Consider the following 91,075-nt stretch of genomic DNA (forward strand, 5'->3'; position numbering starts at 1 on the left):
CGCCGCGCGCACGTCACCGGCCCGCACGCCCAGGTCGCGACGGCCGCCGACGATCTCCAACTCGTCGTAGAGCCGGTCGACGCCGGGCTGGCCCGCGCCGGACGCGGCCTGGTACGAGGCCACCACCAGCTCGGTGAGGCGCCACTTGCGGTGCAGCGCACCCAGCGCGTCCATCATCGTGAGAGTGGTGCAGTTCGGGTTGGCGATGATGCCCTTGGGCCGGTTGGCCGCCGCTTCACCGTTCACCTCGGGCACGACCAGCGGGACGTCCGGGTCCATCCGGAACGCGCCGGAGTTGTCGACCGCGACCGCACCGCGCTCGACGGCGATCGGCGCCCATGCGGCGGAGACCTCGTCCGGGACGTCGAACATCGCCACGTCGACCCCGTCGAACACCGACGGCTCGAGCAGCTGGACCTCGACCTCTTCACCGCGGACGACGAGGCGCTTGCCCGCCGACCGCTTGGAGGCGACCAGCCGGATCTCGCCCCAGATGTCGGCGCGCTCGGACAGGATCGACAGCATCACGGTGCCGACGGCACCGGTCGCGCCGACGACGGCAAGGGTGGGCTTCCGGCTGCTCATCGTCCGCTCCCCGCGTAAACAGTGGCTTCTTCGTCGGTGCCGAGCTCGAACGCCTCGTGCACGGCGCGGACAGCGGCGTCCAGGTCGGTGTCGCGACAGACCGCGGAGATCCGGATCTCCGACGTCGAGATGATCTCGATGTTGACGCCGACCTCCGCCAGCGCCTCACAGAAGGTGGCGATGACGCCCGGGTGCGAACGCATACCCGCGCCGACCACCGACACCTTGCCGATGTGCTCGTCGAAGATCAGCCGGTCGAACCCGATCGACTCCTGCGCCTTCTGCAGCGCGGACATCGCGGCCGGGCCGTCGGCCTTCGGCAGCGTGAACGAGATGTCGGTGCGTGCGGTCGCCGCGGCCGAGACGTTCTGCACCACCATGTCGATGTTGATCTCGGCGTCGGCGACCGTCCGCAGGATCGATGCCGCCCGACCCGGCTGGTCGGGAACGCCGACCACGGTGACCTTCGCTTCGCTCCGGTCGTGCGCGACGCCGGAGATGATCGCCTGCTCCACGGAAGAGTCCTCCATCGACCCGGTCACGATCGTGCCGGGCTTGTTCGAGTACGACGAGCGGACGTGGATCGGCAGGTCGTTGCGCCTGGCGTACTCCACCGATCGGAGGTGCAGGATCTTCGCGCCACAGGCGGCGAGCTCCAGCATCTCCTCGTAGATGACCGTGTCGAGCTTCTTCGCGTTCTTCACGATCCGCGGGTCAGCGGTGTAGACGCCGTCCACGTCCGTGTAGATCTCGCACACGTCGGCTTTGAGCGCGGCGGCCAGGGCGACCGCCGTCGTGTCGGACCCGCCGCGGCCCAGCGTCGTGATGTCTTTGGTGTCCTGGGCGACGCCCTGGAAACCGGCGACGATGGCGATCGCGCCTTCGTCGACGGCGCCCTGGATCCGTCCGGGCGTCACGTCGATGATGCGCGCGGCTCCGTGCCGCGCCGTGGTGATGACACCGGCCTGCGAGCCGGTGAACGAGCGGGCCTCGTACCCGAGTGAGTGGATCGCCATCGCGAGCAGCGCCATCGAGATGCGTTCGCCCGCGGTCAGCAGCATGTCGAGCTCGCGTCCCGGGGGTACCGGGGCGACCTGGCCGGCCAGATCGAGCAACTCGTCAGTGGTGTCGCCCATCGCGGAGACCACGACGACGACGTCGCTGCCGGCCTTCCGGGTGGCGACGATGCGCTCGGCTACCCGCTTGATCCGCTCAGCGTCGGCGACCGAGGAGCCGCCGTACTTCTGTACGACGAGTCCCACGTCGCTCCTTCCGTACGGCCCGGTAGTTGCAGGTACCGGGCAGAGTTCCGACGCCTAGGGTACCGGCGCTCGCAGCCCGTTTTCTCGGCCTCGGCACCCCGGGTGGTATCCGATTGACCACTCGTGGGAGACTCGTCACGTCACGCCGCCGTCAGGTCGCCTTCCGTCAAGACATCGCCGAATGGCATGATTTGCTGGTGATCGTGTGACCACATACGTGCCACCTCCCTCGTTCGGAGGATCCCGCAACACCGGGTAGACGAGATTCTCACCCGGTATCGGGGCATTGCGGGACATCTGGCCCCACTGCGAACCGTCGCGCTTTCCACCTCGTCTGGATCGTGGTGCAATGCCACAGCGAACACCGCCGGTGGGTGAGAATGGCTCACCGGCCGCGGGGGCGCGTTTCGCCAGCAGCGACACAGACGGAGGAGTCGTGCCCACGTCCCTCAAGGGCTTACGTCCGGCCGCAACCTCAAAGGGGCCGGTCAGGCGGGTCCCGAACGCCGGAACGCCCTCCGAGGACCGGAAGAACTCGGGACACGAGCCGGCCAGCCGGCCGCTGACCCGCAGCCAACGCTTCCTCGGTAACGCCCCCATCCGGGTGAAGGTCGTCCTGATCACCCTCGTCCCGCTGATGGCGATGTTCCTCTTCGCGGGCATCCTCACGTACATCGTGACGGACGAGGCTCAGTCGGCCCAGCAGGTGCAACAGCTGGCGCGTCTCGGTAGCCAGGCCTCGAACCTGGTGAACGACCTCCAGCTCGAGCGCGCGGCCGCTGCCAACTGGGTCGCGGACCCGGGTAAGGAAGAAAGCCACCCGCCGCTCCGCCGCTTCACCCAGCGCGCCACCGCGACCGACGCGACGCTTCGGGAGTTCATCGCCGAGGCCGGCCGACTCGACGCCGACACCAAGGCGCCGATCCAGAGTCAGCTCCAGAACGTGACGCGCGGCTCGACCACCCTGGTGAACCAGCGCGCCAACCTCCTGAAGCAGGCCCGCAACGAGGGCGTGAGCGTCAGCGTCGCTGCCGCGAAGTACGAGACGCTGATCGGCGACCTCCTGCAGATCAGTGACGGCCTCGCTAGGGCCGCTGACGACCGCGTGCTCTCCGACCAGCTCCGCGCCGTGGCGGCGTTCGCCCGCTACAAGGAAGCGGTCAACCAGGAGCAGGTCAGCGTCCTCGACGTCCTGGTGGACGAGAACCGGACGTTCACGAACGACACGTTCAAGACGGTCCTGGCCGCCTCGATCCGGCAGGAGCTGTTCAACGCGCAGTTCCAGAGCAGCGCATCGAACACGCAGCGCGGGATCCGTAACGAAACGGTCAGCCAGGAATCGCCGTACCGCTCGCTGAGCGGCAGTGTCCGGAAGACCCAGATCGGCGCACCGATCACCACGACCGTGCCCCTGTGGGTCGACACCAGCACCCAGTCCGACACGGTGCTGCGCGGCGTCGAGCAGAAGCTCAACGCGGACGCCGTGAACGCCGCCGCCGAGTTCCGCGACGACGCGATCCGCAAGACGATCATCGTCATCACGGTCGCGCTGGCCGCCCTGGTCGTCGCTCTCCTGGTCTCGCTCGCCGTCGCCCGCTCGATGGTCCGCCCGCTGGTGCGACTGCGGTCCTCGGCGCTGGAGGTCGCGTACCAGAGCCTTCCGGAGGTCGTCCGCAAGCTGCAGGACGCCGACCAGCAGACCGCAGCGCAGGCCTCGGCCGAGACCAAGGCCCGCACGCTGGACATCCGGTCCGGCGACGAGATCGGCCAGGTGGCCCAGGCGTTCAACGCCGTCCACCTGGAGGCCGTCCGGGTCGCGTCCGAGCAGGCGCAGCTGCGGCAGAGCGTCTCGACGATGTTCGTCAACCTCTCCCGCCGCTCGCAGCTCCTGGTCGACCGGCTGATCCGCCTGATCGACGGTCTGGAGCAGGGCGAGCGCGACCCCGACCGCCTCTCCGAGCTGTTCAAGCTCGACCACCTCGCCACCCGAATGCGGCGGAACGACGAGAACCTCCTGGTCCTCGCCGGCGCCGACGCGGGTCGCCGGTGGACCCGCCCGGCCCCGCTGGTCGACGTTCTCCGCGCCGCGACCGCCGAGGTGGAGCAGTACACCCGGGTCAAGCTCGGCTCGATCGACGACTCCGTCGAGATCTCGGCCTCGGCCGTGAACGACCTCGTCCACCTGGTCGCGGAGATCCTGGAGAACGCCACCTCGTTCTCCTCGCCGCGCACCGACGTCGTGGTCGACTCCCGCCGGGTCGGCGACCACGTGGTCATCGAGATCGAGGACCAGGGCATCGGTATGTCCCGGGAGCAGCTGGCGGAGTTCAACGAGCGGCTGGCCAAGCCGCCGGTGTTCGACATCGCCGTCTCCCGCATGATGGGCCTGTTCGTGGTCGGCCGGCTGGCCTCCCGGCACGGCGTCAAGGTCATGCTGCGGGACGCCTCCGGCGGCGGTGTGCTGGCGATCGTCACGCTGCCCTCGGGCGTTCTGCACGGCGACCAGCCGGTGGCCCCGGCGCTTCCGCCGGCCGAGACCGACGAGCAGGCCGCCGACCGTCCGGTCGAGCGGATCGCGTCGGAGCGGGTCGACCGGTCCGAGCCGCCTGCTCTCCCGGCCGCGAACGCCCCGTACGCCCCCACCGGCTCGTTCGGTGCTCCGGCTCCCGGCCAGCCGCCCTTCGGCGGCGCACTGCAGCCGCCGTCCGGGCCGTTCGGTGGTGGCCAGCCGCCGTTCGCCGGCCAGCCGCCGTTCGGTGGCCAGCACGGTCAGCCGGCTCAGCACGGCCAGCCGGCTCAGCCCGAGCAGCCGCACCCGTTCGCGCCGCAGCCGTTCGCGCCTGCCTCCTCCTCCGAGCAGCCCGAGCAGCCGGCTCCCGACCAGTGGCGTCCGATGAACGCGCCGCCGTTCGGCGGGGTCCGGCAGGACAGCGACGAGCACGACGCGCAGCGCGAAGCCTTCGGACCGCCGGCCCGTGGCCCGCAGACTCCGCCGACCGCCCGGGACCTGTTCGGCCCGGTGACGCCGGAGCCGCTGCCGCAGCGTGACCCGCGGGAAGACAGCGGTGCCCAGCCGGCCTTCCCGTTCGCTCAGACGACGCCGACCCCGGCTCAGCCGCCGTTCGCCGCGCCCGCCGCGGCGGAGGAGCAGCCCGACCCGAGTTGGTCCGAGCCGACCCGTCCGGTGCCGATCATCCGCGACCCCGCGGCCGCGGCCGCGACCGGAACGCACAGCATCCTCGGCGACCTGCGACCCGAGCCGACTCCGGTCGAGGCCCGCGAGCCCGATCTGACCTGGAGCACCGGCGGGCTCGGCGCTCGTCAGCCGGAGGGGCGGACGCCGTCCGAGGAGTCCACTCAGCCGACCTCGCCCGCGCAGCCTGCGGCGAGCACCCCGGCCGACCAGCCCGGGCCCAAGCCGCTGCCGGTTCGCGACCCGTTCACGAGCCGCGAGACGCAGCCCCGTCCGGCGGCGGGTCAGCCGGCGGCGGGTCAGCCGGCCCCGGCCGCGCCGGGCGGGCGCCCCGCAGCTCCGGCCACCCCGGCCACCCCGGCCCAGGCTCCCCCGGCTCAGCCTCCGGCGGCTCAGGCCCCGGCGGCCGAGGCGGCTCAGCCGGGTCTGCCGAGCCGCGGTGGCTCGGCGGCGGACGCGATGGCCGCGCTGCGACGCGAAGCCGCCGCAGACCGGTCGAGCACCACCGGCGCGCAGAAGGTCTTCCGCGCCGGTCCGTCCGACCCGCCGAACTCGGACCCGACGATCGAGATGCCGCTCCCGATCTTCGACGCGATCGAGTCGGAGTGGTTCCGGTCGCGCACCGCCGCGGCGCCGCGCAACGGGAGCAACGGCAGTAACGGCAGCAGCAGCTCCTGGTCCCCGCCGCGGGTTCCGGAGGCCCCGGGAGCCCGCCCAGCGTCCTCGCGGAGCGAGGAATCCGAGCCGCCCACCGCGGACGACGCCAGCCAGATCACCGGCGGCTCGCTGGCGGACGCTCCGGTGTCCCCCGCGGTCGGTGGCGAGGCGCCCTTCCCGCAGAGCGCGACCGCGGCCTGGAGCCACGCGCGCTCGAACGGGAGCACAGACGAGCCGACCACCCCCAGTGGTCCGGACCGCGAGGAAGAACCGGTCGGCGTCGGCGCTGCGCGTCAGCCCGCGACGGCCGCATGGGAGTCTCCGGCGGACGCCGGGTGGCGTGCCGCGCAGGCGGCAGCCGAGACAGCTCCCAGCAGCACCACCAAGTCGGGCCTACCGAAGCGTGTTCCGATGGCACACTTCGTGCCAGGCCGTGTGGAGACGGCGGCGAAGAAAGCTTCTCGCCCGACGTCCCACCGGTCGCCCGAGGCGGTGCGGGGCGTTCTGTCCAGCTACCGCAGCGGTCTCGAGCAAGGGCGGCAGGCCGGGCGCCCGTCCCGGACCGGTACGACCTTTGCCGGCTCACCTGAAACGCAGGAGGAGATGTGAGCTCGCTGAGCCACGATGCCCAGAACCTCAACTGGTTGGTGGCGAACTTCGCCAACCGCGTCCCCGGCATCGCCCACGCCGTGGCCGTGTCCGCCGACGGACTGCTGTTGGCGGTCTCCGACGGACTGCCTCGGGACCGAGCCGACCAGCTCGCGGCGATCGCGTCGGGCCTGGTGAGCCTCACACAGGGCGCCGCTCTCTGCTTCGAGGGTGGCAACGTCAGTCAGACCGTCGTGGAGATGGACACTGGCTTCCTGCTGGTGATGTCCATCAGCGACGGTTCGTCGTTGGCCGTGCTCGCGTCTCGTGCGTGTGACATCGGCCAGGTCGGGTACGAGATGGCACTGCTCGTGGAGCGCGTCGGCCAGGTCCTGACGCCGGCGCTGCGGTCAGAGCTCCACGCGTCCCTGCCCCGATAAGAGCAGAGACGCGCTGAGGGACGACAGGAGACGGGTCACGCGATGAGCACCGAGTACGTCGATCAAAGCGGGCCGCTGGTGCGCCCGTACGCGATGACTGGGGGTCGAACCAGACCCCGAGTCGATATCGCGATGGAAGCACTGGTCACGGCGACCGCCCGCGGAGACCGCGAGGCGGGGACCGGCCGGCACGAGTGGCAGAAGATCGTCGAACTCTGTCAACAAGTGCAGTCGCTGGCAGAGATCGCGGCGTATCTTGGCACTCCGCTCGGGGTTGCCCGAGTGATCGTCGGCGACATGGCCGAGGCTGGAATGCTGGACGTGCACGAGCCCGGCAGGCTCGACGACCAGCTCGGAACGTATCTGCTGGAAAGGGTGCTCAGTGGACTTCGGAAGCTCTAGCCCCGGCCGCGCGCCGCGGGTGACGGCGAGCCGCGCCACCTCCGCCAAGATCGTCATCGCGGGCGGGTTCGGCGTGGGCAAGACCACGCTTGTCGGCTCGGTGTCGGAGATCCGTCCGCTCACCACCGAGGCGGTGATGACTGCCGCCGCGATCGACGTCGACGATGCTTCGAAGATTCCGGGTAAGTCCACCACCACGGTGGCGATGGACTTCGGCCGGATCACGCTCGACGAGGACTTGATCCTGTACCTGTTCGGTACCCCCGGACAGACACGGTTCTGGTTCATGTGGGACGAGCTGGTGCGCGGTGCGATCGGCGCGGTCGTGCTGGTGGACACTCGTCGCCTGGCCGACTGCTTCGCCGCCGTCGACTTCTTCGAGCAGCGCGGGCTGCCGTACGTCGTCGGCCTGAACTGCTTCGACGGCGTCCAGCCGTACACGACGCAGGACGTGCGGGACGCGCTGACGATCGGCCAGGAAGTGCCGATCATCAACTGCGACGCCCGTGGGCGGGAGTCGACCAAGGCCCTGCTCATCTCGCTCGTCGAGTACGTTTTACGCCTGCGCGGCGCTGCTCCGGCCGGCGTCGGCAGCTAAGCGACGACGGCAGTACGAGCCTCACCGCAGCGGCACCCACCCGGGTGCCGCTGCGGTGTTTTGGCTGTTCGCTGAGGTGTTTCGACTGCTCAGCGACGTGTTGGCGATTCGCGCGACGACCGCCTATGGTGATAGGCGTGCGGATGGTGGGACTGCTCCTTCTCTGCCGCGGCGAGGCCAGTTAACGAGCCGGCTTCCTCGTCGCGGCGCTCGGCGTGCTTGCCGGCTTGCACCTCGCCGCTAATTCAGGAGCACCGGTCATGAGCTTCGTCCGCAATCCCCAGCGTCCCAGCGGGATGCCGATCCACCGCTACACCCCCTTCACGCCGATCGACCTGGCCGACCGCACGTGGCCGGGCAAGCAGACCACCGAAGCGCCGCTGTGGTGCGCGGTCGACCTGCGGGACGGCAACCAGGCACTGATCGACCCGATGAGCCCGGCCCGCAAGCGCAAGATGTTCGAGCTGCTGGTCCGGATGGGCTACAAGGAGATCGAGGTCGGCTTCCCCGCGGCCAGCCAGACCGATTTCGACTTCATCCGGCAGATCATCGAGGAAGACCTGATCCCGGACGACGTCACGATCCAGGTTCTGACGCAGGCGCGGGACGAACTGATCCACCGCACGTTCGACGCCGTCCGCGGCGCCAAGCAGGCGATCGTCCACCTGTACAACTCCACCTCGACGCTGCAGCGACGCGTGGTCTTCGGGCTGGACCGCGAGGGCATCACCGGCATCGCCACGAACGGCGCCCGGCTCTGCCAGAAGCTGTCCGAGTCGATGGGCGACACGTTCATCCGCTTCGAGTACTCCCCCGAGTCCTACACCGGGACCGAGCTGGAGTACGCCGCCGAGGTGTGCAACGCGGTCAGCGAGATCTGGGAGCCGTCCGACGACCGGCCGGTGATCCTGAACCTGCCGGCGACCGTGGAGATGGCCACGCCGAACGTCTACGCCGACTCGATCGAGTGGATGAACCGGAACCTGGCCTACCGCGACAACATCATCCTGTCGCTGCACCCGCACAACGACCGCGGTACCGCGGTGGCCGCCGCCGAGCTGGGCGTGCTGGCCGGCGCCGACCGGGTCGAGGGCTGCCTGTTCGGCAACGGCGAGCGCACCGGCAACGTCTGCCTGGTGACGCTGGGCATGAACCTGTTCAGCCAGGGCATCGACCCGATGATCAACTTCAGCGACATCGACGAGGTACGCCGCACCGTCGAGTACTGCAACCAGCTGCCGGTCGCCGAGCGCCACCCCTGGGGCGGTGACCTCGTCTACACCGCCTTCTCCGGATCGCACCAGGACGCGATCAAGAAGGGCTTCGAGTGGATGGAGCGGGACGCCGCCGCGGCCGGCGTCCCCGTCGACGACTTCCGCTGGGCCGTGCCGTACCTGCCGATCGACCCGAAGGACATCGGCCGCACCTACGAGGCCGTCATCCGGGTGAACTCGCAGTCCGGCAAGGGCGGCGTCGCCTACGTCATGAAGACCGAGCACCAGTTCGACCTGCCGCGTCGTCTGCAGATCGAGTTCTCGCAGGTCGTCCAGAAGATCACCGACAACGAGGGCGGCGAGGTCAGCCCCGAGGCGATGTGGTCGGTGTTCCGCGACGAGTACCTGCCGAACCCGGACAACTCGTGGGGACGCCTGGCGCTGCTGACCTACCGCACCGTGGACGACGGGATGTCCTTCGACGTCGTCCTGGACGGCGTGGAGAAGACGCTGACGGCGTCCGGCAACGGCCCGATCAACGCGTTCGTGAACGCGCTGAGCGAGGTCGGCATCCCCGTCCGAGTCCTCGACTACGCCGAGCACGCGATGTCCGCCGGTGGGGACGCCAGGGCGGCTGCCTACACCGAGTGCGCGGTCGGCGAGGACCAGGTGCGCTGGGGCGTCGGCGTCGACACGAACATCGTCACCTCGTCGCTGAAGGCCGTCGTCAGCGCCGTGAACCGCGGCTACCGGGCCTGACGCCGAGCGCTGTGCGTTTCGGCGGCGGATAGCTCGCCGAAACGCACAGCGCTCAAGCTGCTAGGGCTGCTCGTCGGTGCGGTAGGGGCGCAGACCTCGGGCCTGGTAGTTGCGCAGCGCGTTCGGGTGATCCTGGCTCGACGTGTGCAGCCATACCCGCCGCACGCCCGGGTGCAGCTCCCACGCGAGCCGCAGGGCAAGCGTGAGCGCGTACCCGCCGAGCCCCTTGCCCACGGCCTCCGGCACCAGCCCGAACGTGACGATCTCCGCCTCGGTGTCGGACTGCCCCTCGCCGGGGTCCGCCCGGGGCGCGAGTTCGACCAGTCCGACCGGCTCACCGCGGTGCCGCACCGCCCACCGGCGCCGCAGCGGGTCGGCGAGCAACGCGACCCACTCCTCGTCCGGGCGGTTCGCGCTCTTCCAGCCGTACGGCGCGCCGATCCGCCGCTCCAGGTCCTTGATCAACTCGGGCTGGTCGTCGATGGGCGTGACGGTCAGGTCCTCGACCGGACGGCCGGGCACCAGCTCGTCCGGGGACGTCATCTCCAGGTACGTCCGGGTATGACTCATCGTGCTCCCTGTCCGTAGGTCGCGAGGCGTGCTGTTGCGTCGTCGAGCTCGACGCCGTCCAGCAAGCGCGGAATCACCCCGGACGACAACACCCGCAGCGCGACCTCGCAAACCCATTCCAGGTACAGCGCCCGCTCGTACGCCTCGGCCAGCGTGTTCCCCACCGCGACCGCCCCGTGGTTGCCCAGCAGGCAGGCGGTGCGGCCCTCCAGCGCGTTGACCGTGCCGGCGGCGAGCGCATCCGTACCGTACTCCGCGTACGGCGCGACCCGCGGCGCGCCACCGAACAGGCCCAGGTAGTAGTGCACGGCCGGGATCTGCGGCACCAGACAGGACAGCGCCGTGGCCGCGGTGGAGTGCGTGTGGACGACCGCGCCGACCTCCGGCCGGGCCGCGTAGACCGCGAGGTGCAGCGGGAGCTCGCTGGTCGGCTTCAGGGTCGCGTCGAGCACCGAGCCGTCCAGCGCGTGCACGCCGACGTCCTCGGCGCGTAGCAGCCCGTAGGGCACCCCGGTCGGCGTCACCGCGACCCGGTCGCCGGTCCGGACCGAGACGTTCCCGGCCGTTCCGACGACCAGACGGTCGGCGACCATCCGTTGACACACTTCGGCGATCGCGTCCCGCTCCGTCACGGACGGGATCTTCTCACCCGGCCTGGCGGACCGCGGCACGGGTGGCGGTGTCGTGTTCGTGCTGGGCGTCCTGCCGCTGCGCTTCGGCCCCCTGCGCGATCGGGACGTCCAGCCAGTCCTCCGGGATCCCGAATCCCTCGACCAGCGTCACGGCGTGCGGGCGCAGCTCCTGGCACAGCTCGTTCACCGCGCTCGTGACCCGCTTGGCCCGGCCTGGCGTCATGCGTCCGTGGCCGAGGAACCAGGCCAGGTCGGACTCGATCGTGGAGAGTGCGAACAGCGAGCAGAGTCGGTCGAGCAGCGCGCGCACGCCCGGATCGTCGACGGCGGCCACGGCATCCGTGAACGCCTCGAGCAGGATCAACTCGACGTGCACCCGCGCAAGCCGCAGCACGTGGTCCTGCGCGTCGTTGAACACCGCGAACGCATCCGCGCCCGGCTCGCCTGCCTTGCGGAGCCGCCGGGCCAGACCGTCGAGGACGTGCTTCTCCCGATCTTCGAACAGCGCCAGGTGCCACTCGCGGTCGCGCAGGTCGCCCTCCTCGTCGCGGCCCGGCGCAACCCGGCGCAGCCGGTCGAGCAGGTTCCGCGCGGAGGTCCGCTCGGCCACGGCCTCCCACACCTGGTCGGCGAAGAATCGCACCATGCCCAGCGCGTCCAGGTCGCCGAGCTGGTCGCGGTAGCCGGTCAGCAGTCCCTTGGCGACCAGCTGCAGCAGCACCCGGTTGTCGCCCTCGAACGTCGTGAACACGTCGGTGTCGGCGCGCAGCTGCGGTAGCCGGTTCTCGGTCAGGTATCCGGCGCCCCCGCAGGCTTCTCGGCAGGCCTGAATGGTCGACGACGCGTGCCAGGTGGCGATCGCCTTGAGCCCCGCTGCGCGGGCCTCCAGCTCCCGCTGGCGCCGTTCGGCCTCCTCCGCACTCTCCGCGACGCTCTGCCGCTCGCCGTCGTCGGCGGCGTCCTGCACGCCGGCCGGCGACGAGGCGGTCGCGAGGCCGTCGGCGGGCTGCAGTTCGTGCAGCGTGCTGACCAGCTGCTCCTGAGCGAAGCGCAGCGCGTAGGTCTTGGCCAGCGCGGGCAGCAGCGCACGCTGGTGGGCGAGGTAGTCGAGCAGCGCCACCTCGCGCTCGTGACCGGGAGCATCGAACTGACGCCGCACTTCGCCGTAGCGGACCGCGATCGCCAGCGCGGTCTGGGTGGCGCTCCCGGCCCCACCGGCGACGCTGACCCGGCCACGGACGAGCGTGCCGAGCATCGTGAAGAAGCGCCGGCCGGCGTTCTCGATCGGGCTGGAGTAGGTGCCGTCCTCGGCGACGTCGCCGTACCGGTTGAGCAAATTCTCCCGGGGGACCCGGACGCGGTCGAACCACAGCCGCCCGTTGTCCACGCCGGAGAGGCCGGCTTTGCCGCCGCAGTCACCGATCCGGACGCCGGGGCACGGGTTGCCGGCGTCGTCCCGGATGGGCACCAGGAACGCGTGCACGCCGTGCGACTCGGCCTCGGTGATCAGCTGCGCGAACACCACGGCGAGCCGGGCGTCCCTGGCGGCGCCGCCGATGTAGTCCTTGCGGGCGGACTCGTGCGGCGTCTCGACCACGAACTCCTGGGTCTCCGGGTCGTACGTGGCCGTCGTCCGCAGGTGCTGGACGTCCGAGCCGTGCCCGGTCTCGGTCATCGCGAAGCAGCCCGGCAGGTCGAGGCTCATCACCGCGGGGAGATACCGCTGGTGGTGCCGCTCGGTTCCCAGCGCCTGGATCGCGCCACCGAACAGCCCCCACTGGACGCCCGACTTCACCATCAGCGAGAGGTCGCCGTACCCGAGCATCTCGAACGAGGCGACCGAAGCACCGGTGTCGCCCTCACCGCCGTAGCGGGTCGGGAACCCCAGCCGGGAGTGCCCGACCTTCGCCAGCTGCTGGAGCTGTTCCCAGACGTGCTGGCGGTGCGCGTCACGGTCGAGGTCACCGGCGAGTCCGAAGTCGGGACGGCGCAGGGCCTGCCGCGCTTCCTCCCGAATCCGGGCCCACCGGCCGTCGAAAACGCGACGCAGCTCGCTGAGTTCCGGCTGCTCGACTGCGGTGTCGCTCATCCTGGGCTCCTCGTCTCGCCTCTATGTTACCGACGAGTACCCAGTGATGCGCTGCCCCCAACGTGACCTGCGGAACCTCGCCGCCGCACTTCCGCACGGCGGCGAGGTCGACGCCTGACGGTCAGTGCCCGGGCGGGAGGGTTCCGGCGATCTCGGCGGTGACGGCCTGGACGGACGCCGAGCCGAGTGCGTCGGACGCCTCGACCAGCTCCGCGCGCACCTCGTGCGGCTGGATCTTGCCGTCCCGGATCTCCTCCGCGAAGTGGCACGACACCCGGTGCCCCGGCGCCAGCTCGCGGAGCGCTGGACGCTCGGTGTCGCAGCGCGTCTCCTGCCGCCACGGACACCGCGTGTGGAACCGGCAGCCGCTCGGAGGATTCGCCGGCGACGGCAGATCACCGGAGAGCAGGATCCGCTGCCGACTGTCCTCGACCGTCGGATCCGGCACCGGCACCGCCGAGAGCAGCGTCCGCGTGTACGGGTGCAGCGGCTGCTCGTAGAGGTCCGTGCTGGACGCCTCCTCGACCAACCCACCGAGGTACATCACCCCGACCCGGTCGGAGGTGTGCCGCACCACCGCCAGGTCGTGCGCGATCAGCAGGTAGGTCAGGCCGTACCGCTCCTGCAGGTCCTCCAGCAGGTTGAGCACCTGGGCCTGAACGGAGACGTCGAGCGCGGAGACCGGCTCGTCGGCGACGATCAGGTCCGGCTTGAGGACGAGCGCGCGGGCGATACCGATGCGCTGGCGCTGGCCGCCGGAGAACTCGTGCGGGTACCTCCGGAGTGCGTTGCCCGGGAGACCCACGGCGTCCAGGATCTCGGTCAGCGTGCGGTGGCCGTCCTTACCCCACTGGCCGTGTGCTTTCAGCCCTTCCGACAGCGTCGACTCGACGTTCTGCCGGGGGTCGAGGCTGGACAGCGGGTCCTGGAACACCATCTGCATCCGACGACGCGCCTTCCGCAGCGCCTCGCCCTTGAGCTCGCGGAGGTCCTCGCCGTCGAAGCGCGCGCTACCGCCGGTCGGCTCGACCAGCCGGAGCAGCCCGCGGCCGAACGTCGTCTTGCCGCAGCCCGACTCCCCGACCAGCCCGTAGGTCTCGCCGCGACGGATGGTCAGCGAGACGCCGTCCACGGCGTGCACGTGCCCGATCGTGCGGTCGAAGAACACCCCGCGCTTGATCGGGAAGTGCACCTGCAGATCGGTGACCTCGACCAGGGTCTCCCCGATCGATGCCTCCCGCTTCGCGTCCGCGGCAGCCTGTGCAGCGACCGCCGCCGCGGCAGCGTCGGCCCCGTCGGCAGGCGCGGCGGTGGACTCCGCGGTCGGATCGGCCGGAACGGACTTCCCCGGCTCCGCCGCGTCCGTGCCGGACGACGTCGAATCGGTGGTCATCGAGATACCTCCTCGACGGCGGCCGGCGTCTCCACCGGGTTGAAGCAGCGCAGCAGCCGACGGCTCTCGGCGTCCGGCTCCAGGGCGGGTGTTTCCGCGGTGCACTGGTCGATCCGGTTGTCGCACCGCGGCGCGAACGCGCACCCTTCCGTCCACGGAATCGCGTCGGTGATCGAACCGCGGATCGGGGTGAGCGCCTGTCCCCGCGGAGCGTCCAGCCGCGGCACCGAACCCAGCAGCCCCGACGTGTAGGGGTGCCGCGGCTGGGCGAACAGCCGGTAGCGGTCGGTGTTCTCCACGACCTTGCCCGCGTAGAGCACGTTGACCGAGTCGCACAGGCCCGCGACCACGCCCAGGTCGTGCGTGATCAGGATCAGCGCACTGCCCACCTCGTCCACCAGGCGTTCCAGCAGAGCCAGGATCTGGGCCTGCACCGTGACGTCCAACGCGGTCGTCGGCTCGTCGGCGATCAGCAGACGCGGCCGGCAGGCGAGCGCGATCGCGATCAACGCACGCTGTCGCATGCCGCCGGAGAGGTGGTGCGGGTAGTCGTTCAGCCGCCGCTGCGGGTCGGGGATGCCGACCGCGGTGAGCAACTCGACGGCTTCGGCCTTCGCCGCGCCCTTGTGCATGCCGCGGTGCCGCTCCAGCACCTCGGTGACCTGCTTGCCGATCGGGATGACCGGGTTGAGCGAGCTCAGCGGGTCCTGGAAGACCATGCCGATGTCGCGTCCGCGGCGGTCCCGCATCTGGCTGTTCGGGAGCGTGAGCAGGTCGACGCCTTCGAACAGCGCCGAGCCGCCGACCTCGACGCCCCGCTTGGGCAGCAGGCCCATGATCGCCAGCGACGTGACCGACTTGCCGCAGCCGGACTCGCCGACGAGACCGACGGTCTGTCCCGGCTCGACACTGAAACTGACACCGTCCACGGCCCGCACCGGCTTCTCACCGCGGCGGTTGAACGTGACGGTCAGGTCCTTGACCTCGAGGAGAGCCATGGAGTTACCGCCGGTTCTTGGGGTCGAGAGCCTCGCGCAGCGACTCACCGAACAGGGTGAAGCCGAGCGCGACAACGATGATGCAGAGCGCCGGCCAGACCGCTAGCGACGGCTGGATGTCGAAGTACACCTGCGCGTCGCCGAGCATCGCGCCCCACTCCGCTCGGTTCGGGTCGGCGTCGCCGAGGCCGAGGAACGAGAGCGCTGCTGCGTCGATGATCGAGGTGGCGAGCGTCAGCGTGGCCTGGACGATCACCGCGGACAGCGAGTTGGGCAGCATGTGCCGGAGCACGATCGAACGCTCGTGGACGCCGAGCGCCCGGGCGGCGAGCACGTGATCGGCATGTCGTTGGGCCAGCATCGCTCCGCGAAGTAGTCGGGCGAAGATCGGTACCGACACGATCGCCACGGCGGCGATCACCGTCCACTGGTTCGCGGACTGGAAGAGCGCCGCGATCGAGATCGCCAGCAGCAGGCTCGGCACCGACAGCAGGATGTCGACGAAGCGCATCAGCAGCGCGTCGACCCAGCCGCCGAACGCTCCGGCGATGCCACCGATCAGCATGCCGATGATCAGACCGGCCATCGTCGCGAGGACGCCGACCAGCAGCGACTGCCGGGCCCCCACGATCAGCCGGCTGAGCACGTCGCGGCCGTTCTGGTCGGCACCGAGCGGGAAGCCGGGCCGCGGGGGCAGCGGCGAGTTCTGCCGCACCTCGTCGATCAGGTAGCGGTAGTACGGGTCCTTCGGCGCCAGCAGCGGTGCGAAGATCGCGACCAAGACGAAGAGCAGCACGATCACCGCGCCGAGGATCGCAACCGGGTTCCGGGAGAGCCGGCGGAACGCGGACCGGGTGAGGCTGGTGCCGCGCGCGGAGCTGTCGGCGAGCTCGTCGATGCGGTCGCGCTTGCGGTGCAGAAGACTCGTCATCGGACCCTCACCCGCGGGTCGATCAGGGCGTAGGACAGGTCGACGATCAGGTTGACCAGGACGTACGTCATCGCGGCGACGAGAATCAGCGCCTGTAGCCGTGGATAGTCGCGTTTCTCGATGCCTTCGGCCAACAGCGACCCGATGCCGCCCCAGACGAACACCTTCTCGGTGAGCACGGCGCCCGCGAGCAGCAGGCCGGCCTGCAGACCGATCGTGGTGGACACCGGCAGCAGCCCGTTGCGCAGCACGTGCCGGTTGCGGATCGTGCGAGCCCGCAGGCCCTTGGCCTCCGCGGTGCGCACGTAGTCCTCGTTCAGGACGTCCAGCACGGACGCTCGGGTGATCCGGACGATGACCGCCAGCGGGATCGTGCCGAGCGTGATCGCCGGGAGGATCAGGTGCCGGAGGGAGTCCCAGACGACGTCCCACTCGCGGGTCAGGATGCCGTCGAGCACCAGGAACCCGGTGATCCTCGTCTGGTCGAGGCCTACGGTGACGCGCCCGGAGGGCGGTAGCCAGCCCAGGTCGACCGCGAACCACTGCTTGAGCACGTAGCCGAGGAAGAACACCGGCACGGCGACGCCGACCAGCGTCGCGATCACCGTGGCGTTGTCGAAGAAGCCGCCCCGGCGCTTGGCCGAGAGGTAGCCGAGCGGAATGCCCAGCACGATCGCGAACAGCAGGGCGGCGAAGGCCAGCTCGATCGTGGCCGGAAGAGCGTCGGCGAGTTCGTCGGCGACCGGCCGTGAGCTGGCGAGCGATGCGCCGAAGTCACCGGTGAAGACCCGGCCGATGAACTTGCCGTACTGCACCCAGATGGGATCGTCCAGGCCGAGGGTCTGGTTGAGCGCAGCGATCTTCTCCGGGGTGGCCTTGTCGCCGAGCAATGCTGACGCCGGGCCGCCCGGCAGCGAGCGCAGCCAGGCGTAGAGCAGGAATGACAGCACGAACAGCGTCGGGATCACGCCGATGAGCCGGCGCACGACGTACCGAAGCATTGACGTCCTCACGGGATTGCGCGAACGCGGCGCGCAAATGGAAGCGCCCCCCGGGCCGGGCTGGAATCAGCCCGCCCGACCCGGGGGACGGTGGAACTCAGCTCTTCGAGACCGGAGCGAACCTCTCGTCGGTCAGCGGGCTGGCGACCAGACCGTCGATGTTCCCGGCGGTCGCGATGGCCGGCGGCGAGTGCGAGATCGGCACGGCAGGCAGGTACTTGCCGACCAGATCGCGGTTCACCTGCTCGTAGAGCGCCTTGCGCTTGTCGGCGTCCGGCTCGGCGTCGGCGGCCGCGATCTGAGCGAACGCCGCCTTGTCGGTGAAGCCGAACTCGGCCTTCTCCCGGCCGAAGAACGTGCCGACGAAGTTGTAGGCGTCGTTGAAGTCACCGGTCCAGCCCAGCAGGTGCAGGTCGTGCTTACCGGCCTGCTGGACGTCGTCCTTGTATCCACCGTTCCACGGACGAGCGACCGGCTCGACCTTGATCCCGACGGCGGTCAGGTCGGCGGCGATCGAGGTGTAGATCGCCTTGGGGTCCGGCATGTACGGCCGGCTGACCTCGGTCGGGTAGTAGAACTTCAGCGTCAGGTTGCTGGCGCCGGCCGCGGCGAGCAGCTGCTTGGCCTTGTTCGGGTCGTAGGCGTACCCGGTCGCGTCGTCCGCGTAGCCGTCCAGCGTCTTGGGCATGAAGTTCTTGGCCACCTCGGCGCCCTCGGGCAGCTTGGTCTTCACCAGCTGCTCGCGGTTGATCGCGTGGGCGATGGCCTGGCGAACCCGCAGGTCCTTCAGCTTCGGGTTCTTCTCGTTCATGCCCATGTACAGGACGTTGAAGGCCGGGCGGACCTCGACCTTCATGCCCTTGCTCTCCAGGCCCTTCCAGTCCTGGGCGGCCGGGTAGTCGATGATGTCGACCGCGCCGGACTCGAGCTCCTGCTTACGCGCGGGCTCCGACTCGATGGTGCGGATGACCAGCTTCGCGACCTTGGCCTTCTCGCCCCAGTAGTCCTCGTTCCGGACCAGCGTCGTGGTGCCGTTGCTGGCGTCGTACGACTGGAACTTGAACGGGCCGGTACCGGTCGGGTTCTTGGTCGCGTAGTCGGAGTACGTGAAGCTGTCACCGGACTGGGAGACCGTGTCCGCGTTGAACTTCTTCAGCGCCGCCGGGCTGGAGATCGAGAGCGCGGTCAGCGTGAACGCGGCCGGGAGTGCGCCGCGGAACTTGTTCAGCGAGAGCACCGCGGTCGTCGGGTTGGTCGCCTCGCAACCCGCGTAGAGCGGGTCGCCGCCGGCCTCGGTCTCGTTCTTCGCGAAACCGCCGAAGACGTCGGCGTAGTAGATCATCTGGCTCTGGGCGGCCGGCGTCTTCATGTTGAACCAGCGGTCGGTGTTGAAGCAGACCGCTTCGGCGTTGAAGTCCGTACCGTCGTGGAACTTCACGCCTTCCCGGAGGGTGAACGTGATCTTCTTGCCGTCCGGGCTGACCTCCCACTTGGTCGCCAGCGCCGGCTCCAGCTCGGCGGTGCCCGCCTTGTTCTGGATCAGCGTCTCGTACATCTGGCGGATCGGCCGGTAGCTCTCACCGTCGTCGTTGAAGATCGGGTCGAAGTTCTTCGGCTTCCCAGACCCCGCGATGGTCAGGGTGGCGTTACTGTCGCCGTCCCCGCCTTCACCACGCTCGCTGTCCGCACACGCCGCCAGCGAAACCGCTATGCCCACGCTCATAGCGGCGGCGAGTGCCCGTCGGACTCGGTACACGTAACCCCCAGGCAGAGTTCCATGGACGGGAGTTGGCGGCCGGGGTCGGCCGGTCCACCCTCTACATCCTTTGACGTGCGGGGACGCTACCGCCGAAAGTGGCCAGGCAGGCCCTTCGTGCCTGCCTCGTAATGTCACGTATTGGCAACGCGGGACCTTTTCAGCGGCGCGTCAACCGTAATTACGCAGGTGGGAAATCCACCGGAAACGGGACCCAGGCCGCGAGCCGGTTCTCATCCGTCGCAGCGGTAACGACTCGGTACGCGGTGCGAGGACGTCAGATATCTAGGGAGCGGCGGCCGGAGAAGGCTCGGCCGAGCGTGACCTCGTCGGCGTACTCCAGGTCGCCGCCGACCGGCAGCCCGCTCGCCAGCCGCGTGACCCGCAGTCCCATCGGCTTCACCAGCAGCGCGAGGTACGTCGCCGTCGCTTCGCCCTCGGTGTTCGGGTCGGTGGCCAGGATCAGCTCCTTGATCAGGCCGGACTGCAGCCGGGTCATCAGCTCGCGGATCCGCAGCTGGTCCGGCCCCACGCCCTCGAGCGGATTGATCGCCCCGCCGAGCACGTGGTACTTGCCCCGGAACTCCCGGGTGCGCTCGACCGCGACGACGTCCTTGGGCTCCTCGACCACGCAAATCACGTCGTCACCCCGGCGGGCGTCCCGGCAGACCCGGCACTCGTCGGACTCGGCGATGTTGAAGCAGATCCGGCAGAACCGGACCTCGACCTTCACCCTCCCGAGCACGTCGGCGAGCCGCTTCACGTCCGCCGGGTCGGCGTTGAGGATGTGGAACGCGATCCTCTGGGCGCTCTTCGGGCCGACGCCGGGCAGCCGGCCCAGCTCGTCGATCAGATCCTGAACGGCGCCTTCGTACACGGACTCCTACATCCCTAGGCCGGGTAGACCGGGCAACCCGCCCGCCAGCGGCCCCATCGTGTCGGCGGCGGCTTGCTGCGCCTCGGCGTTGGCGGCGCGCACGGCCGCGACGATCAGGTCGGCGAGCGTCTCGGTGTCTTCCGGGTCGACCGCCGCGGGCTGGATCGTCAGGCCGGTCAGCTCGCCGGTACCGGACACCGTCGCGGTCACCAGTCCGCCGCCGGCGGCGCCGGTGAACTCGCTCTCGGCCAGCTGGGCCTGAGCTTCCATGAGGTGCTGCTGCATCTGCTGCGCCTGGGCGAGAATCGCCTGCATGTCGAGCTGACCACCGGGTTGCACGACGAACTCCCCCTTCGGCGGACGAATGGCAGGAACCCAGCCTACTGTCCGCGCGCCGCGTCGGCGCACGGGCGGCGCGGCGTCAGTCGATCTGGCGCGCGCCGAGGTGTTGTTCGAGCAGGGCGATTGCGTCCGCCTCGGAGTCGGTGGCCTTCGCGGTCGACGCCTCGTCCTCGTCGTCCAGCGGTTCGTCGCCCGGGTCGAACCCGTCGTACATCGGATCGGTCGGCTCGGGCGGCAGCGGGACGTCGTCGTCCTCGACCATGGCCGGAGCACCGCTCGACCGGTGGCCGTTCGACTGCGACGACCCGGCAGACGCTGCGCCGTAGCCGGAAGCGGCAGGTCCGGCCGGGGCCGGGCTCACCGGGGCGGTGCTGACCGGAGCCGCCGCCGCGGCGCTGTTCTGCGCCGGACTCGTCGGCGCGGTGGAAGGCGCGGGAACCGGCGGGGAAGCCTGGCCGCCCAGCGGAGCGATCGTCGGCCAGTCACCACCGCCCCCGGACGCCGCGGCGGACACCGACGCGGCGGTCGGCATGGGCGGGATCGGAGCCGGTGCCGACGGCGGTGCCGGCCCGCGCCGCCCGCTCCCGCCGCGTCCACCGCCCGGGCCGCCATCCGCCTCGGCGCGGATCTTCCACCGGACGCCGAGCACGGTCTGCAGCACTTCTTGGATCACCGAGACGCACTTGTCGTCGGAGAGTCGACGCACCTCACCCTGGTGCTTGACGGAGAGCACGAGCTCGTCGCCGCGCACCTCACGGGGGGTGGCGTTCTGCACCAGCGCCCACACCATCCGGCTGCGCTGCTTGGTCTGGTCGACGATCTGCGGCCACACCTGGCGCACCGCAGCGGCGTCCATGCCACCGGCCGCCACCGGGGCGGGGCTCGCCGGGGCGGCTGCCGGTACGGGCGCCGGTCGGGACACCGGGGCCGGCGTCTGCACGGGGACCACCGGGGGCGGCGGTGTGCTCTCCGCAACGGCCGGACGCGACGGCGTGCTCTCTGCGGCCGCCGGCCGCGGCGCGGTGCTCTCCGCGGGTGCGGTGCCTTCCGCGGCCGCCGGGCGGGGCGGGGGCTTTTCCGCGGCCGCCGGGCGGGGCGGGGGCTTTTCCGCGGCCGCCGGGCGGGGCGGCGTCACCGGCGGTGGCGTCGGGCGGGGTGGCTCGGCGACCGGAGCCGCCTGCTCCGGCGCGCGGGCCTGCGGTGCCGACTCGCCGGACGTCCGACCCTGCGGCGGAACCGGGGTCGGCACGGGAGCAGGCATCCCACCCTCGCCCGCGATCGCGAGACGTCGTTCCAGGCGCTCCAGCCGCTGCAGCAGCGCGGCCTGGCTGTCGTCGGCCGCGGGCAGCAGCATCCGCGCGCAGACCAGTTCGAGCAGCAGCCGGGGCGACGTCGTCCCGCGCATCTCCACCAGGCCGTTGTGCACCACGTCGGCCATCCGGGACGCGGTTGCGACGCCGAGCTGGTTGGCGACGAGCGTCATCCGCTCCAGCTGGTCGGCGGGCGCGTCGACCAGCCCTTTACCGGCCGCATCCGGCACGGTGGCCAGGATGACCAGGTCACGGAGCCGCTCGAGCAGGTCGGACGCGAACCGGCGGGGGTCGTGCCCCGCGTCCACGACCCGGTCGACGACGCCGTAGAGCGCGGCACCGTCGTCGGCGGCGAGCGCCGAACAAGCCTCGTCGAGCAAGCCCGCGTCGGTGACGCCGAGCAGCGCCACCGCGTGCTGGTACGTGACGCCGCCCTCGCCGGCACCGGCCAGGAGCTGGTCGAGGATCGAGAGGGAGTCACGCGCCGATCCGCCACCGGCCCGGACGACGAGCGGCAGGACGCTCTTCTCGATCGTCACGTCCTCGTCGGTGCAGATCCGGTCGAGCAGGCCGACCATCGTGCTCGGCGGGATCAACCGGAACGGGTAGTGGTGGGTGCGCGACCGAATCGTCTGCAGCACCTTGTCCGGCTCGGTGGTCGCGAACACGAACTTGACGAAGTCCGGCGGCTCCTCGACCAGCTTCAGCAGCGCGTTGAAGCCCTGCGACGAGACCATGTGCGCCTCGTCGATGACGTACACCTTGAAGCGGCTGTTGACCGGCGCGAAGAAGGCTCGCTCCCGCAGGTCGCGGGCGTCGTCCACACCGCCGTGGCTGGCCGCGTCGATCTCGACGACGTCGAGCGAGCCCGGGCCGTCCGGCGCCAGCGCCACACAGGAGCCGCAGACCCCGCAGGGGTCGGGCGTCGGACCGTTCACGCAGTTCAGCGACCGGGCGAGGATCCGAGCACTGGAGGTCTTGCCGCAACCGCGCGGGCCGGAGAACAGGTAGGCGTGGTTGAGCTTGCCGTTCTTCAGCGCCTGGATGAGCGGTGCGGTGACGTGTTCCTGACCGATGACCTCGGCGAACGTACGAGGCCGGTACTTCCGGTAAAGAGCGCGGTTGGCCACGCCGGCAAGCCTCCCACGCTCATCCGCCAGCAGCACCCCTGAGGCGCGGGGTTCGGGCAAAAGAAGGACCCCCCGTGCACCCGCCAGAGCCCGCTTATCCTTGCTGCCTTCCGGCCCTGGGGAGGTTCACAGGTTACGCGCCGCACGAGGGGCTGGGATCAAGTCTACCCGGAGCCGGCCGGGAACTCGGGGCGGGGCCTCACCGCAGGACGGTCTTGAACGCCGACGCGAACGCATAGTCGGACTGCTCCACACCGCTGCAGGTGGGGACCGGCTGCTCGGTCACGTCCGCTCCGCACTGCGTGTCCCGCCCGACCGACCAGTAGCTGAGCATGCCGACGCCGTTCGTGGTGACGAAGTCCGCGATGGTCTCCGCGTTCTCCAGCGAGAACGTCTCGGCGGTGACGTCGTTCACGCCGATCATCGGCGTGATCCCGACCATGCCCCAGGCCTCGGCGGCCTCCACGCCCTGGATGCTCTGGATCTGGGCGTGCAGGCCGGTCGCGGCCGCTGTGGCCGCCGCACCCATGTCCTGGGACGCGATGTCGCCGCCGAAGTTCATCGTCATCAGGTTGATCCGGTCGATCGCGACGCCGGCGTCGACGGCCGCCACCCACGGCGCCGTGCTGGCGGCCCCCGCCGCCTTGTCGGCCGCGGTCGGTGGAGCAGCCGCGAGCGTGAACGACACCTTCAGGTCGGCGTACTTCTCCTGGAGCGCGGCGATCGCCTGGGCGCGGGCGGTGTTGGCGGTGGCGTTGACCACCCGCTCCTCGCCCTCCACGTCGAAGTCCAGGTAGCGGACGCCGAGGTCGATCAGCTTCTGCAGCTGTTCCTGGGTGGCCTCAGCGGTCTGGCAGGCCTCGGCGACCTCACCACCGGCGGCGCCGCCGCTGGAGACGATCACCTCGATGCCCTTGTCAGTGGCTGCGGTGATCTCGTTCTTGTACGTGTCGAGGGCGGTGGTGCCGTCCCAGGTCAGCGAGCAGGTGTCGCCCTTGGTGATCGCGAAGGCCAGGTGCAGGGCGTTCGCGCCGGTCTTCTCCGCGATCTGGGTGAGCGTGGGACGGTCCGCCAGCGTCATGTACACGTAGGGGGCGTAGACCGTGGACAGTTCGGTGTTCGCGGTGCTGGACTCGGCGACGCCCTCGTCACTGCCGCGGTTCTGCAGGACGAGAACAGTGGCGGCCGCCGCGATGGCCGCGACCACCGCGACACCTACCAGCACCCACCGGCCCGGTCCGCTCTGCCGCCTTCTCTGGCCCCTCGCCACGGATCCTCCTGCACCTGCCGGGTCGTGCCCGGACCACCACCCCGCCCCACTGGCGCCATCGTGTCATCGAGTCAGCACGGACGGAGACCGGGGGTCGGCGTCGCGACCGGCTTGAACTGCGCCAGCAGGAGTGTCGGATGCGATGGTGGCGCGCCCGGGCAAGCGCGGTCACGGAATGGGCTGTGCGGCACCCGTGCGCCGCTCGACGGTGACCGGCGTACGAGCGAGGCTCGCGCGTCCGGTAACCTGTTCGGCGGAGGATTCGCCTAGAGGCCTAGGGCGCACGCTTGGAAAGCGTGTTGGGGGCAACCCCTCACGAGTTCGAATCTCGTATCCTCCGCCAGCCTGGTTGGCCAGGCAAAACGAAGGCCCGGACCCACGGATGGGTACCGGGCCTTCGTCGTCTCTACAGGGCCTGTGGTCTCAGTTGTGGTCTCAGTTGGCTTTCTCGGCCACCTCGTCGGCCTGCCAGATCAGGCCCCGACCTGCTGGCGATGTCGTGCCGGACCTTGGCCGTGAGGTGCTGGTCGCGGGCCGCCATCGGCACCCCATGAGGCCCATCACGGCCCGGTCGGGATCCCCGAGCAGGAGCAGCACCGCGCCGCGATCTGAAGAACCAGCCCCATCCACCCAGCCTGGGCAAACCAGCCCTCAACTCCAAGACTTCGCCAACTCCCGCTTGGACTTGGCGAACCCCCAGGCGAAGGATCGGCCTGGTCTCAGTTGTGGTCTCGTTCGGCGGCCTCCGTGCACCCCTGCTCGACCAGCACCGCGGACAATGCCGAACGCAGCGAACAGCCAAGCGCCGGGTTGGAAAGCGTGTTGGGGGCAACCCCTCACGAGTTCGAATCTCGTATCCTCCGCCAGCCTGGCTAACCAGGTAAACGAAGACCCGGTCCACGGATGACCGGGCCTACGTCGTTCAGCTCGTGCCCTACGGGATCGGCGGGCTCAGCGCGGCCAGGCCGTGTCGGGAGAGCTCGGCGTGCACCTTCGCGGTCGGACCCAGCAGGATGCCGGACTTGAGGACGAGTAGCCGCCGACTAGCACTAGCTCCACCCCGGGACGGGAGCTACGCGTAGTGACCTTCGTTCGGCCCGCTGATGTGCTTCGAGCATGTCTCGGAACTCACGCGGCCTCTGGTCGTTCCTCCTGCTGACGTTCGGCTTCTTCTGGGGTTACATCCTCCTCGCGATCCAGCTCGACCTATCGCTGGACAACCCGCTCTACCAGTTGCCGATGGGATTCACCCCCGCCATCGCGGCCGTGATCGTCCGCGGGTGGATCACGCGCGAGGGCTTCGCCGACGCCGGGCTGGGGCCCCGCTTCCGGGCCGCGTGGCGGTGGTATCTGCTGGCCTGGGTCACTCCGATCGGGGTGCTCGCGAGCCTCGTCGTGCTCGCGACGGTGTTCACCGACTACCGGCCGACCGGGCTCCTCGACGTGCTGCCGCTCGTCTTCGTCGCGTTGATCGTGCCGCCGATCTTCTGGGGTGAGGAGTTCGGCTGGCGCAGCTACCTGCAGCAGCGGTTGTCCGAGCGGCCCGCGGTGGCGATCCTCGGCACCGGGGCGATCTGGGCGGTCTGGCACTGGCCGCTCGCGTTCTCCGGCTACATCGAGTACGACAACCTCGCCGTCGGGCTCGGCTCCTGGTCGCTGCACACGATCTCGATGGGGATCGTGCTGGCGTGGCTGTTCGTGAAGTCGGGCAGTGTCTGGGTGACGTCGCTGGCGCACGGCTGCTCCAACATGGTCACCGGGGTGGGCGGCGAGATGCTGCTCGGTGAGAACGGGGGCCTGAGTCAGGTCACCCGGGACGTGATCGGGGTGATCCCGCTGCTGGTGCTCGCCGGGGTCGTCGTGGCGATCGGCGGGTTGCGGCGCGCTCGGCTGCACGAGGCTCCGGCGGCCGGCCCCGCGCCCCTCAGCCGTGCGGCGCTGACGTAATGGTGCAGCGCCGCCCGGCGAGGAAGGCTCGCCTCGGGGCCGTGGCCCGCAACTACTCAGCTGAGCGCCGCGCACACGTCGGTGGAGCGGCCATTGAGTTGGTAACTCGTCGTCAGCCCGGACGCAGCCACCGAGAAGCGCACGCGGCCGGTGGTATAGGCGAGCTGCGGCACTCCCGAATAGCTGTTCGCGACGGTCGTGGAGAGCAGATTCGCTCCGGTGAGGTCCCCCTCGAAGGCACCGTCCGGGTGAGTCGTCGTCGTTCCCGGACCACTGATGTTGTATCGCAGCGTCTTACCGGTCGACACGTTCGTTACCGTCGCCGTCGCATTTCCGGTCGCTTTGGTCACCTTCGTGCCGTCAGGTTCGGTGGTCTCGCGAACCCGCTGACGACTCGTGAAATCGATGCGCACGTCGAACGGGCAATAGCCGTTGGCGCCCGCGCTGGTGGTACCGGGCAACACGAATGTTCCGCTGGTCGTGGGTGGCCGATCGGCCTCGGCTGGTCCCGCGACGCCCACCAACCCGATGGATATGGCCCCAATCGCAATGATCTTCTTCATTACCCGCCTCCTCAAGATGACCCCTAATAAGGAGGAAGCGTACAAAAGTAGCAATCTAGACATGCCCGGATTTAGCAATCCCGCACTAGTAATCGCATTCACGGACGTGTTTCACCGCGATGGGAACTCCCGTGCGAGAACTGCGACGTTGTGCGCTATTGCGAGTTCTTACCCGCAAGGGAGAGGCACGCGCTCACTCCGCGCCGCGACTCAGCGGGAGCGCCAACGGACCGCGGTGGGGGGCGCGGCCCGTTGGCCCCCTTCAGAGTGCGGTGTTCACGTTTCGGCGCGGTTCGTCGGGCGCACTCACCCAGTGTTCGCACCGGGACGGGGAACGGCTCAGACGTCTGCTACCGGGCTGCACCTCGGCTGAACCGGGCACGACACCTCGCCCGCCGTTAAGTGTGATGCAGACGACGACGGACACGAGCCAGCGGAGGCCACCATGTACGGCAACTCGATCGACAGCGCTTACGACGTCGACCGCTACCTGGAGCTCGCCGCTCGGATCGAGTGGGAAGAGCAGGGTTCGCTCGAGCGTCCGCTTCCGCTCGAGACCGCCGGCTCGTTCGCCGCCGCCGAACCGCTGCGCGGCTGACCGCAGTCGCTCAGCGCGGTGTCCAGGCTCCTGGCGCCGCGACCATCTCGCTGACGTGCGCGGGGAAGTTGCCGGACAGCACGTCCGCCAACGTCACCTCGTCGAGGACGTTGCGGACCGCAGCCCGCACCGCCACCCACACGGTCCGCAGGTTCTGGGCAGCACCGGCGTAGACCGCCGCCTCCGGACGCTCACCTCGGACGCCGGCCAACGGTCCGTCGACGACACGCAGTACTTCCCCGATGGCGATGGAGTCGGCCGGCCGCGCCAACCGGTACCCGCCCTCGGCGCCGCGCTGGCTCCGCACCAGCCCACCGCGGCGTAGGTCGGAGAGGATCGCCTCGAGGAACTTCCGCGGCAGCCCCTGTTCGTCCGCGAGCGCCTGGGCAGTGGAGGTCGTGGGGTCGTTCGCTGCGAGCGCCAGGAGCGCTCGCACCGCGTATTCCGCCCGAGCCGATATCTGCACGCTTCTATAATGCCGGTCCAACGCACCCAGGTCACACTCACCCCCGACCGAATGCATCGGAATTGCCGGAACGATCGGGTTGACTGCCCCCGATCGACCGGCGCGTCAGGCTTCGTGGTCGGCGGCCAGGCCCCAGCGACGCCGCAGCGAGTTGTTGGCCCACCCGAACACCGCGTCGGCCAGGATGCCGATCACCAGAATGACGAGCATGACGCCCAGCATCTGGTCGTACTCGGAGAGTTCGCGGGTGAAGATCAGCAGCCCACCCAGGGAACCGGACTCGCCCATCGTCACGATGAGTTCGCCGGCCATTAGGCTGCGCCAGGAGAACGCCCAGCCCTGCTTGAGCCCGGCGAGGATCGCCGGTAGCGACGCCGGACCGATGACCGTCCGGTAGAGGCCCAGACCGCTGGCGCCCATGTTGCGCCCCGCCCGCACGAGCAGCGGGGGAACGAAGTCGACGCCGGCCAGCACGCCGTTCGCGACCGAGGGCGCGGCCCCGAGGACGATCACGAAGAAGATCGCCGACTCGCCGCCCTGGAACAGCACGACCGCGAGCGGGAACCAGGCGATCGACGGCATCGTCTGCAGACCGGTGATCAGCGAACCCACCGCGGCACGCAGCACGGCGAACCGGGCTACCGCGAAGCCGATCACCAGTCCGATCGCCACCGCGACCGCGAACCCGATGATCGCCCGACGCATGGTCGTGCCCACCGCACTCCAGAAAGAGCCGGTGGTCAACATCTCCCACAGGCTCGGAATGACCTCGCTGGGCGGCGCCAAGATGGTGCGCGACCGCCAGCCGGTCTCCACCACGATCTGCCAGACCGCGATCGAGATGACGATCGCGAGCACCTTCGGCCACGTGCTCCGCCAGAGCCTGCGCCCGAGATCGCGCCGCTCCGGCGCCAACTCCAGCGCGTCGAGCCCGGCCAGCTCCCGCTCGGTTTTCCAGTCAGGGCTGCCGTTGGCTTTCCAGCCGGCGTCCGCGGTGCTGACCGCCCCGTCGCCGCCGCCCTCCGTCGATACGTCAGCTGACATGGCGCCGCACCTCTTCCTTCAGCCGCTCGGTCACCCGGCCGGCGAGCGCGGCGACGTCGGGGGATTCCAACCGCCGCGGCCGAGGCTGGTCGACGTGGAACTCCTCGATCACCCGGCCGGGCCGGCTGGCGAGCAGGACGATCCGGTCGCCGAGCCGGACGGCTTCGCGGACGTTGTGCGTCACGAACAGGACGGTGAGGTTCCGTTCGGACCACACGCGCTCCAGCTCGTCGTGCAACGCGTCGCGTGTCATCGCGTCCAGGGCGGCGAACGGTTCGTCCATCAGCAGGACGGAGGCGTCCTGCGCGAGCGTCCGCGCCAGCGCGACACGCTGGCGCATACCGCCGGACAGTTCGTGCGGACGCTTGTCGACGACGTCCGTGAGCCGGACCGTGTGCAGGAGTTCGCGCGCACGCTCCCGCCGTTCGGCCTTCGCCACGCCGCGCAGCTTCAGCGGCACCTCGACGTTCTGGCCGACCTTGAGCCAGGGGAAGAGCGCGGGCTCCTGGAACATGAACGCAGCTCGGCCGCCCGCCACGTCGATCGACCCCGCGGTCGCCGCGTCGAGCCCGGCGACCAGGTTGAGCAGCGTGCTCTTGCCGCAGCCCGACGCCCCGACGAGGCAGACGAACTCGCCCGGCCGCACGGTCAGGTCGACACCGTCGAGCGCGACCGTGCCACCCGGGTAGCGCTTGGAGACGCCCTGGAGGCTGACGGCAGTGGCGGTACCGGCTGCGACTGTCATGGCTGGGCCACCGCGGTTTCTCCCTTCGCCTTCAACACCTCGTTGAGCGGCTTGAGGTCGTAGAGCCCGTTCAGGTCGACCTTGTCCAGCAGCCCGATCTCCTCGGCGTGCTTGGCGCCCGCGGTGAGCGAGGTCGCGATCGGGTCGTTGAGGAACTCGAGCTTCGGCCACGCCTTCGTGATGATGTCCAGCTTGAGTGGCTTGCCGGTCAGCTTGCCGATCTGCTCGGAGACCGCCTTCTGCGCCGACGCCGGGTCGCTCGTGATCGAGTCGTTCGCCGCGACGTGTCCCTCGAGCAGGGACTTGACCGTCTTCGGGTACTTCTCGAGGAACTCGGTGCGGACGATCAGGTTCGTGATGACGAATCGCTTGTTCGGCCAGAGATCCCGCTCGTCGACGAGGACCTCAGCGCCGGCGGCGACCAGGCGGCTCACCCACGGCTCGGGGACCCAGGCGCCATCGAGCTGGCCGGCGATGAACTTCTCCAGGATCTGGGCGTTCTCCTGCGGCTGGATCTTGACGTCGCCGCCGCCCTCCTTGGTGGCGGTGAGGCCCTGCTCCTTGAGCCAGTAGCGCAGCGCGACGTCCTGGGTGTTGCCGAGCTGCGGCGTACCGATCCGCTTGCCCTTGAGCGTGTCCTTGGTGATGCCCTTCTTCACCACGAACGCGACGCCGCCGGACGCCGACCCGGCGATGACCCGGATGATCTCGCCCTTGCTCTTGACGAAGGCGTTCACCGTCGGGTTCGGACCGATGTAGGTGGCGTCGAGACCCTCGGCAAAGATCTGCTCGACGGCGGCGGGACCCGCGTTGAAGTGCTGGGTCTCCAGTTTCGTCTGGCTACCGAGAGCCTTCGTGAACAGCCCACCGTTGATGCCGACGAGCGCCGTGGCATGGGTCAGGTTCGGGAAGTAGCCGAGCCGAAGCGTGCTCGCGACGCCGTCGGTTCCGCTGTCCTCCTCGTCGCCCCCACACGCCGCGAGCGCACCCAGCAGGCCGAGCGAGGCGGAGCCTGCCAACAGTTGGCGGCGCGTGATCACGGGCGTCTCCTCGTAAAGTTCGTCTGTACGGTCAATCCCAGCTGCTCGATAGAGATTGCAGGCCCGATCGGCAAAGCGTCAAGGTCGTGCCGCGTGGCGGTTGTCTCTCGTCTAAGCTCTGTCCGTTCGGCCGACTTCGAGGACCCCCGTTCGCTACATGCACGACTGAGAGCCGGGGCGCGTGGGAAAGTAGAGACGTGGCTCGGTCGGCACCGCTCGTCGCATCCCGGCAGTCGTCGATGTTGCTGGTGCAGCAGTTCCTCACCACCTACCTCGGCTCGTGGCTGCGGACCGCGACCAAAGGCCGGGTGACGAACCCCCCGGTAGTGATCACCGCACCAGCGGGGACCTTCGCGTCCGCCGTCCGGGACGTCTCCGTTGAGGGTGCTGAAGCGAAGGTTGTCCACTTCGACGAGAACCCCGCCGCATTACGGCCACTCACCGCGGCCGGAGCGGACGCGCGACGCGGCACCGTCGTCGATGCGCTGCCCGAACTGCTCGTCGAGGCGGAGCAGGCGGCCCTTCTGCTGATTCTCGACGTCGCCTCGGGGAGCCTTCCGCTCGCCGACCTGACCACTCTGCTCACCGGGCCTCGGGCCGGTCGCTGGCCGAGCAGCGACGTCATCGCGTTCATCCGGGCGGACTCGATCCGACGCACCGCCGCCAAGCTGATCGGTGAACGCCGGTCGGAGGCCGCGCTGGAGAAGCTCGACCACGCGGTCGGAGCGGAGTGGCGCACCGAGTACCACTCCGGTGGCGCCGGTGCGGTGGTCCGGGGTTACCTGCGGCGGCTGGAGGCGGCGCTGCCGGGGCGGGCATGGCCGGCGGCGGTGCGGGTCAACCCGAACGACGAGCCGGTGTTCTGGCTGATCCTGATCACCCGACAATCACACGGAGCGTGGGCGTTCGCCGACGCCGTGGCCCGGGCGCGGCGCGGCTGGCGCCGGACGTTACGCCAGGCCGGCGCCGAGAAGACGCCGCAGGCACAGCTCGCCGTCGAAGGCCTGCAGAGCGCCGAACGGCTCGCGGTCGGCGCGGAGCGTCACGAGGAGCGGGCGGTCGTCGAGAGCCTGAAGCGCAACCTGCTGGAGACCCGACGCCGGGTCGGCGAGTTCCGCATCTCCGACCGCCCCCGCGAGGTCCTGGACGGGCTGTTCGGCACGGCCGACACCGCGCAGATCCGGGCCGCGGTGCGCGAACTGCACGCCGCGGGCAAGACCCTGTCGACCGGAGTCGGCGGCGACATCCGCGACCACGTCCTCCGGCTACCGGATCGCCGCGCCCGCTGACGCGTTGCACGTTCCTGTCCCCCATAGAGGCGACGAGCGCGCAACGCCCGAGGGTCAGTCGTGGTTCTCGCCGACGACGTAGATATAGCCGTCGGGGTCGGTGAGCGTGAGGTAGGTGGCCCACGACTCGACCACCGGCTCGGTCACCTCGACTCCGCGGCCCTTGAGGTCGTGGAACGTCGCTTGGGCGTCGTGCGTCGTCAGGGTGCACGGTGCGGCGGCCGTCGGCGGGAACACGTAGCCGTCCTGCGGCTCGATCAGCGCGACGCGGGTGCGGGCACCACGCGGCGCGACGTCGATCCAGCGTGTTCCGTCGGACGTCAGTGCGTCCGTGCGCAGTTCCCACCCCAGCGCGTCGACGTAGAACTCGAGCGACCGCTGCTGGTTCCGAACATAGAGAATCACGCAGTTTACGTGAGAAATCATGGTCCGAGACCTCCTGAGCACGGACGACCGCTTTGTCGTCCGTGCCCAGGGATGCCCGAAACTCTGCTATCTACTCAATCGGCCGTGCAGAAACATATTCATGCACGGTGCCGCGCCCCGCCTTGGCAGCGGACTTGGCCGTGGTACCGGCTTCCGCCGTCGGCGCCAGCGGCTCGGGGTCCGGCAGCGCGGCGCAGGTCGCGTCGACGAGACCCGGACCGTCCGGCCGCGCCCCGGTCGCCAGGTAGTCGGCCAGGTACTTGTCGAGACAGGCGTTGCCGCTCAGCGTGATGCCGTGGTTGCCACCCTCGGCCTCGACCACCAGGCGCGAGTTCTTGAGCTTTCGCCGCATGACCTCGGCACCCGGGTACGGCGTCGCCGCGTCGTCCGTGGCCTGGAAGATGAGCACCGACTCGACCTTCGAGTTCGACACGTCGATCGGCGACAGGCTCTTCACCGGCCAGAACGCGCACGGCGCGTTGTACCAGGCGTTGTTCCACGTCATGAACGGCGCCTTGCGGTACACCCGCCAGTTGTCCTCGACCCACGTCGACCAGTTCCGCGGCCAGTGAGCGTCCCGGCACTGCACCGCCGCGTAGACGCTGTAGCCGTTCTCGCCGCTCTCGTCGATCGCCGCGAACGCCTCGTAGACGTCCACCAGCGCCTGCTCGTCCTTCTCGTTCACGTAGGCGGCCAGCGCGTCGGCGAGGTAAGGCCAGTAGCCGTTGAAGTAGCCACCGGGGATATAGGTGTCCTCGAACTCCGACGGTCCGACGACGCCACCGGCCGGCTTCGCCTTCAGCGCCGCTCGGGTCGCATACCACTGCTTCAGTACGGCGTCCTGGGTGGTGCCGAGGTGGTAGGTCGCGTCGTACTTGGCGACCCACGCCGCGAACGCCTTGTGCCGCGCGTCGAACGCGTAGTCCTGATCGAGGTTGTTGTCGTACCAGACGCCGGTCGGGTCGACGACGCTGTCCAGCACCATCCGACGGACGCTCCTCGGGAACAGCTTCGCGTAGACGGCGCCGAGGTAGGTGCCGTACGAGTACCCGAAGAAGTTGATCGTCTTCTCGCCCAGTGCCAGCCGGATCGAGTCCATGTCCTTGGCCGAGCTGAGCGTGTCGATGTACTTCAGCAGGCCGTTGTACTTCGCGCCGCAAGCGTCGGCGAAGGATTTCGCCCGCTTGAGGTTGGCCTCCATGTCGGCCCTCGTCTTCGGCACCGAGTCGGGGCGCACCGGGTCGAAGTAGCCCGGCAGACAGTTGAGCGCGGGCTCGCTGCTACCGACTCCGCGCGGATCGAACCCGATGACGTCGTACTGCGCGGCGACCGCCGGCGGCAGGTTGCTCGCGACGAAGCCGGCCAGCGTGAGCCCGGAGCCACCCGGCCCACCCGGATTGACCAGCAGCGCACCCTGCGAGGTGGCCGCGGTGTGCGGTACGCGGGAGACCGCGAGGCTGATCTTCTGGCCGCTCGGGTTCTTGTAGTCGAGCGGCACAGAGACCTTGCCGCATTGAAGCGTGGGGTAGTTCTCGGTTCCGCACGCCGTCCAAGTGATCGGACTCGGTGCAGCCACCGCGGGCTGCGCTCCGACCGCAGGCGGGGCTTGTGGCGCCGCTGCGGCCGGTGACACCAGCGCCGGCGAGATCAGCCCGGCTAAGGCGATCCCGGCGACGGCCAGTGCTGGGCGTCGTCCCATGAGTGCCTCCGTGATCAGCGAGGGTCGACTGCTGACAACTCCACCGATCCTGGCCCAGTCGGGACTAGCCCACAGGGATACCGCAATAAACGCCCGGATGCCCGTTTACCAGGTCTATTCTGCGCCGTTCATCCTTGTTCCGACATAACAGGTGCGTAGGCGGGAGTCGCGGTCATCCTGCATCGGCGCGGCGTTGCCAGCCTTCCCCCGTTCATCTCTGAAGGCTGACAACACCGCATCGGTTCCGACGTCCCGATCCTGTTGCCAGCCTCCGGTCCCCACCTCCCGAAACCGTGCCACTTCGGTCCAGCAGGGGCGACGCCTAGCCGGAAGAGGCCGGGGCGCGCCAAGCGGGCGCCGAGGAAGTCCCCGCACTTCCGCCGAAGCGGTGCAGCGACGACGACCGTCCCGGCATCCGTCGATGTCCACCGAGCCTGGGGATGATCCGCATGATCGCCGATCCCATCGCCACGAGCGCGAACGCTGCGAGGGACAGGTAGAACAGGCGGCCTGCGCCGTCCAGAGCAAACGATCCGCTGGTCACGAAAGCCGCCGGAGCCAAAGCCATTTTGTGATACATGCATTCACCATTTCCGTTCACGGCGCAGCAGACTCATTGCGTACGCCTTGGCGTGGACGAATTGCAGAAAATAGTCGAGTACCAGTTCGTACATCGACGCCGAGATCAGCATTTGTCGCCAACCCCGGTAGCGCACGGTCACCACCCGCTCGATCATGAAGATCCCGGTGACGCCGAGCCAGAACAATTTGACGTGCAATCCCCCGTAAAAAGCGAGTGAGAAGACGATCGACCCGAGGTAGGCGAACGTGATCAGGACGCCGAGCATCGTCACGAACTGGCGTCCCCAGTAGCGCCATGTAACGCGGGTGAAGCCGTACTGGATGCAGTTCTCGACCGCACCTCGCTTCCACCGCTCGCGTTGCCGCCACAGGTCCCCCCAGGACGTCATCACCTCGGTGGTCAACGTGCAGTCGCTCGGGCTCAGCACCCCGTAACCGAGGGTCTTCAGCGCGAACGTCAGCTCGTTGTCCTCAGTCAGCACGGAGGTGTCGTAGACACCACCGATCCCGTTGCCCGCCGGAAGCACCCCGGCGAGGCGGGCCCGGGAGACCGATAGAAGGGTGGACGCGCGGAAGAGGGCGGCGGTGCCGGTGACCACCAGGCACTTGCCGCGGAGTCTGTGCACGTCACGGCGGTAGCGCTCGTACTCGTTGCGCTGCAGGTGACCGACGAAGCCGCCACCGGGACCGCCGCGGAAGAGTCCGCCGATGGCTCCGAGGGACGGATCCGACATGAGCCATGCCGTGGCGTTGCGGAGGAAGTCGAAATCCAAAACGCTATCGGCGTCGACCACCATGATGAGGTCGTCGGGAGCCGTATCGGGCAACAGCCTGGCGAGAGCCTGATTCAGCGCTCCTGCCTTTTTGTGCCGGTTACCGACGCTCTCCATAACGGTAGCGCCGGCGGTCCTGGCGATTTCGGCGGTGTCGTCCGTGCAGTTGTCCGCGACGACAATGACCTGGTCCGGTCGTTGTGACTGGGACAGTAGGCCCTGAACGGTGACGTAAATCCCGTCCGCTTCGTTGTGCGCGGGTACGAGGATCGTCACCCGCCCGTGCGGTGCCGCGTCCGGGGGTCTCTTCGATCTGGCTTTGCCCCGGTAGGTGAGTGGAACCGGGCGCAGAATAGCCGTCGTATCGAACAATCCGTCCGAATTGTCAGAGGTGGTGACCGGACCTGCGCGTCGGCTCTGTTCGGAAAGACTGGGTGAGTTCGCAACCACGTCCAAGGGAACGCGGTAGCTCGTGGGTGAGTTATGGGTCGAGCCGATGGTTGGGACTTTCGGCCAGAGGCCTCAACCGAATGCAGGATAGAGCCCGAATAACCCACCGTCACTTTAGGACTAATAGGATTCCCAGACAGCACGGCCGTAAATTCACATTCAGCATTGAACATTCAAGGCCGGCGATCCGCTGAGCAGGTCAGGAACGACAACGGGCCGGACCTCTGCAGGTCCGGCCCGGGTGTTCGTGGCGGTGGCGGTGGGATTTGAACCCACGGAGGAGTTGCCCCCTCACACGCTTTCGAGGCGTGCTCCTTCGGCCGCTCGGACACGCCACCGCCGAAGACGATACCGGATCCCGCGCGGCGGTCCGAATCGCGTCCGGCCGTAGCGGATGCGGTCAGCGGCGGAGGGCGAAGAAGCGGTCCAGCAGCGCCGCACAATCCGGTTCGAGCACCCCGCCGACCACCTCGGGACGGTGGTTGAGCCGCCGGTCACGAACGACGTCCCAGAGCGACCCTGCGGCCCCCGCCTTGGCGTCCCAGGCGCCGAACACGACCCGATCGACCCGGGCCAGCACCAGCGCCCCCGCGCACATCGTGCAGGGCTCCAGCGTCACCACGAGCGTGCACCCGGCCAGCCGCCACGTTCCCAGCGCCGTAGCCGCCCGACGCAGCGCCAGCACCTCCGCGTGCGCGGTCGGGTCCCCGGAGGCTTCCCGCTCGTTGCAGGCGCGCGCCAGCTCGGTGCCGGCGGCGTCCAGCACGATCGCGCCGACGGGCACGTCGCCAGTGGCGAGCGCACCCTCGGCGACCGAGAGGGCGGTGCTCATCGCGTCCCGATCGGGCGAGGACACGACCAGGCGCTGAGGTTTCATTCGCCCCGCAGCTCGATCAGGGCGTCCGCGCTCCCGATTTTGCGGGAAACCTCCAGCATGACGTCCGAAGGCAGCATTCCCTCGTGCGCGCAGAGCGCCAGCAGGTCCCGGGCGGAAACCCCGAGGTCCGCCAGCAGATCGACGTCCCCGACCGGCCGGCCCATCAGCTCGGGATCGTCCGCGTCGTCATCGTCCGGAACGTCGACCTCCTCGAGGTCGGCCAGCAGAGCGGCGCCCACCCGGGACTCGTCACCGAACGAAGCATCCGAGCCGAAGACGCGTGTCTCGGCTCCGTCCAGGCGGACGACGACCAGGAACTCGTCGTCGGCCTCGACGAACAACAGCGCCGGGTCGGCTTCCGGCTCCACCTCACGCAGCAGGTCCACGGCGGCTTCCACGTCCTGGATCTCGTCCAGATCGAGTTCAGCGGCGACCCACCCTCGGCGCGGACGGACCAGGGCAGCAGCGAAGTACGACACGGGCCTCCTCCCGACGAGGACGATCCAAACGTCCGCTCATCAGGATCGGGCCGGATCCTTCCGGGCGCCAGCCCCGGGCCCGGAGAGGAAGAAACGTCAGGTGGGGATTCTCACGCCATTCGGCGACGATTGGTGATGAAATCACGCTGACGCTCGTGGCGGGCGCGGCGCGGGGCCACGCGGTTCCGCAAGGCTCGAGCTTCCGCGAGCTCGGCGAGTAGCTGGATGCGTCGACGCCGCCGCTCTGGATCGAGTCGCTCGATGTCCTGGCCGCTCATGCCTTCGACCATGCCCAAGAATCTGGCGTTCATGCAAGAACCGCGGGCGCAACATCCTGTTACGTCCAGGGCGATTCTTATGTTCGCAACCTCCGGTTACCAAGAGTAGTCAGATCCACACTCGCCTTCCGAACGCCTGAACGCGGAGTAGACCTGTTACGTAGTCCACACCGAGCCCACCCCCGACGCCACCGGTAACCGGGGCGGACCGGGCACTACCACGAGGTGACGAGATGACTTCGACAGCGACGGCAGACATCGGCGTAACCGGCCTGGCCGTGATGGGTCGGAACCTGGCCCGCAACCTCGCGAGGCACGGACACGCCGTAGCGATCCACAACCGATCGCCGGAGAAGACGCGCGCTCTGGTCAGCGACCACGGCTACGAGGGCACGTTCGTCGCCAGTGAGTCGATGGCCGACTTCGTGACCTCGCTGAAGCGTCCCCGCGCGGTGATCGTGATGGTCAAGGCCGGTCAACCGACCGACGCGGTGATCGACGAGCTGATCCCCTTGCTGGAGCCGGGCGACATCGTCGTGGACTGCGGAAATGCCCACTTCCTCGACACCAGGCGCCGGGAGGAGACGCTCCGCGAGCACGGGCTGCACTTCGTCGGCACCGGCGTGTCCGGGGGCGAAGAGGGCGCGCTGCGCGGCCCGAGCATCATGCCCGGTGGCTCGGCGGAGTCGTACCAGAAGCTCGGACCGATCTTCGAGTCGATCGCGGCGCAGGTCGACGGCGTGCCGTGCTGCATTCACGTCGGCCCGGACGGCGCCGGCCACTTCGTCAAGATGGTGCACAACGGCATCGAGTACGCCGACATGCAGCTGATCGCCGAGGCCTACGACCTGCTGCGATCCGGCCTCGACGCCACCCCGGGCCAGATCGCCGACATCTTCCGCGAGTGGAACCGGGGCAGCCTCGAGTCGTTCCTGATCGAGATCACCGCCGACGTGCTCGCACACGTCGACGGTCGGACCGGCCGGCCGTTCGTCGACGTCGTCCTGGACCAGGCCGAGCAGAAGGGCACCGGCCGTTGGACCGTGCAGAGCGCGCTCGACCTCGGCGTCCCGATCACCGGCATCGCCGAGGCCACGTTCGCGCGCTCGCTGTCCGGCCACGCCGAGCAGCGCGAGGCCGCTCGGGCGGTGTTCCCGGTGACGAACGAACTGGCCTGGGCCGCCGACGACCGGGAAGGCTTCATCGAGGACGTCCGCAAGGCGCTCTACGCCTCGAAAGTCGTCGCCTACGCGCAGGGCTTCGACATGATCAAGGCCGGTAGCGAGGAGTACGGCTGGAACGTCGACCGGGGCGCCACGGCCACGATCTGGCGCGGCGGGTGCATCATCCGCGCCCGGTTCCTCGACCGCATCCGAGAGGCCTACGACGACGACCCGGAGCTGCCGACGCTGCTGGCCTCGCCCTACTTCGTCAAGGCTGTCTCGGACGGCGTCGAGAGCTGGCGCCGGGTGGTCGCCGATTCAGCACGGGCAGGCGTCCCGACGCCGGCGTTCTCCTCGTCGCTGGCGTACTTCGACGGGCTGCGGCGGGGCCGGCTGCCCGCCGCGCTGATCCAGGGCCTCCGCGACAACTTCGGCGCGCACACCTACCGCCGCGTCGACAGCGAGGGGGCGTTTCACACCCTATGGGGCTCCGACAAGACTGAGTCGGCGGCCCGCTGACCCACCGAGCCTGACAGCCTCGGTGGGCGGGGCCNGACCACAGCTAGGTCGAGGCGGCCTCGCGCTCGACTGCCAGGCTCGTCCTCAGCGGGCTCCAGGTCAGAGCCATGAGCGCGCCTGCGGGCGCTCGCTTAGATGAAGAGCTGGTCCAGGTCGAAGACGCTCCAGCTCAGAACGAGCATGGTGACGGAGAGGGCGGCGCCGGTCACGGCGGCGACTCCGACGCCCATGCCGCGGTCGCCGCGGGTGAGCAGCACCGCTCCGGCCGCCCCGGCGAGCAGGACCGCGACCAGGGACAGGCCGACGAACGACGTCGTGCTCCAGGACACCAGGCCGACGAGCACGAAGTAGACCAGCGAGACGCAGACCCCGATCAGCACGCCCCACCAGCGCACCGCGCCGCTCTCCCGGTACCGAGGGCGGCGCGGCGCCGGCGGCTGCGCGGCCTCTGGCACGTATCCAGGGGGTGGCCGGTGCGGCGCGGGGTCCCACGCCGCACCGGGCGTCGCATCCCACGGCCGGGTTGCCGGGTTGCCGTGCGAAGGGGCGTTCGCAGGGCCGGGCATCGTCATGAATTGAGCTTAGGCCGTGTTTCGAAGGCCAGCAGACCGCCGTGGGCGCCCTGAACCTTCCTAACACGGCCTGACTCCGTGGCCGAGCGGTCACCGCTCGTGTGGTTACTACGTCGTTCCGTGCGACCCAGTCTGGTCAAGACTGGACACGTTCGGCATCCTGGAGCAATGGGCGAGGTGTTACCGCTGCCACACCGGGGCGACGTGTTTCTCGACCCCCGTGGTGAAGGCCGGTCGTTGCGAGTGAGTGGCCATCGTGGGGCAGCCACTGTCGTGCTGAGCATCTGGCGGCAAGGCGAGTGCCGGGCGACGTTCCGCTTGGCCGGCGCCGAGGTCGACGAGTTCATCCGAGCGGTGCTCAGCGCTGCTCCGCCGTCCGCTCCCGGCGCCGACCTGCCGGCCGTGGCCGGCGAGCCGCTGACAGCCGGCGAGGCCGGCGCCCCGTCGGTGCTCCAGGTGCAGATCAGCGGCAACGTCGTGGTTGAGCTGAACCACGGCGTTTCGGACGCCACCCCAGCGGGCGTTCCCGCAACGGACGTCACTCCAGCGGACTTTCCCGCAGCGGACGTCGTCTCCGAAGCCGCGGCGGCGCCGGTCGATACGCCTCCGGCCCGGACGAGCACGCCGGAGTCGGTGGCATCCACGACGACGCCTACCGCCCGCATCGTGCCCGTCGACGACGAGCCGGTGACCGAAGTCTCGGCCGCAGATCCCCTCATCGACGGTGCCGCCACCACCGGTGACGTTCTGGCCGGGCTCAGCAGGCCGGTATCCGTCCCGGAGGTGACCACCGCATCCGAGGAGTCACCCGACCCCGCGGAGGCCGCTGGCACCACGGGGCCAGCGGACAGCACCGCCGGTACTGGGGACGCCGGGAGCACCGGGGACCCCGGCAGCACCGGCCATGACGACTCGACCGGCCGCCGACCCGGAGTCGACCCGACCGACTGACCCCGCCGCCGACCCCGCGTCGCCCAGGCGCAACGCCGCCCGCAGTAGCGACCGCTGCCGCTCGACCGCCCGGTGCGTGTCCCGACAGAGCTCCCGATAGGTCGCGAGTGGGTCGGCCGGCACACCGAGCGCCGCTCGCACGGCGGTGAGCAGCGGCGTCGCCTCGGTCTCGTACGCGGCCAGCAGAACGTCGATCGCGGCGTGCGGATCGTCCGCCGCTTGCGCCGCCCGCCACGCCGCCCGGTCGAGCAGCATGGCCTTCGCCGCGGCCTCCTGTACCGCCGAGACAGTGCGCAGCGTCGCCTCGATGCCCGGCTCCTCCTCGGGGGCGAGCGCGACGACGAACGGCACCGGACAGCGCCGCCCACGAACCAGCACACCGCCTTCCGCGGCGTCGATCATCGCGAGGAACAGGGCGAACGGACGGTCGATCCGGACGCCGCGTCCCAGCAGGACGCCGGCCAGCCGGTCGGCGGCCCGCAACGTCGTGATGCTCAGTTCGGGGTCTTCGTCGAGCAGCGGGGCGGGGTCGAGCAGCACCTTCGTGCCGGGCCCGGCGGCCGCGGCCAACGACAGCGCGGTCTGCCAGTCCGGACGGCTCCGGCGCACCGGATACGGGTCGTCCACCGCGTAATCGACGACGAGGCTCACGTCTGCCGGGAGTTGCCTGCGCAGTCCGGCGAGGACGTCGGCCAACTGGTCGATCCGGCGCTTCGCCTCGTCCCGTCCCGGATAGGGCGCGTTGTTCCGCAGCCGCAGGAGAAGCCGCCGGGCACGGACGTCGACCGCGACACCGGCCGCCCGGCGCAGCGCGACCAGCGCGCGACCGGCCAGCTCGGTATCCGGGTGGCAGAGCGGTAGCGGGCGGCCGCGCCGGGCCGAGACGTCCGGCAGCACGGTGCCGATCCGGATCCCCGCATCCGCCGCGTGCGCCACCAACTCGGCGGGGTCACCGACGCGGTCCCCGGGCAGCTCCAGACTGACTTCCGGAGTGATCGCGGTGAGGCGGTGGACCAGCGACGCGTCCGCGACCGCGTCGTGCCCGGTGAAGCGACCTGCCGCCGAGTCGGCGGGACGACGCAGCAGGGTCGCGGACACTTCGAGCCGCATGCTGCAGAGCGTCGCGACCGCGTCCGCGTCGACGCCCCAGAGCAGTCGCCGCCCGCCGGAGTCCCGATCGGTCACCGCCGCGCGCTCGGTCATCACCGCACGCTCGCAAGCAGCTGGCTGCTCGGGCGCGGTCGGCCGGGGCTCGGCACCCGTCGCCGACGAAGACGCCGGTGCGGTCGCCGAAACGGAAGCGGACGCCGCCGTCGGCTGGGTTTCCGGAGCGGCCGGCGCCTTGCCCGAGGACGATGCCGCAGGGGTGACTCGTCCGCCGGGACCGGACACGGTCGGGCGCCGCCCACCCCGCCGACCTTTTGCTCTCTTCATGCCCATTCCTCCCGGCTTTTCCGACCCTGACCCTCGCTGATTACGACAGATCACTGCAAGTCGACTTGGCCAAGAGACACCCACGTATTGCGCGAGCCATCCGTCCCCGCGACACCACCCCCACACCCGCCCTGGTTTGCTGTCCGTTGTGGGGATCTCTCGGGTGGCCGTTCTGGGACTCGGCCTGATCGGTGGCTCGCTGCTGCTCCGGCTCACTGCTGCCCAGGTCAGCCCGGTGGCGAGCGATGACCGGGCGCCGACCGCCGTGGGTTACGACGCCGATCCACGGACTCGGGCGGCGGTCGCCGAGCGGCTCGGTGCGTCCGCGGTGGCGCCGGATCTGGCGTCCGCGGTGGACGGGGCCGACCTCGTGGTGCTGGCGGTACCACTCCCGGCCGTCTCGATCGTGGCCGCCGCCCTACGCGACGTCGGTTACCGCGGCCTGCTCACGGACGTCACGTCGGTGAAGGAGCCGGTGCGAGCGATCGTCGCGGCCGAGCTCCCGGACGCCCGCTGGGTCGGCGGGCATCCGATGGCGGGCAAGGAGGCATCCGGATTCGACGTCGCGGAGGCCGGGCTGCTGGACGGCTGCGTTTGGGCGCTCTGTCTGGACGACGAGACCGCGCTGGACGACTGGCTGGCCGTCGCCGGGTGGGCGCTCGGCGTCGGCGGTCGGGTGACGCCGCTCAGCGCGGCCGAGCACGATGCCGCGGTGGCCCGGATCAGCCACCTTCCGCACTTGGTGGCAGCGGCGCTCACGACGGGAGCGGCCGCCGAGCCGCTCGGACCGGCCGCACTGGGTCTCGCCGCCGGTTCGTTCCGGGACGCCACCCGGGTCGCCGCGACGCGGGCGGCGCTCACCGCGGCGATGTGCGGTGGTAACGCGGCTGCTCTGATCACCGAGCTGGACTCCCTCGTCGAGCGGCTGGCCGGAGCACGGGACCTGCTGACCACCGCCGATCCGATCAGCGCGCTCACCGGATGGCTCGATACCGCGCGGGCAATCCGGGTCGAGTGGCCACCGCAGGGCGAAAAAGCCGAGATCCGCCTGACCCGCGACGCCCTGCTCGCCCTCGGCCGCGCCGGCGGCTGGCTCACCGAACTGCACGCCGACACCGCCACCGCGGTCGTCCCCCCGCAGAAGGTCCACCCGTCCACGTAACCCGGCCCGCATCACGTGGACAGCGGGACGATCAGCGCGCGAACACCGGGAAGCTTCCGGACGGCTCCAGGCTCAGGCAGGCCTCGCGGACGGCGGCGGCCAACTCGGTGGCGTCCGCCTCGGCCTGCGCGTAGAACGATTCGTCGGCGAGCCGTTCCGCGTCGAGGTAGCGCTGTAGCCGCTCGATCGGGTCGAGCGTGCGCCACCGCTCGACCTCTTCCGCGTCGCGGTAGCGACGTGGATCATCCGACGTGGTGTGCGGCCCCATCCGATACGTGAACGACTCGATGAGCGTCGGCCCTTCGCCGGCTCGGGCCCGCTCGACCGCCCAGCGCGTCACCGCGAGGACCGCCAGCACGTCGTTGCCGTCGACGCGGATGCCGGGGAACCCGAAGCCGTCGGCCCGCCGGTACAGCGGCACCGGCGACTGCCGCGCGACCGGCACCGAGATCGCGTACTGGTTGTTCTGGCAGCAGAAGACGACCGGGGCATCGACCACCCCGGCCCAGTTCATCGCCTCGCTCGCGTCGCCCTGACTGGTCGAGCCGTCACCGAAGTAGACGCCGACGACCTCCTCGGCGCCGTCCCGCTGGACGCCCATCGCGTAACCGACCGCGTGCAGCAGCTGGGCCGCCAGCACGATCGTGTACGTGTTGAGACGACGCGCGAACGGGTTCCAGCCGCCGTGCGAGGCGCCGCGGAACACCGCCAGCAGCTCGGCCGGCTGCACCCCGCGGGCCAGCGCCACCCCGTGCTCCCGGTAGGACGGGAACAGCATGTCGCCGGCCGCGAAAGCCCGCACCGAGGCCACCTGCGCCGCCTCCTGGCCGAGGCTCGGCGCCCAGAGGCCGAGCTCACCCTGCCGTTGCAGCGCGGTCGCCTCGGCGTCCACCCGGCGGGTGGCGACCATCTCCCGGTAAATGCCCCGCAGCTCGTCCGGCGTGACGCCGAGCGGGAACCGGTCGTCCTCCCGACGTTCACCGGCCGGGGTCAAGAGCTGGATCACAACAGGCTCCGTAGCGGGCCGAGCGGAACGTCGTCCCAGGTCTCGCCGGCCGCGAACCGTACCACCCGTCGGTCGGTCACCACGGCGGTGACCAGGTCCGCCGGTGTCACGTCGAAAGCCGGGTTGGCGGTGACGACCCCCGCGGGAGCCGAGCGGACCGCGCCGAATCCGACGACCTCGGCGTCGGACCGGTCCTCGATCTCGACGTCCGCGCCGGTGGCCGTCGCCGGGTCCACCGTGGACTCCGGCGCCACCACCACGAACGGGACTCCGGCTCGGGCCGCGCCGAGCGCGTGCGCGTAGCTGCCGATCTTGTTGACGACGTCACCGTTGGCGCAGATCCGGTCAGCGCCGATGATCACCGCGTCGATCTCCCCGCGGGCGATCAGGTAGGGACCGGCACCGTCGACCGCGAGCCGGAACGGGACGCCGGCCCGCGCCAGCTCCCACGTCGTCAACCGGGCGCCCTGCAGCAGGGGACGGGTCTCACTCGCCACCACGCCACCGAGCCGCCCGGCCCGGTGCAGCGCGAAGACCACGCCCAGCGCGGTGCCGCCGGTAACCGTCGCGAGACCACCGGTGTTGCAGTGGGTCAGCAGACGCGGCGCCGGACCGCACAGCGCGCCGATCAAGTCGATGCCGTAAGCAGCCATCGAGTCGCTGCTGGCGATCTCCTCGTCGCGAATCGCCAACGCCTCGGCCAGGGCAGCATCGGCGCCTGCCGCCACGACTCCGGCGACCCGGTCGACGGCCCGCGCCAGGTTCACCGCGGTCGGGCGCGCGTTCCGCAGCGCCAGAATCGCTGCGTCCAGGTCGGCTGGGTCCGGCACGGTCCGGACGGCCAACGCCACGCCCAAACCCCCGGCGACGCCGATCGCCGGTGCGCCGCGGACGGCCAGCCGCTGGATCGCGTCAACGACGGCCTCGACCGTCTCCAGGCGGAGCAATCGCTCGACGTCCGGCAACGCGGTCTGGTCGATCAGTTCCACGGCCGGGTGATCGGGATGCTCGACCCAGTCGACCGTGCGCTGATGTCCGGATAGGGCTCCCGCCCCCGGGGCGTCGACCACCGTACCGGGCAAGGAGTCGACGCCATCGGGGGCGGGAGCGTCCTGGGACGCCCCCGTACCAATGGACCAATTCTGCGGAACGTCGCCGGTCGGCGGCGTGGACCGAGGCGGTTCGGTGCTGCTCACACACCGAGCCTGCCATGCCACGCCGACCGACCGGCTCCGCCGGTCGCCAGGACCGTCCGGGGGCGCGTGTGGACGATCCGGGCGACGTTCGTGGGGTCGCGCTGCGTTTGCCAGCAGTCGCACAGCGCGACCCGATGCGCCGACTCCGAGGAGGTCAGGAGTTCAGACGCGTTCTTCGCTTCCGGTCAGCGCTCGTTCGAGCACTGTCCGGGTCGTGCAGGGCCACGGCACTCGTCCGCTCGGGGTCTCCGGGCAGCCGGTGCAGTAGAAGCGACCGTGCGGGTCGCCGGGAACCTGCACGCCGTCGTGTAGTGCGAGCACTGCCTCCACGGCCCTGAGCAGGTCGTAGAGGTCGAGGGGTGCGTGCGCGAGGAGGGCGACGTCGTCCGCCTTACGGATCCGCTCGCGGATGTCCCGGAGCGTCACCCAGACGTTCGTGGAGTGCCCTCGACTCACCGGGCGCACCGAAATCGTGGTGCGCAACGTAGTCGCGAGCGCCCAGCCGACAAGCGCGGCGGCGCGCCTACCGGCGGCAAGCGTCCGAGTCCAGCGGAAGGCCCCTCGAGCCCAGTGGACGACGGCCCGCCGGACGACGTGGTGGTGTTCCGTCCACACGAGAGGATCCCCCGGTTCCGGAGCGATCTCGAGTAATGACCGCGCCCCTCCGGGCCCGGCTCAGACATTGGTCGCGCCCGCCTTCGCCATCCGGTCCACCCCTCTAGTGCTGCTTTGAAGCCTCGTGAACGCAGAAGCGTTCGAATCGCGCCAGAAGCACTGGTGCGTCAACTGGTGCGACCTGAGAGTGAACTTTCAACGATGAGTACACAACTCATCACTGACTGATGTTGATACCCGGACGTATGAGCAATGCGGGCAGTTATTCGTCAAGGCTGGTTCCGTGATCACGAACCACCCACGCGTGCACACCGTCCCCTTCGGCCCGACTTGCACCAGAGGCCGATCCCCATTCCGCCCAAGAGCCAGGCAAGTCCGGCCGAGCGGCGGAGCCGGCTCGTCGGCATGTCCGCGAACCAGGCTCCGACCTGCGGTCCCATCCCACGGAAGGGACCGCTTCGCCATGCCGTTGTGGCCTTGCGCACACCTTCCGCGCCGCTATCATCAGCCTCATCCGGGTGTTTGAGAAGTGTCCACTGCGCAGGGCAGGAGCACGTCGATGGCCCGTGAGTCGTCCGAGCACTCCCCCGCTCCCCGGGTGTGCGCCCATTGTGGGGGGCGACTTCGCCGCGACAACACCAACACTCTGTGTGACCCGTGTCAGCGGAGCGCGCACACCGTAGAGCTGCTCGCTCCGGTACTGCCGCTCGATTTCTGGGCCGAACCGGAGATGCGGCAAGCGCTGGCCGATCATGACCTGGGTAAGGTCTCCCAGCTCTATCGCGCGCGCACGCCGATCCGTCGGCAACACATGGTCGCCGAGCTCGTCGGCTTCTCCCAGGCCCATATCTCGCGTATCGAACGCGGTCTCTGCGAAATTCGGCTCGACACCGTGCTGCGATTCGTCCAAGGCCTGCGGATACCGCCTCACCTGGTAGACCCCATCGGCGCTCCATACCTCGACGGATCAACGGCGCCCGAATTGCCAACTACCGTCCCTACTCATGCAGGGCATGAAGTAGGAGACAACATGCGACGTAGAAGTGTGCTGAAAGGACTGACCGGTGCGGCCGCACTGGTGGGGTTCTCGCTCGCGGGTGACGAAGATGAAGAGGCCCTCGCGAGCGACGATTTCGGCCGCGTCGGCGAAGCGCACGCCGCGCAGTTGGAGGACGCTCCGAAACACCTGTACAACCTCGATTACCGCTACGGCGGTGACACGCTCTGTGATCAGGCTGCCGCGCAGCTACGCCGGGCGAACAAGCTGCTCAACCGAGGTCAGTACAGCGAGGCCGTCGGCCACCGTCTGCAGGTGGCAACCGGTGAGCTCGGCATCTGCGCCGGCTGGCTGGCGTTCGACGCCGGTAGGCAGGACCAGGCCCGCTACTGCTACACCGAGGCGCTCGCCGCGGCCCGGATGGCCAACGACCCGAATCTCGAGGTCCACGCGCTGGCGAACATGAGCATGCAGGCAGTGGCGCTCGACCGGCCGCGGGAAGGCCTGCACATGGCGCAGGCCGCGCAGCGAGTCGCGAAGACCATCTCGACACCGACGATGGAAGCGCTGCTGGCGATGCGGGAGGCGCGCGCCTGGGCGAAGCTCAACGACGGGCCGGCTGCCCGGCGGGCGATGGTTCGCGCGCGGGACGCGTTCGAACTGCGGACCGACAACGAAGAGAAGCCGGTCTGGATCGCGTTCTTCGACGAGGTCGAACTGGCCGGCAACGAAGGCATGTGCGAGCTCGACACCGGTCGGGCCAACAAAGCCGCGTCGTTCCTGGAGCTCGCCCGCGGAAAGCAACGCGAAGGCATGGTCCGCAACAAATCCCTCTATACGGTCAGGCTGGCCTTCGCTACCCTCGCCCGTAGAGACGTGACGCGCGCCATCGAAATCGGTGAGGAGGCGTTGGGAATGGTCGTGAACGAAGTGACCAGCACCCGCACCCTCAACGAGCTGAGAGCGTTCCGCCGCCAGCTGGCCCAGGTCAGCACCTCGACGGCCGCTCGCAGCTTCATGGCGAGGTTTGATTCCACGGTCGTCGCGTGAATTCGGCCGTCGGTGACGGCGGCCGAATTCGATGTCGCCCAGCGACCACCACGCAGGGCGAACACTCTCGCACTATCGGTGGTTGTCCCCCCTTGACGGGTCGGTTCGCGGCCCGAACGTCCGCATGCCCGGACGGGGGTTCGCCGTCCGGTCAGCAGAAAGGCCGACGATGACCCCTTCTGCGCCTACCCACCTCGTCACCCGCGCGTACGACACCGCTGGGGTACGAGAGATGCAGGACGAACTGTTCGCGCTGTACGCCGAGGTATATGCAGATCAGCTGAGCGATCCGTTCTACTCCGTCGAGCGATTCGCCGACCGGTTCGCCGGCCATTCCAATCGGTCCACCTTCCGGCTGGTGACGGGACGAATCGGCACCGAGTTGATCGGTTACGCCTACGGCGGCCCGCTGAGCGCGAACACCCAGTGGTGGAGAGGTCTTCGGGAAGAGATCCCGCCGGACGTCCTCACCGAGGACGGATCGAGAACGTTCGCACTGAACGAGATCATGGTGAAGGCGAGCTGGCGGCGGCGGGGGATCGCCCGTTCACTTCACGACATGCTGCTGGACGGCCGTCCGGAGCGGCGCGCCACGTTGCTCGTCGATCCGGCCAATACGCCGGCGAGGACCGCATACCTCTCCTGGGGATGGCAAATCCTCGGACCCCTGCAGCCGTTCCCGGACGCGCCGGTGTACGACGCGTTGGTCGTCGACCTCCCACTCAGTCACGTCGTTGCGGGATGAAAATCCCATAAATAAGGACGCAACTCCCGCGGACCCCGTTACTCCGGCGAAAGGCTCTCGTTGACCAGTCCGTGCTGACTCCGCGCTCGTACTGCTCCCGGAAGTCAGGGCCGCGGCCCGAACAGCCGACGTCGCGGCCCACTCCGGGAGAACACGTGTTGGCGGTGGCACCGTCCGGTCGGCGGGATCGGCATCGGGCTCACGCGTTGTACTGCAGCCGTCCGCGCCCGGTCGATCGGGCGGCCGGCCACGACGCCGCCTCGGCCCGCGCGCGATAACTCGCCGCGTCCGACAATCCGCCGCGCGCGATAACTCGCCGCCTTCGGGGCCGGAGAACGTCGGAGCTCAGTCCGTCTCGCGCAGCAAGCGAGCGGCGACCGGAAGCTGACTACCGGCCGTCCGGGAGAGGACCTCCCACAGCGTCGGCACCGCGGTCTGGTGGCACCCGCGTGCCGCGAGCAGTGTGGTCAGCCAGTCCCGCCCGTCGCGGAGGACCATCACGTCGTCGGTCAGCAGCGCAGCGGCGAGCGCGTGCAGGGCGTGGTCGACGGCGTACTCGGCTTCGGCGTCCAAGCCGACCAGGCAGTCCGCGCCGATCTCGCCGAGCGCCGTCAACCATTTGCTCAACACCTGAGCAGCCAGCTCCCGGTTCCGGATCAACAGTTCGGCCTGCTCCTCGGCGCCCGCATGGGCGAGCGCGGGCACCGGCTCGACGACCGGGCGCAGCGTGGCGAGCACGTTCCCCGCCTCTCGCGGTGACGCCGCCCAGCCACTGGCGCCCAACGCCAACGCGCGGGACGGGTCGCTGCCGAACGCGCGGCCACCGGCGATCGTGGGGATACCCGCCTCGGCGGCTGCCTCGATGATGCGGCGTGCCGCCGGTAGCGCGGCCGGCATCGAACAACTCACCGCGACGACGTCCGGGTCGAGGCGGTGCAGGTAACCGGCGAGGTGCTGCGCCGGCGTCGAGGCTCCGAGGAACGTCGTCCGCCAGCCGAGATGCCGCAGCGATTCGGCGACGATGCGGGCGGCGAGCGCGTGCCACTCGCGTTCGGCGCACGCGACGACGGCGTATCCGAGCGGCTCTACCGGCTCCGGGATCCAGGCTCCGACCGTTGCGACGGCCGCTTCGCTGACTGCGGTCGCGGCGTGCTCCTGCGCGACCGAGTACTCGCCGCTCTGCCAGCGCTCGCCGACCAACTCCTGCGCCAGGGCGATCAGATCGAGCAGCAGGACGACCGGGTCCACCCCGTCGGCGAGCAGTTCGTTCACCACCTCGACGGCCAGCCGTCGGTCGGCGGCGTCGAGCGCCTTGGCGTAGTTCTCCCGGGCTTCCTCCGGAATACCGCTCACTACTGCTTCACCCCGCCGAAGGCGAGTACGGCGACGTCGTCGGTCGGGCCGATGCCCGTGCCGCTGTACTCGGCGACCGCGATGTCGATCGCCTCGACCAGCGCATGCGGTCCGCTACCGGCATACCCCGCGACGAGCTGGGACAGCCGCCCGAGCCCGTAGCGGCCCGCGGCACCGACGGCGTCCGGCACGCCGTCGGTGAAGAGCAGCATCATGTCGCCCGGTGCCAGCTCCCGGCGTACCTCGGCGTACCGCGCGTCCGGAAGCGCTCCACAGAGCAACCCCTTGACCGGCACGTCTTCCACCACGCCCGACCGGCGAACGATCAGCGGTCGTGGATGGCCGGCGGACGCGAGCGTGACCGAGAGACCCCCGTCCGGGGCCGTCCGGACGCGCGCGCAGATCGCCGTCAGGAATCGGGTGGCCGGCTCACCGCGGCCACCGTCGGCGATCAGGGCCGCGTTGAGCACCCGGAGCAGCTCCGACGGGTTGCGGTCGAAGTAGGCGGCGCCGCGCACGGTGTGCCTCGCCTGGCCGGTGAGGATTGCGGCCTCGGCGCCCTTGCCCGCCACGTCCCCGAGCAGCACGGACCAGTCGCCCGGCTCACCGAAGACGTCGAAGAAGTCACCCCCGATCTCGGCAGTGTGCATGGCGGCCCGCATCCGGGCGCCGATCGCCAGTCCGGGTGTGTCGGGCAGCTCGGGTGCCCGGAGGCTGGCCGCGAGCACCTCGGCCACCCGCGCTTGCTCCGCATAGATCCGGGCGGTGTCGATCGCGATCGCGATTCGCCCGGTCAGCTCCTGCGCGAGCGCGACGTCCTCCGGTTCGAAGCCACGTCCAGCCCGCCGCGCGAGCGTCAAGGTGCCGAACGTTGTCCCGCGCCCGGTCAGCGGAAGAACCAGGAGGTCGGCGGGGCGCAAGCCCAGGACGCCGTCCCTCAACACGCCCGCGGGCACGGTCGCGGCGACGGACTCCGGCACGTGCCCGTCGGCCAGCACGTGCATCAGCTCGGGGCGGCCGGTGGCGAGGACTCGCCCGTGACCGGAGACCTCGCCGAGCACGGGACGGGCGCCCTCCACGGTCACGAATCGATCGGGTGCGTCGGCGCGGATCGCGGTGAATCGGACGCCGGTACGGGTCGGCATCATCAGCTGCGCCCAGTCGGCCAGTGCGGGCACGGTCACGTGCAGCGCACGGCGGAGCGTCCGCTCGGGGTTGAGTGATCCGGCGAGCTGCTTGCTCGCCTCGGCCAGGTGCGCCGCCCGTTCGCGGGCGGTGGCCAACAGCGCCGAATCGTCTAGCTGGCCCAGTGGGGCCTGGGCGACGTACCGCACTGGCTGCTCGAACATCGGGTAGAACCTCTTCAGTTGGGCAGCCCTGCCGGTGGGGAATCCTGCAGGCAGGCTTCCTCGACTGTACCCACCGGTACGCCGGACAGCAGGACGCAGCATGATCGGAGCGGCGGGGACGACGCGGGATCGACGCGGTGTCGGTTCAGTGACCTAGGGACGGTTGGGCGCCCAGCGCGGTGGAACAATTCCCACGTACGGGTCGTCGGGTAGTGGATCCGAAGGGTCTGGCGACCGGTCGGGCAGAGGGAGGGACCGGAGTGATCGAAGACGGCATCTGGCGGCTGGACGTCTCCGTGACCGACGGTACGGCTTGGCTGCGTCCGCGCGGTGACCTCGACATGGAGAGCTCACCCTCGTTGATCCGGTGCGCCCAACGGGAGCACACCGGCGGCGCCAACCGGGTCGTCGTCGATCTGTCCGGGGTGACGTTCGTCGACTCGTCCGGCGTCGGCGCGCTGGTCACGCTCTGGCGGACGATCGGTGAGAGGCCGGGCAGTTTCGCGATCGCCGCACCGTCCCGCGCCGCGCAGTCCGTTCTCGCCACGACCGGCATCGACACCCTGATCGAGCGTGCCGAGGTGCGGCCGCAGGTTCAGGCCGGCTAACCGGGCAGACGTCAGGCCCAGGCACCCAGCCGCGGGCTCCGCGGTGCACGATCGGCGAGGTCGAGCAGCACCCAGTCGACGGAGAGCCCAGCCCACGATTCCGGCAGCTCAGCCGCGTGGGCCTCCGGGTGGCGCTCCGCCGCGACTTGGGCGAGCCGCCGGTCGCCCAAGGCTTCTCCGTACTCGTCCATCCGAGGTTCCCCCGTCTGACGCACCGGGAAGTACCGTGCATAACCGACGCTAAGCACCATCAGCGTCGGGACGGTTACGGTTCGCGACCCGGCAATGTTTCGGGTCACAGCCACCCCGGAGCCGCTCCTCGGCGGGCCGCGACGGACGATGATGAGGGGCCGACGGACGAACCCGACGCACCACCTCGGAAGGACGTGACCGGATGCCCGACTCGCCGCGAGCGGGGCTCCACCTCAGCTGGTACGCGCACGCGTCCGGCGCCGGCCGCCTGGTGGTCGTCACCGGTGCGTTCGACGTGCTCCACGTCGGCCATCTGCGCTTCCTGCAGTCCGCTCGGGCGACCGGCGATCTGCTGCTGGTCGGGGTCGAGGCGGACAACCGGGTCGCGGCCTGGAAGGGCCCCGAGCGACCGGTGAACACCGGGGTCGAGCGTGCCGAGATGCTCGCTGCCCTCCGGCCGGTGGACGGCGTCTTCCTGGTTCAGGGTGACCCGGACGTGAAGGAACCCGAGGCCTACGTCGACCTGCTGCGTCCGCTCGATCCGGCCGTCCTGGCGTTCACCCAGGGTGACCCGTTCGCGAAGGAGAAGCACAGCTCGGCCCGTCTCCTCGGCGCGGCGGCGGTCGAGGTGCCGCTGGTGCCCGAGCGCTCGACCAGCGCGCTGCTCAACGGGCGGCGGTCGGTTCCGACGGCCGGCTGAAACCCAGCCGCCCGGCCCGGAGCACGGTGACCGTCGCCGATCGGGCCACCGCCAGCGAGGTGACGACGGTCAGCAGGACCACCGCGATGCCGGGAGCACTCGACTCCATCTCCTGCACGCCGCTTCCGCCGTCCACCAGTGACATGTAGGCGGACGCACCGAGGCTGACCACCAGCATCAGCCACCCGAACAGCCCGACGCCGAGCGCGAGCCGCCGGACCAGCGTCGCCGACGCACGGCCGAACAGCGGAATCGTCGCCGCGGCGGTGATCGCCGCCCCGTAGCTGAACAGGTCGAGCAGGGTCGCTACCGACGCGATGCTCGGCGGCGCCGCGTCACTCCCGATACTGGCGAACCGCCAGAGCCCGTCCCACGCCAGCGTCATCGCCGGGAAGGCCACGGCGAGCAACATCGCGGTCCGCCGCCCTTGGCAGGCGTCCAACTCGGCCTGGTAGAGCGGAGCCAGGTCCGCGGGGTCGCCGAACTCGGCCGCGGCCCGACGGGCCGCCTCGTCCGGCGCGAGGCCGGCGTCACGGTAGGCGGCCGCCGCGTCCTGCAGACCGTCGTCCACTTCCTGCAACAATGCAATCCGGACGCCACGGGGACCGCGCAACCGAGCACGCAGATCGGCCACCAGCCCACCGACGGGATCCAGCTGCAAGGTCGCGGTCATGTCCCCTCCGCCAAGGTCGCGTCGAGGGCCCGGCTGTACGCCAGCCACTCGGTGCGTTCGGCCGCCAGCGCGCGCCGGCCCGAACCGGTCAGCCGGTAGGTGCGGCGCTTCCGGCCGCCGACCGTGCTCCAGTCGCCGGTCAGGTAGCCGGCTCGCTCCAGCGCGCGAAGCGCCGGATAGACGGTCCCGGTGGGCAGGTCGAACCGGCCGCCGGAGCGCTGCCGGAGCGCCTCGATGACCGCGTAGCCGTGTAGCGGGCCGGGCTCGAGAACCGCCAGCAGCATGGCGTCCAGATGACCGCGCACACTGTCCTTCACAGGTAGGCAGCCTACGGATGGCCGACGCCGATCGGACCGTCCCGAGCCGGATATCCGGGCGGTCCCGGGGTGATCTCAGGGTTGTGGCCAGCGAATCTCCGGGTCCACACCCGATCCATAGGTAGGTTGCCTACTCATAACGTCGTCAGCGTCCCGCTCCCCGACCCGAGGACGCCCGATGTCGACTCCCCCCACGCGACGACCGCGGGGCACGCTCTGGCTGTTGCGGCTCAGCCTCGCCGTGCACGCCGTCTGCCTCGTCGCACAGCCGATCCTGGCCGGCCGCTATCTCGACGGCGACTACGACGCGATCGGCGCCCACAGCCTGAACGGTTCGCTGCTACCCGCCTCCGGCATGGTCGTCGGTGTCGCGGCGCTCGCCTACTGGGTGGCAGGCGGCGTCGGCTGGCCGCTGCTGTTGTTCGGTGGGCTCTGGCTGGCCGAGGGCTTCCAGATCGGCATGGGGTACGCCCGGGTGCTGGCGATCCACATCCCGCTCGGCGTCACCCTCGTCGTGGTCGGCCTCGGGCTCGCGGTCTGGGTGTGGCGCCCGGCGGCGGCGAGGCCCCGCCGCCGCGGACGGCTGAGCGAGCGGCTGGGCGAACGGCTCGGCCGGGCGGCGCGCGGACGGCGTTCCGGGAAGTCGACGCGCGCCGCACTCGACCGCATCGCGGCTGCCGGCGCGGCTGCCGGCGCGGCTGCCGGAGCGGCTGGCGGCACGGCTGCCGGAGCGGTTGGCGGGGCGGGTGGCGGCGCGGCTCCTGGTCACCTNACGGCTGGCGGCGCGGCTCCTGGTCACCTGCCGGGAGCGGACCGATGAGGCGCCGTCAGTTCCTCGGGCTGGTCGGTGCCGCGGCGGGCACGGTCGCGTTGGCCGGCGTCGCCGGATGCGACACCCCTGGCCAGACCGGCGAGCTCCTCGCCAGCGAGATCCCGCTGCCGGAGCCGTTCCGGGTGCCGCTGCCCGTGCCGCCGGTCAAGCGGCCGGTCCGCCGGGACGCGACCACCGACTGGTACGACATCGTCCAGCGCCGCGCCGAGGCAGAGATACTCCCCGGCGTCCGGACGCCGATCCTCGGGTACGACGGCGTGTTCCCCGGGCCGACGATCGAGTCGCGCCGCGGCCGTCGCACGGTCGTCCGGCACCACAACCGGACCGACGTGCCCACCGTCGTGCACCTGCACGGTGGTCACACCCCGGCCGACCACGACGGATGGCCGACCGACCTGGTGATGCCGCTCTCCGGGACCCACTCGCACTCCCACTCCCACCACCCCGGCCGGATCACGCAGGGCCGTCGCGACTACGTCTATCCGCTCGACCAGGAGGCCGCGACGCTCTGGTACCACGACCACCGGATGGACTTCACCGGCCCGCAGGTCTACCGAGGCCTGGCCGGCTTCCACCTGGTGCGGGACGCGGTAGAGGAGGCGTTGCCGCTGCCCAGCGGCGACCGGGAGATCCCGTTGATGATCGCCGATCGGGCGTTCGCCTCCGACGGATCACTGAAGTACCCCGCCATGGACCCGGCCGGACACACCGCCGGCCCGATGGACGACTGGATCGAGGGTGTCCTCGGCGACGTCATCCTGGTCAACGGTGCCCCGTGGCCGGAGCTGGAGGTCGTGGGCGCCCGCTACCGCTTCCGGGTGTTGAACGCCTCCAACGCGCGGCGGTACCGGCTGACGCTGGACCCACCCCCACCGGGCGGCCCCGCCTTCGTCCAGATCGGATCGGACGCAGGCCTGCTGGCCGCACCGGTCGAGCACGGCAACGTCGACATCGCACCGGCCGAACGCTTCGACCTGATCGTCGACTTCAGCGGCTACCGGCCGGGCCAGGTCGTGACGCTCCGGAACGGCTTCGGCGCCGGGGGCACCGGGCAGGTCATGCGGTTCCGGGTCACCCGGCGGGTCGCGGATGAGTCATCGGTGCCCGCGCGCTTGGCGGAGGTGCCCCCGCTCGTCCCACCGCGCGACGCGCCCCGGCGGCGATTCGCGTTCAGCCGGGGCCGGGTCGGCGACCGAGCGGGCTGGGTGATCAACGGCAAGCCGTTCGACCCCAGCCGGGTGGACGCCACCCCTCGCCTGGGGGAAATCGAGATCTGGAGGCTCTCCACCGACCTCCATCACCCGGTCCATATCCACCTCTCGCCGTTCCAGGTGCTGTCTCGCAACGGTCATCCGCCCGGCGCCTTCGATACCGGGTGGAAGGACACCGTTGACCTGCGTCCGGCCGAGACCGTGGAGGTGGCGGTGCGATTCACCGACTACCGGGGCCACTATCTCCTGCACTGCCACAACCTCGAGCACGAGGACATGGCGATGATGTCCACATTCGAGACAAAGTGACCAGGAGTACTCACGAGTCACTTTAAATACTTCCGATGGTTGATTAAGAGCACCCGAAGAACGTTGGCACCAGCTCTTCGCGTTACTACCTTCCGGCATGAATCACAGACTTTTTTAGTCGGCCGTTGGACACATCGGACGGGCCGACATTTACCGCCACGCATCAAAGGAGCCCTGCCGCATGCCTCAGCGGCCCGGTCGATCCATGCCTACCGACAGCGAGCCCACGTCAGCGCCGCCGGTGCCCTCCCGCTGGGGGCGGCGCGGCCTGGTCACCGGCGTCATCGCCGCGGCCGGGCTCGCGGTCGCCGCGTGCAGCAAGGACGACGACGATCCGAAGTCCGGCAAGACCACGGCCTCGGGCTCGGACTCGGACTCGTCCGGCAGCAGTGCCGGCCAGGGTGACCAGGTCGCGGTGACGCCGACCGAGAGCCAGACCGCGGGCACCTCCCCCACCGGCGGCGACGCGACCACGAAGTCGCTCGACAAGTCCACCGGCGGCGGCTCCGAGCGACCGTCCGGACGGCAGGCCCGCACCGTTCGCACCTACCGCGAGCGCGACGAGTCCTACCTGGGCTCGAAAGCCGGGGATCAGCTGCGCGGCAGGCCGAGCGTCCCGTCGAAGGTCTACTCCGGGCCGGCCGCGGCCGCGACGGGCACGAAGGTCAGCTCCCCGCTCGTGTTCGCCGCAGACCCGGTGCTGCACCTGTTACGCCGGACGACGTTCGGTGTCACGCCGGAACTGGTCGCCGAGGTGCGCGAGACCGGCATCGACGCGTGGCTGAGCAAGCAACTCCAGCCGCAGTCGGTGTCCGAGTCCGGCGACGTGTCGACGGCCGAGGGCGTATTCAGCACGCACGGCAAGTCGATCAAGCAGCTCCGGGAGGACAAGGAGCGCCTCGGCGACCAGCGGCCCCACGCCGACCAGGAGAACGTCCGCCTCACCATCGCCCGGCAGATCTGGTCTAAGCGGCAGCTGTTCGAGGTGATGGTCGACTTCTGGAACGACCTGTTCCACGTCGCGAACCCGTTCGACGGCTCGGAGATGGTGCGGGCCTCGTTCGACGCGGACGTCATCCGTAAGCACGCGCTCGGCTCGTACGAGGACATGTTCCTGGCCGGCAACCGCCACCCGGCCCTGCTCCGCTACCTCAACCAGGACCAGTCCCGGAAAGACCGGGTGAACGAGAACCTGGCTCGCGAGAACATGGAGCTGTACTCGGTCGGCGTCGACGGCGGTTACACCGAGGTGGACGTCCGGCAGGCAGCGCTGCTGCAGACCGGCCGCCTGATCAAGGACGACGAGTTCTTCTACGACGACAACGCTCACCACCTGGGTCCGATCACGGTGATGGGGTTCAGCCACCCCAACTCGGAAGCAACCAGTGGCCTGGACGCCAGCGACGAGTACCTGAGTTACCTGGCGCTGCACCCGTCGACCGCGGACCGGGTCGCCCGGCAGCTCTGCCTGCACTTCGTCTCCGACACCCCGCCGGACACGCTGGTCGCCCGGCTGAAGAAGTCCTACCTGGACAACCGCTCGTCGATCGTGCCGGTACTGCTGACGCTGTTCTCGTCGTCGGAGTTCTGGGGCTCGGTCGGGCTCAAGGTGCGGCGTCCGATGGAGTACGTGGCGGCGACCTACCGGACTCTCGGCGTGAAGCCCGGCTCCGGCACTGACCTGCGGGACGGCCTGGCCGGCGTGCACAACCGGATGCGTGAGCTCGGGCAGTACCCGATGGGCCAGCCGTCGCCGAACGGCTATCCGCGCGTGTTCACCGCGTGGGCGTCGGCGGGAACCATGATCGAGGAGTGGAATGAGGCACGTTCGCTGGTCGCCGGCGGCCGAAAGGGCTTCACGTTCGTCAAGCCCGAAGAGCTCGTCGACGAACCGCCGGCCACCGCGGGGGAGTTCGTGGACGCGCTGAGCGTCCGCCTGGTCGGGCAGAAGCTCCCGGCGAAGGATCGCTCCGCGGTTCTCTCGGTGAGCGGACTGAGCGCGGACGCGACCGTCGACGCGACGTTCAACGGCGCGGTCACCGCGGTCGCGCGCGCAATCCTCGCCTCCCCCTACCACTCGTTCAAGTGAGGCCTCGCATGCTGCTCCAGCACCCCGACTGCCCGGACCTCCGCGCGCTCGGCCCAACCCTCGGCGATGCCGTGCTGCGTGCCGAAGCCACTGCCGTCGAGGTCGAGAACGCCGCCGTCCGAGACGAGTGGACCCGGCTGAACGAGGCGGAGGAGGCGCAGGAGGAAGGCCGCGGGATCACCCGCCGGACCGTGCTCGCGGGCGCCGGCCTGACCGCCACCACGCTGCTGACCAGCCAGTTCCTCAACGTCCGCGCCTCGTTCGGCGCCACCGGCACCGGCACGCTGATCCACGTCTTCCTGTTCGGTGGGTTGGACGGGCTGAGCCTGGTGGCGCCGGCGAACGACCCGGTACTCACGAAGGTCCGGCCTTCGTTCGCGCTTCCGGCAGGCTCGTCGATCCCGCTGGCCCGCGGGTTCGCGCTCAACCGCGCGTTCGAGCCACTACAGAAATATTTGGACGCCGGGGAGCTGGGCTTCGTCCCCGGAGTCTCCGACCCACGGCTCTCCCGGAGCCACTTCCAGTGCCAGGACGCCTGCGAACTCGGCGGGCTGCCCAGCGAGACGCAGGGCCGCGGCTGGCTGGACGTACTGACCGAGAAGCTCGGCACCGGCACCGCGTTCCGGTCGATCGGGGTGGGCAGCACGCTGCGCCGGTCGCTGGTCGGGACGCAGGGTGCGCTGGCGCTGCGCAACCTCGGCGCGCTGGCGATCAACGGCGACGAGAAGTTCCGGCAGCCGACCGCCGACGCGATCAAGACGATGTTCACCGGGCTCGACCACCCAGCGGCCGAGTCGGTGGAGGCTGCCGTCGGCGCCCTGGCTACCGCTTCCAAGATCAGTTCGGTGTCTTACGCTCCCGCGAACGGGGCTCAGTACCCGGCCGGTCTCGGCGACGGCTTCAAGACGCTCGCCCAGCTGATCAAGGGCGGGGCCAACGTCCGCACCGCCGCCGTCTCGATGGGCGGCTTCGACACGCACAGCAACCAGGGCACGAACGGCGGACACCTGTTCAACCAGTTCACCCAGATCGCGAAGGCGCTCCGAGCGTTCTTCGACGACCTCGGGGACGCCCGGAAGGACGTCACGGTCGTGCTCTCGTCGGAGTTCGGTCGCCGGGTCGCGCAGAACGGCGGCGGTACCGACCACGGGCACGGGAACGTCGTGACGATCCTGTCCGGAAAGAAGCTCGCCAGTTCGCTGATCGGCGAGTGGGGCGGGCTCGGGACGCTCGACAACGGAGACGTGCCGGAGTTCAACAACATGTTCGACGTCTTCGGCACGGTCGCCCAGGCGCGGTTCGGCTTGTCGGCGGCCGACGTCTCGGCGGTCTTCCCGAAGCGGAAGTTCGCGCCGCTGAAGATGTTCGCGTAGACGCCGAGCTCTGCGCGCTCTGCGCCCGGGGCGGTGTGCGTTTCGGCGCCCTATGGCCTGCCGAAGTGCACACCGCCCAGCCGCACGCGGCGCCGCTCGTTTCCTGGGGGGAGGGGGCGCCGCGGTGCGTCACTCCGCGACACCCCCTCCCCTATTCCTGGGCGGGGGCGTCGCCCAGGTCTGGCGGGTCCGACACCGCTGCTTGCGCGGGTCGGACCGGTCGGATGGTCGTGGTGGTCGTCGCCGACGGCCAGCCGGTGCCGACGCCCCGGAGCCCGGCACTCGAAGCCGCAGGCCGCGGAACCACCGGCCCATCGCCGGGCTCGCTCGGGGGCACCGGAGGCGCGGCCGACTCCCCGACGGCCGCGGATCCAGTGACCTTCACGTGCGAGTCGCGCGGCGCGTCCAGGTCGCCCGGTTCGAGTCGGAAGACCTCGGTCGGCACGTCCTCGGCCGTCGGCGGGCGCGGCCCCGGAACGATCGGTGCCCGCTCCGGCACCTGCCGGGACTCGGCGACGTCTGGACGCTCCATGGACTCCCGCGGTGCGGGAACCCCCGACCCGCGTAGGTCCAGGTTCTGCGGTGGCGCCACCTGCGGCGGCGAGTCGTAGACGTTGGGGTCGACGGGCGGCGGCATCGGCGCTGCTTCGGCGCTCGGCTCGGTGTTCCGAAACCGGGAACCCCAGGTCCACGGGTTCCGCGCCCGGCGCGGACGCCCACCCCGCCCGGCCGCCGAGGGCCCTGGTTGCACCGGCGGCGTCGACGAGACAGGCGGCGGCCCACTGACGGGCGGTCCGCCCGCCGACGGACCGGTACGGCCCGGCGGAGGCCCGACAGCACCCGGCAGAGGCCCGACAGCACCCGGCAGAGGTCCGGCAGCACCCGGCAGAGGTCCGGCAGCACCCGGCAGAGGTCCGGCAGCACCCGGCAGAGGTCCGGCAGCACCCGGCGGAGGTATCACCGCGCCCGGCGGGGGCGGCACACTGCCCGCCGCTGGGGACACCGGCCGCACCGCCGGCGGCCCGAGCCGCGGCGCCGGCGACACCGGCCGCACCGGAGGCGGCGTCGGCGGCACCGGGGGCGGCGTCGGCCGCGGCGGCGCGTCGACGTCGTCGACCCTGGCGAGGCGCTCGAACAGCTCGCCGCGGTCGAACGAGACCGTCTGATCCCGCGCCGGGTCGACGCGGTCCTCCGGAGCCGAGCCGTCCGACGGCGGCTCCGCCGGCTCCACGTAGGCCCGCCAATACGCCGGGGACACCTCGGGCTCCCGGGCCGGCGTGGACGAGGACGCCGCCACCGCGCCCTGCATCATCTGGGCGGCGAGCCACTCGTACACCTCCATCCAGGCCGATCCGAGCATCCCGCCCTCGGAGTTCGGGAACAACTCCCGCACGGCCCGCACCAGCGCCTGCCCCACGTACGGGTAGTGCTCCGCCGGCACGCCGTGGTACGTCGCGTGTTCCGCGCCGAGGCGGCGCAGGTCGTCCTCCAACGTCGCCATCGCGTCGAGGATCTCGACCGCGCGCAACAACTCCTGGACGATCCGCTCCCCGTGCAGACGGAGCTCGGCCGCCATCAGCTCCTTCGTCCGCGGCGCGAACGTCGGCAGGTGCCGGTACACCGCCGCCGAGAGATCCACCGGCCGCGCCGCGATCGCCGTCCGGGACTCCCGGAGCAACACCATCGTGGTGGAGTCCGGGCGGCGGATCTCTTGGGGCAGCCGCGGGGTCATCCCGGCCGTCCGGTTATGACCGAACTCTTCTCGACCGGCGCCTGCTGCGGTCGCTTGATCTCAGGCAGGCGCGGAGGGGGAAACGTGTTCACGGGCCGGGCTCGAAAGCTGAGCGCGACGCGGAGCGCGTCGCAGACCACGGCCGCCGGTGGCAGCCTCCACCCACATTCCTGCGGGGACCGGAGCCATCGCACCTGGCCGGTCCGGACCGTCGACGGCGGCAGGGTGACCCACGAGTCCTCCCCGTGCAGCAGTACTCCGGCGCCGGCCGCGGTGAGCCACAACTCCTGGCCGGGCCGCAGCTGCTGGCAGAAGAGCTGCGCCTGACCGACCTTGGAGCTGGAGATGGGCGCGAGGTACCCGTCGGCGCGGAGCCGTTCGTCGATGACCGTCACGACGTCCTCGGCGCCGTCCACGACGCCGGGGCCGGTGCTGGTCGGCATCAGTAGCGCGTACGGGTGCCCGGTCCACCAGCGGTCGACCTCGGTGGGCGTCTTGACCACGCACTCGGCGACCGTCGCTCGGCACCGATCGCCGGCCGGGCCGATGCCGGGGTCGACCGCGTGCGGGCTGGACGTCCGGCAGCGCGGGCGACCACAGCGGTAGCGCTGCAGCTGCGGCGACCACCACGCGCCCGGTGCGACCGGCCAGCCGGCCCGGAGGTACTCGTGGGCCGCGGCGGTCAGGACCGCACGCTCGAGCCGCGCGCTCATCGGGCCACCGCCGCTCGAACCCTGACCGCACCTGCCGCGGCGTCTTCGGGGGCGGCGTAGGACCAGGAGACCGCCCAAGCCGTGGCCTCGACATGGGTCGCGCCGACGTCGAGGCCGGGACGTGGTGCCGCTGGCAATGGCACGGTGGCTGCGACCTGGACGATCCCTAACGCCCTACGGCCACTCTCGTCGGGAAAAATGTTCCGTGCCATGCAGCACCCCTGTCCTTCTCTACCTCGCAGCGCGTCCGGTTCGCCACGGACACCGCTTTTCCATTCACCAGAGAGGCCGATACGGGAGACGACGACGCACCCGGTCGTTTACGGCCCCGGCGAATAATCCGATCATGACACCGCGGCGCCAATTCACCTCGTAGCCGGAACTCATTTCGCCGTTAACAGATCCTTAGTTACCGGTGTGACTGGAGTGGCTGCAAAGAACTATTCGCCATCTCAGATAGCGAGTCACTTAACAAAGCCTCAGGCCAACGACGACTCTCGTCACACCGTCCACACCAGAGCCTCGAGGACCCTGGCTATACGCTGGTCAGCGCCGTGCCCAAACGGCCGATCAGAACAAGCCCCAGGGCGTCGGATCGCCCCGAAAGAGTGCGGAACGTCGCTTTTCGCGAGCCCGTACGGATCGTTGCCTTTTCGTGATCGATCCGTCGGCCGAGACCCGTATCCACTCGTCACTTCGTTGCGAATTGTCGCCCTCGGGAAATAGCGGAATTCGATCCGGAAAATTGCCCGCCATCGCGGGATCCCGGCCCACTTCCGAAGAAGACCCGCCCAATTCATCGGGACATATGTCCCGCCACTCCGGGACGAAAATGGCGACTCGCAATTTGCACGCTATCAGCGCGAGAAAACAGCGAACAACAGCCCCGCAGAGGCCGGCTGCACCGCTGCAGGACGCCACCGGCACCGGGCGCCCGAGCCCCTCACCCCCTGCCGACGTCGGGCACAGAAAGAAGGCCTACTCCGGCGTCGTTGCCGGAGTAGGCCTTCTGCTCGAGGTAGGTCAGCCTCGCGAGGGGAACCCCTCGAAGTGACCTCCGTGGCGTGCGAATCGCGCCCAGAGCGCCGACACCGTCCGATCGTCCCCGAGGGCGACGGCGACCGGCTGACGCACGACCTCGACCACCACCAGGTGCGGGTACTGCCCGCTCGTCTCGAAGAAGTCGACGTCACGTGCCCAGCAGGCGGATGCGATGGCCGGACGCGCGGCGGCGACGTCACCGGCGCCGATGCCATCGGGGCACCACAGGTAGACCCGCTCGCCGTAGGGCTTCCGGCACGTGAACAGCACGGCCGGGAGCTTCCCCCTGGGCGACACCACCCCGGCTTCGGCGCAGGCCACCCGGATCCGGTGCGGGGTGATCACCGTCCACACTTCGGCGAACGCCCATCGACGCAGCGGCGGCACCAGCGCCACCACGGCTAAGAGCGCGGTGACGACGCTCAGCCCGGTCAGGCCTCCGAACGCTCGTGCGCTCGCCCACCACATCAACGGAACAGCGGCAACCGCCGCACCTTCGTACCGCCACCGCCAGAGGACGGTGGTCGGTAACGGACGTGCGACCACCGGTCGCGCCGGCCAGTCGGGCGCTGCGCCGCGGCGCAGCACTCCGGTCGGCGGACGTAACTCGGCAGCTCGATCCACCGTCTCTTCGCGGTGATCGTCTTCCCCACCCTGATGCCAGCCTTGCGGCCCCGAGTTCATCTGGCACCCTCCATGCCGTGGTATCCGGTTGTGCCGAGCACCAAGCCGGGACCAGACCGGCGTGCGCCGCCGGCTCCGTCCGCCGATGACGTCGTCCATCCGCGTAAACGGGAGATCCCGCAGCCGTGCCGGCTACGGGAGGAGTCGAGACTTGGTGGGTTCCACTGGATAACGGCGACCCGCCACAGCGGTCCGCTCCGAGCGAGACTTACGCACCCAATAAGCTCGCGATACGAAAGGGCCCGCCCCCCGACTGGCCGGGCCGTGTGCACCGGTTGCTCGTTGGCTACCCTCCCTTACAGGTAGTAAAGATCCTGGCACGCGCGGGACGGTGAGGGCAAGTGCCACTGGCAGTCGTCGAGCCGACAGAAACCGCAATCGCCAGAGCGGATTCGAGCCACTCCTGTCACTTCTGCAACAGGAGCGAGAAAATCCCAGAAACGCCCCTCCTAGCTGCCGGAACGGGATTCCCGCGACACTCGGGCAGCCTTGGATCGCGACACATCTGCGATTGTTGCCACCAGTGTGACCACTGTGATCGGACGACTGGTAACGTCCCCGCCTGGCCATGGCAAATGCCATTCCCACGACAACGACCCCTGTCTCGGGAACGGTTTGTCATGGCCCTGAGGAGCAACTAGCCGTGGTGGGAGAACGCACCCCGACCTTGCGTCGGCGCGAACTCGCGGCGCGGCTGCGAGCGCTTCGCCATGCGTCCGGAAAGACGATCGAGGAGGTCGCCAGGGAGTTACTGTGCTCCCCGACGAAAATCAGTCGAATCGAAACCGGTCGACGCGGCGCGGTTCTCCGCGATGTGCGCGATCTCTGCCGCTTGTACGACGTTTCACCCGCCGAGCAGGAACACCTCATGGCGCTCGCGCGGGAGAGCAAGGAACGCGCCTGGTGGCAGGGGTACGACATCGACGCGTCCTACCGGACCCTCATCGGCCTGGAGTCTGCAGCCACCGCTATCTCCGACTACCAGCCGAATGTGGTGCCCGGTCTGCTCCAGACGCCCGACTACGCGCGGGCACTCATCCGGGGAGCAGGTGAAAGGAGAACCGAGCAGGAGATCGAGGAGAAGGTGACGCTCCGGATCAGCCGCCAGCGGATCCTCGATCGTCCCGAGCCGCCGTACGTGTCGTTCATCATCGACGAGTCCGCGACCCGTCGGCTCGTCGGTGGCCGCGAGGTGATGGTGCGACAACTGGACGCGCTCCTCGCGGCCTGCGAACGGCCACAGATCGGCCTGCAGGTGCTCGACTTCGAGGCCGGCGCTCACCCGGGATTGCCGGGCAGCTTCGGTATCGCGGAAATCGAGGAGAGCCCAGCTTCGAGCATCGTCTTCGTCGAGGGCCACCAAGGTGACTTCTACTTGGAGGGATCCGCCGATCTGAAGCGCTACCGGCGCATCTTCGACCAGCTCAGATCGATTGCTCTCTCGCCGAAGAGTTCCGTGGAATTCATCACCGCAGTGCGCGACCAGATCCGCGCCTCCGAGCCCCGCTGACCGACCGCGCACAACGCGGATCCCGATCCCGAAGCAGCGCAGAACCGGCGATCAACCGATCGTCGGCGCTGCCGCAGGTCCCGCCCATGACGCCGCACGGCCGCCTTCGGGACGACCAGCCAGACCAACTTCCTTCCCGAACCAGCAGCAAGGCGGACAAGCATGGACAGCAGCGAGTTCTCAGCGGCCGGATGGCGTAAGTCCCGGCACAGCTCCACGATCAACTGCGTCGAGGTGGCGGAGACGCCGACCCTGATCGGCGTACGCGATTCGAAGGACCGCGGTGGCCCGGTCCTTCGGTACCCGGCCGGCCGCTGGGCCGCATTCCTGAGCGGCGTCAAGCTCGGAGAGTTCGACCGCCCGTAACGAAAGCCGCACGCACGGAGCCGCCCGACCGGCGGCTCCGTGACGCACGAGCGAAGTCAGAGCGCCGGCTCCAGTTGCGCAACGAGGCGCGACTTGGGCTGGGCGCCGACGACGGTCCGCACCGGCTCCCCATCGCGGAACAGCATCAACGTCGGCGCTCCGAGGATCCCGTAGTCGCGGGTGGCGTTGGGGTTGACGTCGATGTCCAGCGACACCACCCGCACCCGGCCTGCCCACTCCTCGGCCAACGACTCGAGCACCGGCCGGACCCGCTTGCACGGCGCGCACCAGTCGGCCCAGAAGTCCACCAGTACCGGCACGTCGGACATCAGGACCTCCTCTGTCCAGGTCGCGTCGGTCACCGGCTCGATCGAATGTGCAACAGCAGACACGCAGCCTCCTTCGGTAAGGAGGAGGTCAGCGCAGGGGCGTGAACGCGCAGAGCGGATCCGGCGCCGCAGCACCGTCGAGCGAACCCCCGGCGACCGCCGCCGTCAGGCGAGCTCGCACGGCCGACAGGCTGGCCACGCAGTCGTCGATCTCCGCGATCTTCCGCCGGTAGACGGCGACCGATGCCGGGCACGAGTCGCCGCTGGCGTACCCGGCGCGTAGGCACTCGACGAACGGCCGAGTCTCTTCGAGCGCGAACCCGATCCCGACCAGCGTCCGGATCTCCCGGACCACCTGCACGTCGGTCTCGTCGTACTCGCGGTAACCGTTGCTGCTGCGTCGAGCCGAGAGCAGCCCCAACGCCTCGTAGTGCCGCAGCGCACGCGTACTCGTCCCGACCCGCTCGGCCAGTGCACCGATCCGCATCGCCGACCTCCTCGAAACCAACGCTAAAGCTTGACGCGGACGTCAAGGCAAGGCCTAAACGACGACGCCACCGCCCGCAGCATCCATCGCACGGTAGATCCGCTGCTCCGAGATCGGGTAGGCGGTGCCGAGCGACTGCGCGAACAAGCTCACCCGCAGCTCCTCGATCATCCAGCGGATCTCACGCACGGCGTCGTCCGTGCGCCGCTCCGGTGGAAGCCGGTTCAGCCAGTCCCGATACACCTCGGTCACCTGCTCGATCCGGTCCTGCCAGCCCCGATCGCGCGCCGGGTCACGCCGCACCGCCTCCAGCCGCCGCTGCATCGCCTGCACGTAGCGCTGCACGTTGGCCAGCCGCCGACGTCCGGTCGCCGCGACGAACCCCGGGTAGACCATCGCCTCGAGCTGCGCCTGGACGTCCGCCCTGGCAGCCGCGGGCACCGACGGCAGCAGCGCGGCCACGGCGTGGGCGGCGGTCAACACCTGCTCCACCCGCTTCAGCACGTCGAGCGTCGTCTCCACCAGTGAACCCCGGACCGCGTCTCGCAGCTTCGCGAACCCGGAGGCGTCCCAGGCCGGGCCACCAGCGGCGGCGATCAGCTCGTCCGCGGCCGCGGCGACGCAGTCGGCCAGCAGCCCCGGAACGCTGCCGTGCGGGTTGCGGCCGAGCGCCAACTTCGCGCTGTTGGACAGCGACGAAACCACGGTCTTGTTCGGCGAGGGCACGGTCAGCAGCACCAGCCGTCGGGTCCCGGTCAGCATGGCGCGTCGCTGGTCGGCCGGGGTGTCGAGCAGCCGCACCGCGACGCTGTCGCCTTCGTCGACGAGCGCCGGGTAGGCCTTCACCAGGTAACCGCCGCGCCGCCGCTCGACGACCTGCGGCAACGTGTCGAGAGTCCAGGCCTTCAGCCCGGTCTGCTCGAGGTTCAGCACCTCCGTCGCGGTCTCCCCGCCCCCGTCGGTCCCGTTTTCGGATATCGACGCCGAGCCACGGGCACCGTCGGCGCCTGGTCGATTCGGGCCGGCACCGGTCGGCGCAGCAGCCTCGGCACCGCGGTCCCCGCGACCCCTGCCGTTACGTCCGCGGCGAGACCGGCGTGGCTCCTCGGGTGCGGTGAGTGCGGTCGCGATCGCGTCGCGCACCTGCGGCTTGAGCTCGCGCTGCAGGACGACGAGGTCCTTGCCCTCGCCGACCCGGCGCCCGCGCTCGTCCTCCACCCGGAACGTCATCGCGAGGTGGTCAGGGATCCGGTCGTCCTGCCAGGCGTCGACCGGGAGCGAGATGCCGGTCAGCCGCCGCAGCTCGGCGACGAGTGCGACCGGCAGCGGGCCATCCTCTGGTGAGATGCCCGCCAGCACGGCCTTCGCGACGTCCGGCGCCGGAACGAAGTTGCGCCGCAGCTCCTTGGGCAACGACCGGATCATCGCGGTGACGACCTCGTGCCGCAGACCGGGCACCTGCCAGCCGAACTGGTCGGGGGTGATCTGGTTGAGCACCGCGAGCGGAATGTGGACGGTGACGCCGTCGGCCGCGGTGCCCGGCTCGAACTGGTAGGTCAGCTTCAGCCGCACACCGTCGGCGTCCCAGAAATCGGGGTAGGCGGTCGTGATGTCGAGCTCGCCGGCGGCCTGGCTGACGAGCATCGCCGCCGAAAAATCGAGCAAATCGGGCGTCTCCCGCGACGCCTTCTTCCACCAGCTGTCGAAATGGCGGGCCGAGACCGCGTCGGCCGGAATCCGCTCGTCGTAGAAGTCGAAGAGCGTCTGGTCGTCGACGACGAGGTCGCGACGGCGGGCCCGGTGCTCCAGCTCCGCCGCGGACTTGAGCAGCTCGCGGTTCCGGCTGAAGAACTTGTGGTGGGTACGCCACTCCCCCTCGACCAGCGCGTGCTGGATGAACAGGTCGCGGGAGAGCGCCGGGTCGATCTTTCCGTAGGTGACCGTCCGTCCGGCGATCAGCGGGATGCCGTAGAGCGTCACCTTCTCGGTGGCCAGCACGGCGCCGCGCTCGGCGTCCCAGTGCGGCTCGCTGTACGTCCGAATGGCGAGGTGACCGGCGAGCGGCTCGACCCACTCCGGCTCGATCCGCGCGGTGATCCGCCCCCAGAGCCGGGACGTCTCGACCAGCTCGGCCGCGACCACCCAGCGTGGCGGGCGCTTGGCGAGCGTCGAGCCGGGGAAGATCGCGAACTTGGCGCCGCGAGCCCCGTAGTACTCGGTCAGCGGACGCCGCCCGCGCGCAGGCGGCTCCTTCGCGTTCGCCCGCTCGTCGCGCATACCGATGTGCGAGAGCAGGCCCGCCAGCAGCGAGACGTGAATGTTCCGGCCGTCGGTGCCGGGGTCGGCCTGGCGGTCGACGGTCACCCCGAGCCCGCGGACGATCTGGCGGAGCTGTCCGTGCAGGTCCTGCCACTCGCGCACCCGCAGGTAGTGCAGGAACTCGGACTTGCAGAGCCGCCGGAACCCGCTGCCCGACAACTCGCGCTGCTGTTCGCGCAGGTAGTTCCAGAGCAGCAGGTAGGACGAGAAGTCCGAGTGCTGGTCGGCGAACCGCTTGTGCTTCTCGTCCGCGGCCTGCTGGTGCTCGGTCGGGCGCTCCCGCGGATCCTGGATCGACAGCGCGGCGGCGATCACCAGCACCTCGGGGACCACGCCGTTCTTGTCGGCTTCCAGCACCATCCTGGCCAGCCGGGGATCGATCGGTATCTGCGCGAGCTGCCGACCGACGGCGGTGAGCTGCACACCGTCCGACTTGGTTTTGGTGTGGAGGGCACCGAGCTCGGACAGGAGCTGAAGACCGTCGGTGATGTTGCGTTTGTCCGGCGGTTCGACGAACGGGAACGCGGCGATGTCGCCCAGCCCGAGCGCGGCCATCTGCAGGATGACCGACGCCAGGTTCGTGCGGAGGATCTCCGGGTCGGTGTACTCCGGGCGGGACTCGAAGTCGGCCTCGGTGTAGAGCCGGATGCAGATGCCGTCCGACAGCCGGCCGCAGCGGCCCTTGCGCTGGTTGGCCGAGGCCTGCGAGATCGGCTCGATCGGCAGGCGCTGGACCTTCGTGCGGAGGCTGTAGCGGGAGATGCGGGCGGTGCCGGGGTCGATCACGTACTTGATGCCGGGGACGGTCAGCGACGTCTCGGCGACGTTGGTGGCGAGCACGATCCGGCGGCCGGAGTGCGGCTGGAACACCTTGTGCTGCTCGGCGGCGGCCAGCCGGGCGTAGAGGGGAGCGATCTCGGTGTTGCGCAGCTTCTCTTTGCCGAGCGCGTCGGCGGTGTCGCGGATCTCCCGCTCGCCGGAGAGGAAGACCAGGATGTCCCCGGGGCCCTCGCCGGACAGCTCGTGCACGGCGTCGATGATCGCCTGGGTGACGTCGCGTTCCTTGTCGGCGTTCTCGTCATCGGGGTCGACGACGGGCCGGTAGCGGACCTCCACGGGGTACGTGCGGCCGGACACCTCGACGATCGGCGCGTCGCCGAAGTGTTGGGCGAACCGCTCCGGGTCGATCGTCGCGGACGTGATGATGAGCTTCAGGTCCGGACGCCGGGGCAGCAGCTGCTTGAGGTAACCGAGCAGGAAGTCGATGTTGAGGCTTCGCTCGTGCGCCTCGTCGATGATGATCGTGTCGTATCGGCGCAGGTCGCGGTCGCGCTGGATCTCGGCGAGCAGGATGCCGTCGGTCATCAGCTTGACCACGGTCTCGTCGCTGACCTGGTCGGTGAAGCGGACCGTATAGCCGACGGCGTCGCCCAGCTCGGTACCGAGCTCCTCCGCGATGCGCTCGGCCACCGTTCGGGCGGCCAGCCGGCGGGGCTGCGTGTGGCCGATCAGACCCCTGATGCCGCGCCCCAGCTCGAGACAGATCTTCGGGATCTGCGTGGTCTTCCCGGAGCCGGTCTCACCGGCGATGATCACGACCTGGTGGTCGCGGATCGCGGCGAGGATCTCGTCCTTCTTCTGGCTGACCGGCAGCGCCGGAGGGTAACTGACCTCCGGCACGTTGTCGCGGCGGGCCGCCAGCTTGGCTGCCGCCTGGTCGACCGCCTCGGCCGCCGTGCGCAACGCCGTCTGAGCGGCCTCGGGGTCGCGAAGACCGCCGACCCGGTCCAGCTGGCGACGCAACCGATGCTCGTCGCGAAGCGTCAACTCGGGTAGGCGTGATCGGAGGTCCGCGATGTCAATCGGGGCTGCGGTGGCCACCGGGGCCGATTCGTTCGTCATTGCGCCATCCAGCGTAGGCGGGCGAAGGCGATACCGCCGACTGCGTTTTGCCTACCGGTTACTGATCAGGCAATTCACAGGCAACTACGCGGTCGTTCACAGCGTGGCCGTGTTTCACAGGCTCAGGCCGCCGTGGGCGTGGTCCAGGCGGCGGTCCGGCAAGGCGGAGGTTCGTCCGACTGCCGCTCGTTTCTTGGCAGTTGTATCCGGACGGGCCGACAACGCGGCCGGTCGTCGTCTGGGCCTCGGCCACGGCGGGTTGCTGGCCTGTGAAGCATGGCCTAACTCTGTGCTCGCGGCCGAACAGTGAGATCGCGATCTCAGGGTCACCCCCGATGCCGCGAGCCCTGAGTCAGGAGATTGTTGGAGTAAATCGACGATGCCACGCGTTGGAGGAGCGAGGAGGGAGGCGACCGTTGCCGATCGTGTACAGCCGCAGTGACGCGGCGTCTATGCCCGGACTGCCCGCGCTAGCGGATCGGCAGTCGCCCCTGCTGCCCTCGACGCCGGTCGGGCGTCAGGTGCAGTGGCTCTGCGAGGTGTCCCACCGGGCGCCGATCTCGGACGCCGAGCTCCGTGCCCACACGTCGTTGCCCTCGGTCTCCACCCCGCCCGGGCTCCGCGTCGAGTCGTTCCGCGCCCAGCCCCGGCAGGCCGAGCGGCGGGCCTACGCGGTGCTGCGGGACGCCGACGGCGACCGGCACCACTTGATGCTGGAGACCGACGCGGCCGGTCGTATCCGCGCTCTCCGCTTCACCCCTATTCCTCGGTCCTGGGCCGAGCTGGGCGACACGGTCCGGGGCCTGGCGCCCCGCGCGTCGTTCCTGGCCAGCGAGATCGACCGGGACGGGCAGATCCGGCCGGTGTACGGCGTCGCGCCGACCACTCCGCGGCCGATCGGCTCTGCCATGGCGCTGTACGTGCTGGGCGCCCTCGCGCACGCCGCCGGTCAGGGTCGGCTCCGCTGGGACGAACCGCTCGCGGTCCGCGACGCGTGGAAGACCGATCTGACGTCCTCGGTGGGCTCGGTGCCCGACGGCACCATGCTCGCGCTGCGGCGCTACGCCGACGACGCGATCTTCTCCGGCGACGCGTCCGCGATCGACCACCTGCTCGGGCGGCTCGGTCGCGGTGCGGTCGAAGCGCAGCAGGTCCGGTTCGGCCACGCGCAGATCGGCGCCAACCTGCCGTTCCTCACCGCCCGCGAGACCACTCAGCTCAAGACGCATCCGCACGTGGGCGAGGAGTACCTCGCCACCGACGGACCCCGGGAGCGGCTCGGCTACCTGCGGGACGTCGTCGCGCACCTGCCCCGGCCCACCGGTTTCCCCGACGAACCGCGCTTCACCGACTCGGTGGAGTGGTTCGCGTCCCCCGCCGACGTGTGCCGGGCGTTCGCCGGGCTCGTCCGGCAGGCCACGACCCAGCCGGCGGTCGGTGCCGTGCTCGGGCAGCAGGGCACTGCGTCCCTGGGCCTGGACGTCGGGCGCTGGCCGGTCGGGTGGAGCAAGGGCGGCGCCGAGCCAGGCGTCGTCACCGAGAACTTCCTGGCCGGGACGCCGAGCGGGCGGACGTTCGCGGTGTCCCTGATGGTGACCGACCCCGACCGCCCGCTCGACGTCGACGCGACCCGCGCCGTGCTGCGCGCTTGCGCCGCAGGCGCGTTCACGCTGCTGCTGGGCTGACCCGTTCTGGCTGCCCCGCGACGCCGCGCCATGGGGCGCCAGCCCAGGCGAACGCCGCGCGGTGACGCCCCACCCCGACCAGCCCCGCGCGGCACGCGCCCGACGCCGGCGCTACCCGCCCGACCGAGCACGAGTCGCGCGCCTGACCTCACCGCCGCCCGCGCAATGACGTCGAATCGGCCTCCGAGCGCGCTGTGAAGGCCGATTCGACGTCAACGGGCGTGGGACCGCGGGCACGCGCGCTCGCGGGGTGTGCGTGGTTCGCGGGCCGGGCTGGGGGTGCGGCCACCAGGCAGGCGCGGAGGGCCGGAGCTAGCGTTGCGGGCATGGGAGACACCACTGTTGCGTTGCTCGGCACCGGGGTCATGGGTGCCGGAATGGCCCGGAACATCGCGGCTGCGGGCTTGGCCCTGCGGGTGTGGAACCGCACCCGCGCGAAGGCGGAGCCGCTCGCCGCGGTCGGTGCGGTCGTGGCGGACACGGCGGCGTCCGCCGTGGACGGCGCGAACACCGTGGTCACTATGCAGTTCGACACCGACTCGGTGGCCGCGGCGATCGAAGCCGCCGACCCGGCGCCGGGAACGGTCTGGATCCAGTCGGCCACTGTCGGCGTCGACGGCGCCGCCCGGCTGGCCGACCTGGCCGCCGCACGGAACCTGATCTACGTCGACGCGCCGGTGCTCGGTACCCGCAAGCCGGCCGAGGACGGCACGCTGGTCGTGCTCGCGTCCGGCCCGGACGACGCCCACGAACGGTGCGCTCCGGTGTTCGACGCGATCGGGGCCCGGACGCTCTGGGTCGGCCCGGCCGGGAACGGCTCGCGGCTCAAGCTGGTGGCCAACCTCTGGGTCGCCACCGTCACCACGGGAGTGGCGGAGGTTCTCGCGCTGGCCGGCAGCCTGGGGCTCGACCCCCATTTGTTCTTCCAGGCGGTGAAGGGCGGTGGCCTGGACGCCCCGTACGTCCACCTCAAGGGCGGGGCGATGCTCGCCGACAACTATGCTCCGTCGTTCACGATGGAGGGCGCCGCGAAGGACACCCAGTTGATCGTCGCGGCGGCCGCGGAGAACGGGCTGGACCTGCCGGTCGCGCGGGCGGTCGCCGAGCGTTTCGCGGCCGGGGTCGCCGCCGGGCACGCCGAGCTGGACATGGCCGCCACCTACCTCAACTATCGCGCCGAGTGACCGGGGCACGTCCAGGCGGGCGCGGAGAGCGACGGCCCGCCGCACGATCCGCCGCGGGCGCGCGTCCGGCGCAGGGTTTGGAAGTGGGTGCGCCGACCGGCCGCCCGCGGCGCCCGACCAAGGCCGACCTGCAGGCCTCCTACGACCTCGCGATCCCGGACACCGTCGGCCCGGGCCTGCGGGTGCTGTTCTGCGGCATCAACCCGAGCCTCTGGTCCGGCTGGAGCGGGCACCACTTCGCCCGCCCGGGGAACCGGTTCTGGCCGGCGCTGCACCGCTCGGGCTTCACGCCGCGGCAGCTCGATCCGTCCGAGTCCGATGCGCTGCTGGCGCTCGGACTCGGCAACACCAACCTGGTCAACCGGGCGACAGCCCGCGCCGACGAACTCACGCCCGACGAGCTGCTGGCGGGCGGGGAACGGCTGGTCCGCACGGTGCGGCAGTGGCGTCCGGAGTGGCTGGCGGTGGTCGGCGTGACCGCGTACCGGGCCGCGTTCGGGCGGAAGGACGCGCGGATCGGACCGCAGCCGGAGGATCCGCTGTTCGCGCCCACGCAGGTCTGGGTGTTGCCGAACCCCAGCGGCCTGAACGCTCATTACGACCTCCCTGCCCTGGCCGCCGAGTTCCGACGGCTCAAAGACGCGGCTGAGCGTTAAGCCGTCTGTTAACCGTCTTGTGCGGTTGGGGACGCATGATGTTTTTGGGACTGCAGTGACCCCAGTTCCGTTAAGCCCGTTCATTGACCTGTACGTTCGTCTCGTCCCCTTGGTTCGTGGGAGGTTTCCCGATGCCGGTTTCTGTCGTGCTCCGGGGAGGCCCCGTTCGGGAGCGGGTCATCGACCTGCCAGTGGACGAGGCTCCGGAACTGCTGCCGATCCAAACTGCTTCCGGCGAGACGCCGTACCGGCGCACCGGAGCCCGAGACAAGCAGGGTCGCCGGGTGTACGAGCCGGCACGGCTGATCGACCGCCTGATGCGCTGACGCCTCACCGCGGAGCACGCTCCCACTGGGCGGCCCCAGGACGGGGCCACCGTTAGTATCGGACTGCTCGAGGAGACTGCGCAGCTCGCCGCTCATCTGGACCAACTGGTCGGCGTGGCGAGACTGTTCCGCGCTGCGTCGGTAGTCCTCGGCAATCCCGTTGATCGCCGAGATCGAGTCCGCGATCTCGGTACTACCGCTCGCCACCCCGGTGACGCCCCGGTTCATCTCCCCGGTGGTCAGGTCCTCCACCGCGGCCGCGATCGTCGCCTGGCCTTCGGTGATCTGGGTAATGACATCGGCGATCTGCCCGATCGCGGCCACCACGGCACCCGATCGCGACGGTGTTCAGCATGAATACCCAGGCGAGCAGCGCGGGTGCCGCCAGGCCGCAGGAGATCTCGACGTCGACCACCCGGCGATCGGCTCTCACCAGCGGACGCGGCGGGTCATGCAGCGGTCAGGGCGCGCGGGTTGTTGTCGACCAGGGTCTTGGCGATGCGCACTCCAGGGCCTCACCGAGCCGGTACAGCTTTCGGGGCCGCTCACCTGGCAGTGTCGGTGGCACGTCGGGGCCGGTTGCGGGCTTCAGGTCACCGTCGCGGACCCACCCGCAAACAGCTGCCTGACTGACGCCGCACCAGCAGGCGACCTGCGCACGGGTCAGCATTCGAGCAGTCAACCAATGGGGACAGAAGTTTCCTCGGTGATCTCAGCGTCGCCGCCGACGGAGGTAGACGGCTCCGAAAGCCACGACGGCCAGAACAAGCGCCCCACCGAGCGCGACGGCGGTCCATGCCCACCCCGCCGAGACGAACTGCAGGACGTCGGACGCGAGACCGACGATGGCCAGCAGGGAGGTTACTGCGGCGGCCCCGACGAGTGCCTGGATCACCGAGCGGGATCCGTGCGCCGTGGACTCGGGTTCGACCTCGGCCGGTTCTGGCTGATTGGAGGGGCTGGGCCGTTGAACTTGCGAGTCAGTGGCGGCCCGCTGCACAGCGTTGACGAGTCGCGTGACGTCGTAGTTGAAGGTTTCGTTGCGAAGTTCCAGGTAAGGACGTTGCACGAGCGGGCGGATGGCTGGGGAAAGTTTGCGGGCTTTCGGTAGCCGGGCGCCGCCCATCAGGACTGGAATGACCGTCTTGTTGTGGGTGATCGCGTGGGCGATGTTGGCCAGCGCCACATCTCTCTCGTCCGTCTTACTGGCCGACCAATCGGGACCGATTATCACGAGCAGCACCTTGTAGTCGCGGCCAGCCGCCCCGATCGCCTCCCGCCAGCGGGAGTGCGACACCGCCACGGGGGCTATCACAGCCTGCTCACCGAAGGCTGCCTTCAGTGGGAGCGCGAGGACAGCGGCGGCCACGGGGCCAATAGCGGCGACGACGGGCCAATCCGATGGCAAGTATTCGATCAGGACCGTGGCAGGGTCCGTGGGCGCTGAGGCTGCGGAGTCACGCGGATCCGACATGGGAATGTTGCTGGACTCGTGGACGAACCCAAGGTCCGCAGCGCTCACATCTGCGTGCTGGCCTACGTCGTGATCGTCCAAGACGCCCCCTGGCGGCGGCCCGTTCTGATCACTCCACGGTAGGACGACCCCGCCCGGCTGTCTCGCCTACCGGCTCACTCGGGGGTTCGGAGCCGTACTCCTCGTGAAAGCGGCGCGAGAACTCGGCCTGCGCCTCGGCGAATGCCCCGCTGCTGCTCGCGGTCGAGGTGGTCAGCGGCCCGGGTGAGGGCGGCAGCCGCCTCACGCTGCCCCGGCACGCGCTCCAGGGCAGAGGGGCGCAGCGCGGCCCTCCAGGTGACCAGAGCCGTCTTCTTTTCGGCCCGGAAGACCGTCCACCCAGCGGGGCGAACTCGCCCCGCGACATGGGAACGCACAGCAGGCCCCGGTACCTGTCCGACGTGGCTTCCTGCAACGCGCACGGGCGGCGCCGAGTGGAGCCGTACTCGGCGCGGTCGACGCGCCAGACTTACCTGGCGCGGGTGGCGAAGATCGACGACGTGGTGCTGACTGTGCGGGCTGGTCACTCGGACGTGGCGGTGACGAAGCGTCACTACATCAAGGTGGGCATCAACGACCTCGCGGAGGCGACTCGCGCGATGTCTGCGTACTTCGACTAAGCAGTACGAGCGTTACGGTGCAACGGGCGCGCAACGGGCAAACAGAAGGCCCTCCCCCGGCATCCCGGGAAAGGGCCTCTGACCTGCTGTTTCTGCCTCAACCATGCGCGCGCTCGGAGGGACTCGAACCCCCAACCTCTTGATCCGTAGTCAAGTGCTCTATCCGTTGAGCTACGAGCGCGGGTCGTTCGGTTCGAAAGCATAGCGCAGCCCCAGGGGTGCTTGCTGGGACCCCCGTCCCCCGTCGGACACGCTCGATTCGCCGACCGCGAGTGCGAGGGGGGCGCTCCCGACCCGCCCCGCCGACCGTTCCGGGGCTGCGGCCGCGGGGAGACGGTGGGGCGGAAAGACACTAGGGACAACGGGTTGATCTGGCATAACGTGGCTGAATGCCTCCCCCGTCCCACCTGTTGGCGTTCACCGTCACCGCACTCATCATCGTCGCCATTCCCGGGCCGAGCGTGCTCTTCGTGATTGGGCGGTCGCTCTCACTCGGGCGTCGTGGCGGCCTGATGAGTGTGCTCGGGAACACGTTGGGGATGCTGCCGCAGATCGTCGCCGTGTCACTCGGTGTGGGTGCGGTGGTCGCGAAGTCGGTGCTGCTGTTCCAGCTCCTGAAGTTCGCCGGAGCCGCGTACCTCGTCTACCTCGGCGTCCAGGCGATCCGGCACCGGCGCTCGGCGGCCGAAGCGGAGCCGGCGCAACCGCAGTCCGCGCGGCGCCTGATCTGGCAGGGGTTCGTGGTGGGGCTCACGAACCCGAAGTCGATCGTGTTCTTCGTCGCGGTGCTACCGCAGTTCGCCGACCACTCAGCGGGCCAACTACCGCTGCAACTCGCGGTGCTGGGCGTGATCGTGGCGACGATCGGCTTGGTGCACGACAGCCTGTGGGCGATGGCCGCGGCGACGGCGCGGCAGTGGTTCGCGCGCTCCAAGGATCGGCTGGCCCGCCTGGGGGCGACGGGCGGCGTCATGATGATCGGCCTCGGTGCGACCCTGGCCCTCACAGGGGCGAAGGAGTAGCTACCCCCGTCAGCGTCTTAGCTAGTAGCGTGAGCCACTCGGCGCCGAGCCGTCAGACGTCGCGCTTTGGCGTGCGTGCCGCAGTCTTCCATCGCGCACCAGCGCCGGGACCTGTTGCGACTTTGGTCGAGGAACAGCCAGCCACAGCCGCCCTTCTCGAGCGGGCAAGCCCGGAGCTGCCGGGTGTCCACGGTGCGGAGAAGGTCCACCGCCGCCGTCGCCAGGCGGTCTTGGACCAGCATCGCGGGGGTCGTGCCGACGTCGAGGCGTACCGGCTCCCGCGGCCCACCGAGGACCAGCGCCGACCGCGTTGTTGCCGCTGCCCACCGCAGTGAGAGGGCATCCAGCTGCGGAGTAGCGTCCGCCGCTAACCCGAGCACGGCGAGCAGGGCGCCGTACGTCGCCTCGCGCACCTCGTGCGTGGCGCGCACCGCCTGATCGCCCGTGGCCGGCGACGACGCCCAGGCACCGCGGACCGCCACCGCCTCGCGCGCGTCGAGCAACCCGGCGCGCTGGCCCCAGTCCAGTAGGTCATCCGGAGTGCGGAGATGCTCGCGGAAATCGGTCGCCCCGGGCACCCGCGGCTCGACGGTGTTGACCAGGTCGAGCGCGAGGTGTCCGCCAACCATGCGGATATCACTCGGCGCCATGAGGTTTACGCTACCACCAAAAGGTGTTACACCGGAATCATGGCGAAGGCACTCGGTGCACTGTTCGCACTATCCCTCTCAACGTTCATGTACGTGACGGTGGAGACCCTCCCGATCGGGTTGCTTCCCCTCATCGCCGACGACCTGGGCGTGTCGCCGTCGGCGGTCGGTCTGCTCGTCACCGGGTACGGGCTGGTGGTGGTGGCGGCGTCAGTCCCGCTGACCGCGTTGACCCGCCGGTGGCCCCGCAAGTGGGTGTTGGTCGGTCTGCTCGCGGTGCTGGTGGCGACCACGCTGGCGTCCGCGCTGGCCCCGACGTACTGGGTGCTGCTCGCCGCACGGCTGGTGACCGCGTTGAGCCAAGCATTGTTCTGGTCGATCGTGACGCCGACCGCCGCTGCGCTGTTCGACGAGCGGATGCGCGGACGGGCGGTCGCGGTGCTGTCCGGCGGCAGTTCGCTCGCCGCGGTGCTGGGGGTCCCGGTCGGGACGTGGCTCGGCCAGCAGGCCGGTTGGCAGGCGGCGTTCCTGGCGATCAGCGCCCTGAGCCTGATGCTGCTCGCGACGGTGGCCGTGCTGTTGCCGTCCAAGTCGGCGGCTGCGGCGTCGACCGCCCGCGGCACGGCACCGGACGCCGGTCGATTCTGGGTGCTGATGGCGACGATCACCCTGGTCGTCACCGGTGCGTTCGCTGCCTTCACGTACATCAGCACGTTCCTCACCGACGTGAACGGCTTCGCGTCCGAGGCGATCGGACCGCTGCTGTTCGTCCGTGGCGTGGCGGGCGTCGTCGGGGTGGCGCTCGTCGGTCTGCTGATCGGCCGCGGCGCCTGGCGGACCATGGTCGTGTTGGTGGTCCTGCAGGCGGTCGCCCTCGGCCTTCATTACTACTCGGGGGACGCCCGGGCCGTGGCCGTCGTGGCGGTGGCGCTGGGCGGCCTGACGCTCGCCGGTCTGGCTACCGCGTTCGGCGTGCGGCTGCTCCAGGTCGCGCCGGGCAGCACGGATCTCGCGTCGGCGTGGACGTCGACGGCGTTCAACGTCGGCATCACCGCGGGGGCGCTGATCGGCGGGGTGCTGCTCCCGGCGTTCGGGGTGCGGAGCACGGCGCTGGCCGGAGGTCTGCTCACCGTGGCGGCGTTGATGATGTTGGTGGCCGAGCCGCTGCTGTCGTCGGCCCGCCGCCGGGCGTCGGACGGGTCGGTTCCGGAGACCGGCGGCCGGTCAGTTCCAGGGACCACCGTCGAGGAAGGTCTGGATGGCCGCGGCGTACGGCCCGGGGTCGAGGCCGGCACCGAACGCCCAGCCGTCGTCATGGACGGTGACCAGATGCCGGTCGGCGGCGTCGCACGCGAGGGAAACGACCGTGCCGCGCTCGCCCCGGTCCCGCACACCGGCGACCAGGTGCAACGCTCCCCACAGGTTCGCGCCCGTTGACCCACCGACGGCGAGGCCGGTAGCCGTCCGGACGGCGCGAGCCGCGGCCACGCTCGCGGCGTCCGGTACCGGCATCACCAGGTCGACGAGCTCCGGGATGAACCCGGGCTCCATCCGGGGCCGGCCGATCCCTTCGATCCGCGACGGCATCCCGGTGGCGTAGTCGGCCGCGCCGGACGCCCAGCCCGGGAAGTACGCCGAGTTCTCCGGGTCGACGAGGGCCAGTCGTGTACTCAGCCCGTGGTACCGCACGTGCCGCCCGATCGACGCCGACGTCGCGCCGGTGCCCGCACCCACGACGACCCAGTCCGGATCCTCGCCGGTGACGTCGGCGACCTGCCCGAACAGCTCCCCGGCGACGTCGTCCCCACGCCAATCGAGTGCCCGTTCAGCCGCGGTGAACTGGTCGAGATAGTGACCACCGACGGCGTCCGCCAGCCGCTGGGCGGCGTCGTAGATGGCCAGCGACGGCGTGACGAACTCGCACCGGCCGCCGTACCGTTCGACCGCTGCGGCCCGGGCTGCATTCGGCGCACCCGGCATCACCGCGACGTAGGGCAAGCCGAGCAGGCGGGCGAAGTACGCCTGGCTCACCGCCGCGTTGCCGCCGGTCGCTTCGACCACCGTCATGCCCTCGATGATCCGGCCGGAAGCGATCGCCTGCCGGAACATCGCGCGAGCGGCGCGGTGCTTGAGGCTCCCGGTCGGGAGGGCCGACTCGTCCTTGAGCCACAGCGAGACGCCCCAGTCGGCAGGGAGCGGGAAGGCGCGCAGCGGCGTGGGCGGGAGCGCTGCGGCCTCGGCGGTCAGCCGCGCGATCGCCGCACTGGCCCAGCGACCAGGTAGTTCGCTCGCGCCCATGCGATTCATCCAAGCAGACCAGGGCTCACCAGCCGCCGCCTGCGCGCACCGGGCGCGGAGCTGCTCTGCGTCACGCCTGGAGGTCTGCCAGGACGCGGGCGCGGGTGGGGTGACGGAGCTTCCGCATCGCGTGGCTCTCGATCTGGCGGATGCGCTCCCGGCTCAATCCGTGCTTCTTGCCGAGCTCGTGCAGGGTTCGGGGCTCGTCGTCATCCAGTCCGTACCGTTGGCGGATCACAGTCGCTTCCCGCTCGGACAGCGTGCTCAGCACGGTGTCCAGATAGCCACGCTGCCAGCGGGCCGCGACGGTGGCGGCAGGGTCGGGCGCATCGTCCGGGATCAGGTCACGCAGCTCGGTGCCGGCGTCCGTACCGACCGGCGTGTGCAGCGAGACGGTTGGGCGGTCGTACCCCAGCACCAACTCCACCTTGTCCACGGGAAGGTCCAGGTGCGCCGCGATCTCGCTGGAAGTGGGATCCCGATCGATGTCCTGGGCCAGCGTGCGGCGGGCACGCGTCACCCGATTGAGTACCTCCACCAGATGAGCGGGCAGCCGGATCGCGCGGCTCTGGTCGGCCAGCGCACGACCGATCGCCTGCTTGATCCACCAGGTGGCGTAGGTGGAGAACTTCAATCCCCGCTGGTGGTCGAACTTCTCCACCGCACGCATCATCCCGATGTTGCCCTCCTGGATCAGATCGAGGAGCGGTAGCCCACCCGCGGCGGCGTAGCGCTTCGCGATCGAGACGACCAACCGAAGGTTGGCCTCGATCATGTGCTGCTTCGCGCGCTTCCCGTCCGCCACTCGCTGCCGCAGGGCCACGCGCTGCGCCGGATCGAGCCGATCGCCGTCGGCGTCCAGTTGCTGCTGGGCCACCGTCCCGGCCTCTACGCGCTCGCCGAGGCGCACTTCCTGCTCCGCAGTGAGCAGCGGAGTGCGGCCGATCGTCTTCAGGTAGTCGGCCACCGCGTCGGTCGTGAAGCCAGCGGCTGAGGTTCGGGTATTCGCAAGCAAGACGCGAGTCCTTCCGAATCGGCGACAGGGCATGAAAGCAGGCGGAGGAGTTCTCAGCGACGACCCGGGATCCGGCGCGGCCGGTTCTGGAAGGCCGACAGCGAGGTGCGCTGCCGCGTCGCGGGGATGCGGTGGTCGGTGCGGGGGCGGCGCGCCTTCCCGACTGGGCGGCGGTCGGCGGCGGTGGGGGTGCTCGGGGCGGGGGCAGCCATGTGGATCTCCATTCCGTGCCAGGCGATCACCGGCAACGACCTAAACTTAGGTCGAGCCTAGATCCATGTCAAGAAAAAACTTTGGTTCGACCTATGTATAGTCCGGGCATGACCGCTCAGACGACCGGACTCAGAGCCCTCAAGAAGCGCCAGACCAGGGAAAACATCGCCAGCCAGGCGACCCGACTCTTCCTCGAGCGGGGTTTCGACAACGTGACGATCGCCGACGTGGCAGCCGCCGCACAGGTCGCGAAGATGACCGTCACGAACTACTTTCCCCGCAAGGAAGACCTGGCCCTGGATATGCACGACGTCTTCGTGCAGCAGCTGGCCACCACGGTCCGCGAACGGGAACCGGGCGAATCGGCGCTCACCGCGCTACGCCGCGCCTTCCTCGCCGCAGCGGCCGCGCACGATCCGGTCATCGGGTTCTCCGGTCCCCAGTTCGCCCGCATGATCATCGAGAGCCCGACGCTGGTGGCCCGCCTCCGTGAATTCCACGACGACCGGGAGCAAGCCCTTGCCGCCGCCCTGGCCGACGCGACCGGCGCCCCGGATGACAACGTCATGCCCAGGGTTGCGGCGACCCAGTTGGCCGGCGTTCACCGGCTGCTGTTCGAGGAGACCACGCGTCGCACGCTGGCCGGGCAGGACAACGACGAGATCGCACAGGCCGTCATCCGGTTCGCGGAGGTCGCCTTCGACGCCCTCGCGCCCTCCCTCGCCGGCTACGCGACCCGCCCTGTTGCGGAGGCGACTTCGTGATCTCAGGCTCTGATCACTGACTGTCCGATGGAGCCGTCACGCAGCCGGTCGTACAGCGCCGACACCGGGTGCGCGGCAACGCGAAACGGCTCATATCCGCCGAAGCAGATACGAGCCGTTGGGAGCGGAGGCTGAGGGATTTGAACCCTCGATGGGGGATAAACCCCAAACCGCATTAGCAGTGCGGAGCGTGGGGTCCGCTGGTGTCCGTGGACGTCCCTGACCTGGGGCGGCGGACGCGGGCGGACCCCTTCGTACGTCCACGAACTGAGACCCGAACTGAGACCAAGCAACGATCAGACGCACTGCGGCGTTCGCACACTGCCGGCTACGGTCCGTCACGGCACTAAGCGACGGTGCCACCCAGCTGGCAGCTACGGCCAGCTGCGGGTATCGCGCGCGTCTTCACGCAACGGCTGACCTGCTCCTGGTCCTACGGACCGCTCGCATCCAACAGACCGGGTCACATCTGGGAGCCATCGACCCTCCGTAGCCGACCCGCCAGCCTTGACACCAGCTAACCATCGATGCACCTATCTGGGGCAGCTAGAAGCCGCCAAACGGGTCATTGCATGCTCCCAACTTACCTGGAAACATGCAGGGCCATTCGGAACTGGGGGGCGCGATGACAGAGATAGCGATCGGGATATCTGCGGAAATCGGCGCGCAAGTTCTAATGCCTGTATTCCGCAAGCTAGCGAAGCAGATCGTGGTAGCCACAGCAGGGAACAGCGGAAAAGCAAACAAAAGCGATAAGCGGGCGGCAGCCTTCCTGTCCGGCGATAGCCTAGCCGAGTCCCTTGCCATTAAAAAGGTTCAGCTTCCAAGCGATATCTCAAATGAACAGTTTACTCTGTTCCTTACGTCTCCGATTGCCCAAGCTCTCCTGCAGGAACTAGTCGCCGTTCGACTATCCGACGGATCCGCACCGAGGATTATTCAGCTCAAAGAACGCTGGACAGTTGAGGCGACAGGGAGACTAGAGTCAGGCAATCCGAGCCACCTTAAAAAGGCCGCACAACAGACGTTCGATATCCTCGACGATCAATGCATCTGGGTCGTGGAGCAACTTGGGAAGGACGAGCCAGAGCACCTGGCGCGACTGCACAACGATTCCCTATTCAAAAGAATCACATGCGTGCTTGAGTCGATCGAGAACCATATGGCCTGCCTGAATGCAACCAGGCCATCCGACATGGAGCGCGACGAGGCATTCGTTCGAGAATATCGAAAGCAGGTAATCCACGGGCATTCTATGATTACTCCGCCGGATTTCGACCGTAGGCGTGAACTTCCGATCGAAGATATTTATGTTAGCCCACTTATCACTTTAGCCGACGGCGAGACAGAGGGCGTCCTTGATACCTATCGGCTACTTGACTACATCGATCGAACCGTTTTATTGGGTGACCCCGGGGCCGGGAAATCCACCGCCAGTTCCGTCCTAATGTATCACTGTGCTAAGAAAGACGAAGCGCAGGTTCCATTCATAGTAACACTCCGCGAGTTCGCCGCCAGCGGACGAGTCGATAATTCCATAGTCAACTTCATCGAGCAGAAGCTCGACGCTTTCTACTCGTGCAAGCCGCCAGCCGGAACACTTGAACGATTGCTGGTATCCGGACGATGCCTCGTTATCTTCGATGGCCTTGATGAACTGCTCGACACAACACGCCGCCGCGAAGTGACTGATGTGGTCCGGCTATTCTGCAATCGGTATCCGCTATCCAGCGTGCTCGTTACCTCCCGCAGGGTAGGTTACGAACAAGCCCCAATGGACAAAACTCAATTCGAGCGGCTAGAGATCTCTGGCTTCGATCGGGATCGAGTTTATCAGTATGCAACGAAGTGGTTCGCTCAGGATGACAAGCTAACGCATCCCGAGGCACTGCAATGGGCGCAATCCTTCGTGGACGAGAGCGACGAGGTCGCTGACATCCGATCTACGCCACTTCTTCTCGCCCTCATGTGCATTATCTACCGCGGCGAACGCTCGCTCCCACAAAATCGACCGGCGGTTTATGAGCGCTGTGCGACGATGTTATTTGATCAGTGGGATAACCATCGGAAGATCAAAGTTGAGCTTCGAATAGGAAATCAGGTTGATCCGATCCTGAAGCACCTCGCCTATTGGCTCCTTACCACCGACGATGCCGGTGAGGGCGTCATCGAAGATGTGCTTACGCGAGAGACCCAGGCATACCTCCACGACAATCTGTTCGAGGACTCCTGGGAGGCGAAACTGGCGGCCGAGGAGTTCGTTCGGTTCTGTCGAGGCCGTGCATGGGTCTTCAGCGACGTGGGATCCACAGCCGAGGGAGAAGACCTATATAAGTTCACTCACCGCACTTTTATGGAATACTTCGCAGCTTATGAACTGGATCGCATGCACGACTCGCCTGAGCGGTTAGCACGGACGCTTGCACCCCGGGTGGCGAATGCCGAATGGGATGTTGTGGCACAGCTTGCTGTCCAAATTTGCGACAAACACAATCGGCGAGGCGCGGATCGCATCTACAAGTCGCTCCTTGGAGAGAAGCGGAGGCGGGCTGCGACTAAACGAGAGAACATCTATGATTTCCTGGCACGCAGCCTGGATTTCTGTTCGATTTCACCCCACACGCTTCGCCTACTGACCCGAAACGTGATCGCATCGACACTGTCTACTAAGACTATACCTCAAAGCCTAACGTCTCTACTTATGAGCGTTCCTGCCACTAACCGCGATCTAGTCGCTGAAGAAATCGCCACAATAGTCGCCGAGACTTTAGCGAATACCACCGACCCGGAAGCCCGTCTTCACACCATCTTGTTCGCCTGCTACTACAATTCAGCGTCGTATCGAACTGCTCGTTCGATCCGAGGATTCACTGAACGACAGGAGTACTGGAGAAAGAAGGTGGCTGATCTATCATACATGTACCGAGCTGTAATTCTTGCTAGCATTCCAGACAATCCGGCCAGCGTCTACCTCGCGCTCCGAGAGCATCTCCTCTCGGCGGCCGACCTCGTCGAAAATGCCGAGGCGAACTTGGCTGTGCTATTCCGGGCAGCGCCTGTCCCGAACCTCAATATTACCTATGTTTCCCCGGCCGCCGACACCGTGTTTGTTGCGTACGGGCGGCCTGGATTCCGGACGGACCGCGTACTGCGGGCGTGGACGGGTATCGGCGAGTGCGTCCGACGACTGGGACCACCTCCTTGGGTGCTGCGCACAAGCAACATACGTCCCGAGCCCGAGGGTTACGTCTTCCGAGACATCAAGCATTTGATCGACGAGGAAAACCGGGTAGATGAGGAAGATGTAGATATCGTTCCGTCAGACGTCTACGGACTTGCTGTCATCGCATGCTGCTTAGCGGAGCTGGATCCGAAGACAGAGAGGAGCCATGCTGGGCTCATGAGAATCCTTCGCGCGTTTGGAACACTCGCTTGCAGCGCGGGTTTCGACCGAGACGCAGAGCCAAATATCCATGGCGTTCCTGATCCGGACGGGTACCTGGCTTTATGGCTAGAAGGCACGGCCAATTTCGTGCGCATTTGACGGTTCCCGCGTCGTCCGCAAACTAGTAACGCATTGATGCCGACCGCGCGGGCGATCACCCGGGGTTACCAGGGCGACCGAGGTCGAGCGCCGAAGCTTGGGAGGACCACGATGTCGTCTTCTGCGTCCGAAACGGCCGCCCCATCCATCGATCCGACGATTGGAAGGAGTGGAAGCGCCTCCTACGCCTAGCGAGGGTCCGCGACGTCCGTGTTCATGATGGGCGGCACACGGCAGCAACTCTGCTCATCGAGCAGGGAGTGCACATCCGGACCGTTCAGGAGATCCTCGGCCACTCCCGGATCACAGTGACCGAGCGATACACGCATGTTGCCTCGCCGATGGCGCGTGACGCCGCCAACCTCATGGGCCAGGCGCTATGGGAATAGCGGAGGAATCATCGCTAAGTATGGCGTGTTCAGCATCGAGAGTATCGCCCAAGGCAGGGCTATCTCTTAGCTCTCGTCCTCAGGAAGGCATACGCAAGCGCGGCGCCGCCAGCCGCACCGCAATAGAGTAGACTAAGTTTCCGTTTTCCATCCGTCTGGCGGATTCTCGGACCCGGACTTGGCCCGGGGCGAGACGGCGGCCCGCCCTCTACAGCTTGCAAGTACTCCGCAGAAGCGATGCTTAGGAAAGTTTGGTATTTCGACGAGGTTCCCGATTGTCGCCACGCACCCTCGGATCGCCCCCAGAAATCTCTCCCCGGTTCAGATTTGAATAACTCGCGAAAGTTGTATCGGGTAGCCTCCGGCGAGAAGTATCCGAATTCGTACGCCGTCCACCAAAAGGCTATCAGCTGATTGGTGAATACGTCGGACCTCGGGTTAGGCGCATCGACAATTGCCGAGTCACTAAAGATCGGCCCAAACGATTTCCAGTCATCGAGCGCCATGCGACTGAGTTCGAGATGAAGGTCTCTAACTGACTGCGCACGTGCTACCGCTACGTCTTGAAGCTGGGCGCGGATCGATATTACGACTCCGACCAAGGCAATCCCCGACAATAGGGCGGAGAGTGCGCCGAAAGCCTGCCCGATATTGCTTAGCTTCACTAGTTCCGCTTCACTGCTGCGATTCAGCGCGACAATGGCCAAGCCAAGTAGCGCCGCCGCGACACAGAAGCCGAGCACCGCTAGGCCTATCAATATAGCGCGAGTCGCGAATGTTCGTCTTCGACGAGGCATTTAAGGTTCACCATAACCATTTCCTGGCAGGCAGTCATCGACACGTCGGGCGGCCCGAATGTCAAGCGGCACAACGCTACTCTAGGCGCGAATTTCTCCTTCACGAAGCGCACTAGTGAACGATGTCCAGCTCTCTCGGCTGAAATTCAGGACGTAACTGTTAGGATGCTTGGAGTCGCGCACGTAGACGGATTCCGCGGCTGTAACGGCAATCTCCAAGCAGTTCCCGTCCCCGCTACTATAGGTCGATTTTCGCCAAACAACTGAGCTATCCGCCGACATGGACCTGCCTCCTGATTGCTGGCACGCAATCCTCTACCTCTGAGTGTAGGTGTGAGCGACTAGTGTGTTACAGGATCGGTTGGTCTCAAATGTCCACAGGAGAATCGGGGTCAACTAGGGATCCCAACCGCCCCATCAGGCTCGGGCGAGCAGTCGCAGGATCGGAATTAGCACCATGGCGTGCGCGGTAAGCACGAGCGGCGCGGAACCCACGAGGTCGCATTGGCCGCACCTCGTGGGCAGGCATTAAGACAGTCAACCAAGAAGGCCAGCCGCCCGCCCACCGACTGAGCCCGTTGCTGGCCAAGTCGAGCGGGCCACCTAGTTACTCCTTGTAGCGGGGTGTAGTCGCCGCCGCGAGTCTCCAGCAAGTCCCCCAGCTTGTAACTGAGACCCAATCTGAGACCCTGCGCCCCCAGAAGTGAAACAGCCCGCACGCGCCGGAGCGCATACGGGCTGGTGGGAGCGGAGGCTGAGGGATTTGAACCCTCGATGGGGGATAAACCCCAAACCGCATTAGCAGTGCGGCGCCATAGACCGGACTAGGCGAAGCCTCCCCGGAGACCTGTGCCAGGCCACCTGGCGTCCGAGGATACAGGGACCGGTTCGCGGCTAGCAAAGCAGTACGTCGGTGCGCGCGGCGAGGCGCTCGACCTGGGTACGTACGCTCGGAGGTGCTATGGACGACATCCCGCGCCGCCCTGAGCCCGCTACCCCGAACCCCACCCGCGTGCTGCCCGCCGACGAGGCGCAGCCGCTCAATGCCACGAAGCCACTGCCGGTCGACGAGGTGCCGACGGTGGTACAACCTGCCGCTCCGGCGTCGACGCGAGTGCTGCCCGACGCGGAAGCATCGGCCGGACGCTCACCGGTCGACCGCACTCCTCCGGCACCCCCGCAGAGCCCCGCCGCACCGCCGATCGCACCGGAGGCCCCGGCGTGGGGTTCCGGGGCGTCGACCGCGGACGCGCCGGGTAGCCCCGCCGCGCGGGACACCGCCCCGCCTGCGCCGCCGTCTGCGCCGAGCATTCCTTCCGCGCCTCCGGCCTCGGAGGCAGCGCGTGCGGCCGCGCCAGCGGCCCCGTTCGCGGCCAGCGGGCCGACCCCGGCCGGCGACACGCCTGCTGGACCGCCGCCCCATACGGGCGGAACGCTCAACGGGTCGGCGCCGGTCGGCGAAGCGCCCGCGGCGCCAGGCCCGACAAACGGCACTGCTGCGCCAAGCGCGGCGGACGGCACGTCCGCGCCAGGCTCGGCGAACGGCATTCCCGCGCCGAACTCGGCGAACGGCGCAGCTGTGCCGAGCGCAACCGGCGGCGGTGCTGCGCCGAGCGCCCCGGCGTGGGGCTCGGCTGCGGACGCACAGACCCCGGCTCCGCAGGACCCGGGCACGGAGATGATGGCGGTACCGCCGGCCAGCATGGGCCCCGACGCCGCCGAGGCGACGGCCGGCGCTGGCGAGACGCCTAGCGCCATCCCCGCGAACTTGCTGGCTCGGATGAAGGCCGATCCTGCCCACGCGCCTGAGCTCCTCGTGATGGCCGCGGTCGAGAAGTTCGGACCGGAAGCCGCGCTCTGGATGGCGCGTACCCGGGCCGCGCACCCGTACGTCGCCGATCACGTGTGGGTGCCGGTGATTCAGACCCGGTTCATCCGGCTGAGCAAGTACTCCGGGGCCGCAGCCGGAGCGGCCGGTGCGGTCGGTGCGGTCGTGGACGTCGGTGTCCTGGCCTGGAACCAGGCCAGGATGGTGCTGCACATCGCGGCGGCGTTCGGGTACGACCCGACCCATCCGGATCGGGCCGCCGAGTTGCTGGTGATCCGTGGCCTGCAGACCAAGCTGGATGCCGCCCGCACGGCGATCGACGTCGCGCGTCGGCAGCAGGACGCGGCTGCGCTGACCAAGCACCTACCGACCAGCGTCCGGAACTTCGGCTCCGGGGCGGGGCGCGCCTACAGCGAGCTGGCCTGGCAGCTCACGCGGATGGCCGGCCTCGCCGCGGTGAAGAAGATGGCGATGAAGTTCGTGCCGTTCGCGGGGGTGCCGCTCGGCGCGATGGCGAACTCGAGCGCGACGAAGAAGCTAGCGGAGCAGGCGATCGCGTATTACACGACGCACCGCCCGCCGATCGCACTTCCACCCGGCAACAGCGGTAGCTAGGCGGCCGGTGTGCGTGTGCATTCGCGTGACCTATCGGTCAAGTAAGTGCACACGCACCCGGGCCGCGACTCACGCGCCCTCGGAGGCCGGTGACGCCTCCCTCGGCGCGTGCGGCTGCGGATCGTCCTGATGGCGCCCGAGCATCGTCTCCTCGAGATCCAGCTCCCGCACCATCTCCCGCATCACCTCGTCGTCCAACTCCCCGAGGTTCCGCAGCCGCGTGAACGTCGCCCGCTGTGCCTGCACCATCTCCTGCCGCAACCGGCGGAACGCCGCACCCGGCGTCTCCTTCCCGCCGTGCGACAGGCCACCACCCAGCCGCTCCCACGCACTGTTCGCCCGGTACTCGGAGTAGTGCTTCAGCAGCCCCACCACTTCCTCCGGCGGCGGATGCGACGCCGTAGACACCAGTTCGTCCAGCCGCCCTGTCGCGGCCCGCGCGGCCTGGTGCTGCGCGTTCGCCTCGGCCAGCCGGTCGTTCATGTCGTCCGTCCCGCTCACGCCCAGGCGCCGGATCAGCGCGGGCAAGGTGAGCCCTTGAATCACCAGCGTGCCGAAGACGACCACGAACGTGAGCCACAGGATCAAGCCACGCTGCGGGAAGTCGTGCGCCAGGGCGAACGCGGCCGCCAGCGACACCACCCCCCGCATGCCCGCCCACGAGTTGACGGTCGGCGTTGGCCAGTACGGCGAGGGCGTTCGCGCGCGCACCGACGGCGACAACCAACGGATCAAGTACGACGACGGGAACACCCAGAGGAACCGGCCCGCGATCGTCACCAGCAGGATCGCTATCGACCACCAGGCGACCGACGAGACGTCGCGCCCTTCCAGCTCCGCGATCACCGCCGGCAGCTGCAGGCCGATCAGCGCGAACACGATCGACTCCAGGACGAAGTCGATCACCTCCCAGTTCGCCCCGGCCTGCAGTCGCGCCTGCGGCGACGTCTCGGTCGCGGTGTTGCCGAGATACAGGCCGGTGATCACGACCGCGAGCACCCCGGACGCGTGCACGCTCTCCGCCGCGAGGAACACGGCGAACGGCACCACGAGGTTGAGCGCGTTCTCCAGGACCGGCGATTCGATCCGGCGCCGCAGCTGGCGCAGCAGGTAGCCGAGCAAGCCACCGATGACGATCCCGCCGCCGGCGGCGAGGAGGAAGATGCCGCTGCCTTCCAGCAGCGTGATGCCGCCGGCGGGGGCG

The 91,075-nt window shown here is 69.3% G+C and carries 78 protein-coding genes, 4 tRNA genes, 1 other RNA gene and 1 pseudogene (1 of these 84 cut by a window edge); 30 read left to right on the forward strand and 54 right to left on the reverse strand.

The annotated features are described in order from the left end of the window. Together ABEB28_RS13990 and ABEB28_RS13995 are read right to left on the reverse strand one after the other, a co-directional pair. Positions 1-585: the 5' portion of an aspartate-semialdehyde dehydrogenase gene (locus ABEB28_RS13990; protein WP_345728484.1), read on the reverse strand. Its footprint begins 483 nt before the window's first position; 585 of the gene's 1,068 nt are visible here — the first part of the coding sequence; the start codon lies at positions 583-585; the stop codon falls past the left edge of the window. Next, complete coding sequence (locus ABEB28_RS13995; protein WP_345728485.1) at positions 582-1,847, reverse strand: aspartate kinase; 1,266 nt, start codon at positions 1,845-1,847, stop codon at positions 582-584. Before ABEB28_RS13995 ends, ABEB28_RS13990 begins: the two co-directional genes overlap by 4 nt. A gap of 436 nt (positions 1,848-2,283) precedes the next feature. On the opposite strand from ABEB28_RS13995, the gene ABEB28_RS14000 reads away from it, so the two are divergent. From ABEB28_RS14000 to leuA, 5 genes are all read left to right on the forward strand, one after another. Then, complete coding sequence (locus tag ABEB28_RS14000; RefSeq protein WP_345728486.1) at positions 2,284-6,306, forward strand: sensor histidine kinase; 4,023 nt, start codon at positions 2,284-2,286, stop codon at positions 6,304-6,306. Further along, entirely contained in the window at positions 6,303-6,725 is a 423-nt protein-coding gene (locus ABEB28_RS14005) for a roadblock/LC7 domain-containing protein (protein ID WP_073254777.1), read from the forward strand. Before ABEB28_RS14000 ends, ABEB28_RS14005 begins: the two co-directional genes overlap by 4 nt. A gap of 42 nt (positions 6,726-6,767) precedes the next feature. After that, the gene (locus tag ABEB28_RS14010) at positions 6,768-7,127 is read left to right on the forward strand and encodes a DUF742 domain-containing protein (protein ID WP_345728487.1); all 360 of its coding nucleotides are present in this window, start codon (positions 6,768-6,770) and stop codon (positions 7,125-7,127) included. Then, a complete protein-coding gene (locus ABEB28_RS14015) occupies positions 7,108-7,725 on the forward strand; it encodes a GTP-binding protein (protein WP_376981993.1) in 618 nt (205 codons plus the stop codon). Before ABEB28_RS14010 ends, ABEB28_RS14015 begins: the two co-directional genes overlap by 20 nt. A gap of 260 nt (positions 7,726-7,985) precedes the next feature. Beyond that, complete coding sequence (gene leuA, locus ABEB28_RS14020) at positions 7,986-9,698, forward strand: 2-isopropylmalate synthase (RefSeq protein WP_345728488.1); 1,713 nt, start codon at positions 7,986-7,988, stop codon at positions 9,696-9,698. Between the two features lie 60 nt (positions 9,699-9,758). Here the strand turns inward: leuA and ABEB28_RS14025 are convergent, their stop codons facing one another. From ABEB28_RS14025 to ABEB28_RS14085, 13 genes are all read right to left on the reverse strand, one after another. Beyond that, positions 9,759-10,268 (reverse strand): GNAT family N-acetyltransferase, encoded by a 510-nt coding sequence (locus ABEB28_RS14025; RefSeq protein ID WP_345728489.1) that lies wholly within the window; start codon positions 10,266-10,268, stop codon positions 9,759-9,761. Then, positions 10,265-10,861 (reverse strand): class II aldolase/adducin family protein, encoded by a 597-nt coding sequence (locus tag ABEB28_RS14030; RefSeq protein WP_376981997.1) that lies wholly within the window; start codon positions 10,859-10,861, stop codon positions 10,265-10,267. The genes ABEB28_RS14025 and ABEB28_RS14030 overlap by 4 nt, the downstream gene beginning before the upstream one ends. A gap of 52 nt (positions 10,862-10,913) precedes the next feature. Beyond that, positions 10,914-12,989 (reverse strand): acyl-CoA dehydrogenase family protein, encoded by a 2,076-nt coding sequence (locus tag ABEB28_RS14035; RefSeq protein WP_345728491.1) that lies wholly within the window; start codon positions 12,987-12,989, stop codon positions 10,914-10,916. 121 nt (positions 12,990-13,110) lie between these two features. Beyond that, positions 13,111-14,217 carry an ABC transporter ATP-binding protein gene (locus ABEB28_RS14040; protein WP_345728647.1) on the reverse strand — a complete coding sequence of 369 codons (1,107 nt, stop codon included), beginning with the start codon at positions 14,215-14,217 and terminating at the stop codon, positions 13,111-13,113. 161 nt (positions 14,218-14,378) lie between these two features. Then, complete coding sequence (locus tag ABEB28_RS14045) at positions 14,379-15,380, reverse strand: ABC transporter ATP-binding protein (RefSeq protein ID WP_345728492.1); 1,002 nt, start codon at positions 15,378-15,380, stop codon at positions 14,379-14,381. Positions 15,381-15,384: 4 nt separating this feature from the next. Next, positions 15,385-16,311 carry an ABC transporter permease gene (locus tag ABEB28_RS14050; protein ID WP_345728493.1) on the reverse strand — a complete coding sequence of 309 codons (927 nt, stop codon included), beginning with the start codon at positions 16,309-16,311 and terminating at the stop codon, positions 15,385-15,387. Then, the gene (locus tag ABEB28_RS14055) at positions 16,308-17,312 is read right to left on the reverse strand and encodes an ABC transporter permease (protein WP_345728494.1); all 1,005 of its coding nucleotides are present in this window, start codon (positions 17,310-17,312) and stop codon (positions 16,308-16,310) included. The genes ABEB28_RS14050 and ABEB28_RS14055 overlap by 4 nt, the downstream gene beginning before the upstream one ends. A gap of 97 nt (positions 17,313-17,409) precedes the next feature. Then, positions 17,410-19,035: an ABC transporter substrate-binding protein gene (locus ABEB28_RS14060; protein WP_345728495.1), complete on the reverse strand. Its 1,626-nt coding sequence runs from the start codon at positions 19,033-19,035 to the stop codon at positions 17,410-17,412. Between the two features lie 310 nt (positions 19,036-19,345). Continuing rightward, complete coding sequence (gene recR / locus ABEB28_RS14065) at positions 19,346-19,945, reverse strand: recombination mediator RecR (protein ID WP_345728496.1); 600 nt, start codon at positions 19,943-19,945, stop codon at positions 19,346-19,348. Between the two features lie 6 nt (positions 19,946-19,951). Continuing rightward, positions 19,952-20,284, reverse strand: coding sequence for a YbaB/EbfC family nucleoid-associated protein (locus ABEB28_RS14070; protein ID WP_345728497.1), 333 nt, complete (start codon positions 20,282-20,284; stop codon positions 19,952-19,954). Between the two features lie 82 nt (positions 20,285-20,366). After that, entirely contained in the window at positions 20,367-22,727 is a 2,361-nt protein-coding gene (locus ABEB28_RS14075; protein ID WP_345728498.1) for a DNA polymerase III subunit gamma and tau, read from the reverse strand. A gap of 60 nt (positions 22,728-22,787) precedes the next feature. Further along, positions 22,788-22,884, reverse strand: an RNA gene (ffs, locus tag ABEB28_RS14080) — signal recognition particle sRNA small type. A gap of 42 nt (positions 22,885-22,926) precedes the next feature. Beyond that, positions 22,927-23,997 carry a chitinase gene (locus tag ABEB28_RS14085; protein ID WP_345728499.1) on the reverse strand — a complete coding sequence of 357 codons (1,071 nt, stop codon included), beginning with the start codon at positions 23,995-23,997 and terminating at the stop codon, positions 22,927-22,929. Between the two features lie 255 nt (positions 23,998-24,252). Here ABEB28_RS14085 and ABEB28_RS14090 point away from each other — a divergent pair. Then, positions 24,253-24,340 (forward strand) — tRNA-Ser (locus tag ABEB28_RS14090). A 773-nt stretch (positions 24,341-25,113) separates the two neighbouring features. Next, entirely contained in the window at positions 25,114-25,944 is an 831-nt protein-coding gene (locus tag ABEB28_RS14095; RefSeq protein WP_345728500.1) for a CPBP family intramembrane glutamic endopeptidase, read from the forward strand. A gap of 56 nt (positions 25,945-26,000) precedes the next feature. On the opposite strand, the gene ABEB28_RS14100 is transcribed toward ABEB28_RS14095, so the two are convergent. After that, the gene (locus tag ABEB28_RS14100; RefSeq protein ID WP_345728501.1) at positions 26,001-26,507 is read right to left on the reverse strand and encodes a hypothetical protein; all 507 of its coding nucleotides are present in this window, start codon (positions 26,505-26,507) and stop codon (positions 26,001-26,003) included. 445 nt (positions 26,508-26,952) lie between these two features. Between ABEB28_RS14100 and ABEB28_RS14105 the strand changes: the two genes are divergently transcribed. Then, positions 26,953-27,105, forward strand: a complete 153-nt coding sequence (locus ABEB28_RS14105; RefSeq protein WP_345728502.1) for a hypothetical protein — start codon at positions 26,953-26,955, stop codon at positions 27,103-27,105. 10 nt (positions 27,106-27,115) lie between these two features. Here the strand turns inward: ABEB28_RS14105 and ABEB28_RS14110 are convergent, their stop codons facing one another. From ABEB28_RS14110 to ABEB28_RS14125, 4 genes are all read right to left on the reverse strand, one after another. Then, positions 27,116-27,571: an RrF2 family transcriptional regulator gene (locus tag ABEB28_RS14110; protein ID WP_345728503.1), complete on the reverse strand. Its 456-nt coding sequence runs from the start codon at positions 27,569-27,571 to the stop codon at positions 27,116-27,118. 105 nt (positions 27,572-27,676) lie between these two features. Then, entirely contained in the window at positions 27,677-28,615 is a 939-nt protein-coding gene (locus tag ABEB28_RS14115) for an ABC transporter permease (RefSeq protein ID WP_345728504.1), read from the reverse strand. Beyond that, on the reverse strand, positions 28,605-29,360 hold the full coding sequence (locus tag ABEB28_RS14120; protein ID WP_345728505.1) for an ABC transporter ATP-binding protein: 756 nt from the start codon (positions 29,358-29,360) through the stop codon (positions 28,605-28,607). Before ABEB28_RS14120 ends, ABEB28_RS14115 begins: the two co-directional genes overlap by 11 nt. Further along, complete coding sequence (locus tag ABEB28_RS14125; RefSeq protein ID WP_345728506.1) at positions 29,357-30,400, reverse strand: ABC transporter substrate-binding protein; 1,044 nt, start codon at positions 30,398-30,400, stop codon at positions 29,357-29,359. The genes ABEB28_RS14120 and ABEB28_RS14125 overlap by 4 nt, the downstream gene beginning before the upstream one ends. A gap of 197 nt (positions 30,401-30,597) precedes the next feature. Here ABEB28_RS14125 and ABEB28_RS14130 point away from each other — a divergent pair, with 197 nt between their 5' ends. After that, on the forward strand, positions 30,598-31,689 hold the full coding sequence (locus ABEB28_RS14130) for a hypothetical protein (RefSeq protein WP_345728507.1): 1,092 nt from the start codon (positions 30,598-30,600) through the stop codon (positions 31,687-31,689). 54 nt (positions 31,690-31,743) lie between these two features. Here the strand turns inward: ABEB28_RS14130 and ABEB28_RS14135 are convergent, their stop codons facing one another. The 7 genes from ABEB28_RS14135 to ABEB28_RS14165 form a co-directional block, all read right to left on the reverse strand. Next, a complete protein-coding gene (locus ABEB28_RS14135; protein WP_345728508.1) occupies positions 31,744-32,094 on the reverse strand; it encodes a VOC family protein in 351 nt (116 codons plus the stop codon). Positions 32,095-32,185: 91 nt separating this feature from the next. After that, a complete protein-coding gene (locus ABEB28_RS14140) occupies positions 32,186-33,814 on the reverse strand; it encodes an alpha/beta hydrolase (protein WP_345728509.1) in 1,629 nt (542 codons plus the stop codon). Between the two features lie 584 nt (positions 33,815-34,398). Next, positions 34,399-35,619 carry a glycosyltransferase family 2 protein gene (locus ABEB28_RS14145; RefSeq protein ID WP_345728648.1) on the reverse strand — a complete coding sequence of 407 codons (1,221 nt, stop codon included), beginning with the start codon at positions 35,617-35,619 and terminating at the stop codon, positions 34,399-34,401. A gap of 248 nt (positions 35,620-35,867) precedes the next feature. Beyond that, positions 35,868-35,957: transfer RNA gene (locus ABEB28_RS14150), tRNA-Ser, on the reverse strand. A 62-nt stretch (positions 35,958-36,019) separates the two neighbouring features. Continuing rightward, complete coding sequence (gene tadA, locus ABEB28_RS14155; RefSeq protein ID WP_345728510.1) at positions 36,020-36,496, reverse strand: tRNA adenosine(34) deaminase TadA; 477 nt, start codon at positions 36,494-36,496, stop codon at positions 36,020-36,022. Next, positions 36,493-36,975 carry a tRNA adenosine deaminase-associated protein gene (locus tag ABEB28_RS14160; protein ID WP_345728511.1) on the reverse strand — a complete coding sequence of 161 codons (483 nt, stop codon included), beginning with the start codon at positions 36,973-36,975 and terminating at the stop codon, positions 36,493-36,495. Before ABEB28_RS14160 ends, tadA begins: the two co-directional genes overlap by 4 nt. Positions 36,976-37,085: 110 nt before the next feature. After that, positions 37,086-37,265, reverse strand: coding sequence for a hypothetical protein (locus tag ABEB28_RS14165; RefSeq protein ID WP_345728512.1), 180 nt, complete (start codon positions 37,263-37,265; stop codon positions 37,086-37,088). A 221-nt stretch (positions 37,266-37,486) separates the two neighbouring features. Here ABEB28_RS14165 and gndA point away from each other — a divergent pair, with 221 nt between their 5' ends. After that, a complete protein-coding gene (gene gndA / locus ABEB28_RS14170; RefSeq protein WP_345728513.1) occupies positions 37,487-38,935 on the forward strand; it encodes an NADP-dependent phosphogluconate dehydrogenase in 1,449 nt (482 codons plus the stop codon). 131 nt (positions 38,936-39,066) lie between these two features. On the opposite strand, the gene ABEB28_RS14175 is transcribed toward gndA, so the two are convergent. Both ABEB28_RS14175 and ABEB28_RS14180 read right to left on the reverse strand, forming a co-directional pair. After that, positions 39,067-39,507 (reverse strand): hypothetical protein, encoded by a 441-nt coding sequence (locus tag ABEB28_RS14175; protein ID WP_345728514.1) that lies wholly within the window; start codon positions 39,505-39,507, stop codon positions 39,067-39,069. 804 nt (positions 39,508-40,311) lie between these two features. Beyond that, positions 40,312-41,661, reverse strand: coding sequence for a hypothetical protein (locus ABEB28_RS14180; protein WP_345728515.1), 1,350 nt, complete (start codon positions 41,659-41,661; stop codon positions 40,312-40,314). Between the two features lie 394 nt (positions 41,662-42,055). Between ABEB28_RS14180 and ABEB28_RS14185 the strand changes: the two genes are divergently transcribed. Further along, the gene (locus ABEB28_RS14185) at positions 42,056-43,054 is read left to right on the forward strand and encodes a prephenate dehydrogenase (RefSeq protein WP_345728516.1); all 999 of its coding nucleotides are present in this window, start codon (positions 42,056-42,058) and stop codon (positions 43,052-43,054) included. 31 nt (positions 43,055-43,085) lie between these two features. Here ABEB28_RS14185 and ABEB28_RS14190 read toward each other — a convergent pair whose 3' ends face one another. The 3 genes from ABEB28_RS14190 to ABEB28_RS14200 all read right to left on the reverse strand — a co-directional run bounded on the left by ABEB28_RS14190 (position 43,086) and on the right by ABEB28_RS14200 (position 45,712). Next, on the reverse strand, positions 43,086-44,060 hold the full coding sequence (locus ABEB28_RS14190) for a thiamine pyrophosphate-dependent dehydrogenase E1 component subunit alpha (RefSeq protein WP_376981780.1): 975 nt from the start codon (positions 44,058-44,060) through the stop codon (positions 43,086-43,088). Beyond that, the gene (gene mtnA, locus ABEB28_RS14195; RefSeq protein WP_345728649.1) at positions 44,057-45,130 is read right to left on the reverse strand and encodes an S-methyl-5-thioribose-1-phosphate isomerase; all 1,074 of its coding nucleotides are present in this window, start codon (positions 45,128-45,130) and stop codon (positions 44,057-44,059) included. The genes ABEB28_RS14190 and mtnA overlap by 4 nt, the downstream gene beginning before the upstream one ends. Positions 45,131-45,418: 288 nt before the next feature. After that, the gene (locus ABEB28_RS14200; protein ID WP_345728517.1) at positions 45,419-45,712 is read right to left on the reverse strand and encodes a hypothetical protein; all 294 of its coding nucleotides are present in this window, start codon (positions 45,710-45,712) and stop codon (positions 45,419-45,421) included. Between the two features lie 718 nt (positions 45,713-46,430). Here ABEB28_RS14200 and ABEB28_RS14205 point away from each other — a divergent pair. Then, positions 46,431-47,918 carry a helix-turn-helix domain-containing protein gene (locus ABEB28_RS14205; protein WP_345728518.1) on the forward strand — a complete coding sequence of 496 codons (1,488 nt, stop codon included), beginning with the start codon at positions 46,431-46,433 and terminating at the stop codon, positions 47,916-47,918. Between the two features lie 169 nt (positions 47,919-48,087). Further along, positions 48,088-48,663 carry a GNAT family N-acetyltransferase gene (locus ABEB28_RS14210; protein ID WP_345728519.1) on the forward strand — a complete coding sequence of 192 codons (576 nt, stop codon included), beginning with the start codon at positions 48,088-48,090 and terminating at the stop codon, positions 48,661-48,663. Between the two features lie 345 nt (positions 48,664-49,008). Here the strand turns inward: ABEB28_RS14210 and ABEB28_RS14215 are convergent, their stop codons facing one another. After that, positions 49,009-50,016, reverse strand: coding sequence for a cobalamin B12-binding domain-containing protein (locus tag ABEB28_RS14215; RefSeq protein ID WP_345728520.1), 1,008 nt, complete (start codon positions 50,014-50,016; stop codon positions 49,009-49,011). Continuing rightward, on the reverse strand, positions 50,016-51,365 hold the full coding sequence (locus ABEB28_RS14220; RefSeq protein WP_345728521.1) for a PP2C family protein-serine/threonine phosphatase: 1,350 nt from the start codon (positions 51,363-51,365) through the stop codon (positions 50,016-50,018). Before ABEB28_RS14220 ends, ABEB28_RS14215 begins: the two co-directional genes overlap by 1 nt. A 260-nt stretch (positions 51,366-51,625) precedes the next feature. Here ABEB28_RS14220 and ABEB28_RS14225 point away from each other — a divergent pair, with 260 nt between their 5' ends. Continuing rightward, positions 51,626-51,973, forward strand: coding sequence for an STAS domain-containing protein (locus ABEB28_RS14225; protein ID WP_345728522.1), 348 nt, complete (start codon positions 51,626-51,628; stop codon positions 51,971-51,973). 11 nt (positions 51,974-51,984) lie between these two features. Here ABEB28_RS14225 and ABEB28_RS14230 read toward each other — a convergent pair whose 3' ends face one another. Continuing rightward, on the reverse strand, positions 51,985-52,164 hold the full coding sequence (locus ABEB28_RS14230; protein ID WP_345728523.1) for a hypothetical protein: 180 nt from the start codon (positions 52,162-52,164) through the stop codon (positions 51,985-51,987). Positions 52,165-52,367: 203 nt separating this feature from the next. Here ABEB28_RS14230 and ABEB28_RS14235 point away from each other — a divergent pair, with 203 nt between their 5' ends. Then, complete coding sequence (locus ABEB28_RS14235) at positions 52,368-52,865, forward strand: adenylyltransferase/cytidyltransferase family protein (RefSeq protein ID WP_345728524.1); 498 nt, start codon at positions 52,368-52,370, stop codon at positions 52,863-52,865. Here the strand turns inward: ABEB28_RS14235 and ABEB28_RS14240 are convergent. Together ABEB28_RS14240 and ABEB28_RS14245 are read right to left on the reverse strand one after the other, a co-directional pair. Further along, positions 52,831-53,538 (reverse strand): permease prefix domain 1-containing protein, encoded by a 708-nt coding sequence (locus tag ABEB28_RS14240; protein WP_345728525.1) that lies wholly within the window; start codon positions 53,536-53,538, stop codon positions 52,831-52,833. The two genes, ABEB28_RS14235 and ABEB28_RS14240, sit on opposite strands and share 35 nt — an antisense overlap. After that, positions 53,535-53,822 (reverse strand): PadR family transcriptional regulator, encoded by a 288-nt coding sequence (locus ABEB28_RS14245; protein WP_345728650.1) that lies wholly within the window; start codon positions 53,820-53,822, stop codon positions 53,535-53,537. Before ABEB28_RS14245 ends, ABEB28_RS14240 begins: the two co-directional genes overlap by 4 nt. 849 nt (positions 53,823-54,671) lie before the next feature. Here ABEB28_RS14245 and ABEB28_RS14250 point away from each other — a divergent pair. The 3 genes from ABEB28_RS14250 to ABEB28_RS14260 all read left to right on the forward strand — a co-directional run bounded on the left by ABEB28_RS14250 (position 54,672) and on the right by ABEB28_RS14260 (position 59,669). Then, positions 54,672-56,207: a multicopper oxidase family protein gene (locus ABEB28_RS14250; RefSeq protein ID WP_345728526.1), complete on the forward strand. Its 1,536-nt coding sequence runs from the start codon at positions 54,672-54,674 to the stop codon at positions 56,205-56,207. Positions 56,208-56,412: 205 nt separating this feature from the next. Further along, complete coding sequence (locus ABEB28_RS14255; protein ID WP_345728527.1) at positions 56,413-58,296, forward strand: DUF1800 domain-containing protein; 1,884 nt, start codon at positions 56,413-56,415, stop codon at positions 58,294-58,296. A gap of 8 nt (positions 58,297-58,304) precedes the next feature. Further along, the gene (locus ABEB28_RS14260; RefSeq protein ID WP_345728528.1) at positions 58,305-59,669 is read left to right on the forward strand and encodes a DUF1501 domain-containing protein; all 1,365 of its coding nucleotides are present in this window, start codon (positions 58,305-58,307) and stop codon (positions 59,667-59,669) included. A 151-nt stretch (positions 59,670-59,820) separates the two neighbouring features. Here the strand turns inward: ABEB28_RS14260 and ABEB28_RS14265 are convergent, their stop codons facing one another. The 3 genes from ABEB28_RS14265 to ABEB28_RS14275 form a co-directional block, all read right to left on the reverse strand. After that, on the reverse strand, positions 59,821-61,401 hold the full coding sequence (locus ABEB28_RS14265; protein ID WP_345728529.1) for a globin domain-containing protein: 1,581 nt from the start codon (positions 61,399-61,401) through the stop codon (positions 59,821-59,823). Next, on the reverse strand, positions 61,398-62,114 hold the full coding sequence (locus ABEB28_RS14270; protein ID WP_345728530.1) for a bifunctional DNA primase/polymerase: 717 nt from the start codon (positions 62,112-62,114) through the stop codon (positions 61,398-61,400). The genes ABEB28_RS14265 and ABEB28_RS14270 overlap by 4 nt, the downstream gene beginning before the upstream one ends. Positions 62,115-63,137: 1,023 nt before the next feature. Beyond that, complete coding sequence (locus ABEB28_RS14275) at positions 63,138-63,779, reverse strand: hypothetical protein (protein WP_345728531.1); 642 nt, start codon at positions 63,777-63,779, stop codon at positions 63,138-63,140. Between the two features lie 628 nt (positions 63,780-64,407). Here ABEB28_RS14275 and ABEB28_RS14280 point away from each other — a divergent pair. Together ABEB28_RS14280 and ABEB28_RS14285 are read left to right on the forward strand one after the other, a co-directional pair. Next, on the forward strand, positions 64,408-65,349 hold the full coding sequence (locus tag ABEB28_RS14280) for a helix-turn-helix domain-containing protein (protein WP_345728532.1): 942 nt from the start codon (positions 64,408-64,410) through the stop codon (positions 65,347-65,349). Positions 65,350-65,511: 162 nt separating this feature from the next. Further along, positions 65,512-65,715, forward strand: a complete 204-nt coding sequence (locus ABEB28_RS14285) for a DUF397 domain-containing protein (protein ID WP_345728533.1) — start codon at positions 65,512-65,514, stop codon at positions 65,713-65,715. A 56-nt stretch (positions 65,716-65,771) separates the two neighbouring features. Here the strand turns inward: ABEB28_RS14285 and trxA are convergent, their stop codons facing one another. Genes trxA through hrpA form a run of 3 tightly spaced genes read right to left on the reverse strand, consistent with a single transcriptional unit; the run spans position 65,772 to position 70,752 of the window. Continuing rightward, a complete protein-coding gene (gene trxA, locus ABEB28_RS14290; protein ID WP_345728534.1) occupies positions 65,772-66,107 on the reverse strand; it encodes a thioredoxin in 336 nt (111 codons plus the stop codon). 25 nt (positions 66,108-66,132) lie between these two features. Then, complete coding sequence (locus tag ABEB28_RS14295; RefSeq protein ID WP_345728535.1) at positions 66,133-66,531, reverse strand: MerR family transcriptional regulator; 399 nt, start codon at positions 66,529-66,531, stop codon at positions 66,133-66,135. Positions 66,532-66,585: 54 nt separating this feature from the next. Further along, positions 66,586-70,752, reverse strand: coding sequence for an ATP-dependent RNA helicase HrpA (gene hrpA / locus ABEB28_RS14300; RefSeq protein WP_345728536.1), 4,167 nt, complete (start codon positions 70,750-70,752; stop codon positions 66,586-66,588). Positions 70,753-71,204: 452 nt separating this feature from the next. Here hrpA and ABEB28_RS14305 point away from each other — a divergent pair, with 452 nt between their 5' ends. The 3 genes from ABEB28_RS14305 to mug all read left to right on the forward strand — a co-directional run bounded on the left by ABEB28_RS14305 (position 71,205) and on the right by mug (position 74,277). Next, positions 71,205-72,437: a serine hydrolase gene (locus ABEB28_RS14305; RefSeq protein WP_345728537.1), complete on the forward strand. Its 1,233-nt coding sequence runs from the start codon at positions 71,205-71,207 to the stop codon at positions 72,435-72,437. Between the two features lie 326 nt (positions 72,438-72,763). Beyond that, on the forward strand, positions 72,764-73,621 hold the full coding sequence (locus tag ABEB28_RS14310) for an NAD(P)-dependent oxidoreductase (protein ID WP_345728538.1): 858 nt from the start codon (positions 72,764-72,766) through the stop codon (positions 73,619-73,621). 77 nt (positions 73,622-73,698) lie between these two features. Continuing rightward, positions 73,699-74,277, forward strand: a complete 579-nt coding sequence (gene mug / locus ABEB28_RS14315; protein WP_376980904.1) for a G/U mismatch-specific DNA glycosylase — start codon at positions 73,699-73,701, stop codon at positions 74,275-74,277. Positions 74,278-74,357: 80 nt separating this feature from the next. On the opposite strand, the gene ABEB28_RS14320 is transcribed toward mug, so the two are convergent. Together ABEB28_RS14320 and ABEB28_RS14325 are read right to left on the reverse strand one after the other, a co-directional pair. Further along, positions 74,358-74,927, reverse strand: a complete 570-nt coding sequence (locus ABEB28_RS14320; protein WP_345728540.1) for a hypothetical protein — start codon at positions 74,925-74,927, stop codon at positions 74,358-74,360. 388 nt (positions 74,928-75,315) lie between these two features. After that, positions 75,316-76,158, reverse strand: coding sequence for a hypothetical protein (locus ABEB28_RS14325; RefSeq protein ID WP_345728541.1), 843 nt, complete (start codon positions 76,156-76,158; stop codon positions 75,316-75,318). 323 nt (positions 76,159-76,481) lie between these two features. On the opposite strand from ABEB28_RS14325, the gene ABEB28_RS14330 reads away from it, so the two are divergent. Then, positions 76,482-76,736, forward strand: a complete 255-nt coding sequence (locus ABEB28_RS14330) for a site-specific integrase (protein ID WP_345728542.1) — start codon at positions 76,482-76,484, stop codon at positions 76,734-76,736. Positions 76,737-76,844: 108 nt separating this feature from the next. Here the strand turns inward: ABEB28_RS14330 and ABEB28_RS14335 are convergent. Next, positions 76,845-76,917 (reverse strand) — tRNA-Arg (locus ABEB28_RS14335). Positions 76,918-77,125: 208 nt separating this feature from the next. Here ABEB28_RS14335 and ABEB28_RS14340 point away from each other — a divergent pair. Next, positions 77,126-77,758: a LysE family translocator gene (locus ABEB28_RS14340; protein WP_345728543.1), complete on the forward strand. Its 633-nt coding sequence runs from the start codon at positions 77,126-77,128 to the stop codon at positions 77,756-77,758. A gap of 17 nt (positions 77,759-77,775) precedes the next feature. On the opposite strand, the gene ABEB28_RS14345 is transcribed toward ABEB28_RS14340, so the two are convergent. Then, a complete protein-coding gene (locus tag ABEB28_RS14345; protein ID WP_345728544.1) occupies positions 77,776-78,408 on the reverse strand; it encodes a CGNR zinc finger domain-containing protein in 633 nt (210 codons plus the stop codon). 39 nt (positions 78,409-78,447) lie between these two features. On the opposite strand from ABEB28_RS14345, the pseudogene ABEB28_RS14350 reads away from it, so the two are divergent. Next, positions 78,448-79,362 (forward strand): annotated as a pseudogene (locus ABEB28_RS14350) (MFS transporter); the annotation flags it as partial. A gap of 270 nt (positions 79,363-79,632) precedes the next feature. On the opposite strand, the gene ABEB28_RS14355 reads toward ABEB28_RS14350, so the two are convergent. From ABEB28_RS14355 to ABEB28_RS14365, 3 genes are all read right to left on the reverse strand, one after another. Further along, positions 79,633-80,706 carry a PLP-dependent cysteine synthase family protein gene (locus ABEB28_RS14355; RefSeq protein WP_345728545.1) on the reverse strand — a complete coding sequence of 358 codons (1,074 nt, stop codon included), beginning with the start codon at positions 80,704-80,706 and terminating at the stop codon, positions 79,633-79,635. 70 nt (positions 80,707-80,776) lie between these two features. Next, a complete protein-coding gene (locus ABEB28_RS14360; RefSeq protein ID WP_345728546.1) occupies positions 80,777-81,721 on the reverse strand; it encodes a sigma-70 family RNA polymerase sigma factor in 945 nt (314 codons plus the stop codon). Positions 81,722-81,774: 53 nt separating this feature from the next. Next, on the reverse strand, positions 81,775-81,933 hold the full coding sequence (locus ABEB28_RS14365; protein WP_345728547.1) for a hypothetical protein: 159 nt from the start codon (positions 81,931-81,933) through the stop codon (positions 81,775-81,777). A 108-nt stretch (positions 81,934-82,041) separates the two neighbouring features. On the opposite strand from ABEB28_RS14365, the gene ABEB28_RS14370 reads away from it, so the two are divergent. The 3 genes from ABEB28_RS14370 (at position 82,042) to ABEB28_RS14380 (ending at position 86,631) form a co-directional block, all read left to right on the forward strand. Then, positions 82,042-82,698, forward strand: coding sequence for a TetR/AcrR family transcriptional regulator (locus ABEB28_RS14370; RefSeq protein WP_345728548.1), 657 nt, complete (start codon positions 82,042-82,044; stop codon positions 82,696-82,698). Between the two features lie 595 nt (positions 82,699-83,293). Beyond that, positions 83,294-86,242, forward strand: coding sequence for an NACHT domain-containing protein (locus tag ABEB28_RS14375; protein WP_345728549.1), 2,949 nt, complete (start codon positions 83,294-83,296; stop codon positions 86,240-86,242). Positions 86,243-86,274: 32 nt separating this feature from the next. Next, positions 86,275-86,631 carry a tyrosine-type recombinase/integrase gene (locus ABEB28_RS14380; RefSeq protein ID WP_345728651.1) on the forward strand — a complete coding sequence of 119 codons (357 nt, stop codon included), beginning with the start codon at positions 86,275-86,277 and terminating at the stop codon, positions 86,629-86,631. Positions 86,632-86,690: 59 nt separating this feature from the next. On the opposite strand, the gene ABEB28_RS43110 is transcribed toward ABEB28_RS14380, so the two are convergent. The 3 genes from ABEB28_RS43110 to ABEB28_RS14390 form a co-directional block, all read right to left on the reverse strand. Continuing rightward, entirely contained in the window at positions 86,691-87,428 is a 738-nt protein-coding gene (locus ABEB28_RS43110; RefSeq protein ID WP_376980902.1) for a DUF6082 family protein, read from the reverse strand. An 81-nt stretch (positions 87,429-87,509) separates the two neighbouring features. Next, the gene (locus ABEB28_RS14385) at positions 87,510-87,710 is read right to left on the reverse strand and encodes a DUF397 domain-containing protein (protein WP_345728550.1); all 201 of its coding nucleotides are present in this window, start codon (positions 87,708-87,710) and stop codon (positions 87,510-87,512) included. A 466-nt stretch (positions 87,711-88,176) separates the two neighbouring features. Further along, positions 88,177-88,267 (reverse strand) — tRNA-Ser (locus ABEB28_RS14390). A 122-nt stretch (positions 88,268-88,389) separates the two neighbouring features. Here ABEB28_RS14390 and ABEB28_RS14395 point away from each other — a divergent pair. Next, the gene (locus tag ABEB28_RS14395; RefSeq protein WP_345728551.1) at positions 88,390-89,871 is read left to right on the forward strand and encodes an EcsC family protein; all 1,482 of its coding nucleotides are present in this window, start codon (positions 88,390-88,392) and stop codon (positions 89,869-89,871) included. Positions 89,872-89,940: 69 nt separating this feature from the next. Here ABEB28_RS14395 and ABEB28_RS14400 read toward each other — a convergent pair. Further along, positions 89,941-91,075 (reverse strand): cation:proton antiporter (locus ABEB28_RS14400; RefSeq protein ID WP_345728552.1); only part of this gene is annotated, 1,135 nt, incomplete at its 5' end.

Origin of the sequence: Cryptosporangium minutisporangium, from assembly GCF_039536245.1 — a bacterium.
Taxonomy (GTDB): domain Bacteria; phylum Actinomycetota; class Actinomycetes; order Mycobacteriales; family Cryptosporangiaceae; genus Cryptosporangium; species Cryptosporangium minutisporangium.

Bases quoted from the DNA above. Each gene is read 5' to 3' on its own strand.
- ABEB28_RS14385 (WP_345728550.1), bottom strand. From the start codon at position 87,710: ATGTCGGCGGATAGCTCAGTTGTTTGGCGAAAATCGACCTATAGTAGC.
- ABEB28_RS14285 (WP_345728533.1), top strand. From the start codon at position 65,512: ATGGACAGCAGCGAGTTCTCAGCGGCCGGATGGCGTAAGTCCCGGCAC.
- ABEB28_RS14355 (WP_345728545.1), bottom strand. From the start codon at position 80,706: ATGGGCGCGAGCGAACTACCTGGTCGCTGGGCCAGTGCGGCGATCGCG.
- ABEB28_RS14095 (WP_345728500.1), top strand. From the start codon at position 25,114: ATGTCTCGGAACTCACGCGGCCTCTGGTCGTTCCTCCTGCTGACGTTC.
- tadA (WP_345728510.1), bottom strand. From the start codon at position 36,496: ATGAAACCTCAGCGCCTGGTCGTGTCCTCGCCCGATCGGGACGCGATG.
- ABEB28_RS14255 (WP_345728527.1), top strand. From the start codon at position 56,413: ATGCCTACCGACAGCGAGCCCACGTCAGCGCCGCCGGTGCCCTCCCGC.
- ABEB28_RS14340 (WP_345728543.1), top strand. From the start codon at position 77,126: ATGCCTCCCCCGTCCCACCTGTTGGCGTTCACCGTCACCGCACTCATC.
- hrpA (WP_345728536.1), bottom strand. From the start codon at position 70,752: ATGACGAACGAATCGGCCCCGGTGGCCACCGCAGCCCCGATTGACATC.
- ABEB28_RS14100 (WP_345728501.1), bottom strand. From the start codon at position 26,507: ATGAAGAAGATCATTGCGATTGGGGCCATATCCATCGGGTTGGTGGGC.
- ABEB28_RS14365 (WP_345728547.1), bottom strand. From the start codon at position 81,933: ATGGCTGCCCCCGCCCCGAGCACCCCCACCGCCGCCGACCGCCGCCCA.
- ABEB28_RS14180 (WP_345728515.1), bottom strand. From the start codon at position 41,661: ATGACCGAGCGCGCGGCGGTGACCGATCGGGACTCCGGCGGGCGGCGA.
- ABEB28_RS14165 (WP_345728512.1), bottom strand. From the start codon at position 37,265: ATGGTCGAAGGCATGAGCGGCCAGGACATCGAGCGACTCGATCCAGAG.
- ABEB28_RS14030 (WP_376981997.1), bottom strand. From the start codon at position 10,861: ATGGTCGCCGACCGTCTGGTCGTCGGAACGGCCGGGAACGTCTCGGTC.
- ABEB28_RS14250 (WP_345728526.1), top strand. From the start codon at position 54,672: ATGAGGCGCCGTCAGTTCCTCGGGCTGGTCGGTGCCGCGGCGGGCACG.
- ABEB28_RS14235 (WP_345728524.1), top strand. From the start codon at position 52,368: ATGCCCGACTCGCCGCGAGCGGGGCTCCACCTCAGCTGGTACGCGCAC.
- ABEB28_RS14245 (WP_345728650.1), bottom strand. From the start codon at position 53,822: ATGCTGCTGGCGGTTCTCGAGCCCGGCCCGCTACACGGCTACGCGGTC.
- ABEB28_RS14265 (WP_345728529.1), bottom strand. From the start codon at position 61,401: ATGACCCCGCGGCTGCCCCAAGAGATCCGCCGCCCGGACTCCACCACG.
- ABEB28_RS14115 (WP_345728504.1), bottom strand. From the start codon at position 28,615: ATGTCAGCTGACGTATCGACGGAGGGCGGCGGCGACGGGGCGGTCAGC.
- ABEB28_RS14345 (WP_345728544.1), bottom strand. From the start codon at position 78,408: ATGGCGCCGAGTGATATCCGCATGGTTGGCGGACACCTCGCGCTCGAC.
- ABEB28_RS14240 (WP_345728525.1), bottom strand. From the start codon at position 53,538: ATGACCGCGACCTTGCAGCTGGATCCCGTCGGTGGGCTGGTGGCCGAT.
- ABEB28_RS14045 (WP_345728492.1), bottom strand. From the start codon at position 15,380: ATGGCTCTCCTCGAGGTCAAGGACCTGACCGTCACGTTCAACCGCCGC.
- ABEB28_RS14035 (WP_345728491.1), bottom strand. From the start codon at position 12,989: ATGAGCGACACCGCAGTCGAGCAGCCGGAACTCAGCGAGCTGCGTCGC.
- ABEB28_RS14105 (WP_345728502.1), top strand. From the start codon at position 26,953: ATGTACGGCAACTCGATCGACAGCGCTTACGACGTCGACCGCTACCTG.
- ABEB28_RS14140 (WP_345728509.1), bottom strand. From the start codon at position 33,814: ATGGGACGACGCCCAGCACTGGCCGTCGCCGGGATCGCCTTAGCCGGG.
- ABEB28_RS14270 (WP_345728530.1), bottom strand. From the start codon at position 62,114: ATGAGCGCGCGGCTCGAGCGTGCGGTCCTGACCGCCGCGGCCCACGAG.
- leuA (WP_345728488.1), top strand. From the start codon at position 7,986: ATGAGCTTCGTCCGCAATCCCCAGCGTCCCAGCGGGATGCCGATCCAC.
- ABEB28_RS14120 (WP_345728505.1), bottom strand. From the start codon at position 29,360: ATGACAGTCGCAGCCGGTACCGCCACTGCCGTCAGCCTCCAGGGCGTC.
- ABEB28_RS14010 (WP_345728487.1), top strand. From the start codon at position 6,768: ATGAGCACCGAGTACGTCGATCAAAGCGGGCCGCTGGTGCGCCCGTAC.
- ABEB28_RS14310 (WP_345728538.1), top strand. From the start codon at position 72,764: ATGGGAGACACCACTGTTGCGTTGCTCGGCACCGGGGTCATGGGTGCC.
- ABEB28_RS14025 (WP_345728489.1), bottom strand. From the start codon at position 10,268: ATGAGTCATACCCGGACGTACCTGGAGATGACGTCCCCGGACGAGCTG.
- ABEB28_RS14210 (WP_345728519.1), top strand. From the start codon at position 48,088: ATGACCCCTTCTGCGCCTACCCACCTCGTCACCCGCGCGTACGACACC.
- ABEB28_RS14055 (WP_345728494.1), bottom strand. From the start codon at position 17,312: ATGCTTCGGTACGTCGTGCGCCGGCTCATCGGCGTGATCCCGACGCTG.
- ABEB28_RS14205 (WP_345728518.1), top strand. From the start codon at position 46,431: ATGGCCCGTGAGTCGTCCGAGCACTCCCCCGCTCCCCGGGTGTGCGCC.
- ABEB28_RS14175 (WP_345728514.1), bottom strand. From the start codon at position 39,507: ATGACGATGCCCGGCCCTGCGAACGCCCCTTCGCACGGCAACCCGGCA.
- ABEB28_RS14370 (WP_345728548.1), top strand. From the start codon at position 82,042: ATGACCGCTCAGACGACCGGACTCAGAGCCCTCAAGAAGCGCCAGACC.
- ABEB28_RS14220 (WP_345728521.1), bottom strand. From the start codon at position 51,365: ATGTTCGAGCAGCCAGTGCGGTACGTCGCCCAGGCCCCACTGGGCCAG.
- ABEB28_RS14330 (WP_345728542.1), top strand. From the start codon at position 76,482: ATGGGAACGCACAGCAGGCCCCGGTACCTGTCCGACGTGGCTTCCTGC.
- ABEB28_RS14295 (WP_345728535.1), bottom strand. From the start codon at position 66,531: ATGCGGATCGGTGCACTGGCCGAGCGGGTCGGGACGAGTACGCGTGCG.
- ABEB28_RS14050 (WP_345728493.1), bottom strand. From the start codon at position 16,311: ATGACGAGTCTTCTGCACCGCAAGCGCGACCGCATCGACGAGCTCGCC.
- ABEB28_RS43110 (WP_376980902.1), bottom strand. From the start codon at position 87,428: ATGCCTCGTCGAAGACGAACATTCGCGACTCGCGCTATATTGATAGGC.
- ABEB28_RS14280 (WP_345728532.1), top strand. From the start codon at position 64,408: ATGGCAAATGCCATTCCCACGACAACGACCCCTGTCTCGGGAACGGTT.
- gndA (WP_345728513.1), top strand. From the start codon at position 37,487: ATGACTTCGACAGCGACGGCAGACATCGGCGTAACCGGCCTGGCCGTG.
- ABEB28_RS14375 (WP_345728549.1), top strand. From the start codon at position 83,294: ATGCAGGGCCATTCGGAACTGGGGGGCGCGATGACAGAGATAGCGATC.
- ABEB28_RS14395 (WP_345728551.1), top strand. From the start codon at position 88,390: ATGGACGACATCCCGCGCCGCCCTGAGCCCGCTACCCCGAACCCCACC.
- ABEB28_RS14060 (WP_345728495.1), bottom strand. From the start codon at position 19,035: ATGAGCGTGGGCATAGCGGTTTCGCTGGCGGCGTGTGCGGACAGCGAG.
- ABEB28_RS14230 (WP_345728523.1), bottom strand. From the start codon at position 52,164: ATGGACGAGTACGGAGAAGCCTTGGGCGACCGGCGGCTCGCCCAAGTC.
- ABEB28_RS14260 (WP_345728528.1), top strand. From the start codon at position 58,305: ATGCTGCTCCAGCACCCCGACTGCCCGGACCTCCGCGCGCTCGGCCCA.
- ABEB28_RS14305 (WP_345728537.1), top strand. From the start codon at position 71,205: ATGCCCGGACTGCCCGCGCTAGCGGATCGGCAGTCGCCCCTGCTGCCC.